We start from the raw sequence: 92919 nt of genomic DNA on the forward strand, positions 1-92919 counted from the left end.
GCTCGCGAAAGCGGCGTGTCAGGCGACTTAAATGTTGACTGACACGCCGTCTTCGCGAGCAAGCCCGCTCCCACAGGGTATAGCCCTGCTGTTTATTCCGCTTATCGAGATCCCCCGCGTGCCCGACGCCATTCTGCGCCTCGCCCTGCCTTCGCCGCTGCGCCGCCTGTTCGACTACCGCGCTCCGGCCGGCGTCCTGCGCGCCCAGTTGCACCCTGGCATGCGCCTGCGGGTGCCGTTCGGTCGACGCGAGATGATCGGGATCCTGGTGGAAGTCACCGACACCAGCGAAGTGCCAGTCGAGAAACTCAAGCCGGCCCTCGCCCTGCTCGACGCTACGCCACCGCTGCCACCGGCGCTGTTCAAACTGTGCCTGTGGACGTCGCAGTACTATCAGCACAGCCTGGGCGACACCTTGAGCTGGGCACTGCCGGTGCTGCTGCGCCAGGGTGAGCTGGCCGAAGCGCGCCAGGAACGCTTCTGGTCCGTAGCGCCGGGGGCCAGCCTCGATGATCCGCGCATCGCCCGCGCCCCACGCCAGCGCGAAGCCCTGGCCACGCTGGCCCAACACCCCCACGGCGTCGCCCATCAATTGCTGAGCAAGCTGATGCTGAGCAAGGACAGCCTGGATTTGTTGCTGGCCAAGGAGCTGGTGCAAGTCGAGATCCGCCGCCACGCCCCCGGTGCACGCCATGAACACTGGCTGGCGCAACCGGAACTGCCGCTGAACCCGGAACAGCGTGCCGCCTATGAGGCGATTCGCGCCGGCTTCGACAGTTACCACGCGTTTCTGCTGGCCGGCGTCACCGGCAGCGGCAAGACCGAAGTCTATCTACAGTTGATCCGCGAAACCCTCGAGGCCGGCAAGCAAGCGCTGGTGCTGATCCCGGAAATCAACCTGGGCCCGCAAACCCTGGCGCGCTTCGAACAGCGTTTCAATGCCCGCATCGCGCTGATCCATTCGGCGGTCAATGACCGCGAACGCCTCGAGGCCTGGCTGGCCGCCCGGGATGGTGAGGCCGACATTATCATCGGCACCCGTTCAGCCCTGTTCACACCGATGAAGAACCCCGGCCTGATCATCATCGACGAAGAGCACGACGGCTCCTATAAGCAGCAGGAAGGCTTGCGCTACCACGCCCGCGATCTGGCACTGGTACGGGCGCGGCAGGAAAACATCCCGATTGTCCTCGGCTCCGCTACTCCCTCGCTGGAAAGCCTGCACAACGCCTACACCGGCCGCTATGGGCTGCTGCGCTTGAATGAACGCGCCGGCGGTGCCAAGCAGCCGCGCTTCCTGCGCCTGGATGTCAAAAGCCGCCCGCTGGACAGCGGCATTTCCGGGCCGATGCAACAAGCCATCGGCCAGACCCTGGCCGCCGGGCAGCAGGTACTGGTGTTCCTCAACCGCCGCGGGTTCGCCCCGACCCTGCTCTGTCATGACTGCGGCTGGATGTCCGAATGCCAGCGTTGCGACGCGCGAATGACCGTGCATCAGCGATACGGTGAACTGCGCTGCCACCATTGCGGTTACGTCGAACGCGTGCCGCGCCAGTGCCCGAAATGCAACAAGGTGGATCTGCGCCCCGTTGGCGCCGGCACCGAACGGGCCGAGGAGCGCCTGTCGATTCTGTTCCCGGACTATCCGGTGCTACGGGTCGACCGCGACAGCACATCACGCAAGGATGCGATGAACCAGTTGTTCGCGACCATTCAAAAAGGCCAGCCGTGCATTTTGATCGGCACGCAAATGCTCGCCAAAGGCCACCACTTTCCACGGGTGACACTGGTGTCGATCCTCGACGCCGACGGCGGCCTGTTTTCCGGTGACTTCCGCGCCAGCGAGCGCATGGCTCAGCTGATCGTCCAGGTCGCGGGCCGCGCAGGCCGCGCCGAAGAGCCGGGCAAAGTGATTATCCAGACGCACCTGGCCGACCATCCGCTGCTGGTGCAACTGACCGAGCAAGGCTATTTCGCCTTTGCCGAACAGGCCTTGAGCGAACGCCGTGCGGCCGGCTTGCCGCCGTTCGCGCACCTGGCGCTGCTGCGGGCCGAGGCGCACAAGCCGGGTCAGGCCGAAGGTTTCCTCGATGAAGCTTGCAGTGAGGCTGAGCGTTTACTGACCGAACAGGGCCTGACCGGCATTGAATTGCTGGGGCCGGTGCCGGCGCCAATGGAGCGACGGGCCGGGCGTTATCGGGCGCAGTTGTTATTGCAGGCTACGGCGCGGGCACCGCTGCATCGATTGCTGGCCGGTTGGTTGCTGGTGCTGGAGCAGATGCCTAGCGGGCGAGCGGTGCGCTGGTCTTTGGATGTTGATCCCGTAGATCTATATTGATTTTGAAATCGCTTTCGCGAGCAAGCCCGCTCCCACAATGGTTCTCGGGTGGAACTACATTTTGTATCCACCTCAAAACCTGTGGGAGCGGGCTTGCTCGCGAAGAGGCCCAAATTGTCACCACACATCCACAACCTGCCTGCTAAGGTTGGCAAGCCCGTCTTCGCAACGGATAATGCCCAGTTTTTCCACCAGCGCATGATGCGCCGCCGCGCCTGCGGTCGAAAGAGAAGACCATGAAAGACACCATTCGCCAGCTGATCCAACAAGCCATCACCCAACTCGTCAACGAAGGTGTGTTGCCTGAAGGCCTGTCGCCGGCGATCCAGGTGGAAAACTCGCGCGACAAGAAAAATGGCGACTTCGCCAGCAACATTGCCATGATGCTGGCCAAGCCGGCTGGCATGAAGCCCCGCGATCTGGCGGAAAAAATCATCGCCGCGCTGCCGGCTGACGAAAACGTCGCCAAGACCGAAATCGCAGGTCCCGGCTTCCTGAACTTCTTCCAGAACACCGACGCCCTGGCCGCTCGCCTGGACGCCGCCCTGGCCGATACCCACGTCGGCGTGCGCAAGGCCGGCCCGGTGCAGCGCACCGTGGTTGACCTGTCGGCCCCCAACCTGGCCAAAGAGATGCACGTCGGCCACTTGCGCTCGACCATCATCGGCGACGGCGTGGCCCGCGTACTGGAGTTCCTCGGCGACACCGTGATCCGTCAGAACCACGTCGGCGACTGGGGCACCCAGTTCGGCATGCTGATGGCTTACCTGCAGGAAAACCCGATCACCAGCGACGAGCTGTCGGACCTGGAGAACTTCTACCGCGCCGCCAAGCAACGCTTCGACGAATCCGAAGAATTCGCCGACCGCGCCCGTGGCCTGGTGGTCAAGCTGCAGGCTGGCGATCCGGACTGCCTGGCGCTGTGGACCAAGTTCAAGGACATCTCGCTGTCGCACTGCCAGAAGATCTACGAACTGCTCAACGTCAAGCTGACCATGGCCGACGTGATGGGCGAAAGTGCCTACAACGACGACCTGATCAACGTGGTCAACGATTTGAAGGCCGCAGGCATGCTGGTCGAGAGCAACGGCGCCCAGTGCGTGTTCCTCGACGAGTTCAAGAATGCCGACGGCGACCCGCTGCCGGTGATCATCGTCAAGGCTGACGGCGGCTACCTCTACGCCACCACCGACCTGGCGGCGGTGCGCTACCGTAGCGGCAAGCTCAAGGCTGACCGCGCGCTGTACTTCGTCGACCAGCGTCAGGCCCTGCACTTCCAGCAAGTGTTCGCCGTAGCGCGCAAGGCCGGCTTCGTGACCCATCCGATGGAAATGGAACACATGGGCTTCGGCACCATGAACGGCGCTGACGGCCGTCCGTTCAAGACCCGCGATGGCGGCACCGTGAAGCTGATCGACCTGCTGACCGAAGCCCAGGAACGCGCCTACACCCTGGTCAAGGACAAGAACCCGGAGCTGGCCGAAGCCGAGTTGCGCAATATCGCCAAGGTCGTGGGCATCGGCGCAGTGAAATATGCCGACCTGTCCAAACACCGTACCAGCGACTACAGCTTCAACTTCGACCTGATGCTGAATTTCGAAGGCAACACCGCGCCGTACCTGCTGTACGCCTACACCCGTGTGGCCGGCGTGTTCCGCAAACTCGGCAAGGACTTCAGCGAAGTCGACGGCCAGATCGTTCTCGAAGCGGCACACGAACACGAACTGGCGGCAAAACTCGCGCAGTTCGGTGAGATCCTGAACAACGTGTCCGAAAAAGGCACCCCGCACATCCTCTGCACTTACTTGTACGACGTTGCCGGCCTGTTCTCCAGCTTCTACGAGAACTGCCCGATCCTCGCCGCCGACACCCCGGCACAAATGCAGAGCCGCCTGCGCCTTGCCGCGCTGACCGGACGCACTCTCAAGCAAGGCCTGGAACTCTTGGGCCTGGAAACTCTGGAGCGTATGTAAGTTGGCTGCCAAGAAAAAACCAGCACCCAAGCGTGGCGCCAGCCGTTACCAAGCTCCTGCAAAGCAACCGATCCCGGGCTGGCTGTGGATGGCGATCGGCCTGACGGTCGGCGCCTTCATCGTATTCCTGATGAAACTGGAACCGGGCAAGGGCAGCGACACGGTCAAGCGTGAAAAGGTCGAACAACAGCAACAGCAGAAAGCCAGCAAGATCGCCGAGGCCAACAAGACCCCGCCGAGTCCGACGCAACCGGTGAAACCGAAGTACGACTTCTACACCTTGCTGCCGGAATCGGAAGTCATCGTGCCGCCGGATGCCGTGCCGGAAAAAACCCTGCCGACGCCACAAGTGCCGACCATTCCGACCACGCCGGTGACCCCGGCCGAAGCGGCGAAGATCGACACGGCTCGCGCCCAGGCCGCCCTGGCCGGGATCACGCCGCCACCAGCGCCGCCGGTCAAGGCGGCGCCGGTGACCAAGTTCTTCCTGCAGGCCGGTTCGTTCCGCAAAGAAGCTGACGCGGACAAGGTTCGCGCGCAGATCATCCTGCTCGGCCAGGCTGTGGCGGTTGAGTCCGGGACGGTGAAGGACGAAACCTGGTATCGGGTTCTGGTCGGTCCGTTCAGCAATCGCGAACAACTGACCACTGCGCAGAAACAGCTGGCCGGCGCCGGTTTCAGCAATCTGTTGTTACAACAACGCCAAAGCCGCTGAGTCCTCACTGTGGGCACCTTGCTTGAAGTTGCCCACAAAACCCTGTGGCGATGGGGCTTGCCCCCGTTCGGTCGCGTAGCGGCCGCAAAACCGGAATTCCGGATTTGCCTGAAGCAACATGGAGTCTGGGTTTGGGGGCGCTTCTCACCCCAGCGGGGGCAAGCCCCCCTCGCCACAGTTATTGCACGCCATTCGTCCCCCGCCGCGTCCTACAGTTGAAATCCACTCCAGCACCCCCATATGAATGGGCATAAGGCATTTTCGCCCCGCTGCGTGGAGACTCTTCCCTTGACCACCATCGTTTCAGTTCGCCGCCACGGCAAAGTCGTCATGGGCGGCGACGGCCAGGTTTCCCTTGGTAATACCGTGATGAAAGGCAATGCGAAAAAAGTTCGCCGCCTGTACCACGGCCAGGTCATCGCCGGGTTTGCCGGTGCCACCGCCGACGCCTTTACCCTCTTCGAACGTTTCGAAGGCCAGCTGGAAAAACACCAGGGTCACCTGGTGCGCGCCGCCGTCGAACTCGCCAAAGAATGGCGCACCGACCGCTCCCTGAGCCGCCTTGAAGCCATGCTCGCGGTCGCCAACAAAGATGCCTCCCTGATCATCACCGGTAACGGCGATGTGGTTGAACCCGAAGAAGGCCTGATCGCCATGGGTTCCGGCGGCGGTTACGCCCAGGCTGCTGCCAGCGCGCTGCTGAAGAAAACCGATCTGTCGGCCCGGGAAATCGTCGAAACCGCCCTCGGCATCGCCGCCGACATCTGTGTATTCACCAACCACACCCAGACCATCGAGGAGCAGGACTGCGCCGAGTAAGCCCGTGCAGCCCACCGCACCAAGGCCCATTCTTGCTTGAGGTCCACTGAATATTATGTCCATGACTCCCCGTGAAATCGTCCACGAACTCAACCGCCACATCATCGGCCAGGACGATGCCAAACGCGCCGTCGCCATTGCTCTGCGCAATCGCTGGCGCCGCATGCAACTGCCTGAAGAGCTGCGCGTTGAAGTCACGCCAAAGAACATCCTGATGATCGGCCCGACCGGTGTCGGTAAAACCGAGATCGCCCGTCGCCTGGCAAAACTGGCCAATGCGCCGTTCATCAAGGTCGAAGCGACCAAATTCACCGAAGTCGGTTATGTCGGCCGCGACGTCGAATCGATCATTCGTGACCTGGCCGATGCGGCGATCAAGCTGCTGCGCGAGCAGGAAATCGTCAAGGTTCGCCACCGCGCCGAAGACGCCGCCGAAGAGCGCATCCTCGACGCACTGCTGCCACCGGCGCGCATGGGCTTCAGCAGCGACGATGCCCCGACTGCCGATTCCAACACCCGCCAGCTGTTCCGCAAGCGCCTGCGCGAAGGCCAGCTGGATGACAAGGAGATCGAAATCGAAGTCGCCGAAATGGCCGGCGTCGACATCTCCGCGCCACCGGGCATGGAAGAAATGACCAACCAGTTGCAGAGCCTGTTTGCCAACATGGGCAAGGGCAAGAAGAAGTCCCGCAAGCTCAAGGTCAAAGAAGCGCTGAAGATGGTGCGCGACGAAGAAGCCAGCCGCCTGGTCAACGATGAAGAGTTGAAGGCCAAGGCCCTGGAGGCTGTCGAGCAGCACGGCATCGTGTTCATCGACGAAATCGACAAGGTCGCCAAGCGTGGCAATTCCGGTGGCGTCGATGTATCCCGTGAAGGCGTACAGCGCGACCTGCTGCCGCTGATCGAAGGCTGCACCGTCAACACCAAGCTGGGCATGGTCAAGACCGACCACATCCTGTTCATCGCTTCCGGCGCGTTCCACCTGAGCAAGCCGAGCGACCTGGTGCCCGAACTGCAAGGCCGTCTGCCGATCCGTGTCGAGCTCAAGGCCCTGAGCCCGGAAGACTTCGAACGCATCCTCAGTGAGCCTCACGCCTCTCTCACCGAGCAATATTGCGCGCTGCTGAAAACCGAAGGCCTGGGCATCGAGTTCCTGCCTAGCGGCATCAAGCGCATCGCGGAGATCGCCTGGCAGGTCAACGAGAAAACCGAAAACATCGGTGCCCGTCGCCTGCACACCCTGCTCGAGCGTCTGCTCGAAGAGGTGTCGTTCAGCGCCGGCGACCTGGCCAGCGCCCATGACGACAAGGTGATCCAGATCGACGCCGACTACGTCAACAGCCACCTGGGTGAATTGGCGCAGAACGAAGACCTGTCCCGTTATATCCTGTAAGCCATACTTACAGCGATGACGGACCCTGTGGGAGCGGGCTTGCTCGCGAAAGCGGTCTGACAATCAACATCACTGTTGAATGTTAAGGCCCCTTCGCGAGCAAGCCCGCTCCCACATTTGAATCGGGGTCCCACACACAATTGGACATCCGCTCATGACCCAACTCCCCACCGACATCAAGCTGCACAAAGCCTCGAAAACCCTGTCGCTGAAATACGCGTCCGGCGAGGAATACACCCTGCCCGCCGAGTTCCTGCGCGTGCACTCTCCTTCCGCCGAAGTCCAGGGCCACGGCAAACCCATCCTGCAATTTGGCAAGATCAACGTCGGCCTGGCCAAGGTAGAACCGGCCGGTCAGTACGCACTGAAACTGACCTTCGATGACGGTCACGACAGCGGTCTGTTCACCTGGGAATATCTTTACGAGCTGGGGCGACGTTATGACGCACTCTGGGAAGATTATCTGGCCGAGCTAAAAGCCGCCGGAAAAACCCGCGATCCGAACGAATCCGTCGTCAAGCTGATGCTCTAATCCAAGCCTCTCGCTCTTTAGAGGGCATTTTCTAATTTCATCTGTTTGAATGCTCCGCTCCAAGGCCGTCGATTGGCCTGCTTGCGAAAAAAATTAAACTCGGGTAACCAATGGAACTGGCAAGTTCCCTGCAGTGCTCTCTGCGAACAAAAAGCAGCGATGCAGTATTAACGGTCACCCGAGCAGCAGTACCTGGCATTGATTGTGTGACTGCACAGCAGGACCCGGGTACTCGTCTCAGGACATTGGAGCGTCGTAGATGAGTAACAAGAATAACGATGACTTGAAGCAGCAAGCCTCCGAAAATACCTTGGGGCTGAATCCTGTCGTTGGATTGCGTGGAAAAGATCTACTGGCTTCTGCTCGCATGGTGCTCAGGCAGGCCATCAAACAACCGATTCACAGCGCAAAGCATGTCGCTCATTTCGGTCTTGAACTCAAGAACGTACTGCTAGGCAAATCCGAGCTGCTGCCCAACAGCGATGACCGTCGCTTCGCCGATCCGGCCTGGAGCCAGAACCCGCTCTACAAACGTTATTTGCAAACCTACCTGGCGTGGCGCAAGGAACTCCACGACTGGATCGACGACAGCAGCCTGCCGGCCAAGGACGTCAGTCGCGGCCACTTCGTGATCAACCTCATGACCGAAGCCTTCGCCCCGACCAACACGGCGGCCAACCCGGCGGCAGTCAAACGTTTCTTCGAAACTGGCGGTAAAAGCCTGCTTGACGGCCTCTCGCATCTGGCCAAGGACCTGGTACACAACGGCGGCATGCCGAGCCAGGTCAACATGGGTGCGTTCGAAGTCGGCAAGACCCTGGCCGTGACCGAAGGTGCAGTGGTGTTTCGCAACGACGTGCTGGAGCTGATCCAGTACAAGCCCATCACCGAACAGGTGCACGAACGCCCGCTGCTGGTGGTGCCACCGCAAATCAACAAATTCTACGTTTTCGACCTCAGCCCGGAGAAAAGCCTGGCGCGGTTCTGCCTGCGCAGCAACGTGCAAACCTTCATCGTCAGCTGGCGCAATCCGACCAAGGAGCAGCGTGAGTGGGGCCTGTCGACTTACATCGAGGCGCTCAAGGAAGCGGTCGACGTGGTCACCGCGATCACCGGCAGCAAGGACGTGAACATGCTCGGCGCCTGCTCGGGCGGCATCACCTGCACCGCGCTGCTGGGCCACTACGCAGCGATTGGCGAGAACAAGGTCAACGCCCTCACGCTGTTGGTCAGTGTGCTCGACACCACCCTGGACAGCGATGTGGCGTTGTTCGTCGATGAACAAACCCTCGAAAGCGCCAAGCGCCACTCCTATCAGGCCGGCGTACTGGAAGGCCGCGACATGGCGAAAGTCTTTGCCTGGATGCGCCCCAACGACCTGATCTGGAACTACTGGGTCAATAATTACCTGCTGGGTAACGAGCCGCCAGTATTCGACATCCTGTTCTGGAACAACGACACCACCCGGTTACCGGCCGCGTTCCATGGCGACCTGATCGAAATGTTCAAAAGCAATCCACTGATTCGTCCGAATGCACTGGAAGTGTGCGGCACACCGATCGACCTGAAACAGGTCACCGCCGATATTTTTTCCCTGGCCGGGACCAGCGATCACATCACCCCGTGGCGCTCTTGCTACAAGTCGGCGCAACTGTTCGGCGGCAATGTCGAATTCGTGCTGTCCAGCAGTGGGCATATCCAGAGCATTCTGAACCCGCCGGGCAATCCGAAATCGCGCTACATGACCAGTACCGAAATGACCGCCAATGCCGATGACTGGCAGGAAGAGTCGACCAAGCACGCCGATTCGTGGTGGCTGCATTGGCAGGCCTGGCAGACACAGCGTTCGGGCAACCTGAAAAAAGCTCCGCTGAAATTGGGCAACAAAGCTTATCCAGCAGGCGAAGCTGCACCAGGCACTTACGTGCACGAGCGCTAGACCCGCAGACCTGTAGGAGCCGGCTTGCTGGCGAACGCATCACCACGGTGAGACTGGCAAACCGAGGTGACCGCATCGCCAGCAAGCCGGCTCCTACAGAATGCGTGTCAGGAACCAAGATCCACCCACAGGGCCAGAAGCATGCCGCAACCCTTCATATTCCGTACCGTCGATCTGGATGGCCAGACGCTCCGCACGGCGGTACGCCCCGGCAAGCCTCACTTGACGCCCCTGCTGATTTTCAATGGCATCGGCGCCAACCTGGAGCTGGTGTTCCCGTTCATCGCGGCGCTGGACCCGGACCTGGAAGTCATCGCCTTCGACGTACCCGGTGTCGGCGGTTCATCGACGCCGAACCGACCGTATCGCTTTCCGGGGTTGGCCAAGCTCACGGCGCGGATGCTCGACTACCTCGACTACGGGCAGGTCAACGTCATCGGCGTGTCCTGGGGTGGCGCCCTGGCCCAGCAGTTCGCTTACGACTATCCGGAACGCTGCAAGAAACTCGTGCTGGCGGCGACGGCGGCGGGTGCGGTGATGGTGCCGGGCAAGCCGAAGGTTTTATGGATGATGGCCAGCCCGCGACGCTACATCCAGCCGTCCCACGTGATCCGCATTGCGCCGATGATCTACGGCGGCGCGTTCCGTCGCGACCCGACGCTGGCCGCGAGCCATGCGGCCAAGGTGCGTTCGGCGGGCAAGCTCGGTTACTACTGGCAGCTGTTCGCTGGCCTCGGCTGGACCAGCATTCACTGGCTGCACAAGATCCGCCAGCCGACCCTGGTGCTGGCCGGCGACGATGACCCGTTGATCCCGTTGATCAATATGCGCTTGCTGGCCTGGCGGATTCCCAACGCCCAGCTGCACATCATCGATGACGGCCATCTGTTCCTGATTACCCGGGCCGAAGCGGTGGCGCCGATCATCATGAAATTCCTCGAAGAGGAGCGCCAGCGCGCGGTGATGCATCCGCGTCCGGCGCCATTGGGCGGCTAAAGCGCTGCATCAGCGGTCGGCAGGACGCCACGCCGCGCAGCAACCCGTTACAGCGTCTATGGTGTTCTGGTTCGGTGTATTTGTATTTGGCCTGAAGACGAAGGAGTGTTGACTCATGCGCGAGAAACCAGCGAGGGAATCCTTACCGACTCCCGCCGCGTTCATCAATGCACAGAGTGCGATTACTGGTCTGCGCGGCCGGGATCTGCTGTCGACCCTGCGCAGTGTGGCCGCCCATGGCTTGCGCAATCCGGTGCACAGCGCTCGACATGCCCTCAAACTCGGCGGTCAGCTTGGCCGTGTGTTGCTGGGCGAAACCTTGCACCCGACCAACCCGCAGGACGCTCGCTTCGCCGATCCGGCGTGGAGCCTCAACCCGTTTTATCGCCGCAGCCTGCAGGCCTATCTGAGCTGGCAGAAACAGGTCAAGAGCTGGATCGACGAGAGCAACATGAGCCCGGACGATCGCGCTCGCGCGCACTTCGCTTTCGCCTTGCTCAACGATGCGGTATCGCCCTCCAACACCCTGCTCAATCCACTGGCGGTCAAGGAACTGTTCAATTCCGGCGGTAACAGCCTGGTGCGTGGCATCGGCCATTTGCTGGACGATCTGCTGCACAACGATGGCCTGCCCCGACAAGTCACCAAGCAAGCGTTCGAGGTCGGCAGGACGGTCGCCACTACCACAGGTGCCGTGGTGTTTCGCAACGAGCTGCTGGAGTTGATCCAGTACAAGCCCATGAGCGAAAAGCAGTACTCCAAGCCCCTGCTGGTGGTGCCACCGCAAATCAACAAGTACTACATTTTCGACCTGAGCCCGCACAACAGCTTCGTCCAGTACGCCCTGAAAAACGGCCTGCAGACCTTCATGATCAGTTGGCGCAACCCAGATGTGCGTCACCGTGAATGGGGGCTCTCGACCTACGTGGAGGCCGTGGAAGAGGCCATGAATGTCTGCCGGGCGATCACCGGCGCACGCGAAGTCAACCTGATGGGCGCCTGCGCCGGCGGGCTGACCATTGCCGCGCTGCAAGGCCATTTGCAGGCCAAGCGGCAGTTGCGCAGGGTGTCCAGCGCGACTTACCTGGTGAGCCTGCTCGACAGTCAGCTGGATAGCCCCGCCACGCTGTTCGCCGACGAGCAGACCCTGGAGGCTGCCAAGCGCCGTTCCTATCAGAAAGGCGTGCTGGACGGCCGTGACATGGCCAAGGTCTTCGCCTGGATGCGCCCCAACGATTTGATCTGGAGCTACTTCGTCAACAACTACCTGCTGGGCAAGGAGCCACCGGCGTTCGACATTCTCTACTGGAACAACGACAACACCCGCCTGCCTGCGGCCCTGCATGGCGACCTGCTGGACTTCTTCAAGCACAACCCGCTCACTCATCCAGGTGGGCTGGAAGTGTGCGGCACGCCGATCGATTTGCAGAAAGTCACCGTCGACAGCTTCAGCGTCGCCGGTATCAACGATCACATCACGCCATGGGATGCGGTGTATCGCTCGACGTTGCTGCTCGGTGGCGAGCGGCGTTTCGTGCTATCCAACAGCGGTCATGTGCAGAGCATCCTCAACCCGCCGAGCAACCCGAAAGCCAACTATGTCGAAAACGGCAAACTGAGCAGCGACCCCCGTGCCTGGTACTACGACGCCAAGCATGTCGACGGCAGTTGGTGGACCCAATGGCTGGGCTGGATTCAGGAACGCTCCGGCGCGCAGAAGGAAACCCACATGGCGCTCGGCAACCAGAACTATCCACCGATGGAAGCTGCGCCCGGTACCTACGTACGTGTGCGCTGAACCTAAAAAAGGCCACAGTCAGTCTCCGACCCGGTAGGAGCGAGCTTGCTCGCGATGGACATCCAGACGCCGCGGATCATCAGGTAGCCCGCGTAATCGTTAACGACCATCGCGAGCATGCTCGCTCCTACAGGACTGGAGGTTGGCCTGGCACGAACATTAAGAAGACTGGATGAAAACCCGCGACCGGATCCTCGAATGTGCCCTGCAGTTGTTCAATCAAAAGGGCGAACCGAATGTCTCCACCATGGAAGTTGCCAATGAAATGGGCATCAGCCCGGGCAACCTCTACTACCACTTCCACGGCAAGGAACCGCTGATTCTCGGGCTGTTCGAGCGCTTTCAGGGCGAACTGGCCCCACTGCTCGATCCGCCGGCCGATGTCGAACTGGCCCCCGAGGATTACTGGCTGTTCCTGCACCTGATCGTCGAACGCCTGTCCCACTACCGGTTCCTCTTCCAGGACCTGTCGAACCTCGCCGGGCGCCTGCCGAAACTGGCCAAGGGCATCCGCAATCTGCTCAATGCACTCAAGCGCACACTGGCGTCGCTGCTGGCACGATTGAAGGCACAAGGGCTGCTGGTCAGTGAGACCCAGGCATTGGGACAACTGGTGGAACAGATCACCATGACACTGCTGTTTTCGCTGGATTATCAGCGGATTCTTGATCGCGAAGGTGAGGTGCGGCTGGTGGTTTACCAAATCATGATGCTGGTCGCGCCACACCTGCTGCCCTCGATGAAGGCTGCGACCGAGCAGATGGCGATGGCGTATCTGGAAGACCACGAATAACTCTGACCACAGCTTCCCCCCTGTAGGAGCGAGCTTGCTCGCGAAAAAGGTACAGCCGACGCTACTCAGCGCCTGCAATACCATCGCGAGCAAGCTCGCTCCTACAGTGGGGCTGCGTCGCTCAGAGATTCGTGCGCAAACAAAAACGCCCGACCTTGGCAGGCCGGGCGTTTTTTTGAGCCCTGAAAATCAGGACTGACTGGTTGGCGTCGATGGAGCTGGCGCGGCAGTCGGAGTGACAGCAGGGGTCGGTGCGGTCGCGGAGTTCGATGCGCTGACCGGAGCTGCTGTCGGGGTTGCCGGGGTCGCCGGTTTGGCAGCTGCTACTGCTGGTTTTGGCGCAGCGGCTTTTGGAGCTGCTGGCTTCTTCACTGCAGGTTTTTTCGCGGCAGCAGGTTTGGCTGCCGGTTTGGCGGCGGCTGGTTTTGCTGCAGCCGTTTTAGCCGCAGGCTTGGCCGCTGCTGGCTTGGCAGCCGGTTTGGCGGCAGCTTTCGCAGCAACCGGTTTGGCCGCAGGCTTGGCTGCTGCAGGTTTGGCGGCTGCAGTTTTAGCCGCAGGCTTGGCAGCAGGTTTAGCCGCTGCTTTTGCCAGTGGCTTGGCAGCAGTTTTCGCTGCTGGCTTGGCGGCGGCAGTCTTGGCAGCAGGTTTGGCCGCCGCGGTTTTCGCCGCAACAGGCGCAACCTTGGCACCGGTCAGCTTTTCGATTTGCTTGGTCAGGGTCTCGACCTTGCTGTGCAGCGCCTTGACTTCGTTGCGGCTCGGTACACCCAGACGCGAAATGGCACTGTTCAGACGCTTGTCGAAAGCACCTTCCAGCTCATCCCACTTGCCCAGTGCGCGATCTTTCACGCCGCTGATGCGCGATTTGGCCGAAGAAGCGGAGTCCTTGGCGGCGTCGACGGTCTTGCCAACAGCGCTCTTGGTGAGCTTCTCGGCTTTCTCGCCGTCCTTAACCAATGCATCGAAGAGTTTGCTGCCGTCAGTGTCGATCTTCGAGTACACGCCTAAACCAGCCAGCCAGATTTTTCGGGAGTAATCTTCAACCTTCCCGATCCACGAGCTGCCTTCTTTTTCGGTTTTCTTTTTAACAGCCATCCCGTTCTCCTTAAGATTTACGCGCGACACGTTCGAGCAATGCCGTTAGCTCATCGAGCTTAGCAGAGAGTGTCTCAACGTCATGTTTAGACGGAATGCCGATACGATTCAAGGCACTTGCGACACGCGTGTCGAACGCCTTCTCGACCTTGTCGAGTTGAACTTCGACGCGGCCTTTGAAAGTACTGACTTCACTCTTGACTTCATCGATCTCGGCATTGGCCGCTTCAAGTTTCTCAGCGACTACTTTTTTGCCTTTCTTTTCAACAACCTGACCAGCCTTGATCAGCTCTTGAAAGTATTCGCTGCCCTCTTGACCGACCTTGGCGTAGGCACCCAGGCCTGCCAGCCAGATCTTGCGGGCATAGGATTTGACGTCGCCCAGCGTGCTGGTCGATACGTCGATTTTTTTCTTCAAAATAACTTTGGCCATGGTGCACCTCACGCGCAGAAGGTTTGAGGAACTGCCCGGATAAGTGTCGGGCTCTGGCACAAAGTAGGGAGAAAAATTAGAAACGGCACCCTAACAACTGACATAAACCTTTGGCCACACCACAAAACAAAATGTGGGAGCGGGCTTGCTCGCGAAAGCGTCAGGTCAGTCAACATCAATGTTGAATGACGCACCGCCTTCGCGAGCAAGCCCGCTCCCACAGCGGATCTCATTTCAAACAGAAATCAGACCAACGCCTTGTCCAGCGCCTTTTCGATCTCAGCCTTGATCATGCCGCTCATGGCCGACATCATCAGGCCCAGTTCCACTTCGACGCGAATCGAATCCTCGGCGACATGCACCGCGCCTTTCACACCCGAGCGCTTGAGGTTCAGGGTATCGCCGGACCACTGCGGCTCCAGGCCATACTGATCGGAAAGTTTCTGCGCCAGCTTGTCGGCCTTTTCGCGAGCCGCTTCCTTACCCAGGCCATGGGCACGTTCAACACTAATACGGGCCATCAAATGACTCCTGCTTTATGGATGCTTTCCCCAGGCATCTTGACCTCTGCTGCGTCAAAACGTCCCGATGGTTGCCCATCTTACCTTCAGCCTTGCCAAGACAAAGCATGCCTTGGGGATTAGAATGTCGCGCATTCTCTTTTGGTGACAGCGATATGACTGATCAGCGCAAAGGCAGCGATGCCGAACCCACCACTCACTTCGGCTTCAAAAACGTTCCGGAAAGCCAGAAAGCGGAAAAAGTCGCTGAGGTATTCCACTCGGTAGCCGCCAAGTACGACCTGATGAACGACCTTCTGTCGGGCGGCATGCACCGTCTGTGGAAGCGTTTCGCGATCGAACTGTCGGGCGTTCGTACCGGCAATCGCGTGCTCGATATCGCTGGCGGTACCGGCGACCTGACCCGCAAGTTCTCGCACCTGGTAGGCCCGACCGGCCAGGTCGTATTGGCCGACATCAACGAATCCATGCTCAAGGTCGGTCGTGACCGCCTGCTGGACCTCGGTGTGGCCGGCAACGTCGAATTCGTCCAGGCCGATGCGGAAAAACTGCCGTTCCCGGACAACCATTTCGACTGCGTGACCATCGCCTTCGGCCTGCGCAACGTGACCCACAAGGAAGATGCCCTGCGCTCGATGCTGCGCGTGCTCAAGCCGGGCGGCCGTTTGCTGGTGCTGGAATTCTCCAAGCCGACCAACGCGCTGATGTCCAAGGCCTACGACGCCTACTCGTTCGCCTTCATGCCGCTGATGGGCAAGCTGATCACCAACGACTCGGAAAGCTACCGCTACCTGGCCGAATCGATCCGCATGCACCCGAATCAGGAAACCCTGAAGTCGATGATGGTCGAGGCCGGTTTCGACCGCGTGACCTATCACAACATGACCGCAGGCATCGTTGCCCTGCACCGCGGCATCAAGCCCTGATGCTGCTCGCCGGCCTGCTCGCCAGCGTTGAACTCGGTCTGAACCGGGTGCTGCGTCTCGACAGCACGGCGCTGCCGCGGCTGGCGCATTTGACCGGCAAGGTGATTGCCGTCGATTGCCGCAGCCCGGCGCTGCACCTGTTCATCCTGCCCAGCGACGAAGGCCTGATGCTCGCCTCCCAGTGGGAAACCGGCGCCGACTGCACCTTGCGTGCACCGGCCTCGAGCCTGCTGAATCTGGCCATGAGCAAGGACAAGACCGCGATCCTGCACAGACCTGAAGTGGAACTCGACGGCGACAGCGGCGTACTGCTGGAACTGGCGGCGATCCTGCAGGACCTGGAGCTGGACTGGGAGTACGAACTCTCGCGCTGGCTGGGTCCGGTCGCCACGCAACTGGTTGGTGGTCACCTGCGCAGCCGCGCCCGCTGGTATCAGCAAGGCTTTGCCAGCCTGGGCCAGAACCTGGGCGAATACCTGGCGGAAGAATCGCGCACCCTCGTCGGTCAGCGCGAAGCCGAAGCCCGATTCAGTGAACTGGACCAGATCAAGCTTGATCTGGAACGTCTCGAGGCGCGTTTCGAGCGCCTTTCCCGATCCCTCGACCCAAGCGATAACGCATGAAGCTGCTTGCCGTCCGCCGTTTGTTGCGCATCCAGCGCGTCGTGATCCGCTACCGCCTCGATGACCTGCTGTTCGCCCTGCCGCTACCCTGGTTTCTGCGGGCGCTGCGCTATGCCCTGCCGTGGCGCTGGTTCCCGCGCAAGACCCTGGACCTGAGCCGTGGCGCGCGCTTGCGCCTGGCACTGCAGGACCTGGGGCCGATCTTCATCAAGTTCGGGCAGATCCTGTCCACACGTCGCGACCTGTTGCCGGAAGACATCGCCGATGAGCTGATGAAGCTGCAGGACCGCGTGCCGCCGTTTGATTCGCAAGTATCGGTCAAGCTGATCGAAGAACAGCTGGGCAAGAAAATCAGCGACGTGTTCAGCCGTTTCGACGTTGAACCGCTAGCCTCGGCCTCGGTGGCGCAGGTGCATGCCGCGCAACTGAAAACCGGCGAAGAAGTGGTGGTCAAGGTGATCCGCCCGGGCCTCAAGCCGGTGATTGCCCAAGACCTGGCGTGGCTGTTCATCCTCGCCCGCGCCGCCGAAAAACTCTCGGCCGATGCGCGTTTGCTGCACCCGGTGGACGTGGTCAGCGATTACGAAAAAACCATCTACGACGAACTCGACCTGCTGCGCGAGGCGGCCAACGCCAGCCAGTTGAAGCGCAACTTCGAAGGTTCGCCGCTGCTGTACGTGCCGCAAGTCTATTGGGACTGGTGCCGGCCGAAAGTCCTGGTGATGGAGCGCATCTACGGCATCCAGGTCACCGACCTGGCGACCCTGGCCGACCAGCGCACCGACATGAAAATGCTCGCCGAGCGTGGCGTGGAGATTTTCTTCACCCAAGTGTTCCGCGACAGCTTCTTTCACGCCGACATGCACCCCGGCAACATTTTCGTCAGCACTGTAAGTCCGTGGAGCCCGCAGTACATCGCCATCGACTGCGGCATCGTCGGCAGCCTGACCCCGGAAGACCAGGATTACCTGGCACGCAACCTGTTCGCCTTCTTCAAGCGCGATTACCGTCGCGTGGCGCAGTTGCACATCGATTCAGGCTGGGTGCCGGCGGAAACCAAACTCAACGAATTCGAAGCGGCGATCCGTACGGTGTGCGAGCCGATCTTCGAAAAACCGTTAAAAGATATTTCCTTTGGCCAGGTGCTGATGCGCCTGTTCCAGACCGCTCGCCGCTTCAACATGGAAGTGCAGCCGCAGTTGGTCCTGCTGCAAAAGACCCTGCTGAACATCGAAGGCCTGGGCCGCCAGCTGTACCCTGACCTCGACCTGTGGAACACCGCGCAGCCGTTCCTTGAGCGCTGGATGCGTGAGCGCGTCAGCCCCAAAGCCCTGCTCGGCAACGTGCACAGCCAGTTCGAGCAGCTCCCGCACCTGGCCAACATGGCCCGCGACCTGCTCGAACGCATGTCCCAACCCCATGCCTACGACCCGCCGCCACCCTGGCATCGGCGCCGTGACGACTGGTTCCTGCGCCTGCTCGGCACGGCTCACCTGGCCGGGGGCGCCATCCTTGCCGCTGGCGGCCCGCTGAACCAGTTGGCTTACTGGCCGGCCGGCATCATGATGGCGGTGGGTTTGTATCTGGTCGTTCGCCGATAGCCAGTCGCGCAACACGCTGGCACACTGTTTGGACGCTGCATTGAACGTAGGCCCCCGATTATTGAAGTGCGGGCCCGTATCGGAGTCGTAGATGAAGAATTGGCTGGACGAGATCAAGTGGGACGCCGACGGCCTGGTGCCAGCGATTGCCCAGGATCACAAGACCGGGCGCGTCCTGATGATGGCCTGGATGAACCGCGAAGCACTGGAACTGACGGCTGCCGAGAACCGCGCCATTTACTGGTCGCGTTCCCGTGGCAAGCTGTGGCGCAAGGGCGAAGAGTCCGGCCACGTGCAAACCCTGCACGAGATGCGCCTGGACTGTGACGCCGACGTCATCATCCTGATGGTCGAGCAAATCGGCGACATCGCCTGCCATACCGGCCGCCAGAGCTGCTTCTACCGCGTCTATGAGAACGGCGACTGGACAACGGTCGACCCGGTCCTGAAAGATCCGCACGCCATCTATTCCGCAGGACACAAACATGAGTGACACTCTGACTCGTCTGGCCGAGGTACTGGAAGCGCGCAAAGGCGCCGCCGCCGACAGCTCGTATGTCGCCAGCCTGTACCACAAGGGCTTGAACAAGATTCTGGAAAAAGTCGGCGAAGAGTCGGTCGAGACCATCATTGCCGCCAAGGACGCCGCCGTCAGCGGCGACTGCAGCGATGTGATCTACGAAACCGCCGATTTGTGGTTCCACAGCATGGTCATGCTCGCCCAACTGGGGCAGCATCCACAGGCTGTACTCGATGAACTGGACCGTCGTTTCGGTCTCTCCGGACACGCCGAGAAAGCCTCGCGCCCGTCCGCCTGAATAACTATTAGAGAGGAGCAGCAGCATGGGCATTTTTGACTGGAAACACTGGATCGTCATCCTGGTTGTCGTGGTACTGGTATTCGGCACCAAGAAGCTGAAAAACCTCGGCACTGACGTCGGCGAATCGATCAAGGGCTTCAAGAAAGCCATGAACGACGACGAAAAACCGGCCGACCCGAATGCGACCCCGGCCCAACCGGTTCCGCCGGTACAGCCCCAGGCCTCTGTGAACCAGCCGCACACCATCGACGTGCAGGCACAGAAAGTCGAAGAGCCGATCCGCAAAGACGTGTGAGCACTGACTAATGTTTGGTATCAGCTTCTCTGAACTGCTGCTCGTCGGCCTCGTCGCCCTGCTGGTGCTGGGCCCCGAGCGCTTGCCGGGCGCTGCGCGCACCGCTGGCCTGTGGGTCGGGCGCCTGAAGCGCAGCTTCAACGCGATCAAACAGGAAGTTGAACGTGAAATCGGTGCCGACGAGATTCGTCGGCAACTGCACAACGAACACATCCTGTCGCTTGAGCAGGAGGCGCGGAAAATCTTCACGCCGACCCAGCAGGAGCCGACGCCAGTGGAGCATGTGGGTGCGCAGACGATTCAAGCGCCTGCCGCTGCCGTCGAGCCAACACCCGCTCCCGTTGTCGCGCCTGTCGAACCTGCGCCTGTTGTTGCAGCCACTCCGGTTGAACCTGTTACACCTGCGGCTGCGCCCGTTGCGCCGGCCCCTCATGACCCAACACTGCCGCCGCGAGCCCCATGAGCGATCTTCCTGAAAACGACCAGCACATGCCGCTGGTTTCGCACCTCACCGAGTTGCGTACCCGCCTGCTGCGCTGCGTAGCGGCGATCTTCATCATCTTTGCCGGGCTGTTCGCCTTCACCCAGCAGATCTACACCTTCGTCTCGACGCCGCTGCGCGCGTACCTGCCCGCTGGCGCGACGATGATTGCCACCGACGTGTCGTCGCCGTTCCTGACGCCACTGAAGCTGACCATGATGGTCTCGCTGTTCCTGGCCATCCCGGTGATCCTGCACCAGATCTGGGGTTTCATCGCCCCGGGCCTGTACAAGCATGAAAAGCGCATCGCCGTGCCCTTGCTGGTCTCCAGCATCTTTCTGTTCTACGCCGGCATGGCGTTCGCCTATTTCCTGGTGTTCCCGCTGATCTTCAAGTTCTTCGCCTCCGCCACCCCGGCCGGCGTGGAAATGATGACCGACATCACCAGCTACCTCGATTTCGTCATGACGCTGTTCTTTGCCTTTGGCGTGGCGTTCGAAATCCCGGTGGCCGTGGTGCTGCTGGTGTGGATCGGCGTGGTCGACGTCAAATACCTGAAGAAGATCCGCCCGTATGTGATCATCGGCTGCTTCGTGGTCGGCATGATCCTGACGCCGCCGGACATCTTCTCGCAGACCCTGCTGGCCGTGCCGATGTGGCTGCTGTTCGAGATCGGCATCCTGTTTGGCAGCCTGATCAGCAAGCGTGGCGAACATCCGGACGACCAACCGGCTGACGATCACAACGACCAGCCGCCAGCGACCCAAGCGTGAACCTGCTGCTCCTCGAAGAGGCCGATTTCATTGCGGCCGACCGGGCGGTCCTGCGTGATCGCCGGTTGTCCCACATGCAGGAAGTCCACCGCTGCGAAGTCGGCGACAGCATGCGCGTCGGGCGGATCGGCGGGCTGATGGGCTCGGCCGAAGTGCTGCGCCTGGACGCCGGCGAAGCGGAATTGCGCGTCACCCTCGACCAGCCACCACCGGCCAAGCTGCCATTGACCCTGGTGTTGGCCCTGCCACGGCCCAAGATGCTGCGCAGGGTGTTCCAGACCGTGGCGGCCATGGGAGTGCCACGGGTCGTGCTGGTCAACAGCTATCGCGTCGAGAAGAGCTTCTGGCAAACGCCGTTCCTGGAGCCCGAGGCGATTCGCGAGCAGTTGATCCTCGGCCTCGAACAGGCCCGGGACAGCGTGCTGCCGGAAGTCGTGATCGAGAAGCGCTTCAAGCCGTTCGTCGAAGACCGCCTGCCAGCGATTACCGACGGCACCCTCGGCCTGGTCGGGCATCCGGGCAATTACCCGCCCTGCCCTCGCGCACTCAGCGAACCGGTGACCCTGGCCATCGGCCCCGAGGGTGGGTGGATTCCCTACGAGATCGACCTGCTGGGCAAGTCCGGCCTGCAACCGGTGCAACTGGGCGAGCGCATCCTGCGCGTCGAAACCGCCGTGACCGCGCTGCTGGCAAGACTTTTCTAATCCCAGACACAATCCCCTGTGGGAGCGGGCTTGCTCGCGAAGGCGGTGTATCAGTCGGCATTGAAGTGACTGACACTCCGCTTTCGCGAGCAAGCCCGCTCCCACAGGTCATCATCCGTCCTTACATCGGGCAGCGCCTACAGATTCAGGCGCCCCTGCCGATACCCCCCCCATAAAACCAAATTGTGGTCCGGGGAGTTTCAGCATGTACCAATGGCTAGCCGAGAATCTGGGAAACGTCAGCGTCAAACGCAAGCTGGGAATCGGCTTCGGTCTGGTGCTGTTATTGACCCTGTTGATCACCTTCACCGGCTGGAGCGGCCTGAGCAGCGTGACCAGCCGTGGCGATAAACTGGGGTTCATCGCCAGCCTCAACGACCTGACCAAGGACCTGCGCATTGCACGCCTGGATTACGAGATGCGTCGCGGTGAACAAGGTCCCGGCGCCGTCAACGATCTGCTGGGCAAACTCGAAAGCGGCCTGCAGACCGCCCGTGGCCTGATCGAGCAACCGGCTGATACGGCCATGGTCGATCAACAACTGGCCGCTGTCGCCGAATACCGTCGCGCCTTCAGTGACATGACCCAGGCCGGTGCCCAGCGTGAAGACGCCCGCGGCAAACTCGGCGCCACCGCCGACAACGCCGTGGCCCGCGTCGCCGAAGTGGAAAAATCCATGCTGCAGGGCGAGAGCGTGGCGGCGTTCAACAGCGTGATCGACCTGAGCAAACTGATCCAGCAAGCACGCTTCCAGGTTCGCGGCTACACCTACAGCGGCAAGAGCGAAGCCGAACAGCCTGCCCTCGATGCGATCGACAACGCCCTGAAGAACCTCGAGAGCCTGCCGGCCAAACTGCCCGAAGAACACATCGCCAATCTGCAACAGGCGTCTGATTCGCTGAAGGCCTACCGCGCCGCCGTCAGCCAGTTCCGCGACTCCCAGGTGGCCAGCGCCAAAGCCCTGGTACGCATGTCTGCGCAAGGCGACATCCTGTTGGACATGAGCCAGAAACTCACCGTCTCGCAAACCATCGTGCGCGACGCCGACGCCGCCCACGCCAAGAACATGCTGACCCTCGCCACCGTACTGGCTATCGCCTTCGGCCTGCTGGCAGCCTGGGCGATCACCCGGCAGATCATCATTCCGCTGAACCAGACCCTGGCCGTCGCTGAGCGAGTAGCCAGTGGCGACCTGACCCACAACCTGACGTCCAAGCGCCGCGACGAACTCGGCCAGTTGCAGCGCGCCATGCAGAACATGACCCAGGGCTTGCGCGAGCTGATCGGCGGCATCAGCGATGGCGTCACGCAGATCGCCAGCGCCGCTGAGGAATTGTCTGCAGTCACCGAGCAGACCAGCGCCGGGGTCAACAGCCAGAAGATCGAGACCGACCAGGTCGCGACGGCCATGAACGAAATGGCCGCCACCGTGCAGGAAGTTGCGCGCAACGCCGAAGAGGCCTCCGAAGCTGCCGTCGCCGCCGACCAACAGGCCCGCGAGGGCGACAAAGTGGTCGGCGAAGCCATCGCCCAGATCGAACGCCTGGCCAAGGAAGTCGGCCACTCCACCGAGGCCATGGGCGAACTCCAGCGCGAAAGTGACAAGATCGGCAGCGTGCTCGACGTCATCAAGTCCGTGGCCCAGCAAACCAATCTGCTGGCGCTCAACGCCGCGATTGAGGCGGCCCGTGCCGGTGAAGCCGGGCGTGGTTTTGCCGTGGTCGCCGACGAAGTCCGCAGCCTGGCCCAGCGCACGCAGAAGTCCACCGAAGAGATCGAAGAGCTGATCGTCGGCCTGCAAAATGGCACGCAGCAAGTGGCGACCATCATGGACAACAGCCGCACCCTGACCGACAGCAGCGTCGAACTGACCCGCCGCGCTGGCGGCTCACTGGAAAGCATCACCCGCACGGTGTCGGCGATCCAGGCGATGAACCAGCAGATTGCGGCGGCGGCTGAGCAGCAAAGCGCTGTGGCCGAGGAGATCAACCGTAGCGTGCTGAACGTGCGGGATGTGTCGGACCAGACCTCGGCAGCCAGTGAAGAAACCGCCGCCTCCAGCGTTGAGCTGGCGCGGTTGGGGACGCATTTGCAGATGCTGGTGGGCAAGTTCAGGGTTTGAGGTGACGCCTTCGCGGGCAAGCCCGCTCCCACAGGGAATGGCGTTGTACACACAACCTTGTGGGAGCGGGCTTGCCCGCGAAAGCGATCGACCAGACACTGCTATTGCAGAGTCTGGTGCAAGCTCAAGAACAAACCTCAAGCCATAAAAAAACCCGCTTTCGCGGGTTTTTTTATTACGCCATCTGAGGCTGTTCGCTCATTGGCTTGAGCGGCAGCAACGGTGCATGGGGATCGGCCTTGACCGACTTACGCCAGGCGCCCAGCCACTCTGGGTGACCTTCGTTCCAGACCTGCTCATGCAGACGGGCCAATGCCACCGGATCGCTCAACAGTTGCACACGTTCGTTGTTGGTCAGACCTTCAGGCCCAACCTTCATCGCGTGGCGAACCCGCTCGATCCGCAACCACTCGATCGGCTCAGCCTGATTGTGCCGGGAGGTCGCCAGCGAGCACGCCAGGGCGTTCTGCTGTGGGTCGACCACCGAACGGACGAAGCCGTCGTTCAGCGCATGCCAGCGGTTTTCGTGGGTGTACTGGTCGGTGGCCAACAACGCCTGCGGCGGATTGTATTCCTCAGGGATCAGGAACAGGCTCTCGTCACGGGACTTCAGGCCCAGGCCGACACGACTGGAGATCACCGACACCGGGATCGACAGCATCAACGAACCGACGATCGGCACCAGCCACCACAGGAAGCTCGGGTTCAGCCAGATCACCAGCATGGCCCAGAAAAAGCCCAGCAGGGTTTGCGGACCATGGCGCTTGATCGCTTCGCTCCACGGCGTGGAGTCGTCGTCACGCTGTGGCGAGTTCCAGGTCGCGGCCCAGCCGAGGAACGCAGCGAGGACGAAACGGGTGTGGAAAATCATCCGCACCGGCGCCAGCAGCATGGAGAACAGCATCTCCAGCAGCATCGACAGGGTCACCTTGAACTTGCCGCCGAACTCTTTCGCGCCCTTGGCCCAGATCAGGATGATGCTCAGCAGCTTCGGCAGGAACAGCAGCACGATGGTGGTCGAGAACAGCGCAATCGCCTTGTCCGGGTGCCATTGTGGCCACAGCGGATAGAGCTGGCGCGGTTCGAGGAAGTACTGCGGCTCCATCAGCGTGTTGACCGCCAAAAGCGCTGTCGACAACACCAGGAAGAAGAACCACAACGGCGCCGACAGGTAGGACATCACGCCGGTCAGGAACACCGCGCGGTGCACCGGGTGCATGCCCTTGACCAGGAACAGGCGGAAGTTCATCAGGTTGCCGTGGCACCAGCGACGGTCACGCTTGAGTTCGTCCAGCAGGTTTGGCGGCAGCTCTTCATAGCTACCCGGCAAGTCGTAGGCAATCCACACGCCCCAGCCGGCACGGCGCATCAAGGCGGCTTCAACGAAGTCGTGGGACAGGATCGAGCCGGAGAACGCGCCTGTACCCGGCAACGGCGCCAGGGCGCAGTGGTCGATGAACGGCTTCATGCGGATGATCGCGTTGTGACCCCAGTAGTGCGACTCGCCCAGTTGCCAGAAGTGCAGGCCGGCGGTGAACAGCGGGCCATACACGCGAGTGGCGAACTGCTGCATGCGCGCATACAGGGTGTCCATGCCCGACGCACGTGGCGCGGTCTGGATGATCCCGGCGTCCGGCGTGGCTTCCATCAGGCGCACCAGACTGGTCAGGCACTCGCCGCTCATCACGGAGTCGGCGTCGAGTACGACCATGTACTTGTAGTCACCGCCCCAGCGACGGCAGAAGTCGTCGAGGTTGCCGCTTTTACGTTTTACGCGACGACGACGGCGGCGATAGAAGATCTTGCCGAAGCCGCCAGCTTCGCGGCAGACATCCAGCCAGGCCTGTTGCTCGGCGACACAGATATCGGCGTCGTTACTGTCACTGAGGACGAAGAAATCGAAACGGTCCAGGTCGCCCGTGGCCGCCACCGACTCGAAGGTCGCGCGTAGACCGGCGAATACCCGTGGCACGTCTTCGTTGCAGATCGGCATCACCAGGGCGGTGCGCGCATCCTTTGGAATCGGCTCGTTGCCAGCACTTTTACCGGAGATACGGTATTTATCGTGGCCGGTCAGCAATTCCAGGAACCCCATCAGCGCGGTCCAGAAACCGGCCGACACCCAGCAGAACAGAATCCCGAACAGGATCAGGATGCTGGTCTGCAACGCATACGGCAGCACTTGCGTGGCGGTTTGCAGCAGCGGTTGGTGCAGCACTTCGTTGAGGTCGACGAACGACCAGCCCTGGTACGGCATGATGCCTTTCATGTACCAGCCGGCGACGATGGTCTGGCCGAGCATCAGCAGCAACAGAATGTAGCGACGGATCGATCCGACGGTGCGCCAGCGCGCGGCCGGCAGGACACGTTCGTCCTTCGGCGGCTTCGGCGGGTTGGTTCGACCGGTCATCCGCCGCCAGCCACGCACCAGAATGTTGGTGCGCCACGGCTCCGGCACGACCTTGGTCCGCCGGATCGGCGGGGTCGCCTTGAGGCAGACCCGGCCGTTGGCGTCGAGCACCAGCATTTCCGCGTCCTGCAGTTCTTCGGCGGTGCTCAGGGTCAGGCGTTTGCCCACCGAAGCCTGGGCGGCTTCGGTCGGGGCATCGAACGTCGAGGACGACAGGCGTTCATGCAATTCGCTGAAAGACTGGCAGCCCGCGAGTTCCGCGCGCTGCTGGTCGGTCATCGGCAGATGCGCCAGATACTCGGAGAGAGTCTCTGGCCGTACTTGAGAGTTACTCATCGGCAGGCAACTGATAGCTCCAGGTCTCGGTCAGGACTTCTTCAGTCGGGGCCGATTCCGGTGTGGCTGGGGCCGCGTCGGCAGCGACAGGCTGCTTGGCGTCTTTATTGGCCTTGTCCTTGGCATCTGCAACAGGCTTGGCTTCAGCCTGCTTGGCCTCCGCTTGCTTGGCTTCCTTGTCCGCTTTCTCTTGTTGCTTGGCGGCAACCTTGTCGGCCTTGGCAACCGACGAGTTCGACGCTGGAATCGAAGTCTTGGCCAGGTCCGCCGGCACGATGTTCTGCACCAGTGCGGCACGCATCTCGGTGGACTTGCCCGGATCCTTGATCTTCATCCGCAGGGTCAGGCGCCAGCCCTTGGTTTCAGGGTTGTAGCGCACGCTGTTTTCCACAAGCTCAGCGTTGTCGCCGACGCTGACCTGGCTGCGAACATCCGCATCGGCCGGCAAAGCCGCCAGGGACGGGCCTTCGAAGTCCACCAGGTAGGCAACGCTGCCGTCCGGCTGACGAATCAGGTTGGACTGTTTGACGTCACCGGTCGAACGCAGGGTCTGCTTGACCCAGGCGCTGTCTGGCGCGTGAATCGAGTCCTCATCCATGGTCCAGTGCATACGATAAGCGACATCGAGCGGCTGGCCAGGTTCCGGCAATTTTTCCGGGTTCCAGAAAGCAACGATGTTGTCGTTGGTTTCGTCGGCGGTCGGAATCTCGACCAGGTCGACTGTGCCCTTGCCCCAGTCACCCTTCGGCTCGATCCAGGCGCTTGGGCGCTTGTCGTAGCGATCGTCGAGATCTTCGTAGTGGCTGAAGTCACGGCCACGTTGCAGCAGACCGAAGCCGCGCGGGTTTTCCACGCTGAAGTTGCTCACGGCCAGGTGTTTCGGGTTGTTCAGCGGACGCCAGATCCACTCGCCGTTGCCGGCATGGATCGCCAGGCCGCTGGAGTCGTGCAGCTCGCGACGGTAGTTGAGTACTTTCGACGGCTGGTTGGCGCCGAACAGGTACATGCTGGTCAACGGGGCGATACCCAGTTTGCCGACCTTGTCACGCAGGTACATCTGCGCCTTGACGTCGACGATGGTATCGCTGCCCGGACGCAGGGTCAGGCGATAGGCGCCAGTGGCACGAGGAGAATCCAGCAGGGCAAAGATCACCAGGTGCTTGTCGCCTGGCTTGGGCTGCTGAATCCAGAACTCGCGAAAACGCGGGAATTCTTCGCCGGACGGCAATGCGGTATCCAGCGCCATGCCGCGAGCGGACAAGCCATAGACGTGACCCTTGCCGACGACGCGGAAGTAGCTCGCGCCGAGCATGGTCATGATTTCGTCTTGCTTGTCGGCCTTGTTGATCGGGTACAGCACACGGAAACCGGCATAACCCAGTTGTTCGGTGGCCTTTGGATCGAACTGCATGTCGCCGAAGTCGAAACGACTCGGATCATATTTGATCTCTTCGACGGTGTTCGCGGTAATTTCGTTGATTTTCACCGGCGTATCGAAATGCATGCCCTGGTGATAGAAGGACAGCTTGAACGGCGTCTTCTGATCAGCCCACTCGGCTTTTTCCGTCAGAAAACGAATTTTCTGATAGTCCGCGAATTTCATGTCGCGGAACTCGTTCGGCAGGTTACTGCGCGGCGCTTCGTATTTCTGCGCGGCCAGCTCTTTTGCCTTGGCCGATACATCATCCAGACTGAATGCCCAAAGCTGGCCGGCGCTGAGCAGGCAGAGCAGCGCAGAGCCCGCTAACAGGGCGCTGCGTAACCGTTTGGCAGACAATTTTGGTGCGTTACAGGGACTAACAATCACGAGCAACCCTCGCCGAAAACAGATCAAAAAACCAACGGCCAGTTAAAGGGTCTGCACGGTGTACGGCATGAAAAAACCGCCCTTGCAAACCACTCTTGCCAAGTTGGCGAGCATTGTTCCGACTCCGCTAGGGCGAAATGATTCCCCAATCGGATCCAGACAAGTCTCTACCTAAGTCAAAATGGACCAACGAACGCTGATCCCCGTAGCGCGCGATTATCTAGTAGGCCGCGTTACAACGCATCAGGGGTAACAAAGTATTTATCGCGATAAAGCCCTGTTTTCAGTCGAAATGAGCTTAAAAACTTGTTTCAAGCGCTTTCAGGACTGTAACAGGAAGGTTACCGGGCCATCATTGACCAGGTGCACCTGCATATCCGCGCCGAATCTACCTGATGCCACAGTGCCATGCACCTGTTTCGCTTTGCTTAATAGATAGTCGAACAGTTCCTCTCCCAGCGCCGGAGGGGCCGCAGTCGAGAAACTCGGACGCAGCCCGCTTTTGGTATCGGCGGCCAGGGTGAACTGAGAGACCAGCAGCAGCCCGCCGCCCACATCCGCCAAGGACAGATTCATCTTGCCCTCAGCGTCACTGAACACTCGATAGTTAAGCAGCTTATTGAGAAGTTTGTCAGCGCTGGCCCGCGTGTCGTCGGGCTCAACGGCCACCAGGACCAGCAATCCCTGATCAACGGCACCCACGACCTCGCCCGCAACCTCGACTCTTGCGCCACGCACCCGTTGCAGCAGACCCTTCATGCCTCGTCAGGCGCCAGGTCGAGCAGACGTCGAGCCATCTGATCGGCGGCGCGGACCAGTGCGTCAGTGATGCCCGGTTCGGAAGCGGCATGACCGGCATCGCGGATGACCTGCAGTTCGCTGTTCGGCCAGGCCTGGTGCAATTCCCAGGCGTTATCCAGCGGGCAGATCACGTCATAGCGGCCATGGATGATTACGCCAGGCAAATGAGCGATCTTGCCCATGTCGCGGATCAACTGGTTCGGCTCCAGGAAGGCGTTGTTGCTGAAGTAGTGGCATTCGATGCGGGCAATCGACAATGCACGTTGTGGCTCGGAGAAGCGATCGACCACCAGCGGGTTCGGACGCAGGGTCGCGGTGCGGCCCTCCCAGGTGGACCAGGCCTTGGCCGCATGCATCTGGGCAATCTGGTCGTTGCCGACCAGGCGTTTGTGGAACGCAGTCAGCAAGTCGCCGCGCTCATCCAGCGGGATCGGCGCAATGTAGTCCTGCCAGTAATCGGGGAACAGACGGCTCGCGCCGGCCTGATAGAACCATTCGATCTCCTGCGGACGGCACAGAAAGATCCCGCGCAGGATCAGGCCGTGTACACGCTCAGGATGGGTTTGCGCATAAGCCAGCGCCAGGGTCGAACCCCAGGAACCGCCAAACAGCACCCATTTGTCGATGCCCAGGTGCTGGCGAATCCGCTCAAGGTCCGCGACCAGATCCCAGGTCGTGTTGTTTTCCAGGCTGGCGTGGGGCGTGGAGCGACCGCAACCGCGCTGATCGAAAGTGACAATGCGATACAGGTTGGGATCGAAGAAGCAACGACTCTGGGCATCACATCCGGCACCGGGGCCGCCGTGGATGAACACCACCGGCAAACCTTCCGGTGAACCGCTTTCGTCGACGTACAGGGTGTGGGTTGCATCGACGGCCAGATCGTGCCGGGCGTAGGGTTTGATCTGCGGGTACAAAGTCTGCATTGCGCACTCCGTAAGGGGGTCGAGTTCATCCCTGGGGGGACTTCTAATATTCTGCCGTGGGGCATCATAAACCCGAATTACGTCAATGAGCATGTCCGTGCGGAGTCAGAGTTTTGCCGCCAGATAACCAAACAAGATTTCGTACAGCGCATCGACCTCGGGCACCTGCCCGCGGGCTCGCAAACAGCCGTGAACCAGGCCCTCGCCAACATATAGCGTGGCAGCCACGCCCGCCGCACTCAGTCGCTCGGCGTACAGCACGCCGTCATCGCGCAACGGATCGAATTGCGCCACGGCGATCAATGCCGGTGGCAGTCCGCTGAAATCCGTGGCCAGCAATGGCATGGCGTAGGCGTTCGGGTGGCGGGTACCGCGCAGGTAGAGCGCGTGATAGCAATCGACGTCACTGCTGCTGAGTAATGGCGCGTCGATGCACTCACTGCGCGATGGCAAGCGCTGATCGCCGCCCAACCCCGGATAGATCAGCACCTGCGCGCACGGTACCGGCTCGCCGGCATCGCGCAGCGCCAGGCATAACGCCGCCGCGAGGTTGCCGCCGGCACTGTCGCCAGCCACCAGCGTGCGCGCCGGGTCGAGTTGAAACGGCCCGGTGCGCAATGCTCGCCAGACCTTGAGGCAATCATCGAACGCAGCGGGAAACGGATGCTCCGGTGCCCGGCGATAATCCACGGCGATCACCAGCACACCCAGCGTCGATGCCAACTCGGCGCAGATGAAATCGTGGGAATCCAGGTCCCCCACCACCCAGCCACCGCCATGCAGGTAAACGATGCAGGACGCACCGCTGGCCGGTGGTTGATAGGAACGAACCGCCACGCCGGCCAGTTCGAAATCGACGACATACAACCCGACGGGGCGTGCCGGGGTAAACGCCCGGCACATCTCGCTGTAGGCCTGGCGCAACCCGGTGATACTGCTGTCGGTGCTGTTGAAGCTCAGGGTTTTGTCGACGAACGCCGTCATTTGTTCGGAAAGCGGGTAAGGAGCCATGAGCCTGGTGCCCGTAAAGGTAAATGTATGGCCCCTGTAGGAGCGAGCTTGCTCGCGATGGTCGTCAACGATGACGCGGGAAGCCTGATACCCCCACGAAGTTCTCGGGTTTATCGCGAGCAAGCTCGCTCCTACAGGGTTTTGGTGTCAGTTTTTCAGACTGGCCTGAACCGTGGCCACGCCGTCCTTACCATCAAAGCTGCTGACACCGGCCAGCCAGCGCTGAAGATCTTCCGGATGCTCGCGCAGCCATTTTTTGGCGACATCCTGAGCCGTCTGGCGCTCCATGATCGGCACCATCAACTGGCTTTCCTGGGCAGCGGTGAACGTCAGGTTTTCCAGCAGGCGATTGACGTTCGGGCAGCGCTCGGCGTAATCCGGGGCAGTCACGGTGGAGACGGTCGCGGCGCCTTCATTCGGACCGTAGACATCTTCACTGCCGGTCAGGTAGGTGATCTTCATGTTGATGTTCATCGGGTGCGGGGTCCAGCCGACGAACACCACGAACTCCTTGCGATTCACCGCTCGCTGCACGGCCGCCAGCATGCCGGCCTCGCCTGATTCGATCAGTTTGAAGTCCTTCAGACCGAAGTGATTGGTCTCGATCATGGTCTTGATCGTGGTGTTGGCGCCGCTGCCTGGCTCGATGCCGTAGATCTTGCCGCCGAGCTGGTCTTTGAATCTGGCGATGTCGGCGAAGGTTTTCAGACCGGCCGCTGCCACATAGTCCGGGACCGCGAGTGTGGCCTGGGCATCGGCCAGGCTCGGTTTGTCCATGACCTTGACCTGATTGGCCGCCACGAACGGTGCGATGTTTTTATCCATCGCCGGTTTCCAGTAACCAAGGAAGATGTCCAGGCGCTTGTCGCGGATGCCGGCGAAGATGATTTGCTGCACGGCGCTGGTTTGCTTGCTTTCGTAGCCGAGACCGTTGAGAAGCACATCGGCCATGCCGCTGGTGGCGATCACGTCAGTCCAGTTGACCACGCCCATGCGCACGGTTTTGCAGGACGCGTCCTCCGCGGCCATGGCGCCGGCGCTCAACAGTACAGTGCCGCAGAGAATAGAGAGACAGCGGGGAAACAGTCTTTTCATCGGAATGAGTCTCGTGCGGCAGCGGATTATTGTCGGGTCGGTGTCTATGTGCACCGTGGCCAGAACATTACGCAGCAGACGAGCGGTAGAAGCGAACTGTGGCGACCGTGTTTTGCACGGTGGCGACTCATGATCCGTATCAGGTCGAACACATACCCTGTGGGAGCGGGCTTGCTCGCGAAGAGGGTGTGTCAGACGCCATCAATGCTGGCTGATCCACCGCTTTCGCGAGCAAGCCCGCTCCCACAGGGTTATGCGTCAGGATTTAGCGCTTGTAGTGTTTTTGACCCCAGGCCAACAAGCCTTGCAGCAATTCCTTCAACACCACCCGCGTCGGCTCCGCCAGATCCGGGCGATAACGGAACGGCTCGAACTCTTCCATGTACGTGCACTGCCCCAGCTCCAGTTGCACGGCGTGGATGTTCTCGCCCGGGTTGCCGTAATGGCGAGTGATGTGGCCGCCCTTGAAGCGTCCGTTCAGCACGTGGGTGTAGTTGTCGTGACGCGCGCAGATCGCTTCGAGTTGCGTCGCCAAGTGAGGATCGCAACTGGCGCCATTGAAGGTGCCGAGGTTGAAGTCCGGCAGCTTGCCGTCGAACAGGTGCGGGATCAGCGAGCGGATCGAGTGCGCATCGAACAGCAGCGCGTAGCCGAACTCGGCCTTCAGTCGCGCCAGTTCCTGCTGCAAGGTGCTGTGGTATGGCGTCCAGATCTGCTCCAGATAGCTCGCGCGCTCATCGGCAGAAGGCTCCAGCCCTTCGCGGAACAACGGCACGCCGTCGAACAACGTGGCCGGGTACAAGCCAGTGGTCGCGCCGACGTACAACGGCTTGTCGTCGGATGGGCGGTTAAGGTCGATGACGAACCGCGAGTACTCGGCGGCCAGGGTGCTGGCGCCCAGTTCAGCGGCGAAGTCATAAAGTTGCGGGATGTGCCAGTCGGTGTCCGGCAGGCTTTTGGCCTGTGGGATCAACCCGGCTTCGACCGCAGGCGTCAGGCGCACACCGGCATGGGGCATGCTGATCAGCAGCGGTACACGGCCTTGTTTGAAATTCAGAACCTTATCCACAACAGATCTCCTACAGACTTGATTCGACGCCGTGGCGCACGACGCGTTTTTCCAGGTCGCCGCCCAGCCAGTAACAGAGGTCGGCGGGACGATCGATTTGCCAGGCGACGAAATCCGCGACCTTGCCCGCCTCCAGCGAACCATGGGTTTGAGCCATGCCCAAGGCGGTGGCGGCATGAATCGTCGCGCCCGCCAGGGCTTCTTCCGGGGTCATGCGGAAACAGGTGCAAGCCATGTTCAGCATCAGGCGCAACGACAGTGCCGGCGAGGTGCCCGGATTGAGGTCGCTGGCGATGGCGATTTTCACGCCGTGCTTGCGCAGGGCTTCCATCGGCGGCAATTGGGTTTCGCGCAGGAAGTAAAAGGCGCCGGGCAACAGCACGGCGACCGTACCGGACTTGGCCATGGCGATGGCGTCGTCTTCGGTCATGAACTCCAGGTGATCGGCGGACAACGCGTGGTAACGCGCCGCCAGGCTCGAGCCGTGCAGCGACGATAACTGCTCGGCGTGCAGCTTCACTGGCAAGCCCAGTTCCTGGGCGGCAATGAACACCCGCTCGACCTGCGCCGGGGAGAACGCCAGGTACTCGCAGAACGCGTCCACGGCGTCGACCAGCCCTTCGGCGGCCAGGGCCGGGAGCATGTCGGCGCAGATGTGATCGATGTAGTCATCAGCGCGATCGGCGTATTCCGGCGGCAAGGCGTGAGCCGCCAGGCAGGTGCTGCGCACGCTGACCGGCAGTTCGGCGCCGAGGCGACGGGCCACGCGCAGCATCTTGCGCTCGTTGGCCAGGTCCAGGCCGTAGCCGGACTTGATTTCGATGCTGGTGACGCCATCGCGCATCAGGCTTTTCAGACGCTTGGCGGCACTGGCAAACAACTCGTCTTCGCTGGCGGCACGGGTGGCGCGCACGGTGCTGGCGATGCCGCCACCGCTGGCGGCGATTTCCGCGTAGCTGATGCCTTGCAGGCGCTTTTCGAACTCACCGCTGCGGTTACCGCCGAACACCGTGTGAGTGTGGCAGTCAATGAGGCCCGGTGTGACCCAGGCCCCGTTCAAATCATTGATGGCCTGGTACTCGCCCGCCGGCAACTCACCGCGCGGGCCGATCCACTCAATGTGCGCTCCTGACGTCACGATGGCCGCGTCTTCGATGATCGAGTAGACGCCTTGTGCCATGGTTGCGACGTGACAGTGTTGCCAGAGAGTTTTCATCCTTGGCCTCCATTAGGTTATCGATGAGAAAAAGTAGGGTCCTGCGTCACCAGGGCTGCCTGGCCCGCCGCCGGTTTCACCCACGTCAGGTAAGCCAGCACCAGCAACACGATCCAGACCACGCCGACAATCAGCGCTGCCTGGGTGTCCGGGAAATAGCCCAGCACGCCGAAAATGAACAGCATGAAGGCAATTGCCGCCGCCGGCGCGTAGGGCCAGAGCGGTACCGGGAATTTCAGTTGTGCAACCTGCTCGGCGCTCATGGACCGGCGCATGGCCACTTGGGTCACCAGAATCATCAGCCAGACCCACACCGTGGCAAAGGTCGCGATGGAAGCGATCAACAGGAACACGTTTTCCGGGATCAGGTAGTTCAGCAGCACGCCCAGCAACAGCGCGGCACTCATCACCACGACCGTCATCCATGGCACGCCATTGCGCGACAGGCGGGCGAAGCCCTTGGGTGCATGGCCTTGCTGGGCCAGGCCGAACATCATGCGGCCAGCGCCGAAGATGTCACTGTTGATCGCCGAAATCGCCGCCGTGATCACCACGATATTGAGGATGGTGGCCGCCGAGCTGATCCCCAGCTTGTCGAAAATCTGCACGAACGGGCTGCCCTGGCTGCCGATCTGCTGCCATGGAAAGATCGACATCAGCACCAGCATCGTCAGCACGTAGAACAGCAGGATCCGCAACGGTACGGCATTGATCGCCCGAGGCAGCACGTGCTGTGGGTCCTTGGCTTCACCTGCCGTTACGCCGATGATTTCAATACCGCCAAACGCAAACATCACCACCGCGAACGAAGCGATCAGACCGCCCATGCCATTGGGCATGAAGCCGCCCTGGGTCCAGAGGTTGCTGATGTCGGTCGCTTGCCCTGGGGCCGAGCTGATGCCGAACCACATGATGCCGAAACCACCCAGGATCATCGCGACGATGGCCGCGACCTTGAGCAGCGACAGCCAGAACTCCATTTCACCGAAGACTTTGACGTTGCACAGGTTCAAGCCGCCGACGATGGAAACGACACCCAGCACCCAGATCCAGCGGGAAACCTCCGGGAACCAGAAGCCCATGTAGATACCGAACGCGGTAACGTCGGCCATGCCGACGATGACCATTTCGAATGCGTAGGTCCAACCGAGGATGAAGCCCGCCATCGGACCCAGGTAGGTGCTGGCGTACTGGCCAAAAGAACCGGCAACAGGGTTGTGCACCGCCATCTCACCGAGGGCGCGCATGACCATGAACACTGCCGCGCCACCGATCAGGTACGCGAGCAGCACCGCAGGCCCGGCCATTTGAATGGCCGAGGCAGAACCGTAAAACAGCCCGGTGCCGATTGCCGACCCCAGCGCCATGAAGCGAATATGTCGGGCAGAGAGCCCGCGTTTCAAACCTTTTTCTGGCTGTTGCATTTCTCGTCCCTAATTATTGTTATTCGACGTTAAATCGAATCGCCGGCAAGCCGGCTCCTACAGGTTTATGCGACCCCCTGTAGGAGCTGGCTTGCCAGCGAGGGGGCCTTACAGGCTAGGCAGCAACTTCGCCGTCACCAGCTCGTTCAGGCAACGCGAAGCCAACAACTCAGTCGCCGCATTGATGTCCGGCGCAAAGAAGCGGTCCTTCTCATAGAACGGCACGTCGTTACGCAGGATGGCACGAGCCTTTTCCAGCTTCGGCGAGGTTTTCAGGCCGTTGCGCAGGTCCAGGCCCTGTACCGCCGCCAGCCATTCCACAGCGAGAATCCCACGGGTGTTCTCGGCCATTTCCCACAGACGCTTGCCAGCCGCTGGAGCCATCGACACGTGGTCTTCCTGGTTGGCGGAGGTCGGCAGGCTATCCACCGAATGGGGATGGGACAAGGCCTTGTTTTCGCTGGCCAGTGCCGCAGCGGTCACCTGGGCGATCATGAAGCCGGAGTTCACGCCACCGTTGGCCACCAGGAACGGCGGCAGTTGCGACATGTGCTTGTCCATCATCAACGAGATGCGGCGTTCGCTCAGGGAACCGATTTCAGCGATGGCCAGGGCCATGTTGTCGGCGGCCATGGCCACTGGCTCGGCGTGGAAGTTACCACCGGAAATCACGTCGCCTTCAGCGGCGAACACCAGCGGGTTGTCCGAGACGGCGTTGGCTTCGATGGCCAGCACTTCGGCGGCCTGGCGGAACTGGGTCAGGCAGGCGCCCATGACTTGCGGCTGGCAGCGCAGGGAGTACGGGTCCTGGACCTTCTCGCAGTTTTCGTGGGAGTCGGAGACTTCGCTGCGCTCGCCGAGCAGATCGCGATACGCGGCGGCGGCATCGATCTGGCCTTTCTGGCCACGGGCAGCGTGGATGCGTGCGTCGAACGGCGAACGCGAACCCAGTACCGCTTCAACGGTCAGGCCGCCGAGGGCCAGGGCACCGGCGAACAGGTCTTCACCTTCGAACAGGCCACGCAGGGCGAACGCGGTGGACACCTGGGTGCCGTTGAGCAGCGCCAGGCCTTCTTTTGCAGCCAGGGTCAGTGGGGTCAGACCGGCAACTTTCAGCGCTTCGGTGGCTTCCATCCACTCGCCTTTGTAGCGCGCCTTGCCCTCGCCCAGCAGCACCAGCGACATGTGCGCCAAAGGCGCCAAGTCACCGGAAGCACCGACCGAACCTTTCAACGGAATGTGCGGGTACACCTCGGCGTTGATCAGGGCGATCAGCGCATCGATTACCACACGGCGGATACCGGAGAAACCACGGCTCAGGCTGTTGACCTTGAGCACCATGATCAAACGCACCAACTCATCGCTGATCGGCTGGCCGACACCGGCGGCGTGGGACAGCACCAGCGAGCGCTGCAGGTTTTCCAGGTCTTCGCTGGCGATACGGGTCGACGCCAGCAGGCCGAAACCGGTGTTGATGCCGTAGGCGGTACGGTTCTCGGCGAGGATCTGTTCCACGCAGGCGACGCTGGCTTCGATCTGGGCCGAGGCGCTGTGGTCGAGGGTCAGTTTCACCGGTTGCTGATAGACGTCGCGCAGTTGGGCGAGGGTCAGTTGGCCGGGAATCAGGTTTAGCGAAGTCATTTTGTGCTCCTTTTGAGAGTTAGCTATTAACTAACCAGACGCTCCGGAGATATCCGTTGTCCGTCGCATCCCCCTTTTTGAGGGGGTGGCGCCTTGGCACGCTGGTTTTGTAGGGAAATCAGTGCAAATTCGGTAAAGCTTTCTGCAGCAAAACAGGGTCTTTCAGAACGCTGGCAGCGGCGGCAATGTCGGGTGCCAGCCAACGGTCCTGGTCGTAGGCAGGCACTCGCTCACGCAGCAGACGCCAAGCGGTGTCGGTGCCCGCACCGAAGCGTTGTTCTTTCAGGAACTCAAACGCCTGGGCCGCGAGCAAATACTCGATGGCGAGGATCTGCGTGCAGTTTTCCAAGGCACGATGCAGCTTCAGCGCAGCGTTGGTGCCCAGGCTCAGGTGATCTTCCTGAAGGCCGGAAGTGACGTAGTTGTCGAGCACCGCCGGTTGCGCCAGTTGACGGTTCTCCGCGCACAGCGACGCGGCCACGTATTGCACGATCATCATCCCGGAGTTCACGCCCGGGTTGGCCACCAGGAACGCCGGCAGGCCGCTGACGTGCGGATTGATCAAACGGTCCAGGCGACGCTCGGCGATGGAGCCGATTTCCGCCATGGCGATCGCCAGCAGGTCCGCCGCCATTGCCACGGACTGGCCATGAGGGTTGGCCTGGGACACCACGCGGTAATTGTCCGCGGTGCCCAGCACCAGCGGGTTGTCGGTGGCGCCGTTGAGTTCGGTTTCGATCTGCTTGATTGCGTGTGCCAATTGGTCGCGAGCGGCGCCGTGCACCTGCGGGATCGAGCGAATGCTCAGGGCATCCTGAGTGCGAATGCCCTTGCTCTGGGCGATCACTTCGCTGCCGTCGAGCAAGGCCCGCAGGTTGATCCCGACCTGTTGCATGCCCGGGTGTGGCTTGAGCGCGATGATCTCGGCGTCGAATGCATCGATCTGCCCACGCTGGGCTTCGAAGCTCATGGCGCCGATCACGTCGGCCCATTCCAGCAGGCGCGTGGCATCGGCAATCGCCAGGCAGCTCAGGCCGCTCATGCACGGCGTGCCGTTGACCAGGCACAAACCGTCCTTGGCACCCAGCTTGACGGGTTGCAGGCCTTCTTCGGCCAGCGCTTGCTGTGCGGAAACGATCTGCCCGCGATAGCTGACATTGCCCACGCCCAACAGCGCGATGCCGATGTGGGCCATGTGGGTCAGGTAACCCACGGAGCCCTGGGACGGCACTTGCGGGGTGATGCCGCGGTTGAGCAACGCCAGCAGCGCTTCGACGACCTGACGGTGCAGGCCGGATTTGCCGTGACTGTAGTTGACGACGGCGGCGCACATGATCGAGCGGGTCTGCTCATTGGTCAGTGGCGCGCCAACGCCACAGGCGTGGCTGAGCAGGGTGTTGCGCGACAACTGGCTGAGTTGTTCGTCCTGCAGCGAGACGTTGCACAGCGCGCCCAGGCCGGTGTTGATGCCGTAGGCACGTTCGCCGCTGGTGACGATGCGCTGGACGATGGCCTGCGCGTTTTCGATGCGCGCCCAGATCGGCGCCGACAGCTCAAGCTGCGCGCCATCACGGGCGACAGCGACCACATCCTGCCAAGTTACCTGCGCTTCGGTGATAACGATTTTTTCAGCCTGGGACATCTGGAGCCTCATACCAATTCTGTTGACCAATGACACCCTGTGGCGAGGGGGCTTGCCCCCGTTGGGCTGCGAAGCAGCCCTGTTCTGGCTTTCTGGTGTGTCAGATTTATCCGGTTAACTGATTGTGCGAGCGCTGCGCACTCGAACGGGGGCAAGCCCCCTCGCCACAAAAAGCGGTACGCCTTAAACCACCGCCGCCCGACGCTGCACAAAGCGGTCGACATACTCATCCGCCGGCGAGTGCAGGATCTCTCGCGGCGTGCCGACCTGGATCAGGCGGCCGTCCTTGAGGATCGCGATGCGGTTGCCGATGCGCACGGCCTCGTCGAGGTCGTGTGTGATGAAGACGATGGTCTTGTGCAGGGTCTTTTGCAGCTCCAGCAACTGGTCCTGCATCTCCGCGCGGATCAGCGGGTCGAGGGCACTGAACGCTTCGTCCATCAGGATGATGTCGGTGTCCGCCGCCAAGGCACGGGCCAGGCCCACACGCTGACGCATGCCGCCGGAAAGTTGATGCGGGTATTTGTTTTCGTAGCCCTTGAGGCCCACGGTGTTGATCCAGTGCAGCGCACGCTCGGCGCACATGGCTTTGCTTTCGCCACGGATTTTCAGGCCGTAGGCGACGTTGTCCAGCACGCTCTTGTGCGGCAGCAGGCCGAAGCTCTGGAACACCATGCTGATCTTGCGCCGGCGAAATTCGCGCAGGGCTTCCATGTCGTATTGCAGGATGTCCACGCCGTCCACCAGGATCGCGCCGCTGGTCGGGTCGATCAGGCGGTTGAAGTGGCGGACCAGGGTCGACTTGCCGGAACCCGACAGGCCCATGATCACGAAGATCTCGCCGCTGCCGATGCTCAGCGACAGGTCGTTCACGCCGACCACGCAGCCGGTTTCGGCTAGCACCTGATCCTTGGTCTTGCCCTGGCCGACCATGGCCAGCGCTTCCTTGGCACGGTTGCCGAAAATCTTGAAGACGTTCTTGACTTCGATCTTGCTCACGGTTGCGTTGTTCATTTGCTCACCTCATGCCGTGCGCGACCGTACGCCTGTGTAATGCGGTCGATCACCACAGCCAGAATCACGATCGCCAGACCGGCTTCAAGGCCGCGTCCAACGTTGAGGGTCTGAATCCCCACCAGCACGTCTTCACCCAGGCCACGGGCACCGATCATCGAGGCGATTACCACCATCGACAGGGCCATCATGGTGGTCTGGTTGATCCCGGCCATGATGCTCGGCAGGGCCAGCGGCAGTTGCACGCCGAACAGTTGCTGCCAGCGATTGGCACCGAAGGCGTTGATCGCTTCCATCACTTCACCGTCGACCTGGCGAATGCCCAGGTCGGTCAGGCGGATCAGCGGCGGCGCGGCGTAGATCACCGTGGCGAAAATCGCCGGGACCTTGCCCAGGCCAAACAGCATCAGCACCGGGATCAGGTACACGAAGCTCGGCATGGTCTGCATGATGTCCAGCAACGGCATCAGTATCGAACGCAGGCGGTTGCTGCGGGCCGAGAGAATGCCCAGCGGAATGCCGATCAACACCGAGATGATCGTCGCCACCATCATCAGCGCCAGGGTCTGCATCAGCTTGTCCCAGAGGCCGACCGCTCCCACCAGGAACAGCAGGCCGACGATCACTGCCGTGGTCACGACTTTACGAGTCGCGTGCCAGGCCACGCCCGCCACGATCGCCAGCATCAGCCACCAGGGTGCCGCACGCAGCAGGCTTTCAAGATTGACGATGGCCCACAACAGGGTGTCGGAGATGTGCCGGAACACGTCGCCGTAGTTGGTGACCAGCGAATCGACCCAACCGTTGACCCAGTCGGCGATGGAAAAAGTAAAGCTTTCGGGAAACATAAGAGACTCTCAATCAAGGGGTTGCGATCAAGCATCCGACTGCCGTTGCCGACAGCGGGAGAAGCCCAACCTACAAGGCCGCGTCGATTTTCTTGGCTGCGTCTTCGCTCACCCACGCGTGCCAGACTTCAGGATGTTCCTTCAAGAAGATCTTGGCCAGTTTTGGCGACTCGATCCGCTCTTTGGTCATGCGCCCCAGGTTCTGGTTCAGCAAGTCGATTGGCACGTTGACCTTTTCCAGAACGGCTACCAGTTCTGGCGCTTCGTCGTGGAAAGTCTTGGACAGGCCGACCTTGATATTCACGGTCTTGTTCACGCCTGGCTTCTCTTCGAGTTTCACTACATCGACCTGACCCATCAGCGGCGTTGGCGACCAGTAGTAGAACAGGATCGGCTCGCCACGCTTGTAGCTCGACAGCACGGCGGCATCCAGCGCCGGGCCGGTGCCTGGGCGGAAGTTGGTGTAGGTGCTTTCCAGACCGTAGCTTTTCAGCATTTCGCTGTTGTCCAGCTCACAGGTCCAGCCGGCCGGGCAGTTGTAGAAACGGCCCTTGGAGGGTTCTTCAGCGTCCTTGAAGATCGCCGAGTATTTGCCCAGGTCAGCAATGTTCTTCAGGTCCGGAGCCTTGGCTTCCAGCTTGCGCTTGGCGTCGCCTTCGATCACGTAGCGCGGCACGTACCAGCCTTCGATTGCGCCAACAACCGGCGCGCCGACACCGATGACCTTGCCGGCCTTCTCGGCCTTGTTCCAGACTTCGCTACGGCCGACCCATTCTTCGGCAAACACTTGAATATCGTTGCTGCCCAAGGCGTTTTCCATGGTGATGGAGTTGCCCGGCAGGCTGTCAGTCTTGCAGTCGTAGCCTTTCTCCAGCACGACTTGCATCACGTCGGTCAGGAGCATCGCGCTTTCCCAGTTCAGGCCGGCGAATTTCACCGGTTTACCCGATTCGCACCAGCCCGCCGCCTGAGTGGCGCCGGCGCTGGCCAGCAGGCCCATGGAAAGCAATGTGGTCAGCAGGGTCTTGTTCGATTTCATTGTTGTGACGCTCCTAATCATGAATTGGCTTACGGCAGTCAAGAGGCATCCAGCCCTGTCCACGTCCAATCAGGCCTGCGCCGCAGCGCGACCCACATTCTGCTTTTGTTCGGTGACCGCGCCCTGCTCGACCGGCAGGATCAAACGATCAGGCACTGTGCCGTGCCATTTTTTTGCGCATACGTAATACAGGGCGGCGGGTAGCACCAGGCCGATGACCCAGGAAATATCCACATCACCCAGGGCCGCCACCAACGGACCGGTATAGAACTTGGTGGAGATGAACGGCAGTTGTACCAGCACACCGAACACATAGACGCTGATACCGAGAAGGTTCCAACGACCGTAGCGACCATTCGGATCGGCCAGAGCCGGTACGTCATAGCGTTCGCGAGTGATGCAGTAGTAGTCCACCAGGTTGATCGCGCTCCAGGGAGTAAAGAACGCCAGCAGGAACAGGATGAAAGATTTGAACGCACCGAGGAACGAGTGCTGACCGAGCAACGCCATCAGGGTCGCAGCACCGACGATGACCAGCACGAAGACCAGGCGCTGCAAGCGCGTTACCTTCAGGTCACCACGGAAACCGCTGATGATGGTCGCAATGCACATGAAGCTGCCGTACGAGTTCAGCGTGGAGATGGTGACCTTGCCGAACGCGATGCTGAAGTACAGCAGCGCAGCGGTGGCACCGGTACCACCCAGGCCAACGATGTAGGCCACTTCGTGGCCGGCGTATTGCCCGTTGGCCGAAGCGGCCGCGAACACGCCGAGGACCATCGCCACCTGCGCACCAATGACCGAACCTGCGCCTGCGGCAAAAAACGTTTTCACCGCGGAAGTCTTGCTCGGCAGGTAGCGAGAATAGTCAGCCACATAAGGGCCGAAGGCGATCTGCCAGGATGCCGCGAGCGACACCGCGAGCAGGAAACTGCTCCAGCTGAAGTGGCGGATTTGCAACAGTGCGCCAACGTCGACCTGGTTCATCAGACGGCTGAACAGATAAACAAAGGCAATCACGCCAATGACACTGGCAACACGGCCGATCCAATGGATCACCCGATAGCCGAGCACCGTGACCAGCACGATGACACTGGCGAAAAGGAGGATACCGACGGTGTCGCTGACGCCAAACAACTGCCCCAGCGCCTGGCCGGACAACACGGTTCCCGTTGCGGTGAAGCCCAGGTACATCAAGCAGACCAGCACGATCGGGATGGCCGCGCCGTATACGCCGAACTGTACCCGGCTGGAAATCATCTGCGGCAGGCCAAGCTTGGGACCTTGCGCCGCATGCAGCGCCATTACGCCGCCGCCCAGCAATTGACCGATCAACAGACCGATCAATGACCAGAACACATCACCGCCAAGCACCACCGCCAAGGCACCGGTGACAATCGCGGTGATTTGCAGGTTGGCACCCATCCACAGGGTGAACTGGCTTAACAGACGACCGTGTCTTTCCGCTTCCGGGATGTAGTCGATCGAACGCTTCTCGATCAACGGCTTGTTGCTTGCACGATCGCTGTTAACAGCCATGGTTCAACCTCTATGGATTGTTATTCTGGGTTGGACAAACTCTTTGTAGGAGCCGGCTTGCTGGCGATTCAGACACCATGGTGTGTCAGGCGAACCGCCATCGCCAGCAAGCCGGCTCCTACAGGGTTCTGCGTTATTTGCCGGTAATCATCGGCAGGTTCAGCCCTTGTTCCTTGGCGCAGTCGATGGCGATCTGGTAACCGGCATCGGCGTGACGCATGACGCCGGTCGCCGGGTCGTTGTGCAGCACGCGAGCGATACGCTCGGCCGCTTCGTCAGTACCGTCGCAGACAATCACCATGCCCGAGTGCTGGGAGAAGCCCATGCCGACGCCGCCGCCGTGGTGCAGGGAAACCCAGGTCGCGCCGCTCGCGGTGTTGAGCAGAGCGTTGAGCAGTGGCCAGTCGGAAACAGCGTCGGAACCGTCCTGCATCGATTCGGTTTCGCGGTTCGGGCTCGATACCGAACCGGAGTCCAGGTGGTCGCGACCGATCACGATTGGCGCGGACAGTTCGCCGCTGCGCACCATTTCGTTGAACGCCAGGCCCAGCTTGGCGCGCAGGCCCAGGCCAACCCAGCAGATACGTGCCGGCAGACCCTGGAAGCTGATGCGTTCACGAGCCATGTCCAGCCAGTTGTGCAGGTGAGCGTCGTCCGGGATCAGCTCTTTGACCTTGGCGTCGGTCTTGTAGATGTCTTCAGCGTTGCCCGACAGTGCAGCCCAGCGGAACGGACCGATACCGCGGCAGAACAGCGGACGGATGTAGGCCGGTACGAAGCCAGGGAAGTCGAATGCGTTTTCCACGCCTTCTTCTTGTGCCATCTGACGGATGTTGTTGCCGTAGTCGAAAGTCGGAACGCCCATTTTCTGGAAGTCGAGCATTGCTTTGACGTGCACGGCCATCGATTGCTTGGCGGCTTTGATCACAGCGGCCGGTTCAGTCTTGGCGCGTTCGCGGTACTGGTCCCAGGTCCAGCCGGCCGGCAGGTAGCCGTTGAGCGGGTCGTGGGCGCTGGTCTGGTCGGTGACCATGTCCGGGCGCACGCCGCGCTTGACCAGTTCCGGCAGGATTTCTGCCGCGTTGCCCAGCAGGGCGATGGAGATCGCCTTGCCTTCGGCGGTGTATTTGGCGATGCGGGCCAGCGCGTCGTCGAGGTCAGTAGCCTGTTCGTCGACATAGCGGCTTTTCAGACGGAAATCGATGCTGACTTGTTGGCATTCGATGTTCAGCGAGCAAGCACCGGCCAGGGTTGCAGCCAGAGGCTGTGCGCCGCCCATGCCGCCCAGGCCAGCGGTCAGTACCCACTTGCCTGTCAGGTTGTCGTTGTAGTGCTGGCGACCGGCTTCAACGAAGGTTTCGTAGGTGCCCTGGACGATGCCCTGGCTGCCGATGTAGATCCAGCTGCCGGCGGTCATCTGGCCGTACATGGCCAGGCCTTTGGCATCGAGCTCGTTGAAGTGCTCCCAGCTCGCCCAGTGCGGAACCAGGTTGGAGTTGGCGATCAGTACGCGCGGGGCGTTGCTGTGGGTCTTGAACACGCCGACCGGCTTGCCGGATTGCACCAGCAGGGTCTCGTCGTCGTTCAGGTTGGTCAGGCTTTCGACGATCTTGTCGTAGCATTCCCAGTTACGTGCAGCGCGACCGATACCACCGTAGACCACCAGTTCTTTAGGGTTCTCGGCGACTTCAGGGTCGAGGTTGTTCATCAGCATGCGCAGCGGCGCTTCGGTCAGCCAGCTCTTGGCGGTCAGCTTGTTACCGCGGGCAGCGCGGATTTCAACGTCACGAAATTTAGTCACGAAAAGAACTCCTCAGCAATCAATCCAAAACCAACCCAGGCAGTGGGCGAGCAAGCCAATGGGCATCAGTGCACACCGGCGAATCAGTGGACGATGGTTGAGTCCTCGCGACTCATACGCATACGTCTTTACTTGTACATACAAGCATATGCAATCAAGCGGCCAACTTGTTGGATGAGCATTCAAGAAAAATCCTGAAACGGCTGGAGAGCGCCTGGAATAAGGGTTCTGGCGAAGATGAAATTTTTCAGGAGGATTTTTTGTAGCGATGGGTTTTGTTACTTGAGCGCGGTTTTGCGCCACGCTGGGGCGTTCGGTAACACCTGGTGCCCAATTGAGCGCATTCCAGAAACACCCTACAACATCATCAGAAACATCCGACTCCACCTCCATCAATCCTCGCCGACTTCACGAGCAAGCCCCCTGAAGTCACTCCTGTGAGGAACGCGCAATGAAACAGTGGAAAGTCAAAACCCACCTCCTGCTGCTGGCCGGCATCCTGCTGGGCAGCCTGACCGGCATCGGCGCACTCGGCCTGTACGGTATGCGCACTACGGTGCAGGGACTGGAGACGGTTTACCTGGACCGGGTCATCCCGCAACAGGACCTGAAGAAAATCTCCGAGCTGTATTCAGTCCAGATCGTCGACGCTATCCACAAGGCCCGCGACGGCATCCTCAGTAGCGTCGACGCGGCGCAACAGATACGGCAAGCGATGCTTGAAATCCAACCGCTTTGGCGCACCTACCTGTCGACCCGCCTGGTTGATGAAGAGGTGCGACTGATCAACGAAATCACACCACTGATGCAGGCGACCGAAGTACCGCTTCAGCGTTTGCAGGCGGTCTTGAACCGCAACAAAGCCGCCAGTCAGAGCCTGGAGCATTTCGCCGTCCACCAGCTGTACCCCTTGATTGACCCGCTGACCTCACTGTTTTCGCAACTGACCGATGTCCAACTTAAAGAGGCACGCCGACAGTTCGAGCATAGCCAGGCACTCTATGTGGTCAATTTGAGGCAGATGGCCGTGGTCCTGGCCCTGGCACTGTTGTTTGGCAGTCTTTATGCCCTGCTGTTCAGCGCCAGGCTGGCGCGATACCTGGGCGCCGAGCCTCACGAGCTGGCCAGTATCAGCACCAGGATTGCCCAAGGCAGGCTCGGCGATCCAGTGATAGTTAACACGACGTCAACGGGTGTCATGCAATCGGTCGAGGCCATGCGACGCAGCCTGGCCAGCATGATCGGCAAGGTGCGCGAGGCCTCGCAGCATATCGAGTCCTCGACCCTGAACCTGAGCATCTCGTCTGAACAAGGCCTGAAACAGGCTGCCGAGCAAAATGGCGCGGCCTCTTCCATTGCCGCCGCTGCGGAACAGATGTCAGCCAACATCACGCACATTGCCGAGAACGCCGCGCAGGCACACGACACCACACAAAAGGCCGAACAGATCACCGCTTGCGGAATTGCCACCATGGCGCGCTCTATCATCGAGATGCAGCAGATCGCCCAGCTGGTGACCCAGACGTCAGATGAAATCGACCAATTGACCCTGCACTCCAACGCCATCGGGAAAATTGTCGGCATGATCCACAGCATTGCCGAACAGACCAATCTGCTCGCACTCAATGCCACCATCGAGGCGGCGCGGGCCGGCGATCAAGGGCGCGGGTTTGCCGTGGTGGCTGACGAAGTGCGGGAACTGGCAACCCGCACGACCCGCTCTACCGCTGAGATTGTGGTGCTGGTGAGCACCATTCAAAGCGGCATGCGAAAAGCCAACAGCAGCATGAGCACTGGCCGCGAGCGCGTGCTTCAGGGCCAGCAGTTGATCGACAGCGCCGGCGCGTCGATGAATGACGTCAAGACCGCGCTCAACGCGTCACTCAATGCAGTCAGCCAGATCTCCAATGCCTTGCAGGAACAGCGTGAAGCCAGCGAAGACGTGGCGCGCAATGTGGAGAACGTGGCGCAGCGGGTCGAGGAAAATGTCGCGGCGCAGCAGGAGGCGGTGAAAACCATCCAGGCACTGAAACAGATGTCGAGTGAGCTGGAGGCGACCGTTCGAGGTTTTACCCTCGAACGGGAATGACCGGGATCAGTCGCGCGACGTCAGTTCGATCACGCAGCACAGCCCTTTGATGGCGACGTCCAGCAATCCGGCATCAGCCTCCAATTGCAGGCAATCATGACGGCCCAATTGCTGGGCGTTGTTATCGACCGACACCTCAGCCTGCTCACTCATGCTGAACACCAACACCGTGCCCGCCGAACTGAAGAACCGCTGCTCGCCCGACAACCACTGCAACCGCGCGCTATAACGCTGCGGCGCGTAGATCAGGTTGAAATCGCGAATCGGACCACCGAGCAATGTACAGGAGACCTTGCTTTCACCGCTGAAGGCAAACGGGTCCAGCGGTAACAGTGGCCGTGTGTCCTGGCCATCCACCGTCAGGGTCATGCCCTCGCCCTGCAAAACGGTGATCACTCGCTCGTAACCGGCGAAGGTAGAAAACCCGCCCGACTCACCGATATCGGCAATCGACAGGCGCCAGCCAAAGCCATCCAGGCCGGTGCCGGCATCACGAGTGATTTCTTCGGTGCTGCCGCCGCCGTTTTTCCACGGCATGCGTGGGTAATCTTTGGCGCGTAAAACCTTTGCGTTACTCATTTATGGCTCTCTACTTATGAAACCGACCTTCCAGACGATGACGGGAACCGGGGTGAATCAAACGAGCAGCAGTCACCGGCTGACGACCGGACCAGGTGCGGCGACGGATCAGCAGGCACGGCTCGCCTTTTTCAATCTGTAGCAATTTGCATTCGGACGACTCCGCCAGGATCGCCTCGACCACGTGCTCGCCCTCGGTCAACGGCGCGACCTGGTTCAGGTAGGCGTAGGGCGTTTGCAGGGTGAAGTCCTGCTTGAGGTAGTCCGGCGCCACCAGCGCATTGACGAAACGGTCTTCGATTTGCACCGGAATATCGTTTTCGAAATGCACGATCAGCGAGTGAAACACCCTCTGCCCTTCGCGCATGTCCAGGGCCAGGGCACGCTCGGAGCCGGCGGCCTCTTCTTCAAGGGTGATGACCTTGCAGGTGTGGCGATGACCGCGAGAGGCGATTTCGTCGGCGATGTTGTGCACTTCGAACAGGGCGGACTGGCTTTTCGGCTCGGCGACGAACGTACCGACGCCTTGCATGCGCACCAACAGACCGTCGGCAGTCATCTCGCGCAGGGCGCGGTTGATGGTCATGCGACTGAAGCCCAGCTGGCTGACCAGCTCGCTTTCCGACGGAACGCGGTAGTGCGGCGGCCAGTTTCCGCTGTCGATTTGCTGGGTGATCATTTGTTTGACGCGGGCGTACAAGGGCGCCGGACTGTCGCCCATGTTCGCGGCCAACGGAGAAACTGGAGGCGGAGTCGGCACGGTTAATCCTTGGTCATTTGATTGATGTCGCTAGCTTGCCGGAGTTTACCGGGCAGGCAAACGTCTGTATATGTATATACAAATAACACACGATGGGGTGCTTAACCATGTCCGCCTTCTTTGCCGAACGCGCGCTGCTGCCTAGTGGATGGGCCAACAATGTACGTCTTGAGGTCAGCGCCGGCGGCGTATTGACCCATATCCAGGCCGATTCCCATGCAGATGGCGCCGAGCGGTTAAGCGGTCCGCTGCTGCCTGGCATGCCGAACCTGCACTCACACGCCTTCCAGCGGGCCATGGCCGGGCTGGCGGAAGTGGCGGGCAATCCGAACGACAGTTTCTGGACCTGGCGCGACCTGATGTATCGCCTTGTCGGAAAAATCAGCCCGGAGCAACTCGGCGTCATCGCTCGTCAGCTGTACATCGAAATGCTCAAGGCCGGTTACACCTCGGTGGCGGAATTTCACTACGTGCACCATGACACTGGCGGCCAACCTTATGCCGACCCGGCCGAACTGGCCCTGCGTATCAGCCAGGCTGCTACCTCCGCCGGTATCGGTCTGACCCTGTTGCCGGTGCTGTACAGCCACTCCGGTTTCGGTGGCCAGGCGCCGAACGACGGTCAGCGCCGTTTTATCAACAGCACCGAAAACTACCTCAAGCTGCAATCGCGCTTGCAGCCGATCCTCGCGCAACAGAAGGCACAGTCGCTCGGCTTGTGTTTCCACTCGTTGCGCGCGGTCACCCCGCAGCAGATCAGCGAAGTGTTGGCGGCCAGCGACAAGCAGTGCCCGGTGCACATCCATATCGCCGAACAGCAGAAGGAAGTCGACGACTGCCTGACCTGGAGCGGTCGCCGTCCGCTGCAATGGCTGTACGAAAACATCGACGTCGACCAGCGCTGGTGCCTGGTCCACGCGACCCACGCCAACCCGGAAGAAGTCACGTCGATGGCCAAGAGTCGTGCCATCGCCGGTCTGTGCCTGACCACTGAAGCCAACCTGGGCGACGGGATTTTCCCGGCGGTGGACTTCCTGGCCCAGGGCGGGCGCATGGGTATCGGTTCCGACAGCCATGTGTCGCTAAGCGTGGTGGAAGAATTGCGTTGGCTGGAATACGGCCAGCGTCTGCGCGACCAGCGGCGTAATCGTTTGTATGGCGCGGATCAGCCGATGGTCGGCCGTACGCTGTTCGATGCCGCGCTGGATGGCGGCGCCCAGGCGCTGGGCCAGCCGATTGGCGCACTGGAAGTCGGCAAACGTGCCGACTGGCTGGTGCTCGACGGCAACGACCCGTATCTGGCAACGGCCAGTGGCGACGGCATTCTCAACCGCTGGCTGTTTGCCGGTGGCGATCGCCAAGTGCGCGATGTGCTGGTGAACGGGCAGTGGGTTGTGCGCGATGGACGGCATGCCGGCGAAGAAGAAAGCAGCCGCGCCTTCACCCAGGTCCTGCGCGAACTCCTGGGCTGACACCAAACAAAATGTGGGAGCGGGCTTGCTCGCGAAGAGGGCGTGTCAGTCGACGGATTTGTTGACTGACACACCACTTTCGCGAGCAAGCCCGCTCCCACATTTGATCGGTGCTGACTGTTAGTTCGACGTCTTGGCCATCTGCTGTTCCGACGCCCGCCAGATCAGCCGCGTGGTGTCATAACCCTGCTGACGCGCCTTGCTCAGCAGCTCTTCACGCACCACACCATTGACGGTCGGCGTGCGCGACAACAGCCACAAGTACTTGCGGCTTGGATCACCGACAATGGCGGTCTTGTAGTCATCGCTGACGTACAGCACCCAATATTCGCCCTTCGCCGTACCCGGGATCAGCCTGGAGAACCAGGTATCGAACTCGACCCACAGCTTGTCGCTCTTGCCGGGCACCTGTGGATAAGCCGTGCCCTTGACCTCTTCCCATTGCCACTGCGCCGTCAGGCAGCGGTTCAATACCGCGACGTTGCCGTCGGGCTTGAGCGTGTAATGAGCTTCGGATTGCGCGCAGTCACGCTGGAAGTACATCGGCAGGCGAGCCAGCTCGTACCAGGTGCCCTGGTAGCGCTTGAGGTTGACGCTTTTGACAGTCTTGGGTGCCAAGGTGTCCTGGCCAGATGTGGCACAGCCGGCCAACACCAGGCCGGCAAAAAGGATGATCAACAACCGCTTCATTATTTTTCTCCCGTGGGCAATCGCCCCGGTTTACTTCAGGCCTTGGCCGGAAAACATCAGCACTTTATCACCGGCGAACTGCACGCTGATAAAGCTGTTCTTGTCGCCCCAGGTGCAGCTGGACATGCCCAGCGCGCCTGAACAATCGGCGGGTTTGCCCAACAGGGTCTCCACGTCGGCCTTGGCCATGCCAGCCGAGAGCTTCGAGTAGTTTTCCTGATTGACCTTGCTGCAGGCAGCCAGCAACACGCAGAACGAAAGCAGGGCGATGGAACGCAGCGACATGGTGAAACTCCGGGGGGCGTAGGGGGTTGGCATGGCTGCCAAGCTGAAGCTTAGAAGTGAAAACCCCTGTCAGGTTCCCTGCCCGACAGGCTATTTATCGGGCCACTCGTCTACCTTTTACCGAAAATCCTCCACTTTCCTTGTTTACCGGGTATTTCGTCGAGTTTCGGTAAATCCGCCTAATCTTTGGCGCCGATCAGTCGACATACATGCAACGCAATGCCACATCGGTGGCATTTGCTCCCCCCCTTTTGTTGACCAGACCCTCTGCGTAGCTCATCCATGACCAGAAACATGAAGTTCAGCCACAAGATCTTGCTGGCTGCCGCCCTCGTGGTGGCCGTCGCATTCGCTTGTTTCATCCTGTTCAACGACTATCGCCAGCGCGAAACCTTGCGCAACAGTACCGAAGCCTCGATGCAGGAGCTCGGCAGCCTGACCACCAGCAACATTCAGACCTGGCTGGAAAGCCGCATGCAATTGCTGCAATCGCTGGCCCAACAGGTCAGCGCCGATGGCAATGCGCCCGCCAGCCTGAAACGGATCATCGACCTGCCCGCCTACACCGGCAATTTCCAGCTGAGTTACTTCGGTGGCGCCGACGGCGTGATGTTCTCGGTTCCGGCAGGCAACCGTGCAGCGGACTACGACCCACGCACCCGTGGCTGGTACAAGGCGGCCAATGGCGCACAACGGACCATCGTCACCGAACCGTACATTGCCGCGTCGTCCGGCAAACTGGTGATCACCGTGGCCACCCCGGTGCAGCATCAGGGCCAGATGATTGGCGTGGCCGGCGCCGACATCGACCTGTCCAGCGTCAGCGCGATCATCAATTCGCTGAACTTCGGCGGCCACGGCCATGCGTTCATCGTCAGCGCCGACGGCAAGATCCTGATTCACCCGGACAGCAAGCTGGTGCTCAAAAGCCTTGCCGAGGCCTATCCGAGCGACACGCCGAAAGTCAGCCCGGGCATGAAAGAAGTCGAAATCGACGGCAAGCGCCAGTTCATCTCCTTCACCCACGTCAACGGTGTGCCATCGGCGAACTGGTACGTGGCACTGGCGCTCGACCAGGACACCGCGTTCTCGATGCTCAGCGAATTCCGCACCTCGGCGATCATCGCCATGGTGATTGCCGTGGTGATCATAATCGTCCTGCTGGGCATGCTGATCAGCCTGCTGATGCAGCCACTGCTGACCATGGGCCGCGCTATGCATGACATCGCCGAAGGCGAAGGTGACCTGACCAAACGCCTGACCATCCACGGCCACGACGAATTCGGCGCGCTGGGGCTGTCGTTCAACCGCTTCGTCGAGCGTATTCACACTTCGATCATCGAAGTGTCCTCGGCCACCGGCCAGGTCAACGAAGTGGCGTTGCGGGTAGTGGCAGCCTCGAACTCGTCGATGTTCAACTCCGACCAGCAAGCCTCGCGCACCAGCAGCGTGGCCGCGGCGATCAACCAGCTCGGTGCCGCCGCCCAGGAAATCGCCCAGAACGCCGCCCTCGCCTCGCAACATTCCAGCGATGCCCGCAGCCTGGCCGAAGATGGCCAACAGGTTGTGGATAAAACCATCGCGGCGATGCAGCAGTTGTCGGCAAAGATCAGCGACTCGTGCGGCAACATCGAGACACTCAACAGCAACACGGTCAACATCGGGCAGATCCTGGAAGTGATTACCAGCATCTCCCAGCAGACCAACTTGCTGGCGCTCAACGCCGCCATTGAAGCCGCCCGCGCCGGTGAAGCCGGACGTGGCTTTGCCGTGGTCGCCGATGAGGTGCGCAACCTCGCTCACCGCACCCAGGATTCGGCGCAGCAAGTGCAGACGATGATCGAAGAGCTGCAAGTCGGCGCCCGGGCAGCGGTGGGCATCATGACCGACAGCCAGCGCCAGAGCGAAACCAGCGTCGGCATCGCCAACCAGGCGGGCGAACGCCTGGGCAGCGTGACCCAGCGCATCGGTGAAATCGACGGCATGAACCAGTCGGTCGCCACCGCCACCGAAGAGCAAACGGCTGTGGTCGAGTCGATCAACGTCGACATCACCGAGATCAACACGCTGAATCAGGAAGGTGTGGAGAACCTGCAGTCGACCTTGCGTGCGTGTGCTGATCTTGAGCAGCAGGCGGCGCGGTTGAAGCAGTTGGTGGGTAGTTTCAGGATCTGAGGCGCGCTTGCGGGCCCCATCGCTGGCAAGCCAGCTCCTACAGGGATCTTTGTCGCACTGGAGATCTACTGTAGGAGCTGGCTTGCCAGCGATGGCGGCATCAGCAACAACGAAAAATCAGAACCGTGAGCCCGGCTTCGACAGAAACTCGAGCTCCTCAACCGTAGACTCCCGCCCCAACACCGCATTGCGATGGGGAAACCGCCCAAACTGCGCGATCACCTTCTGATGCCGCTCGGCATAGTCCAGGTAATCAGCAAACAGCGCACGATCAACCTCCGGCTGCTGCGCCACCAGTTCGATGTAACGCGAGACGCCTTCGTTCTGCACCGCGAGGTCCTCGCTGTGCTCGAACACCAGAAAGATGAACACCCGCTGGATCGGCTGCAACTGCCGGTCGAAATCCGCGGCAATGCCTTGGGCTACCAGCTTCTGTGCCCGGAGATCGCCTGCAAAGGCTTTGGGAGTGTCGCGAAAGATCATTCGCGGGATTTGATCGAGCAGCAGCACCAATGCCAGCCAACCTTCGGGACGTTGCATCCACTCGGTCAATCCGCCGGCCAGTGCCTGCTCGGTCCAGTCCCCGAAACGCTCACGCGCTTCGAGGTCCTGGCTGTCGCGCTTGCCGAACCACAACTTGCCCTTCTGCGCCGCCACTTCGCTCGCTGATTCGGAACTCCCGAACCACCAATCAAGCAACGGCTGCCAGGGCGCGTTCATGGTTTATTCCTTGTGGTAAGCCGTGACGCGGGCAACTTCTTCCTTCGAACCGAGGAACACCGCAACACGCTGGTGCAGGCCTTCCGGTTGAATGTCGAGAATACGCTGGTGACCGTCGGTGGAAGCGCCGCCCGCCTGTTCCACCAGGAACGACATCGGGTTGGCTTCGTACATCAGGCGCAGTTTGCCCGGCTTGGACGGCTCGCGGCTGTCGCGTGGGTACATGAACAGACCGCCACGGGTCAGGATGCGGTGCACGTCGGCGACCATCGCGGCAACCCAGCGCATGTTGTAGTTCTTTTTCAGCGGACCTTCATCGCCTGCCAGCAATTCGCTGACGTAGCGCTGTACCGGGGCTTCCCAGTGACGCTGGTTGGAGGCGTTGATGGCGAATTCCTGGGTGGCTTCAGGAATGGTGATGTTTTCGTGGGTCAGGACGAAGCTGCCCATTTCACGGTCCAGGGTGAAGCCCTTCACGCCGTCGCCCAGGGTCAGGATCAGCATGGTCTGTGGACCGTAGATCGCATAACCGGCGGCCACTTGCTGGGTGCCTGGCTGCAGGAAGGCCTTTTCATTCAAAGGCTCGTTCTGGCTCAGGTACTCGTTCGGGCAACGCAGTACCGAGAAGATGGTGCCGACCGGGGCGTTGATGTCGATGTTCGACGAACCGTCCAGCGGGTCGAATACCAGCAGGTACGCGCCTTTCGGGTATTTGCCCGGGATCTGGTAGGCGTTGTCCATTTCTTCGGACGCCATGCCGGCCAGGTGACCGCCCCATTCGTTGGCTTCAAGCAGGATCTCGTTGGAGATCACGTCGAGCTTCTTCTGCACTTCGCCCTGGACGTTTTCAGTGCCCATGCTGCCCAGAACGCCGCCGAGGGCGCCTTTGGACACGGCGTGGTTGATCTCCTTGCAGGCACGCGCCACCACTTCGATCAGGAAGCGCAGATCGGCAGGAGTGTTGTTGCTGCGGGTCTGCTCAATCAAATAGCGACTCAAGGTAACGCGGGACATGGAAGGCTCCGGTGGAATGGGGGGCTAAAAACCCGCGCAGTTTAACGCGAGTCGGGGCGCATTTCCTCCTATCAGACGTGATCGGCCGAAGAGAGTTCATGCGCGGGGTTGAGCGTAGATGGAAATGGGCCGCGCGTGGAGCTCGGATGGATGGCAAATTTCGATATCTTCGGTGATCGGCAGACCGTATTCGCGAGCAAGCCCGCTCCCACACTGGATCTGCTTCGTGGCACAAATGGTGTGTGCACAGTTGGTCCAATGTGGGAGCCTTCTTCAGGGTTTGGCAGGGGGCTTGCGCAGCAAACTGAACGCCATCGCCGCCAGGAACACCACGCAGAGCAACAACACCGCCCACAAGCCGAATTTCTTCCAGTTGGTGTCGATCGGCGCAGACGTGGCGCCTTTCGACGGTTGAATAGCCACCGCCCCGACATCCACCATGGCCCGCCCCAAAGTCGCGAGTTTCGCCGGGCTGTAATCCGGAATCAGCGTCGACAGCGGCAAGTTCGCCGCCTTCGCCGTCGCATTTCCCACGACCAGCGTGTAGGGCCCCGGCCCGCGCGCCAGGAACACCAGTTGCGTGGCGCGCACGGCAAACTTCAGCGTCGGTACCTGATCACCCAGGCCGCCGCCACGTTCGTCCACGGTCAGTTTCAATTGCTGGACGATTTGCCCTGACAGCGGCAATTCGTTTTGCACCACGTCCTGATCGTTCTGGGACAGGCGATAGAGCAAACCGCTGCCCAACGACTGCCATGGCAGGCTGCTGTCGCGCCGACCGGCCAGGCTCACCGGCGCCAGGCTGTTGGGCTGGCTCAACTCGACCCGCACCCGCTCGACATTCAGCCCCATCGGTAACTGCCAGGTGTATTCACCCGCCTTCACGCTGCCGCCGGCCAACGCCTGGGACCAGACCAACGGTAGCGGCAGGCTGCGGCTGCTGGCGCTCTGCAGTTGCGCCGAAGTCAGTGTCGGTGCCGAATGTGGTGTGATCCACAGCAACCGCAAGTAGCGCGCCGACTGGCCTGGCAGGTCGACTTCATGCTGCTCGACCCGCTCGTCGGAAAAAGTCAGGCGCGCCACCTGTCCTTCACCCCAGGACTGCCAATGCTGCAAATCGTCGCTGGCTTCGACGGTGAAGCGCTGGAAGCCGTCGCGCTCGCTGGTCCAGTCGAGAATCAACTGCTGCAACGGCGCCTTGATCGCAGAAGCATCGAGCAGCCAACCGCGCAGCTCCTCCTCCCCCGCCTCCAGCTGACTGGAGGGCTGCACCTCGACCAAGGTGCCGTTGGCGCTCGATTGCACCCGCACGCTCGGCACGGTTTCAGTGGCGTCCACCGAGTTGTACAACGGAAACCATTTCACCTCGGTCAGGGTGCGCGTTTCACTGTTCTGCGCCGACTCCCGGGCCAAGGCATAAGCCTGGACATCGCCCACGGCATTGAACACACGCACATCGCTCAGATCGGCCTGCCGCGCATTCAGTTGCACACTCAGTGGCAACTCAAGGCGATACCAAGGGCCTTCGCCCGTTACCGACAAGGGCACCCGGGTGGTGAAGTCCGCCGGTTTTTCCAGGGCAACCGCCGACAGCACCACACCCATGGCAACGGCGCCCAACCAACCCAGGTTCAGCTTCTGACTCAAGACGACACTCCTTCGGATTCCGCGACCGGTTTGCCGGCATCCGGCACAGCTTCGACGCGCTTGGGCGGCAGCGGGGCGAAATAGCCCACCACCAGCAGCAGCACGCCAACGCCAATAAACGACACAATCCGCGCCAGCCCGCCGCGATTACTCAATTCGACAAAGAACAGCTTGGCCACGACCACGCCAATCAAGGCGGCGCCGATCAGCCAGACTTCGCGGCGTCGACGCAAATGGCCGCCGACCATCAGGCCCAGGGCCATCAAGGTCCAGACGATGGAAAGGCCCGCTTGCACCCGCATCGATTCCAGCAACGGATCCAGCTCGAACGGCACCCCGCTCCAATGGTGCGCCGTGCGCATCACCAGCGCGGTAAAGAACACGAACAGCGAGGCACCTGCGACCCCTTGCGTGGCGAAGGCGGCGTAATCCTTGCGGACTGCCAGTTGTGGCATGGCGCTGCGCGACCAGACATAGACGCCGAACAACGCGAACAACAGCCCCAGCTCCAGCGGGTTGATCAATGGCACATAGGGCAGTGGCTCGGCGTTGCCGTCACTGGCGACATTCGCCAGCCAGAACCAGCCGAGCATCAACAACGCCAGCGGCGCAGCGGCGTATACACGGTATTCGCGTGGATAGGCCGAGACGGGCCAAGGCCATGTGCGAGGTGCCGCCATCAGCACCAGATACAGACTTGGCAGGATCGCCCAACCCAACCAGCGCCAGGCGTTGTATTGCTCGGACAAAACCAGCAAGGCGTAACGCAGCTCCAGAGCCAGTACCCCCATCAATAGCCAGCAGCCGAGCACATGGGCGACGCTCGTCACAGGTGCCGGCAACAGGGGGGCCAAGCGCCGCAGGGCGATGAAATGCACGACGAACACCGCAATCCACGCCAGCCAGCCGAAGCTGGCCGCCGGGTGATAACGCGAGTGCCAGGCGGCGAGCAGCACCAGCGCTGCAGCGGGAATCAACGCCATGCAGAGTACGCCCAGTGACGGCCATTGCAGGCGCAGCGCCAACACCGCCCACAGCGCCGCACTCACGGCGGCGATGCCCAACAACAAGGTCGCCTGCATCGGCAGCGACGCAAAATGCACCACTTCGATGACCCAGGCCAACGCCCACCAGCCTGCGCCCCACACCAGCAACGCCTGGGACAATCGCAACAGGCTCAGTCCTTCGAGTGCTGCGAGCGAATGGCCAATCTGCAATCGCCAGGCGCCGACCATCGCCGCCAGCCCCAGCACCAGCGGCGCCCAGAACCCGGCATGGGCCAAGGGATTAAGGCTTTCACTGAACAGCGGCCCCGTCGCCAGGAACAACGCGCCAGCCAACAGTTGCACAGCAAGCGCGCTGAACACGAACGTTCGCGATCGCAGGTGCAAGCCAATCAACAACGTCAGCACCCCGGCCAGGGCCCAACTGATCACCGTGCCGTGGCTGAAGAAGAACAGCGGCGCCAGCAAATAGAGAAACGCCAGCCCCAGGCAAGCCAGTACCGGCAAGCCATGCAGTTCCCAAGGCCGGATCTGTTCCGGCAAGGCTTTACGCAACTGGTAGAAACTGAACAGCAACGCGACGCCCAACAACAGCGCACCTAACGGGACACCGCCGAGCAGGCTGCTTTCGCTGTTGTGCAACTCGCTGAGAAACGTCAGTGCCGAACCCAGTTGCAGGAGCAAGGCAAAGGCCCGCGCCAAGGGTCTTTGCTGACGCAGACCGAGCCAGAAGATCCCCGCGCCCTCCACCGCCCACGCCGCCGTTGTCCAGCGTGCATCGAGCCCCAGCGGAATCGCCAGGCTGGCGAAGATCACCCCCAAGGCCAGGCAGGTTTCCCCCAGCAACAGGGTGCGTCCGACCATCAGCCAACGGGCGAGCCCCATGTAAATCATGCCCAGCGCCAAGGCACTGAACGCCGCGGCGAACTCCAGGTGCTGCACCAGCGTGAACTGCAAGCCGAAACCCACCAACGGCGGGCCGAACAGCAGTGTGCCGTCGACGTAGTCACCCTTGCGCGCCGACCACTGCAGCAGCGCTTCGCGACTGCTCTGTTGCGGTGCATCGCTCATTTGCATCAACTTGCGTCGGGCGTACAGCAGACCAATGACCAGGTACATCAGGAAGAACACAATCAGAAACGGCTCGGTGCTCCACAGCAACTCCGGTGAGTAAGAGCGCAAACCCCAGGCGAAACCGATGCCGAAGGTGCCGGTGAAGCCGATGACATTCAACAGCCGCCAGGCCTTGAACCAGGCAATGGCGAGGATGCCGGCGTTGAGCAAGATGAAATAGCTGAACAGCGCGACGTGGCTGCCGGCGCCGGTGGAGGCCAGGATGGGCGCGGCGAATCCGCCCAGTGCGGCAGCGGCGGCCAACCCCAGGGAGTCCTGGGTAATGGCGAGAATCGCCGAACAGATCGTCACCGCCACCAGCAGGCCAAACGCCGCCGAGGGATCAAGCAGCGGATGCAGGCGCATCGCGGCAAACACCGTCAGGTACAACACGGCGATCCCGGTGCCCTGCAGGATCAGCGCGTAACTGCTGTTGCGCGCTCGCAACCACCAACCCAATCCGAGCAACCCCAAGGCTGCCACCGCAACGCCTGCGTAGCGCAACTCAAGCGGCACCACCACACCCTCGGTGGCGTAGCGCAGCAAAAAGGCCAGGCCGAGGAACAGCAACACCACGCCGACCCGCAACACGGTATTGCCGCCAAACAACCAGGCACGGGCGCGGCTGATCGCGCGGTCGATGAGGTTCGGGCCACGCGGTTGCGCGTCGCGAACGCTCGGCTCGTGCCTCCAGGCATCGGCGGGCTGCGGACTGTTGGTTTCGGTGGCTGCTGCAGCAATCGGTTCGAGTTCCGGCGGCAGTTCCCAGACCAACTCTCGGGCTGCGGCAGGTGTTTCATCAAGGTAGGTTTCAGGCGATGCCAGCGGTTCGGTGGTTTCCGGCGCCTTGACGCCTGACGCTTCGAGCGCCGCCAGCCGTTGCTCGACCGCTTGCAGCAGGCGTTGCTGCTCCACCGCTCGGGCGTCCATGCGCGTTATGCGAATCGCCTGGCCGATACCCAATCCGAGTAACGCGCCCAGCAGCGCATCGCTGAAAGACTCGTCGAGAATCCAGCCGAGCACCAGCCCGATCAGCATGAAAATCCATTGCATGGTTGATATCCCTAAGCGGCCCCATCATGAGGCAAGTCCGGGTGTAAAGCCTCAGTCTAGTGGCCAGACACCCGGAATCCAGTGCACCTCCACCCCCATGTGGGAGCGGGCTTGCTCGCGAAAGCGGAGTGTCAGGCAACAAAGATGTTGGCTGACACGCCCTCTTCGCGAGCAAGCCCGCTCCCACAGGGGGTGGAGGTGGCGCTTAGTATATCGACCAGGGCGTAAAACTACTCCAGCGCCTTCCAGATCTCCGTGGCGTACTCGCGAATGGTCCGGTCAGACGAGAACCAACCCATCCGCGCCGTGTTCAACACCGCTGAACGCCACCACTCCTTCGAATCGTGCCAATGGGCCTCGACGCGCATCTGCGCATTCCAGTAGGAATCGAAATCGGCGCAGACCAGGAAACGGTCGTAATCCACCAGCGAATCGATCAGACCGGTGTAACGGGACGGATCATCCGGCGAGAACACCCCGCCACGAATCGCTTGCAGCACATCGTTCAGACGATGGGACGCGGCAATATCCGGTACCGCGCTGAACTCATGGTTCTGCTTGCGCGCTTCCACCTGCTGCGCGCTGAGGCCGAAGATGAACATGTGCTCGGCGCCGATGCGATCGCACATTTCCACGTTGGCCCCGTCCAGGGTGCCGATGGTCAGCGCGCCGTTCAGGCCGAACTTCATGTTGCTGGTGCCTGACGCTTCGAAACCGGCGGTGGAGATCTGCTCGGACAAGTCCGCCGCCGGAATGATGCTCTCCGCCAGGCTGACGTTGTAGTTGGGCAGGAACACCACTTTGAGCAAGCCGCGCACGGTCGGGTCGTTGTTCACCACACGGGCAATGTCGTTGGTCAGCTTGATGATCAGTTTGGCCTGGTGATAACTCGCGGCAGCCTTGCCGGCGAAAATTTTCACCCGTGGCACCCAGTCGATTTCAGGTTCCGCGCGGATCGCCTGGTACAACGCCACGGTGTGCATCAGGTTGAGCAACTGGCGTTTGTATTCGTGGATGCGCTTGACCTGCACATCGAACATCGCCGCCGGGTTGACCGCCACGCCCAGCCGCTCATGGATCAGGTACGCCAGGGCTTTCTTGCTGTGCAGGCGCTGCTCGGCAAATGCCTTGCGGAATGCACTTTTCTCGGCGAACGGTTCGAGGGCGAGCAAACGCTCTTCCGGGTTATCCAGTACTTCGGGCCCGAGGGTGTCGACCAGCATCGAGGTCAGCTCCGTGTTGGCCTGATACAGCCAGCGACGGAAGGTGATGCCGTTGGTTTTGTTGTTGATGCGATCCGGGTAGAGCTTGTGCAGTTCGGAGAACACCGTCTGGCGCATCAGTTGCGTGTGCAGCCCGGATACACCGTTGATGCTGTGGGAGCCGAGAAACGCCAGGTTGCCCATGCGCACTCGGCGACCGTTGTCTTCCTCGATCAGCGACACCGCGCGCAGTACGTCGAAGTCGTGAATGCCTTTGGCCCGGAGCGAGTCGATGTGATGGGCGTTGATCAGGTAAATGATCTGCATGTGCCGCGGCAACATGCGCTCCATCAAGCCGACCGGCCAGGTTTCCAGCGCTTCGGGGAGCAATGTGTGGTTGGTGTAGGACAGCGTATCGACGGTGACCTGCCACGCTGCATCCCACGCCACGTCATACACGTCGACCAGTTGCCGCATCAGTTCAGCCACGGCAATCGAGGGGTGAGTGTCGTTGAGCTGGATCGAAGCGTGATCGCCCAGGGTCAGCACCGAGGTGTGCATGTTGCGATGACGGCGCAGCAGGTCCTGCAACGAGGCGGCGACGAAGAAGTACTCCTGGCGCAGGCGCAACTCCTGGCCGGCCTCGGTGCTGTCCGCCGGGTACAGCACCCGGGAGATACTTTCGGCCCGGGCCACTTCGGCCACGGCGCCCAAGTGGTCGCCGGCGTTGAAACGCTCCAGGTGCAGATCTTCCATGGCCCGGGCGCGCCACAGGCGCAGCGTGTTGACGCTCGCCCCGCGCCAGCCGACCACTGGCGTGTCGTAGGCAATGGCCCGCACGGTTTCCGCCGGGTGCCAGACCTGCCTGGACTTGCCGTTTTCATCGGTCACGGTTTCGACGCCGCCGCCAAAACCGATCGGGTACACCACCTCCGGCCGCTCAAACTCCCAGGGATTGCCGAAATCCAGCCAGTGCTCGGTCTGCTCCTGCTGCCAGCCGTCGACGATCGCCTGGCGGAACAACCCGTGTTCGTAACGAATACCATAGCCATGACCGGCGATGCCGAGGGTCGACATGCTTTCCAGGAAACACGCCGCCAGGCGCCCGAGACCGCCGTTGCCCAGGGCTGCATCGGGCTCCAGCAAGCGGATGCGCTCAAGGTCGACGCCGAGTTCGGTCAGGGCTTCGCGCGCCACGTCGAGCAGGCCGAGGTTGCTCAGGCTGTCGAACAGCAGGCGACCGATGAGAAACTCCAGGGAGAGGTAATAAACGCGCTTCTGGCCTTTACGGTAGATCTGCCGCGTATGGTCCATCCAGTGCTCGACCATGTGGTCCCGCGCGGCCAGGGCAATGGCTTCGAACCAGTCATGGTCGAAGGCGTGATCCGGGTCTTTACCCACTGCATAAGTGAGTTTGGTCAAGACGGCGTCGCGGAATGCGGCCACCTCTGCTTCGCGAACAAGTGGTTCTTGAGTCATCGATAGGACCTCGAGCGAGCTTGGAGTTGTCTGAGCCTAGACGGTCTGACAGGCGGTAGAGGCTCTGGTTCGGCAGTTTTTCCCTTGAAGACGAGCTGGATCGACTTTGCGTTGTCATGTGCCTGAATGAATGCAGGGCCCGTGCCGATTTTCCGGCTGTTTGCACCGTCTGCGAAAAAAACTGGCGAAAGGTTGTTCAAAAATCCACCAGTCCCGGTATGATCGCGCGCCCTGATGCACACGCTGGTAACAAACGATGATGAAGCCGAACCTGATCGCTGCCGCAGAGATCGACCGCCTCGATACCTGGGCCAAGTACTCTGCCCCGATGTGCGGCTCGTGCATGTCCAGCTGCTGCACCCTGCCGGTCGAGGTCAAGATCAAGGATCTGGTCCGTATCGGCGTGGTCGATGAATTCGAGCTGGGTGACCCGCCAAAGAACATCGCCAAGCGCCTGCAAAAGGAAGGTTTGGTCGAGCGCTTCAACCAGAAGTCAGGAATCTTCACCCTCCAGCGCATGAGCAACAACGATTGCTACTACCTGGATCGTAAGAGCCGTCTGTGCACTATTTATGAAAAGCGCCCGGATACTTGCCGCAACCACCCGAAAATCGGCCCGCGGCCGGGGTATTGCGCGTACAAGCCGAAGGAAGTGGAGCGCGAGCGGAGTTCGCGGGCGATTGAGCGGTTCTGATATTTCCTGATTTCTGCGGCGACTGATCAGCCCTCTTCGCGAGCAAGCCCGCTCCCACATTGGAATGCGTTTCCCCTGTGGGAGCGGGCTTGCTCGCGAAGGGGCCAGCACAAACACCGCACAAACCCCAGACAAACAAAAACGCCCCCGGCCTTTCGACCGGGGGCGTTTTCGTTAAGCCAGGCTAAATCTTATGCCTTGGCTTTCTTGGCAGCGCGGGTACGCTCGCTTTCGTCAAGAATTTTCTTACGCAGGCGAATCGACTTTGGAGTCACTTCGCACAATTCATCGTCCTGGATGAATTCCAGAGCCTGTTCCAGGGTGAAGCGAACAGGTGGAACCAGGGCGATGGTTTCGTCTTTACCCGAAGCACGCATGTTGTCGAGCTTCTTGCCCTTGGTAGGGTTAACGCCCAGGTCGTTGTCACGGCTGTTCAGACCAACGATCTGACCGTTGTAGATTTCCTGACCGTGTTCTACGAACAGCTTGCCACGCGCCTGCAGGGTTTCCAGGGAGTAGGTCAGTGCCTTGCCGGTTTCAACCGAAACCAGAACGCCGTTCTGACGGCCGGACATGTCGCCGGACTTCATCACGTCGTAACGGTCGAAGATCGAGGTCAGGATGCCAGCACCGTTGGTCAGGGTCAGGAACTGGTTACGGAAACCGATCAGACCACGAGCAGGGATGTTGTATTCCAGACGTACACGGCCCTTGCCATCCGGCACCATGTTGGTCAGGTCGCCCTTACGCAGGCCCATCTCTTCCATCACCTTGCCCTGGGATTCTTCCGGCAGGTCGATGGTGACGTTTTCGAACGGTTCGTGCTTCACGCCGTCAACCAGACGGATGATCACTTCCGGACGGCCTACAGCCATTTCGAAGCCTTCGCGACGCATGGTTTCGATCAGAACCGAGAGGTGCAGCTCACCACGGCCGGAAACCTTGAACTTGTCAGCCGAGTCGCCTTCTTCAACGCGCAGTGCAACGTTGTACAGCAGCTCTTTGTCCAGACGTTCCTTGATGTTACGGGACGTCACGAACTTGCCTTCTTTACCGCAGAATGGCGAGTCGTTTACCTGGAAGGTCATGGAAACGGTTGGCTCGTCGACGGTCAACGGCTTCATCGCTTCAACGGTGTCCGGGTGGCACAGGGTGTCGGAGATGAACAGCGAGTCCATACCGCTGATGCACACGATGTCGCCTGCTGCAGCTTCTTCAACGTCTACACGGTGCAGACCGTGGTGACCCATCAGCTTCAGGATACGACCGTTGCGCTTCTTGCCGTCGGCGCCGATAGCGACAACCGGGGTGTTCGGCTTGACGCGACCACGAGCGATACGGCCAACACCGATAACACCCAGGAAGCTGTTGTAGTCCAGTGCGGAGATCTGCATCTGGAACGGACCTTCACGGTCAACAGCCGGCGCGGGTACGTTGTCGACGATCGACTGGTACAGCGGGGTCATGTCTTCAGCCATTTCGGTGTGGTCCAGACCGGCAATACCGTTCAGGGCCGAGGCGTAGACGACTTTGAAGTCCAGCTGTTCTTCGGTAGCACCCAGGTTGTCGAACAGGTCGAAGATCTGGTCCAGAACCCAGTCCGGACGCGCGCCTGGACGGTCAACCTTGTTGATGCACACGATCGGACGCAGGCCGGCTTCGAAAGCCTTCTTGGTCACGAAACGGGTTTGCGGCATAGGGCCGTCTTGAGCGTCAACCAGCAGCAGAACGGAGTCGACCATCGACATTACGCGTTCAACTTCGCCGCCGAAGTCGGCGTGGCCCGGGGTGTCCACGATGTTGATGTGGTAGCCGTTCCAGTTGATGGCGGTGTTTTTCGCCAGAATGGTAATACCGCGCTCTTTTTCCTGGTCGTTGGAGTCCATCACGCGCTCGTCGTTGAGCTCGTTGCGCTCCAGGGTGCCGGATTGACGCAAGAGTTTGTCTACCAGGGTGGTCTTACCATGGTCAACGTGGGCAATGATGGCGATGTTGCGTAGATTTTCGATCACTTGTGTATCTCGATCAGAGGATTCGGTGTGCTGACAAGTCTTGGCAGCGATTAACAGTAGCGTCCGTGAAAGCCGTTACAGCTTGACGGTGGCATCGGGGGGCCGGTGACGCAGGCCACAGGCAAACAGCCCCGGGCACTTAGCTCGGTCGATAAACGCGCACATTGGCATGCCCCTCACTGAGCAAATGGTGGGCATGCAGGCGACTCATCACGCCTTTGTCGCAATACAGCAGGTACTGGCGAGTAGGGTCCAGTTCCTTGAAACGAGCGTTCACTGCATAAAACGGCATCGTTTGTACCTCGATGCCAGCAAGGTCCAGCGGGTCGTCTTCAGCGGCATCCGGGTGACGGATGTCGATGACGATCTGACCGGCCAGCGCTTCGCTGACTTCTTCAATCTGCAAGTCCTGGCCCAATTCGTCGATCACGCGATCGATCGGCACCAGCTTGGCGTTTTCGAGCGCACGCTCGAGTACCGCCATATCGAATTCTTTCTCTTCGTGCTCGACGCGGTGGCGCTTGGCCGCGGTCTTCGGATTGACCGAGATGACCCCGCAGTACTCCGGCATGTGCCGGGCGAAATCGGCGGTGCCGATCTCGTTGGCCGTGTCGATGATGTCCTGCTTGTGCGCGACGATCAGTGGACGCAGGACCAGCTTGTCGGTCACGCAATCGATCACCGACAGGTTCGGCAACGTCTGGCTCGACACCTGGGAGATCGCCTCACCGGTGACCAGCGCATCGATGTGCAGTCGATCGGCAATCTGGGAGGAAGCGCGCAACATCATACGCTTCAATACTACGCCCATATGACTGTTATCGACTTTGCCGAGAATTTCGCCCAGTACTTCCTCGAACGGCACACTGACAAATAGCACGCGTTGGGAGCTGCCGTACTTCTTCCAGATGAAATGCGCGACTTCCATGACGCCCAATTCGTGGGCACGTCCGCCCAGATTGAAGAAGCAGAAATGCGCCATCAGGCCGCGGCGCATGATCTGGTAGGCCGCCACGGTGGAGTCGAAACCACCGGACATCAGCACCAGCGTCTGCTCCAGGGCGCCCAGCGGGTAGCCGCCGATGCCATTGTGCTGGCTGTGGATCACGAACAACCGTTGGTCGCGAACTTCGATCCGGACTTCAATTTCAGGCTTTTTCAGGTCGATCCCGGCGGCACCACACTGACGGCGCAACTGGCTGCCGACATATTTTTCGATATCGATCGAGCTGAATGGGTGCTTGCCGGCGCGCTTGCAACGCACTGAAAAGATCTTGCCGGCCAGTGCATCACCGTAGTGCTGCTTGCACTTTTCAACGATGTCGTCGAAATCGCCCAGCGGGTATTCGTCGATTTGCAGGAAGTGCGCGATGCCCGGCATGCAGCTCAGGCGCTCGCCCATCTCCTTCAGGGCCTTGGGGTCGCTGACGCGGGTTTCCAGCTCGAGGTTGTCCCACACGCCGTTCACCACCACAGCCGGGTCCAGATCGCGGAGCACGGCACGGATGTTCTTGGCCAACTGACGGATGAAACGCATCCGTACCGGGCGGCTCTTGATGGTGATCTCGGGGAAGACTTTTACGATTAATTTCATGGAAACAGCGCGCGCGAGGCCTGCCGAAAAAGGGGGGCGCGGATTATAGCGGAAATTGCTCAAGGTTTAACCAGTTAATGTGCAGAAGGTTTTGCGCGCACCAAAACAGGTCACTTACTGAAATAAACGCCACATTGTAGGGCGCGTTTTTCCGCTTTAAGGTGCTTTTCCGCCTGACAGGCGTGAAATTGGGGCAAAAAACCCATGGTGGGGCACTGGCATGCAATTTGCTCCCTTGTGAGGCAGGTTGCCTTGGCAGAGTATTCGCGCCGGCATCACCCACATTTAAGGGCATCCACTACTAGCCCGAAGCCACCCGGAGGACACTATGTCGAAGTCGGTTCAACTCATCAAAGATCATGACGTCAAATGGATTGATCTGCGCTTCACGGACACCAAAGGCACTCAGCACCACGTGACCATGCCGGCTCGCGATGCGCTGGATGACGACTTCTTCGAAGTCGGCAAAATGTTCGACGGTTCCTCCATCGCTGGCTGGAAAGGCATCGAAGCCTCCGACATGATCCTGATGCCGGACGACTCCACCGCTGTTCTGGACCCGTTCACCGAAGAGCCGACCCTGATCCTGGTCTGCGACATCATCGAACCTTCGAGCATGCAAGGCTACGACCGCGACCCACGTGCGATCGCCAAGCGCGCTGAAGAGCACCTGAAGGCCACCGCTATCGGTGACACCGTATACGCCGGTCCAGAGCCAGAGTTCTTCATCTTTGACCAAGTGAAGTTCAAGTCCGACATTTCCGGTTCCATGTTCAAGATCTACTCCGAACAAGGTTCGTGGATGTCCGACCAGGACATCGAAGGCGGCAACAAGGGCCACCGCCCAGGCGTCAAAGGCGGCTACTTCCCGGTTCCACCGTTCGACCACGACCACGAAATCCGTACCTCCATGTGCAACGCACTGGAAGAAATGGGCCTGACCGTCGAAGTTCACCACCACGAAGTGGCAACTGCCGGCCAGAACGAAATCGGCGTCAAGTTCAACACTCTGGTGAAGAAAGCCGACGAAACCCAAACCCTGAAGTACGTCGTGCACAACGTTGCTGACGCTTACGGCCGCACCGCGACCTTCATGCCTAAGCCTCTGTACGGCGACAACGGCTCGGGTATGCACGTGCACATGTCCATCTGGAAAGATGGCAAGAACACCTTCGCTGGCGAAGGCTATGCCGGCCTGTCCGACACCGCGCTGTACTTCATCGGCGGCATCATCAAGCACGGTAAGGCCCTGAACGGCTTCACCAACCCGGCCACCAACTCCTACAAGCGTCTGGTTCCAGGCTTCGAAGCTCCAGTGATGCTGGCCTACTCGGCTCGCAACCGTTCCGCTTCGATCCGTATTCCTTACGTGTCGAGCCCGAAAGCCCGCCGTATCGAAGCACGTTTCCCGGATCCGGCTGCCAACCCGTACCTGTGCTTCGCCGCACTGTTGATGGCTGGCCTGGACGGCATCCAGAACAAGATCCACCCTGGCGACGCAGCTGACAAAAACCTGTACGACCTGCCGCCTGAAGAGGCGAAAGAGATCCCACAAGTTTGCGGCAGCCTGAAAGAAGCCCTGGAAGAGCTGGACAAAGGTCGTGCGTTCCTGACCAAAGGCGGCGTTTTCAGCGACGACTTCATCGACGCTTACATCGCCCTGAAAAGCGAAGAAGAAATCAAGGTACGTACCTTCGTACACCCACTGGAATACGAGCTGTACTACAGCTGCTGATCCGGTAGCGCCGCGACACGCGGCGTGACAAAAAGAGGCCTCCTTCGGGAGGCCTTTTTTATGCCCATACAAAGATCAAATGTGGGAGCGGGCTTGCTCGCGAAAGCAATCTGTCTGACACATTGATCTTGAATGTGCCGGCGCCTTCGCGAGCAAGCCCGCTCCCACAGGGGATCTCAAATGTTTCGCGGCTTGGGGAAACCACCAAGCCTGGCCTATGCTGCAACCCAACATTTTCGCTTGCGGTCGATTCCATGGGTCGTGGTTTTTTCTTCATCCTGCTGCTGATCGCCCTGCCCGCCGCGGCGCAGATCTACAAGTACACGGACGCCAACGGCGCTACCGCCTACAGCAATCAACCGCCTGACGGCGTCAGCGCCCAAGCGATCGACTTGCCGCCCCTCAACAGTGTCGAACGCCAGCCTCAAGGCGAAAACGCACCCACTGCTCAAGCCACTGGTAATGAACAGCCCCACAAGACCTATGAAGTGCTGGAGCTGACCGGCCTGCCCACCCGCGAAGCCCTGCGCGCCAACAACGGCACGTTCACCGTAACGGTACTGATCAAGCCGCGCCTGCAAGCCCCCCACCTGTTGCGCCTGCTGCTGGACGACCAGCCCTACGGCCAGCCAGGCAATGTGCCGACTCTGCAACTGGTGAACATTGATCGCGGCGAACACCGCCTCGCCGTACAAGTGATAGATGGCGAAAACGTTGTGCAGCAAAGCCCCACCACAAGCGTCACCGTGCAACGAGTGCACACGCCATGAAGACCTGGCTGCTGATCGCCTTCTTCATCGCGCTGCCCGCATCGGCGGAGGTCTTTACTTACGTTGACCCCCAAGGCAATCGGGTTTTCACCGATCGACCCAAGCCCGGTAACGTCAAGCGGGTGCCGCTGAGCAAAAGCAATCAATTGGCTGCCCACCCCATCACGGCCGCGCCCTTGATCGCAGCAACAACGGCCGAAGAGCAACCGGCATTCCACTACGACCTGCTGCGGATCCTGGTACCGGAGCCAGACGCGACCATCCGCGACAACGCTGGCGAAGTCATCGTCAGCGCCACCAACGAGCCCGGCCTGCAACCCGGTCACCGCTACCGGCTGCTGCTCGATGGCCAACCCACCGCCGAGCCCGGCCTGAGCCCGGTGTTCCCGTTGAGCAACATCGATCGCGGCAGCCATACCCTGTCCGTGGAAATCCTCGACGAACAGGGGCGCATCGTCGAACGCACCGCCAGCCAACCCTTCCATATGCAGCGCACATCCCTCGCCCAGAAGCGCAAGATCAAACCCTGCACCCTCGATGACTACGGCCAGAGGCCGGAATGTCCCCTCAGCGACAAGCCCGCCGAAGAAAAAAATCCTTTCCAGCGCCTTTTTTAACCTCGTTCAGGTTTGCGCACTATATTGGTGCAATTGCTTGCACCGTACTCACATTGCAACCCATTTTGGTTCGAAACTACCCGCGAAAGCTGGCAAAGCGCCACGCAAACGAGCGTCAAACGCCCGTTTCAGGCCTTTAGCGCTTCTTTTCGGAGCCTTGGTTTGGTTTTTGCATTTTCCCCGCATCAACGCTTGTTTCTTGCGCATGCTCCGCCCCAAAAGAGGTCCCGATGACCATTAGCGACGCACTCCACCGTTTGCTACTCGACAACCTCACCACCGCCACCATCCTGCTCGACGCCGAACTGCGCCTCGAGTACATGAACCCAGCGGCGGAGATGCTGCTGGCCATCAGCGGTCAGCGTAGCCATGGGCAGTTCATCAGTGAACTGTTTACCGAATCGACCGAGGCGCTGAACTCGTTGCGCCAGGCAGTCGAACAAGCGCACCCGTTCACCAAGCGCGAAGCCTTGCTCACCGCCCTCACTGGCCAGACCCTGACCGTCGACTACGCGGTTACGCCGATTCTGAGCGATGGCCACACGATGCTGCTGCTCGAAGTCCACCCTCGTGACCGCCTGCTGCGGATCACCAAGGAAGAAGCACAGCTGTCCAAACAGGAAACCAGCAAGATGCTGGTGCGCGGCCTGGCCCATGAAATCAAGAACCCCTTGGGCGGGATTCGCGGCGCGGCTCAATTGCTGGCCCGGGAGCTGCCGGAAGAAAGCCTGCGCGATTACACCAACGTCATCATCGAAGAAGCCGACCGCCTGCGTAACCTGGTGGACCGCATGCTCGGTTCCAACAAGCTGCCTTCACTGGCCATGTGCAATGTCCACGAAGTGCTTGAACGGGTCTGCCATCTGGTGGAAGCCGAAAGCCAGGGCTGCATCACCTTGGTGCGCGACTACGACCCAAGCATTCCTGACGTCCTGATCGATCGCGAGCAAATGATCCAGGCGGTGCTGAACATCGTGCGCAATGCGATGCAGGCCATCAGCAGCCAGAACGAGCTGCGCCTGGGCCGCATCAGCCTGCGCACCCGCACCATGCGCCAGTTCACCATTGGCCACGTACGCCATCGCCTGGTGACCAAGATCGAGATCATCGACAACGGCCCGGGCATTCCCGCGGAACTTCAGGAAACCATCTTCTTTCCCATGGTCAGCGGTCGTCCGGACGGTACCGGGCTGGGCTTGGCCATTACCCAGAACATCATCAGCCAGCACCAGGGCCTGATCGAATGTGACAGCCACCCCGGCCACACCACTTTCTCGATCTTTCTGCCACTGGAACAAGGAGCCACATCGACATGAGCCGTAGTGAAACCGTGTGGATCGTCGATGACGACCGTTCTATCCGTTGGGTCCTGGAAAAAGCCTTGCAACAGGAAGGCATGACCACGCAAAGCTTCGACAGCGCCGATGGCGTGATGAGCCGTCTGGCGCGCCAGCAACCGGACGTGATCATCTCCGACATCCGCATGCCCGGCGCCAGCGGCCTGGACCTTCTGGCGCGGATTCGCGAGCAGCACCCCCGGCTGCCGGTGATCATCATGACCGCTCACTCCGATCTGGACAGCGCTGTCGCGTCCTATCAGGGCGGCGCCTTCGAGTACTTGCCCAAACCGTTCGATGTGGACGAAGCGGTGTCGCTGGTCAAACGCGCGAACCAGCACGCTCAGGAACAGCAAGGCCTGGAAGTCCCGGTCGCCTTGACCCGCACCCCGGAAATCATCGGTGAAGCGCCGGCGATGCAGGAGGTGTTTCGCGCCATCGGCCGCCTGAGCCATTCCAACATCACCGTGCTGATCAACGGCGAGTCCGGTACCGGTAAGGAACTAGTGGCCCACGCCCTGCACCGTCACAGCCCGCGAGCCGCTTCGCCGTTCATCGCGCTGAACATGGCGGCGATCCCCAAGGACCTGATGGAATCCGAACTGTTCGGCCATGAAAAAGGCGCCTTTACCGGCGCGGCCAACCTGCGGCGCGGGCGCTTCGAACAGGCGGACGGCGGCACGCTGTTCCTCGATGAAATCGGCGACATGCCGGCAGACACCCAGACCCGCTTGCTGCGCGTACTGGCTGATGGCGAGTTCTACCGCGTCGGCGGTCATGTGCCGGTGAAGGTCGATGTGCGCATCATCGCCGCGACTCACCAGAACCTGGAAACCCTGGTGCATGCCGGGAAATTCCGCGAGGACCTGTTCCATCGCCTCAACGTGATCCGCATCCATATCCCGCGCCTGTCGGACCGTCGCGAAGACATCCCGACCCTGGCCAAGCACTTCCTCAGCCGCGCCGCCCAGGAGCTGGCCGTCGAGCCGAAGCTGCTGAAAAGCGAAACCGAGGAATACCTGAAGAACTTGCCGTGGCCAGGCAACGTGCGGCAGTTGGAGAACACCTGCCGCTGGATCACGGTGATGGCTTCGGGTCGCGAAGTGCACATCGGCGACCTGCCGCCGGAACTGCTGAGCCTGCCACAGGATTCGGCACCCGTGACCAACTGGGAACAGGCCCTGCGCCAGTGGGCTGACCAGGCACTGGCCCGCGGCCAATCGAGCCTGCTCGACAGCGCCGTGCCGGCCTTCGAGCGGATCATGATCGAGACCGCCCTCAAACACACCGCTGGTCGCCGCCGTGATGCTGCGGTTTTGCTGGGCTGGGGGCGTAATACCCTGACCCGCAAGATCAAGGAATTGGGGATGAAGGTGGATGGCGGGGATGATGACGAAGGGGATGAGGGCTGATCAGCCCTAAGTTATTCGCTGTCAGTTACATCCAATCGCGGGCAAGCCCGCTCCTACAGTTGATCGGTGGTGAACACATTAATTGTGATCATCATAAGACACTGTGGGAGCGGGCTTGCCCGCGATGCTTTTCAGGGCCGGCGTGCACCGACTGAATGCACCGTGAACCGCAATCGCGCACGACAACCGATCCGAAACCCCGTCTGCATTCGCTATCGAACCCCTATCGAAAAAACACGAAAGCCCCGGATTACGGGGCTTTCGGCGTTTTTTGTTTCGCAATGTTAAAACTTGGCACGCCCCCTGCAATAACCCTTTCAAGTGAATCAGTTCACCTACCCAGTTTCGGGGACCTTGGTACAGGCAGGCCGGGGATTCCCCTCTTTACACCGGGCTCACACCGCAACCGCGACGAGCCCAGCCGTTTTGGGGCCCTTGATACAGGCAGGTCAGGGGTTCCTTCTTTACACCCGGCTCACACCGCACTCGCGACGAGCCTGCCGTTTTGGGGACCTTGGTACAGGCAGGCCGGGGATTCCCTCTTTTATTGCTCCCGGAGAAGGATCTCCAGCCGCCAGCGGTCATCGACCTCGCTACCGGCCCACTCGCCCTGCAGGGGCCGGGCCGCCACCAGCGTCAGCAACAACCCCCCATCGCTCAAACGTACCCGCCAGTTCACGTCCTTGCCGTCGAGCTTGAGCTGGCCTTTCTGCGCCTTGCCCTCGGCGCCAAACAGCAGCGCGACACTGCCGTCGACGATTTCGCCGTGGGTCTTGGGTTCGTTGTTGAACCACACCACCAGTCCGTCGCCGGTCACTTCAACCTGCTGCAACTGACTGGGGTCTGGCGTGGTCAGGCGACCGATCATCATCCCGACCATCACCCCGACAATCGCCAGCGAGCCCATCACCCGCAGGAATAGTTTCGAACGCACGCCTGCTTGCGGCGTAGAATGCCCGTCATCTTTACCTTCGGAGCCGTGCATGTTTCACGTCATCCTTTTCCAACCAGAAATTCCGCCGAATACCGGCAACGTTATCAGGCTGTGCGCCAACAGTGGCTGCCACCTGCATTTGATCGAACCGCTGGGCTTCGAGATGGACGACAAGCGCCTGCGCCGGGCCGGCCTCGACTACCACGAGTATGCCACCCTGCAACGCCACGCGGACCTTGCCAGCTGCCTGGAGAGCCTCGGCCATCCTCGGCTGTTCGCGTTCACCACCAAGGGTTCGCGGCCGTTCCACGATGCCAGCTTTGCCCCGGGTGATGCGTTTCTCTTTGGTCCGGAAAGCCGGGGCTTGCCCGCCGAGGTACTCGATGCCCTGCCCAGCGAGCAACGCCTGCGCCTGCCGATGCGCGAAGGCTGCCGTAGCCTGAACCTGTCGAATACCGTGGCCGTCGCCGTTTACGAAGCCTGGCGTCAGAACGACTTCAAATAACACCGCATAACAAATGTGGGAGCGGGCTTGCTCGCGAAGGGGTCATCAGCTTCAACATGAATGTTGACTGAAAAACCGCTTTCGCGAGCAAGCCCGCTCCCACATTGGACTTGCTTCGACGCTCAAAAATGCTTACTGAACGGTCGGAGTCTCGCCAGCCGCCTGCATGCGTTGCAGCTCTTGCGCGTACAGCGCATCGAAGTTCACCGGAGCCAGCATCAGTGCCGGGAACGAACCGCGGGTCACCAGGCTGTCCAGGGTTTCGCGAGCATACGGGAACAGGATGTTCGGGCAGAACGCACCCAGGGTGTGGCTCATCGAAGCGTCGTCCAGGTTCTTGATCAGGAAGATCCCGGCCTGTTGCACTTCAGCGATGAACGCCACTTCGTCACCGTTTTTCACGGTAACCGACAGGGTCAGCACGACTTCGTGGAAGTCGGATTCCAGCGACTTTTGACGGGTGTTCAGATCCAGCGCGACGCTCGGCTCCCACTGCTGGCGGAAGATCGCCGGGCTTTTCGGAGCTTCGAAGGACAGGTCACGCACATAAATGCGCTGCAAGGAGAATTGCGGTGCAGTTTCTTCTTCGTTCGCAGCAGTGTTCTGTTGGTCAGTCATCGCAGATCCTTCTTGATCCAGGGTTCTTTTAGGTTTGCTGGTTTGGGGTATTGCCGTCAGGCCTTGAGCAGCGCGTCGAGCTTGCCGGCGCGCTCCAGGGCGAACAAATCATCACAACCGCCCACGTGGGTGCTGCCGATCCAGATTTGCGGCACGGACGTACGTCCGGCCTTCTGGGCCATCGCAGCGCGCACCTGCGGCTTGCCATCGACCTTGATCTCTTCGAAGGCCACGCCTTTGCTCACGAGCAGATGTTTGGCCCGGGAACAATAACCGCAGTAATCGCTGGAATAGACGACGACGCTACTCATATCACTTCACCAACGGCAGATTGTCGGCTTTCCAGCTGGAGATACCGCCGGACAGCTTGGCGGCGGTGAAGCCGGATTTCATCAATTCGCGGGCGTGGGTGCCGGCGGTCTGGCCCATGGCGTCGACCAGGATGATGGTCTTGGCCTTGTGTTTTTCCAGCTCGCCAACGCGGGCGGCCAGTTTGTCCTGGGGAATGTTCACCGCACCGACAATGTGACCGGCGGCGAAATCCTTGGTTGGACGAATGTCGATCACCACGCCTGCGTCCTTGTTGACCAGCCCGGTCAGTTCGCCGGTGCTCAGGCTACGGCCGCCGCCCTGCATTTGGTAGGCAATCAGCAACGCCAGCAGTACGACGAAGATACCGACGAGAATGTAGTGGTTAGTGGCGAATTCAATCAGGTGAGCAACCATCGAAGGAGGTTCCAGGGCGTTAAAATGTCGGCCAGTATACACAGCCACTATGGTGGGCCAAACCCCGTCCGGCGGTGACGTGGCCGGAACTTCGCTTTAAACTGCGACTCCCTTTTCCATTGCCCCTTTTTACTTAAGCCAGAGCGGATTCCATGACTACCACGCCTAAACCTTTGGTCCTGATGATTCTCGACGGCTTCGGTCACAGCGACAATCCCGAATCCAACGCCATTTTTGCGGCGAAGAAGCCTGTACTGGACCGTCTGTGGGCCACCGTGCCGAACGGCCTGATCTCGGGCAGCGGCATGGACGTCGGCTTGCCGGACGGCCAGATGGGCAACTCCGAAGTCGGCCACATGAACCTCGGTGCCGGTCGCGTGGTGTATCAGGACTTCACTCGTGTCACCAAATCGATCCGTGACGGCGAGTTCTTCGAGAACCCGACCATCTGCGCTGCCGTGGACAAAGCCGTCGCCGCCGGCAAAGCCGTGCATTTCATGGGCCTGCTGTCCGATGGCGGCGTGCATAGCCACCAGGATCACCTGGTCGCCATGGCCGAACTGGCCTTCAAGCGCGGCGCGCAAAACATCTACCTGCACGCCTTCCTCGACGGCCGCGACACCCCGCCGAAAAGCGCGCAATCGTCGATCGAGCTGCTCGACGCGACCTTCCAGGCCCTGGGCAAAGGCCGGATCGCCAGCATCATCGGCCGTTACTTCGCCATGGACCGCGACAACCGCTGGGACCGTGTGTCCCAGGCCTACAACCTGATCGTCGACGGCCAGGGCGAGTTCAACGCCGCCACCGCCCAGGAAGGCCTGCAAGCAGCTTACGAGCGTGGCGAGAGCGACGAATTCGTCAAGGCCACCTCCATCGGTGAGCCGGTAAAAGTCGAAGACGGCGATGCCGTGGTGTTCATGAACTTCCGCGCCGACCGCGCCCGCGAGCTGACCCGCGTATTCGTCGAAGACAGCTTCAGTGAGTTCGAGCGCGCGCGCCAGCCGAAACTGGCCGGTTTCGTCATGCTGACCCAATACGCCGCGAGCATCCCTGCGCCATCGGCCTTCGCCGCCGGCAGCCTGGAAAACGTGCTGGGCGACTACCTGGCGAAAAACGGCAAGACCCAGCTGCGCATCGCTGAAACCGAAAAATACGCCCACGTGACGTTCTTCTTCTCCGGCGGCCGCGAAGAACCGTTCCCGGGCGAAGAGCGCATCCTGATTCCGTCGCCAAAAGTCGCCACCTATGACCTGCAGCCGGAAATGAGCGCACCGGAAGTCACCGACCGCATCGTCGACGCCATCGAAAACCAGCGTTACGACGTGATCGTGGTCAACTACGCCAACGGCGACATGGTCGGCCACAGCGGCGTGTTCGAAGCGGCGGTCAAGGCGGTTGAATGCCTGGACCTGTGCGTGGGTCGCATCGTCGATGCCCTGGAAAAGGTCGGTGGCGAAGCGTTGATCACCGCCGACCACGGTAACGTCGAGCAAATGGCCGATGAATCCACCGGCCAGGCGCACACCGCACACACCACCGAGCCGGTGCCTTTCATCTATGTTGGCAAGCGCGATTTGAAAGTTCGCGAAGGCGGGGTTCTGGCGGACGTGGCGCCGACCATGCTGAAGCTGTTGGGCCTCGAGCAACCGGCGGAAATGACCGGGACTTCGATTCTGGTGTAACCCGGTCGAACAAACACTGAAATACCCTTGTAGGAGCTGGCTTGCCAGCGATAGCAATTTGACTGTCAGCATCTATGTTGACTGATCCTCCGCCATCGCTGGCAAGCCAGCTCCTACAGTGTTTGTGGTGGTTTTGAAGGCTAAATCCCCACACACTTCCCTCCAGTTATCACACAGTCAGAAATGGGCATTTTTTTTGCCGCCCATGGCGGGCATACTAGGCCGTCCCTTTCCCTGGTGCCGCCCGCCTCTATGCTTCGCGTCCTGATAGCCCTAGCCCTGACATGCCTGCTCCAACCGGCCTTTGCCGACGAGCGCGCAGAGACCCAACAACAGTTGGACGCCACGCGTCAGGACATTGCCGAGCTGAAGAAACTGCTGGGCAAGCTGCAGGAAGAAAAGTCCGGCGTGCAGAAAGAGCTCAAGGGCACCGAAACCGAAATGGGCAAGCTCGAGAAGCAGGTCGAAGCCCTGCAAAAAGAGCTGAAGAAAAGCGAAGCCGAGCTGCAGCGACTCGATGCCGAGAAAAAAAAACTCCAGAGCGCGCGCACTGAACAGCAACGACTGATCGCCATGCAGGCCCGGGCGGCCTACCAGAACGGTCGTCAGGAGTACCTCAAGCTGCTGCTCAACCAGCAGAATCCGGAAAAATTCGCCCGCACCCTCACCTATTACGACTACCTGAGCCAGGCCCGCCTGGAGCAGTTGAAGAATTTCAACGAAACCCTGCGCCAACTGAGCAATGTCGAAAAAGACATCGCCATGCAGCAGGCGCAATTGTTGGTGCAGCAAAGCAGCCTCGACACCCAGCGTGGCGAACTCGAGAAAGTTCGCCAGGAGCGCCAGCAAGTCCTGGCCAAACTCAATGACGACGTAAAGGCTCGCGATCAGAAACTGGCGGCGCGCGAGCAGGATCAGGCAGACCTGTCTAAAGTCCTTAAAACCATTGAAGAAACTCTGGCCCGCCAGGCCCGTGAGGCGGAAGAAGCGCGACAAAAAGCGCTGATTGCCCAGCAGGAAGCCGAAAAAAAGCGTTTACGTGAGGCCCAGGCGCAGGCAGATGCCAGCGACGACGCCCCACGCAAACCAGTCAGATCGACACCTGGCGCACTGGTTTCCAGCTCCGGCGAGACCTTTGGCGGCCCGTTTTCTTCAACCCGCGGCAAACTTCCCTGGCCTGTCGATGGTCGATTGCTGGCGCGCTTCGGTGAAAGCCGTGGCGATGATGCACGGACCAAGTGGGATGGCGTGATGATCGGCGCGTCTGCCGGCAGTGCGGTGCATGCCGTACACGGTGGTCGCGTGGTGTTCGCCGACTGGTTGCGCGGCGCCGGGCTGCTGGTGATTCTCGACCACGGCAATGGCTATTTGAGTTTGTACGGTCACAACCAGACGCTGCTCAAGTCTGCAGGTGACGTTGTAAAAGCCGGTGAGCCTATTTCCACTGTCGGTAACAGTGGCGGGCAGGACACACCAGCACTGTATTTCGCAATTCGTCAGCAGGGTCATCCGAGTGACCCGGCGCAATGGTGCCACGCGCAAGGATAGGCGTTGAGTTACCTACATTAGGAGTTCGTTCGACATGCTGCATTTGTCCCGCCTTACCTCGCTGGCCCTGACGATCGCCCTGGTGATCGGCGCGCCTCTGGCGTTTGCCGCTCAACCAGCCCCGGCGGTTGCGCCGGCGGGCACTGCCGCGACCACCAAGGCGCCACTGCCGCTGGACGAGTTGCGCACCTTTGCCGAGGTGATGGACCGGATCAAGGCCGCTTATGTCGAACCGGTGGACGACAAGACCCTGCTGGAAAACGCCATCAAGGGCATGCTCAGCAACCTTGATCCGCATTCGGCCTACCTCGGCCCTGAAGATTTCGCCGAACTGCAGGAAAGCACCAGCGGTGAATTCGGTGGTCTTGGCATCGAAGTCGGCGCCGAAGACGGTTTCATCAAGGTGGTTTCGCCCATCGATGACACTCCAGCCTCCAAGGCCGGCATCCAGGCCGGCGACTTCATCGTCAAGATCAACGGCCAGCCCACCCGCGGCCAGAGCATGACCGAAGCCGTGGACAAGATGCGCGGCAAGATCGGCGAAAAAATCACCCTGACCCTGGTACGCGATGGCGGCCCGCCGTTCGACGTGACCCTGGCCCGCGCCGTCATTCAAGTGAAGAGCGTGAAGAGCCAGTTGCTGGAATCGGGCTACGGCTACATCCGCATCACCCAGTTCCAGGTCAAGACCGGCGAAGAAGTCTCCAAGGCCCTGGCCAAACTGCGCAAGGACAACGGCAAGAAGCTCAAGGGCATCATTCTCGACCTGCGCAACAACCCGGGCGGCGTGTTGCAGGCGGCGGTGGAAGTGGTCGACCACTTCATCACCAAGGGCCTGATCGTTTACACCAAGGGTCGCATCGCCAACTCCGAGCTGCGCTTCTCTGCCACCGGCAAGGACGAAAGCGAAGCCGTGCCGATGGTCGTGTTGATCAACGGCGGCAGCGCCTCGGCTTCGGAAATTGTCGCCGGCGCCCTGCAGGACCAGAAACGCGCCGTGCTGATGGGCACCACCAGTTTCGGTAAAGGTTCGGTGCAAACCGTGCTGCCGCTGAACAATGATCGCGCCTTGAAGATCACCACGGCGCTGTATTACACGCCGAACGGCCGCTCCATCCAGGCCCAGGGCATCGTCCCGGACATTGAAGTGCGCAAGGCCAAGATCACCAGCGAGCAGGACAACGAGTACTTCAAGGAAGCTGACTTGCAGGGTCACCTGGGCAACGGCAACGGCGGCGCCGACAAACCGACCGGTTCCAGCGGCAAAGCCAAGCCGATGCCACAGGACGATGATTACCAATTGGCCCAGGCCCTGAGCCTGCTCAAAGGGCTGAGCATCACGTCCGGCCGTTGAGATGTTTGTGCGGTTGCTGATCGGTCTGTTGTGTTGTCTGGCGGGTGTTGCTCACGCAGAGCCCGCCGGATCGACGCCTCACAAAGCCTACCTGAGCCTGATCATCGATGACCTGGGGCAGAACCTGCCCCGGGATCGCCGCGTGCTGGCCCTGCCCGGCCCGGTGACGGCGGCGATCATGCCCGATACCCCCCACGCCAGCGAATTCGCCCGCGAAGCCCACAAAGCAGGCAAAATCGTCATCCTGCACATGCCCATGGACCCGGCTACCGGCCCGTTCGCCTGGCATCCTGAACTACCCATCGAAGAACTCGAAAAGCGCCTCGACGCCGCGTTCAAAATGGTCCCGTACACCAGTGGCATCAACAATCACATGGGCAGCCGCATGACTGCCCAGCGACCGGCCATGGCCTGGCTGATGGCCGAACTGCAGCGGCGACACAAGCTCTTCGTCGATAGCCGCACCAGTGCGCAGACTGTCGCGGCGGCCGAGGCACAGAGGATCGGCCTGGCGAGCGTTTCGCGGGATGTTTTTCTCGATGATGAGCCAACGGAAGCGGCGATCCTCATACAGCTACAGACGGCAATCAGTCTTGCGCACAAACAGGGTTCGGCGGTGATGATCGGTCATCCGTACCCGCAGACACTGGCGGTGCTGGAGCGGGAGCTGCCCAAACTGAAGGCCCAGGGGATTGAGTGGATTGATATCAAGCAAATGATCAGTGTGCGCGGCAACCGGGCAACCGCCGCCCATGGCAAAGACGGCATTTACAGATAAAAACCTCCATAACCTATAAATAATTACCGCCAGACGCCTGGTCCATTTCCCGATAGTGCGAACTCCACAGTTCGAGGCTCTCCCGAGCCACTCCTCAACTATCAGGATTGACTATGCAAACCAACGACAGCCCGGCCGCCAGGCCAATGGAACCGATAAAATTCGGCAATCTGCTGATCAACTTCACGACTGAGTTCTACCGGATCTGGGACACCAAGGGCTCGCGCTCCGCCCCTGCTACCTTTTGGCGTCCTACACCAGCACCTGATGCTCTGCCGGGTTACTTCCCACTGGGCGACATCGCTGTATCCGGGGACCTCAACATAAACGGAAAAAGAGTGACGGCGGTTGTCTGCGAGGGTGATCCCCAGGGCGCAGATTCCCTCAAAGGCAAAGCACTCAGCCCACCTGATGACTTTGAACAGGTCTGGAAAGATTCAGGATCGGGGTCAACCGTGGACGGTGCGATATGGCGCCCGATCCCGCCTGATGGATACGTGGCGCTGGGGTTGGTGTGCTCCAATGGCCACGCAAAACCTTCGCTCAACGCGGTACGTTGCGTCCGCTCGGACCTGGTGGTCGCTTCAAGTGTCGGCGATACGATCTGGAGCGACAGAGGCAGTGGCGCCAAACAGAACTTTAGCGCCTGGAGCCTGGAGCCCCCGGCCGCAGCGGCGGGAGAGATAAACTTTGCGCCCGGCACCTTTGTCGGCGTCAACAGCTATACCCAGCCTGCGACGCACGTCGCTGCCTATTCATTGCGGATGCAGATCCCTCTCCAGATCATTTCCACACCAGAGGTTCCAGTACTCACCGGCTTCGGATTTCCTCCCACCCTCGACACATCCCGAGCAACTCAAATCGCCAGGATCCCTTGGTTCGCGGTCAAGGACGACACCCTGTCACCTGTCGAGAAACTGAACAAATCACCGTTCTACCGCCTGGAAAGAACAGACGAATATCAGCTCATTGGATACGCCCATAACGAAGGCGCAAAGGGCAGGTTCTTCAAATGGGCAGTGCCACGGGGGTTGGTCCGCAGTATTTTGCAGATATTCACCAATACCACATCTATCAAGTTCGAAACCGAATGGCCGATCGAGGCTTCGGACGCTGTGCGACCAATAAACTTCTCGGCAAGACTGGACAGGAACTTCGCTCGCACCGAACCATCAGCAGCAGGCTGGAGCAGCCCGAAAACCGCAGAAGTTGTCGCCATCGCTCCCAAGAGCAAGCTTTTGGCGGTTTATCAGTTGCACAGCCACTACGACCTGCTGCGTGAAGATGGCACGCAAGCGGGAATCAACCTGCCTTACACCGATAACGACAGTTTTTACCTGGCCGAATATCCGCCTGAAGAAAGTGAAGTCAACGCTAGCCAGCCAACGGCTACAGATACCTCGCCATGATCTCGTCGACCCTTCCGTCCTTGCGCATCTGATCCAGCGCTGCCTGCAGCCTGGCAACAGTTTCGTCCGGCACATTCCTGTTCAGCGCCAGGTACAGCTCGGCGCTGTTGAAGCGAAGTACCGTCTTGAGCCCGGTTACCCCGTCCTGGCGCGCCAGATAGCGCCCGGCCGGGTCACCGGTGGCCCACAGATCAATCTGACCACTGACCAGTTTCTTCGCATTGTCCTGATCGCGCAGCACTACCGTCGGCTTCAAGCCCTGCTTGGCAAGCGTCATGGCAATGGCATCGCCCTTGTAGGCGCCAATCTTGTACTTGCGCGCGTCATCCAGGGTTTCGAGGGTGATCTTGCTGTCAGCCTTGGCCAACATGATCCAGTCGTCCGGACCGATCGGCCCGACCCACTTGAACAGACTCTCGCGGTCCGGCAGGCGCGCCATGACGAAGGCCCCGTAACCGGGGTTTTCCAGGGCGAGCTTGTAGACTCGCTCCCAGGGGAAGCGCAGGGTCAGGCTGTAGGTAATATCAGCGCGCTTGAACATCTCACGGACGATGTCCGTGGCGATGCCATTGATGTTCTCGTCCTGAGCGAAGTTCTTGCCGTTCTTCGCCATGTTGTACGGCGGGAAGTTTTCCGTCAGCAACACCAGGTCGGTATCGGGGCTGTCTTTAGCGTTTGCTCCGTTGATCAACAACAGGGAAGCGCTGGCAAGGACGAGAAGAAAGCGTTTAAGCATGTCTGGCTACCGAAATCCATGGCGTACCCAAGAGTGCCTTGGGCACGCCATGATGTCCACTGGCCTGCATTGGATTGTTCAGCGCATCACGATGCCGCGATGGGCCATATAGGCCTTGGCTTCCTGCACCGTGTATTCACCGAAGTGGAAAATACTCGCCGCCAAAACCGCACTGGCGTGGCCTTCGATAATGCCGTCCGCCAGGTGCTGAAGGTTGCCGACACCACCCGAGGCGATCACTGGAATGCCCAGCGCATCGCTGATGGCACGGGTCACGCCCAGGTCGAAGCCGTTTTTCATGCCGTCCTGGTCCATGCTGGTCAGCAGGATTTCACCAGCACCCAGGCCTTCCATTTTCTTCGCCCACTCAACGGCGTCGAGTCCGGTTGGCTTGCGCCCGCCATGGGTGAAGATTTCCCAGCGCGGGGTTTCGCCAGGAGCGGAAACCTTCTTCGCGTCGATGGCAACGACGATGCACTGCGAGCCGAAATGCTGCGCGGCTTCGCCGACAAATTCCGGGTTGAACACCGCTGCGGTGTTGATCGAAACCTTGTCCGCGCCGGCATTGAGCAGGTTGCGGATGTCCTGCACGGTGCGTACACCGCCACCCACGGTCAGCGGGATGAACACCTGGCTGGCCATGCGCTCGACGGTGTGCAGCGTAGTGTCGCGACCGTCGACGCTGGCGGTGATGTCGAGAAATGTAATCTCGTCGGCGCCCTGCTCGTCGTAACGACGGGCGATTTCCACCGGGTCACCGGCGTCGCGGATGTTTTCGAATTTCACACCCTTGACCACCCGGCCGTTGTCCACGTCCAGGCAAGGGATGATGCGTTTGGCCAGGGCCATGGTCGTTTCCTCAGCCTTTGTACGAATCGCAGAAAGCTTGCGCTTCGGCGACGTCGAGGGTGCCTTCGTAGATCGCACGACCGGTAATGGCGCCGATGATGCCTGGCGCCTTGGCGTCGAGCAGAGTCTTGATGTCACCCAGGTTATGGATGCCGCCGGAAGCGATCACCGGGATCTTGGTGGCAGCAGCCAGCGCAGCGGTGAACGGAACGTTGCAGCCCTGCATCATGCCGTCTTTGGCGATGTCGGTATAAACGATCGCGGACACGCCGTCGGCTTCGAACTGCTTGGCCAGGTCGATCACCTGGATGGTGCTGATTTCAGCCCAGCCGTCGGTAGCAACGAAACCGTCCTTGGCGTCCAGGCCGACAATCACTTTACCCGGGAACGCGCGGCAGGCTTCGGCAACGAAAGCCGGATCTTTCACGGCTTTGGTGCCGATGATCACGTAGCTCACGCCAGCCTTCACGTAGTGCTCGATGGTTTCCAGGGAGCGGATACCGCCGCCGATCTGGATCGGCAGGTTCGGGTAGCGTTTGGCGATGGCGGTGACCACTTCGCCGTTGACTGGCTGGCCTTCGAAGGCGCCGTTAAGGTCGACCAGATGCAGACGACGGCAACCGCCCTCCACCCACTTGGCAGCCATGCTCACAGGGTCATCGGAGAACACTGTGGAATCTTCCATGCGGCCCTGGCGCAGACGAACACAGGCACCGTCTTTAAGATCGATAGCGGGAATAATAAGCATCTGGCAAACCTTCAAATTTGAATGTTCAGCTTGGCTCGGAAATCAGTTTTTCTCGAGCGCCCACAGGTCGCTTTCGATGCTTTCGAACCTCTCTTTGAGGTGCGTCTGCACATCGAAAATCGCCCTGTTGTAATAGTGCGGAGCAATTTCACGGGTAAACAGCTCAAGAATCTCCGCCGCCTCGAACGAGCCGAGGTCGAGTTCGAAGCGGTCTTCCATGAAACGCTTGATCTTGCGATTGGCCTCGCTCTCCTGCTCGGGAGTGAGGGTCAGAATCGGCGGTTTCTTCTTGATTGCCATTTACCAGCGACCGTCCCACGCAGCGAAGTTCTGCAGCAACTGCAGGCCATGGGTATGGCTTTTCTCCGGGTGGAACTGCACGGCGAAACGCGAGCCTTCGGCCAGCGCCGCGGCGAAATCGACACCGTAGTGACCGCCACCTGCCACCTGACGCGCATTGGCGGCCGCGATGTAGTAGCTGTGCACGAAGTAGAAACGCGCCATGTCCGGAATGTCATGCCACAGCGGGTGACTGACCTTCTGCTTCACTTCGTTCCAGCCCATGTGCGGGACTTTCAGGTGTTCGCCGTCTTCGACCAGATCCTTGCCGAAGAACTTCACCGCGCCCGGGAACAGGCCGATGCAGTCGACGCCGTCGTTCTCTTCGCTGGTGTCGAGCAAGGCTTGCATGCCCACGCAGATGCCAAGGAACGGACGATCCTGGCTGACTTCACGCACCAGCGAGTCGAAGCCCAGGCGACGGATCTCGGCCATGCAATCGCGGATCGCGCCGACGCCGGGGAAAACCACCCGGTCGGCTTCGCGAATCACGTTGGCATCGCTGGTGATCAAGACCTTGCCGGCACCCACGTGCTCGAGGGCCTTGGCCACCGAGTGCAGGTTGCCCATGCCGTAATCGATAACCGCGACTGTCTGCATTACAGGACGCCCTTGGTCGAAGGCATCTGCCCGGCCATGCGGTCATCGAGTTCGACGGCCATGCGCAGGGCGCGGCCGAAAGCCTTGAACACGGTTTCGATCTGGTGGTGGGTGTTGGTGCCACGCAGGTTATCGATGTGCAGGCTGACCAATGCATGGTTGACGAAGCCCTGGAAGAACTCCTGGAACAGGTCAACGTCGAAGCCGCCGACGGTGGCGCGGGTGTACGGAACATGCATCTGCAGGCCTGGACGGCCGGAGAAGTCGATCACCACGCGCGACAGCGCTTCATCGAGCGGCACGTAGGCGTGGCCGTAGCGACGGATGCCTTTCTTGTCGCCGATGGCTTTGGCAAACGCCTGGCCGAGGGTGATACCGACGTCTTCCACGGTGTGGTGGTCATCGATATGCAGGTCGCCCTTGCTGACAATATCCAGGTCGATCAGCCCGTGACGGGCGATCTGGTCCAGCATGTGCTCAAGAAAAGGAACACCGATATCAAATCGGGCCTTTCCGGTGCCATCAAGGTTGATCGAGGCTTTGATCTGGGTTTCCAGAGTGTCGCGCTCGACAGACGCCATACGTTCGGCCATCACCAGCTCCGCAAAATCATTGGGCGAAAAAGGCAGCCATTATAGGCGTGCGGGCGCCAAACAGAAACACGCGAGGTGATATCGCTGACGGAGTGAATTCAGCAACCCCGCAGGCATACCTGTCATGACATGTAGGAGCTGGCTTGCCAGCGATGGCGGCGTGCCTGACACACCGCGTTGCATTGATCGCCAGCAAGCCGGCTCCTACAGGGATGTTGCGCCCGACGAGCTTTTGTAGGAGCTGGCTTGCCAGCGATAGCGGTGTGTCTGACACACCGCGTTGCATTGATCGCCAGCAAGCCGGCTCCTACAGGGATGTTGCGCCCGACGAGCTTTTGTAGGAGCTGGCTTGCCAGCGATAGCGGTGTGTCTGACACACCGCGTTGCATTGATCGCCAGCAAGCCGGCTCCTACAGGGATGTTGCGCCCGACGAGCTTTTGTAGGAGCTGGCTTGCCAGCGATAGCGGTGTGTCTGACACACCGCGTTGCATTGATCGCCAGCAAGCCGGCTCCTACAGGGGTTGGCGTTAGTGGAAGAGCACCGCCGTCTTCTGCAAGGTCACCCAAACACCCCACGCCAGCGGAATGCCCACCACCAGCCATGCCGCAATCGCCAACGGCTTCGTGCCCGGCGCGGCTTTCCACTCCAGCACGGTCGTGCTGTCCGCGCCTTTGTCATGGCCCAGCGCCTGTTCGGCGGCCAGTTCGGCGTCGGTCATGAAGTATTTGTCCGCCACCGGACGCACCAGCAGGTTGCACAGGAAACCCAGCACCAGCAGGCCGGCAAGGATGTACAGGGTGATGTCGTAGGCCGCCGCACGCTCGACGCCGATGCTCAGTTGATACTCACGCAGGTAGTTCACCAGCACCGGACCAAGCACGCCGGCAGCCGCCCACGCCGTCAGCAGGCGACCGTGGATCGCCCCGACCATTTGCGTGCCGAACAGGTCCGCCAGATAGGCCGGAACCGTCGCGAAACCACCGCCGTACATCGACAGGATGATGCAAAACGCTGCTACGAACAGCGCGATGCTCCCCAGGTGACCAAGGTTCGGAATCAGTCCGTACAGGGCAAAGCCCAGGGCGAAAAACACGAAGTAAGTGTTTTTGCGACCCAGGTAATCCGAGAACGAGGCCCAGAAGAAACGCCCGCCGATGTTGAACAGGCTGAGCAAACCGGTGAACCCGGCAGCGATGGCGGCGATCGAAGCCAGTTGCGAGGCGTCGAGTTGGCCGAAGGTCAGGTCATTGCCCAGCAACTTGCCAGCAAACACTTCCTGCAACAGCGGCGACGCCATGCCGAGGATGCCGATACCGGCCGATACGTTCAAACACAGCACCAGCCACACCAGGCGGAATTGCGGGGTCTTCCAGGCAACGTTCACGTGAACATGACGATGAGTGATCATCGCGTTCGAGGCTTTTTTCACCGGAGCGGTCCAGCCCTCAGGCTTCCAGCCGGTTGGCGGCACGCGATAGGACAGCGCACCACCGATCATGAACACGAAGTAGATCGCGGCCATCACCAGGAAGCTCTGCCACACGCCGACGCTGGTTGGCGAAGCGAAATGCCCCATCAACGCCGCCGCCAGCGGAGCACCGACCATCGCGCCGCCGCCGAAGCCCATGATCGCCATGCCGGTGGCCATGCCGCGCTTGTCCGGGAACCATTTGATCAGGGTCGACACCGGCGAAATGTAACCCAGGCCCAGGCCGATACCGCCAATGACCCCGGAGCCGATCCACATCAGCCAGATCTGGTGGGTATACACCCCCAGCGCCGAAATCAGCAGGCCACCGCACCAGCATAGCGCCGATACAACACCGGCCTTGCGCGGTCCGGCATGTTCCAGCCAGCCACCCCAGATGGCCGCCGAGCAGCCCAGGAAAATGAAGAACAGAGTGTAGATCCAGCCGAGCATCGAGATCGGCCAGTCACACTGGGACGAAAAGACTTGAGCGATAAAGCTCATGTCCGGCGCGCAGGCTACCGGAGCGGTGATGCCCAGCGCCTTGGACAACGGCAACCAGAACACCGAGAAGCCGTAGGCCATGCCGATGCACAAGTGGATGGCCAGCGCGGCCGGTGGTACCAGCCAGCGGTTGAACCCGGGCTTGGCGATGATCCGCTCCTTGGACAGGAACGCGGGCTGGTCGGCGCTGAAGCCGTCCGCCGTGGTGCTCGTAGTCATTGTGTATCCCCCAATTATTAGTATGGTTCGCCAGCCACGGTTCACTCCCGGCCTTTTGCACGCACGCATGACCGTTTTTTCGGTGGAGCACCTTGTTGTGCGACAACAAGTCGCAGAAGGACGGACGAACGGGCGAAGGTTACCATTTGCAGGTGATAGAAAAACCAAACTGACATCACGTTTTGTACGTTATCCGATCTCTCATTTACCTCACAGGAATCACCATGCCGATCATTGTCGAGCCGCTGAACCAAGCCACGCCCCAGGATCGGCAGGATCTGCAGAAGATCTACCACGACGCTCCGGATTGGCTGTTCGCGCCTTTTTCCGGGGAAGCGCAGCTGATCGAAGACTGTTTGCGCGACGGCACACTGATCGCCGGACGCTTCAATGATCGCCTGCTGGGCGCAGCCCGCCTGCAAAGGCACCAAGACGCCTGGCATTTGTCACAAATATGTGTGCGAAAAATTACCCGTCGCCGTGGTGTTGCCGAGCGACTGGTGGCCGAAGCCCAGAAAATGGCCGCGCAATCGGGCAAGACGCTGCGCCTGCTGGCGCCTGCCGGGCATCTCGAGGCGCAGGCACTGGCCGCCAAACTGAAACTGCCGCTGGATGTATTGCCGGTGTGATCGCTGACCGGTCGTCCGTTCCGGGGCGCTATACTCCCCGGCTAAATTTTGAAATCGATTAATTACAAGGACTCGCCCATGAAAGCGTTCGGCAAAATCCTGGGTCTGGTACTTCTCGGGCTGTTGCTGATCATTGTGGCGCTGGGCTTTGCCCTGACCCACCTCTTCGATCCCAACGACTACAAAGACGAGATTCGCCAGATTGCCCGCGACAAGGCTCACATCGAGCTGACGCTCAATGGCGATATCGGCTGGAGCCTATTCCCCTGGCTGGGCCTGGAGTTGCACGACGCCAGTGTCGCGACCATGGTCAAACCGACCGAACCGTACGCCGACTTGCAGATGCTTGGCCTGTCGGTGCGGGTACTGCCGCTGCTGCGCCGTGAAGTGCAGATGAGCGACGTGCGCGTCGAAGGCCTGAACCTGCGCCTGACCCGCGACAAGGATGGTCATGGCAACTGGGAGGACATCGGCAAGCTGCCTGCAACGGCCGGCACCGACGCGACCATTACCCCGCCAGCCGCTAGCGAACCTGCGCCCGAGGCCAGCGTTGCAGCGGAAAAACCGCCGCAGCCGATCCGCCTGGACATCGACAGCCTGACCGTGAACAACGCACGGGTTGAATACACCGACGAGCGCACCGGCAAGAGTTTCAGCGCCGAAAGCATCCAGTTGAGCACCGGCGCGGTTCACGACTCCGTCAACATTCCGCTCAAGCTCACAGCCTTCCTGTCTGCCAACCAGCCTGCATTGCGAGTGCGCACCGAGCTCAATGGCGAGTTGCGCATTGCACGTGCACTGCAACGCTATCAGTTCGAAGACATGAAGTTGTCCGGTGAAGTGACCGGCGACCCGCTGCAAGGCAAGAGCATGACCTTCTCCGCCCAGGGCCAACTGGTACTGGACAAGGCCGCCAACGTTGCCGAGTGGACCGGTCTCAAGATCTCCGCCAACCAATTGCGGGCACTGGGTGAACTGAAGGTCAATGACCTCGACAAGACCCCACAAGTCAGCGGCGGCATCTCGATTGCCCAGTTCGACCTGGCGAAATTCGTCGATAGCATTGGCCAGAAACTCCCGGCCATGGCCGAAGGCAGCCTAAGCAAAGTCGAGCTGGTCAGCCGAATCGCAGCGACACCCACCAGCCTGGCGCTCGACAACCTCAACCTGAAACTCGACGACAGCACGCTCAGCGGCCGCATCGCCGTCGAAGACTTCGCCAAGCAATCGCTGCGCGCCGTGCTCAAGGCCGACACCTTCAACGTCGACCGTTACCTGCCGCCGAAATCCGCCGAGGCCAATAGCGCGACACAAGTACGCCAGGCCGAAGTCGCCAGCACCGAAGCCGATGCCATGGCCGGCGCGGGCAGCACACCACTGCCACCCGCACCGACCAAGGACGCCTGGAGCAACGAACGCCTGTTACCAGTGGAGCGCTTGAGCAAGCTCGATGTGGACGCCGACCTGACCTTCGGCCAGTTGACCCTGCTAAAACTGCCGATCCATAACGCTGCGCTCAAGGCCACCGGCCAGGGCGGCCTGCTGACGCTGGCCAACCTGCGCGGTGATCTGTACGAGGGCAACTTCGAAAGCACCGGCACGCTCGATGTGCGTCAGGCAGTACCGGCGTTGAATCTGCAGACGAAGATCAGTCGGGTACCGGCAGAAAAAATCCTCGAGAGCCAGGGCAAGAATCCGCCGGTCAAAGGCCTGGTCACGCTAAACAGCAGCCTGACGGGCAACGGCAACAGCCAGAAAGCGTTGATCGAAACCCTCAACGGCAACGCCAGCTTTGTCATCAACAATGGCGTGCTGCTCAACGCCAACCTTGAGCAACAGCTGTGCAAAGGCATTGCCACGCTCAACCGCAAAACCCTCAGCGGCGAGCCGCGGGGCAAGGACACACCGTTCCAGGAGCTCAAGGGCAACCTGACCTTGCGTAATGGCGTGGCCAGCAACCCGGACCTGAAAGTGCGCATCCCGGGCATGACCGTCAACGGTGACGGCGATGTCGATCTGCGGGTGCTGGGCATGGACTACCGCGTCGGCATCATCGTCGAAGGCGATACCAGCGCCATGCCGGACCCGGCCTGCCAGGTCGGCGACAAGTTTGTCGGCATCGAGTGGCCGCTGCGTTGCCGTGGTCCGCTGGAACTGGGCGCCAAGGCCTGCCGCCTGGATAACGAACGCATGGGCCAGGTCGCGAGCAAACTGGCTGGCGAGCGGATCAGCGAGAAAATCGACGAAAAACTGGGCGACAAGGTCAACCCGCAACTCAAAGACGCGCTCAAGGGGCTGTTCAAGCGATGAGAGCCGAGCAGTTTTCAACGGCGGTGCTGGACTGGTTCGACCGCCACGGCCGTCACGATTTGCCCTGGCAGCAAGGCATCAACCCGTATCGGGTGTGGGTCTCGGAAATCATGCTGCAGCAAACCCAGGTCAGCACCGTGCTGAACTACTTCGACCGTTTCATGGCCTCGCTGCCAACGGTCGAGGCCCTGGCGGCGGCACCGGAAGACGAAGTGCTGCATCTGTGGACGGGCCTGGGTTACTACACCCGCGCGCGCAATTTGCAGAAGACCGCGAAGATCGTCGTCGAGCAGTACGGCGGCGAATTTCCCCGGGACGTGGAAAAACTTACTGATTTGCCGGGGATCGGCCTGTCCACCGCTGGCGCGATCGCCAGCATCAGCATGGGCCTGCGTGCGCCGATCCTCGATGGCAACGTCAAACGCGTCCTGGCACGCTTTACCGCGCAAGAGGGTTACCCAGGCGAACCAAAGGTCGCCAAACAGCTCTGGGCCAACGCTGAGCGCTTTACGCCGCAGACCCGTGTCAACGCCTACACCCAGGCGATGATGGACCTCGGTGCCACGCTCTGCACCCGCAGCAAACCCAGTTGCCTGTTGTGTCCGCTGGAAAAGGGCTGTGAGGCGCATATGCTTGGCCTGGAAACCCGCTACCCGATCCCCAAGCCGCGCAAAGCCATCCCGCAGAAGCGCACGCTGATGCCGATGCTCGCCAATGCCGAGGGCGCCATCCTGCTTTACCGTCGCCCCTCCACGGGCCTCTGGGGCGGTTTGTGGAGCCTGCCGGAACTCGACAACCTCGACGACCTGGAACATCTGGCGGCGCAGCACTCGCTGGAACTGGGCATACAGCAGGCATTGCCAAGCCTGGTGCACACCTTCAGCCATTTTCAGTTATCCATCGAACCCTGGCTGGTTCAGGTCCAGGAGGCCGGCCATCACGTGGCCGAGGCCGACTGGCTCTGGTATAACCTCGCCACCCCGCCGCGCCTGGGCCTTGCCGCCCCGGTCAAAACCTTGCTCGAACGCGCGGCCGCCGTATTGAACGCAGGAGAGTCGTCATGACCCGCACCATCATGTGCCGCAAGTACAAAGAAGAATTGCCAGGCCTGGAGCGCGCTCCCTTCCCGGGCGCCAAAGGCCAGGACATTTTTGACCACGTCTCGGCCAAGGCCTGGGCCGACTGGCAAAAACACCAGACCCTGCTGATCAACGAAAAACGCCTGAACATGATGAACGCCGAAGATCGCAAATATCTTCAGGGCGAAATGGACAAGTACTTCTCCGGCGAGGATTACGCCAAGGCCGAAGGCTACGTACCGCCATCGGAATAACCCCGATAAATCGGGGGTCGGATCGTAAGCGACGGTAATAATTAAAATTTTTTTGAAAACTTGCTTGACGACCCCCTGAAAAACCCGTTTAATGCGCCCCGTTGCCCAGATAGCTCAGTCGGTAGAGCAGGGGATTGAAAATCCCCGTGTCGGCGGTTCGATTCCGTCTCTGGGCACCAAAATACCGAAAAACCCCAAGCGAAGATGATTCCTTGGGGTTTTTTATTGCCTGCGATTTGATGGTTGCCAGACCACCCTGCCCTCCCCACACT

The 92919-nt window shown here is 60.7% G+C and carries 81 protein-coding genes, 1 tRNA gene and 2 pseudogenes; 42 read left to right on the forward strand and 42 right to left on the reverse strand.

Translation table 11 applies throughout. From position 1 onward, the window contains the following. Nucleotides 1-118 precede the first annotated feature (118 nt). The 10 genes from KGA88_RS09825 to KGA88_RS09870 all read left to right on the forward strand — a co-directional run bounded on the left by KGA88_RS09825 (nucleotide 119) and on the right by KGA88_RS09870 (nucleotide 13296). Nucleotides 119-2338: a primosomal protein N' gene (locus KGA88_RS09825; protein WP_223590457.1), complete on the forward strand. Its 2220-nt coding sequence runs from the start codon at nucleotides 119-121 to the stop codon at nucleotides 2336-2338. A 236-nt stretch (nucleotides 2339-2574) separates the two neighbouring features. Continuing rightward, nucleotides 2575-4311, forward strand: coding sequence for an arginine--tRNA ligase (gene argS / locus KGA88_RS09830; RefSeq protein ID WP_223590460.1), 1737 nt, complete (start codon nucleotides 2575-2577; stop codon nucleotides 4309-4311). A 1-nt stretch (nucleotide 4312) separates the two neighbouring features. Further along, nucleotides 4313-5026, forward strand: coding sequence for an SPOR domain-containing protein (locus tag KGA88_RS09835; RefSeq protein ID WP_110662535.1), 714 nt, complete (start codon nucleotides 4313-4315; stop codon nucleotides 5024-5026). 288 nt (nucleotides 5027-5314) lie between these two features. Next, nucleotides 5315-5845 (forward strand): ATP-dependent protease subunit HslV, encoded by a 531-nt coding sequence (gene hslV / locus KGA88_RS09840; RefSeq protein ID WP_046031180.1) that lies wholly within the window; start codon nucleotides 5315-5317, stop codon nucleotides 5843-5845. A 55-nt stretch (nucleotides 5846-5900) separates the two neighbouring features. Continuing rightward, nucleotides 5901-7238 (forward strand): HslU--HslV peptidase ATPase subunit, encoded by a 1338-nt coding sequence (gene hslU / locus KGA88_RS09845; RefSeq protein ID WP_110662089.1) that lies wholly within the window; start codon nucleotides 5901-5903, stop codon nucleotides 7236-7238. Nucleotides 7239-7392: 154 nt separating this feature from the next. After that, entirely contained in the window at nucleotides 7393-7770 is a 378-nt protein-coding gene (locus KGA88_RS09850) for a gamma-butyrobetaine hydroxylase-like domain-containing protein (protein WP_223590462.1), read from the forward strand. Nucleotides 7771-8029: 259 nt separating this feature from the next. Beyond that, the gene (gene phaC, locus KGA88_RS09855; protein WP_110662090.1) at nucleotides 8030-9709 is read left to right on the forward strand and encodes a class II poly(R)-hydroxyalkanoic acid synthase; all 1680 of its coding nucleotides are present in this window, start codon (nucleotides 8030-8032) and stop codon (nucleotides 9707-9709) included. 141 nt (nucleotides 9710-9850) lie between these two features. Further along, the gene (gene phaZ / locus KGA88_RS09860) at nucleotides 9851-10705 is read left to right on the forward strand and encodes a poly(3-hydroxyalkanoate) depolymerase (protein WP_110662584.1); all 855 of its coding nucleotides are present in this window, start codon (nucleotides 9851-9853) and stop codon (nucleotides 10703-10705) included. 115 nt (nucleotides 10706-10820) lie between these two features. Beyond that, nucleotides 10821-12503 carry a class II poly(R)-hydroxyalkanoic acid synthase gene (gene phaC / locus KGA88_RS09865; RefSeq protein ID WP_110662585.1) on the forward strand — a complete coding sequence of 561 codons (1683 nt, stop codon included), beginning with the start codon at nucleotides 10821-10823 and terminating at the stop codon, nucleotides 12501-12503. A gap of 172 nt (nucleotides 12504-12675) precedes the next feature. Then, the gene (locus KGA88_RS09870; RefSeq protein WP_110663321.1) at nucleotides 12676-13296 is read left to right on the forward strand and encodes a TetR/AcrR family transcriptional regulator; all 621 of its coding nucleotides are present in this window, start codon (nucleotides 12676-12678) and stop codon (nucleotides 13294-13296) included. A gap of 189 nt (nucleotides 13297-13485) precedes the next feature. Here the strand turns inward: KGA88_RS09870 and KGA88_RS09875 are convergent, their stop codons facing one another. The 3 genes from KGA88_RS09875 to KGA88_RS09890 form a co-directional block, all read right to left on the reverse strand. Next, nucleotides 13486-14391: a phasin family protein gene (locus KGA88_RS09875; RefSeq protein WP_223590465.1), complete on the reverse strand. Its 906-nt coding sequence runs from the start codon at nucleotides 14389-14391 to the stop codon at nucleotides 13486-13488. A 10-nt stretch (nucleotides 14392-14401) separates the two neighbouring features. Beyond that, complete coding sequence (locus KGA88_RS09880; RefSeq protein ID WP_110663007.1) at nucleotides 14402-14824, reverse strand: phasin family protein; 423 nt, start codon at nucleotides 14822-14824, stop codon at nucleotides 14402-14404. 245 nt (nucleotides 14825-15069) lie between these two features. Continuing rightward, a complete protein-coding gene (locus tag KGA88_RS09890; RefSeq protein ID WP_103397263.1) occupies nucleotides 15070-15345 on the reverse strand; it encodes a polyhydroxyalkanoic acid system family protein in 276 nt (91 codons plus the stop codon). Nucleotides 15346-15500: 155 nt separating this feature from the next. On the opposite strand from KGA88_RS09890, the gene ubiE reads away from it, so the two are divergent. The 11 genes and pseudogenes from ubiE (at nucleotide 15501) to KGA88_RS31740 (ending at nucleotide 23691) form a co-directional block, all read left to right on the forward strand. After that, nucleotides 15501-16271 (forward strand): bifunctional demethylmenaquinone methyltransferase/2-methoxy-6-polyprenyl-1,4-benzoquinol methylase UbiE, encoded by a 771-nt coding sequence (ubiE, locus tag KGA88_RS09895; protein ID WP_007989286.1) that lies wholly within the window; start codon nucleotides 15501-15503, stop codon nucleotides 16269-16271. Beyond that, the gene (locus KGA88_RS09900; protein ID WP_110662391.1) at nucleotides 16271-16894 is read left to right on the forward strand and encodes an SCP2 domain-containing protein; all 624 of its coding nucleotides are present in this window, start codon (nucleotides 16271-16273) and stop codon (nucleotides 16892-16894) included. Before ubiE ends, KGA88_RS09900 begins: the two co-directional genes overlap by 1 nt. Further along, on the forward strand, nucleotides 16891-18495 hold the full coding sequence (ubiB, locus tag KGA88_RS09905) for a ubiquinone biosynthesis regulatory protein kinase UbiB (RefSeq protein ID WP_110662390.1): 1605 nt from the start codon (nucleotides 16891-16893) through the stop codon (nucleotides 18493-18495). Before KGA88_RS09900 ends, ubiB begins: the two co-directional genes overlap by 4 nt. A 91-nt stretch (nucleotides 18496-18586) precedes the next feature. Continuing rightward, nucleotides 18587-18988 carry a phosphoribosyl-AMP cyclohydrolase gene (gene hisI / locus KGA88_RS09910; RefSeq protein ID WP_007989281.1) on the forward strand — a complete coding sequence of 134 codons (402 nt, stop codon included), beginning with the start codon at nucleotides 18587-18589 and terminating at the stop codon, nucleotides 18986-18988. After that, nucleotides 18981-19313, forward strand: a complete 333-nt coding sequence (locus tag KGA88_RS09915; protein WP_085725457.1) for a phosphoribosyl-ATP diphosphatase — start codon at nucleotides 18981-18983, stop codon at nucleotides 19311-19313. The genes hisI and KGA88_RS09915 overlap by 8 nt, the downstream gene beginning before the upstream one ends. A gap of 25 nt (nucleotides 19314-19338) precedes the next feature. Beyond that, nucleotides 19339-19611, forward strand: coding sequence for a twin-arginine translocase TatA/TatE family subunit (locus tag KGA88_RS09920; protein WP_007989280.1), 273 nt, complete (start codon nucleotides 19339-19341; stop codon nucleotides 19609-19611). A 10-nt stretch (nucleotides 19612-19621) separates the two neighbouring features. Further along, on the forward strand, nucleotides 19622-20074 hold the full coding sequence (gene tatB / locus KGA88_RS09925) for a Sec-independent protein translocase protein TatB (protein WP_110662507.1): 453 nt from the start codon (nucleotides 19622-19624) through the stop codon (nucleotides 20072-20074). Continuing rightward, a complete protein-coding gene (gene tatC / locus KGA88_RS09930; protein WP_007989278.1) occupies nucleotides 20071-20865 on the forward strand; it encodes a twin-arginine translocase subunit TatC in 795 nt (264 codons plus the stop codon). The genes tatB and tatC overlap by 4 nt, the downstream gene beginning before the upstream one ends. Continuing rightward, complete coding sequence (locus KGA88_RS09935) at nucleotides 20862-21569, forward strand: 16S rRNA (uracil(1498)-N(3))-methyltransferase (RefSeq protein ID WP_223590467.1); 708 nt, start codon at nucleotides 20862-20864, stop codon at nucleotides 21567-21569. The genes tatC and KGA88_RS09935 overlap by 4 nt, the downstream gene beginning before the upstream one ends. Nucleotides 21570-21774: 205 nt before the next feature. Next, nucleotides 21775-22836, forward strand: a pseudogene (locus KGA88_RS31735) (methyl-accepting chemotaxis protein); the annotation flags it as partial. Between the two features lie 141 nt (nucleotides 22837-22977). Continuing rightward, nucleotides 22978-23691, forward strand: coding sequence for a methyl-accepting chemotaxis protein (locus KGA88_RS31740; RefSeq protein ID WP_411740840.1), 714 nt, complete (start codon nucleotides 22978-22980; stop codon nucleotides 23689-23691). A 175-nt stretch (nucleotides 23692-23866) separates the two neighbouring features. Here KGA88_RS31740 and mdoH read toward each other — a convergent pair whose 3' ends face one another. From mdoH to hutU, 16 genes are all read right to left on the reverse strand, one after another. Next, nucleotides 23867-26437 carry a glucans biosynthesis glucosyltransferase MdoH gene (gene mdoH / locus KGA88_RS09945; RefSeq protein ID WP_223590473.1) on the reverse strand — a complete coding sequence of 857 codons (2571 nt, stop codon included), beginning with the start codon at nucleotides 26435-26437 and terminating at the stop codon, nucleotides 23867-23869. Continuing rightward, on the reverse strand, nucleotides 26430-28244 hold the full coding sequence (locus KGA88_RS09950; RefSeq protein ID WP_110659666.1) for a glucan biosynthesis protein G: 1815 nt from the start codon (nucleotides 28242-28244) through the stop codon (nucleotides 26430-26432). The genes mdoH and KGA88_RS09950 overlap by 8 nt, the downstream gene beginning before the upstream one ends. 321 nt (nucleotides 28245-28565) lie before the next feature. Next, nucleotides 28566-29003, reverse strand: coding sequence for a D-aminoacyl-tRNA deacylase (dtd, locus tag KGA88_RS09955; RefSeq protein ID WP_223590479.1), 438 nt, complete (start codon nucleotides 29001-29003; stop codon nucleotides 28566-28568). Beyond that, nucleotides 29000-29971: a prolyl aminopeptidase gene (gene pip / locus KGA88_RS09960; RefSeq protein WP_103397252.1), complete on the reverse strand. Its 972-nt coding sequence runs from the start codon at nucleotides 29969-29971 to the stop codon at nucleotides 29000-29002. The genes dtd and pip overlap by 4 nt, the downstream gene beginning before the upstream one ends. A gap of 105 nt (nucleotides 29972-30076) precedes the next feature. After that, entirely contained in the window at nucleotides 30077-30982 is a 906-nt protein-coding gene (locus KGA88_RS09965; RefSeq protein ID WP_223590482.1) for an alpha/beta hydrolase, read from the reverse strand. Between the two features lie 147 nt (nucleotides 30983-31129). After that, nucleotides 31130-32077, reverse strand: a complete 948-nt coding sequence (locus KGA88_RS09970; RefSeq protein ID WP_223590484.1) for a choline ABC transporter substrate-binding protein — start codon at nucleotides 32075-32077, stop codon at nucleotides 31130-31132. Nucleotides 32078-32342: 265 nt separating this feature from the next. Then, entirely contained in the window at nucleotides 32343-33146 is an 804-nt protein-coding gene (hutG, locus tag KGA88_RS09975; RefSeq protein WP_110662169.1) for an N-formylglutamate deformylase, read from the reverse strand. 10 nt (nucleotides 33147-33156) lie between these two features. After that, nucleotides 33157-34362: an imidazolonepropionase gene (gene hutI, locus KGA88_RS09980; RefSeq protein WP_223590486.1), complete on the reverse strand. Its 1206-nt coding sequence runs from the start codon at nucleotides 34360-34362 to the stop codon at nucleotides 33157-33159. 17 nt (nucleotides 34363-34379) lie between these two features. Then, nucleotides 34380-35786, reverse strand: a complete 1407-nt coding sequence (locus KGA88_RS09985; RefSeq protein WP_110662171.1) for an amino acid permease — start codon at nucleotides 35784-35786, stop codon at nucleotides 34380-34382. Between the two features lie 108 nt (nucleotides 35787-35894). Continuing rightward, nucleotides 35895-37427, reverse strand: coding sequence for a histidine ammonia-lyase (hutH, locus tag KGA88_RS09990; RefSeq protein WP_223590489.1), 1533 nt, complete (start codon nucleotides 37425-37427; stop codon nucleotides 35895-35897). A 118-nt stretch (nucleotides 37428-37545) separates the two neighbouring features. Next, the gene (gene hutH, locus KGA88_RS09995; RefSeq protein ID WP_110662708.1) at nucleotides 37546-39069 is read right to left on the reverse strand and encodes a histidine ammonia-lyase; all 1524 of its coding nucleotides are present in this window, start codon (nucleotides 39067-39069) and stop codon (nucleotides 37546-37548) included. Between the two features lie 183 nt (nucleotides 39070-39252). Further along, on the reverse strand, nucleotides 39253-40083 hold the full coding sequence (locus KGA88_RS10000) for a glycine betaine/L-proline ABC transporter ATP-binding protein (protein ID WP_110658356.1): 831 nt from the start codon (nucleotides 40081-40083) through the stop codon (nucleotides 39253-39255). Beyond that, nucleotides 40080-40931: an ABC transporter permease gene (locus tag KGA88_RS10005; RefSeq protein WP_110658357.1), complete on the reverse strand. Its 852-nt coding sequence runs from the start codon at nucleotides 40929-40931 to the stop codon at nucleotides 40080-40082. The genes KGA88_RS10000 and KGA88_RS10005 overlap by 4 nt, the downstream gene beginning before the upstream one ends. Before the next feature lie 70 nt (nucleotides 40932-41001). Continuing rightward, nucleotides 41002-41970 (reverse strand): ABC transporter substrate-binding protein, encoded by a 969-nt coding sequence (locus KGA88_RS10010; RefSeq protein ID WP_223590491.1) that lies wholly within the window; start codon nucleotides 41968-41970, stop codon nucleotides 41002-41004. Nucleotides 41971-42039: 69 nt separating this feature from the next. Next, complete coding sequence (locus KGA88_RS10015; protein WP_223590493.1) at nucleotides 42040-43509, reverse strand: purine-cytosine permease family protein; 1470 nt, start codon at nucleotides 43507-43509, stop codon at nucleotides 42040-42042. A gap of 133 nt (nucleotides 43510-43642) precedes the next feature. Continuing rightward, nucleotides 43643-45310 (reverse strand): urocanate hydratase, encoded by a 1668-nt coding sequence (gene hutU / locus KGA88_RS10020; protein WP_110658360.1) that lies wholly within the window; start codon nucleotides 45308-45310, stop codon nucleotides 43643-43645. A 451-nt stretch (nucleotides 45311-45761) separates the two neighbouring features. On the opposite strand from hutU, the gene KGA88_RS10025 reads away from it, so the two are divergent. Next, nucleotides 45762-47399 carry a methyl-accepting chemotaxis protein gene (locus KGA88_RS10025; protein WP_110658361.1) on the forward strand — a complete coding sequence of 546 codons (1638 nt, stop codon included), beginning with the start codon at nucleotides 45762-45764 and terminating at the stop codon, nucleotides 47397-47399. A 6-nt stretch (nucleotides 47400-47405) separates the two neighbouring features. Here the strand turns inward: KGA88_RS10025 and KGA88_RS10030 are convergent, their stop codons facing one another. After that, nucleotides 47406-47978 (reverse strand): HutD family protein, encoded by a 573-nt coding sequence (locus tag KGA88_RS10030; protein ID WP_223590496.1) that lies wholly within the window; start codon nucleotides 47976-47978, stop codon nucleotides 47406-47408. Between the two features lie 10 nt (nucleotides 47979-47988). After that, the gene (gene hutC, locus KGA88_RS10035; protein WP_181432004.1) at nucleotides 47989-48699 is read right to left on the reverse strand and encodes a histidine utilization repressor; all 711 of its coding nucleotides are present in this window, start codon (nucleotides 48697-48699) and stop codon (nucleotides 47989-47991) included. 146 nt (nucleotides 48700-48845) lie between these two features. Here hutC and KGA88_RS10040 point away from each other — a divergent pair, with 146 nt between their 5' ends. Beyond that, the gene (locus tag KGA88_RS10040; protein ID WP_223590498.1) at nucleotides 48846-50210 is read left to right on the forward strand and encodes a formimidoylglutamate deiminase; all 1365 of its coding nucleotides are present in this window, start codon (nucleotides 48846-48848) and stop codon (nucleotides 50208-50210) included. A 120-nt stretch (nucleotides 50211-50330) separates the two neighbouring features. Here the strand turns inward: KGA88_RS10040 and KGA88_RS10045 are convergent, their stop codons facing one another. Together KGA88_RS10045 and KGA88_RS10050 are read right to left on the reverse strand one after the other, a co-directional pair. Then, nucleotides 50331-50900, reverse strand: coding sequence for a lipocalin family protein (locus tag KGA88_RS10045; RefSeq protein ID WP_110658365.1), 570 nt, complete (start codon nucleotides 50898-50900; stop codon nucleotides 50331-50333). A 30-nt stretch (nucleotides 50901-50930) separates the two neighbouring features. Then, a complete protein-coding gene (locus tag KGA88_RS10050; RefSeq protein WP_007975531.1) occupies nucleotides 50931-51185 on the reverse strand; it encodes a hypothetical protein in 255 nt (84 codons plus the stop codon). A gap of 294 nt (nucleotides 51186-51479) precedes the next feature. Between KGA88_RS10050 and KGA88_RS31745 the strand changes: the two are divergent. Both KGA88_RS31745 and KGA88_RS31750 read left to right on the forward strand, forming a co-directional pair. Next, nucleotides 51480-52502: pseudogene (locus KGA88_RS31745) on the forward strand (cache domain-containing protein); the annotation flags it as partial. A gap of 93 nt (nucleotides 52503-52595) precedes the next feature. Next, nucleotides 52596-53360 carry a methyl-accepting chemotaxis protein gene (locus tag KGA88_RS31750; protein WP_411740841.1) on the forward strand — a complete coding sequence of 255 codons (765 nt, stop codon included), beginning with the start codon at nucleotides 52596-52598 and terminating at the stop codon, nucleotides 53358-53360. 117 nt (nucleotides 53361-53477) lie between these two features. Here KGA88_RS31750 and KGA88_RS10060 read toward each other — a convergent pair whose 3' ends face one another. The 5 genes from KGA88_RS10060 to KGA88_RS10085 all read right to left on the reverse strand — a co-directional run bounded on the left by KGA88_RS10060 (nucleotide 53478) and on the right by KGA88_RS10085 (nucleotide 62592). Continuing rightward, nucleotides 53478-54080, reverse strand: a complete 603-nt coding sequence (locus tag KGA88_RS10060) for a DUF924 family protein (RefSeq protein WP_223590503.1) — start codon at nucleotides 54078-54080, stop codon at nucleotides 53478-53480. Between the two features lie 3 nt (nucleotides 54081-54083). After that, nucleotides 54084-55094, reverse strand: a complete 1011-nt coding sequence (locus tag KGA88_RS10065; protein WP_007975526.1) for a class 1 fructose-bisphosphatase — start codon at nucleotides 55092-55094, stop codon at nucleotides 54084-54086. A gap of 273 nt (nucleotides 55095-55367) precedes the next feature. Beyond that, entirely contained in the window at nucleotides 55368-56741 is a 1374-nt protein-coding gene (locus tag KGA88_RS10070) for a DUF3999 domain-containing protein (RefSeq protein ID WP_110658368.1), read from the reverse strand. After that, nucleotides 56738-59911, reverse strand: a complete 3174-nt coding sequence (locus KGA88_RS10075; RefSeq protein ID WP_223590506.1) for a DUF2339 domain-containing protein — start codon at nucleotides 59909-59911, stop codon at nucleotides 56738-56740. Before KGA88_RS10075 ends, KGA88_RS10070 begins: the two co-directional genes overlap by 4 nt. 230 nt (nucleotides 59912-60141) lie before the next feature. Next, entirely contained in the window at nucleotides 60142-62592 is a 2451-nt protein-coding gene (locus KGA88_RS10085) for a glycogen/starch/alpha-glucan phosphorylase (protein WP_110660760.1), read from the reverse strand. Nucleotides 62593-62848: 256 nt separating this feature from the next. Between KGA88_RS10085 and KGA88_RS10090 the strand changes: the two genes are divergently transcribed. Then, nucleotides 62849-63286 carry a YkgJ family cysteine cluster protein gene (locus KGA88_RS10090; protein WP_095942315.1) on the forward strand — a complete coding sequence of 146 codons (438 nt, stop codon included), beginning with the start codon at nucleotides 62849-62851 and terminating at the stop codon, nucleotides 63284-63286. Nucleotides 63287-63477: 191 nt separating this feature from the next. On the opposite strand, the gene typA is transcribed toward KGA88_RS10090, so the two are convergent. Beyond that, nucleotides 63478-65298 carry a translational GTPase TypA gene (gene typA / locus KGA88_RS10095; RefSeq protein ID WP_007989225.1) on the reverse strand — a complete coding sequence of 607 codons (1821 nt, stop codon included), beginning with the start codon at nucleotides 65296-65298 and terminating at the stop codon, nucleotides 63478-63480. A 139-nt stretch (nucleotides 65299-65437) separates the two neighbouring features. After that, nucleotides 65438-66892, reverse strand: coding sequence for a tRNA uracil 4-sulfurtransferase ThiI (gene thiI, locus KGA88_RS10100; RefSeq protein ID WP_056725781.1), 1455 nt, complete (start codon nucleotides 66890-66892; stop codon nucleotides 65438-65440). A gap of 328 nt (nucleotides 66893-67220) precedes the next feature. Here thiI and glnA point away from each other — a divergent pair, with 328 nt between their 5' ends. The 3 genes from glnA to KGA88_RS10115 all read left to right on the forward strand — a co-directional run bounded on the left by glnA (nucleotide 67221) and on the right by KGA88_RS10115 (nucleotide 70014). Continuing rightward, on the forward strand, nucleotides 67221-68627 hold the full coding sequence (gene glnA / locus KGA88_RS10105; RefSeq protein WP_008002929.1) for a type I glutamate--ammonia ligase: 1407 nt from the start codon (nucleotides 67221-67223) through the stop codon (nucleotides 68625-68627). 254 nt (nucleotides 68628-68881) lie between these two features. Continuing rightward, a complete protein-coding gene (locus KGA88_RS10110) occupies nucleotides 68882-69397 on the forward strand; it encodes a DUF4124 domain-containing protein (protein ID WP_110661867.1) in 516 nt (171 codons plus the stop codon). Beyond that, entirely contained in the window at nucleotides 69394-70014 is a 621-nt protein-coding gene (locus KGA88_RS10115) for a DUF4124 domain-containing protein (RefSeq protein ID WP_223590510.1), read from the forward strand. The genes KGA88_RS10110 and KGA88_RS10115 overlap by 4 nt, the downstream gene beginning before the upstream one ends. A 48-nt stretch (nucleotides 70015-70062) precedes the next feature. On the opposite strand, the gene KGA88_RS10120 is transcribed toward KGA88_RS10115, so the two are convergent. Beyond that, complete coding sequence (locus KGA88_RS10120) at nucleotides 70063-70221, reverse strand: hypothetical protein (protein ID WP_223590514.1); 159 nt, start codon at nucleotides 70219-70221, stop codon at nucleotides 70063-70065. A 23-nt stretch (nucleotides 70222-70244) separates the two neighbouring features. On the opposite strand from KGA88_RS10120, the gene glnL reads away from it, so the two are divergent. Beyond that, entirely contained in the window at nucleotides 70245-71330 is a 1086-nt protein-coding gene (gene glnL, locus KGA88_RS10125; RefSeq protein WP_223590517.1) for a nitrogen regulation protein NR(II), read from the forward strand. Further along, complete coding sequence (ntrC, locus tag KGA88_RS10130) at nucleotides 71327-72763, forward strand: nitrogen regulation protein NR(I) (RefSeq protein WP_034148556.1); 1437 nt, start codon at nucleotides 71327-71329, stop codon at nucleotides 72761-72763. Before glnL ends, ntrC begins: the two co-directional genes overlap by 4 nt. Nucleotides 72764-73307: 544 nt before the next feature. On the opposite strand, the gene KGA88_RS10135 is transcribed toward ntrC, so the two are convergent. Further along, nucleotides 73308-73748 carry a hypothetical protein gene (locus KGA88_RS10135; RefSeq protein WP_110661870.1) on the reverse strand — a complete coding sequence of 147 codons (441 nt, stop codon included), beginning with the start codon at nucleotides 73746-73748 and terminating at the stop codon, nucleotides 73308-73310. Here KGA88_RS10135 and trmL point away from each other — a divergent pair. Beyond that, nucleotides 73747-74202 carry a tRNA (uridine(34)/cytosine(34)/5-carboxymethylaminomethyluridine(34)-2'-O)-methyltransferase TrmL gene (gene trmL, locus KGA88_RS10140; protein WP_223590520.1) on the forward strand — a complete coding sequence of 152 codons (456 nt, stop codon included), beginning with the start codon at nucleotides 73747-73749 and terminating at the stop codon, nucleotides 74200-74202. The genes KGA88_RS10135 and trmL overlap by 2 nt on opposite strands. Before the next feature lie 132 nt (nucleotides 74203-74334). On the opposite strand, the gene secB is transcribed toward trmL, so the two are convergent. Genes secB through KGA88_RS10155 form a run of 3 tightly spaced genes read right to left on the reverse strand, consistent with a single transcriptional unit; the run spans nucleotide 74335 to nucleotide 75546 of the window. Beyond that, nucleotides 74335-74820: a protein-export chaperone SecB gene (secB, locus tag KGA88_RS10145; protein WP_110659532.1), complete on the reverse strand. Its 486-nt coding sequence runs from the start codon at nucleotides 74818-74820 to the stop codon at nucleotides 74335-74337. Nucleotides 74821-74876: 56 nt separating this feature from the next. Further along, a complete protein-coding gene (gene grxC / locus KGA88_RS10150) occupies nucleotides 74877-75131 on the reverse strand; it encodes a glutaredoxin 3 (RefSeq protein WP_110659531.1) in 255 nt (84 codons plus the stop codon). A gap of 1 nt (nucleotide 75132) precedes the next feature. Further along, nucleotides 75133-75546 (reverse strand): rhodanese-like domain-containing protein, encoded by a 414-nt coding sequence (locus KGA88_RS10155; RefSeq protein WP_110659530.1) that lies wholly within the window; start codon nucleotides 75544-75546, stop codon nucleotides 75133-75135. Between the two features lie 152 nt (nucleotides 75547-75698). Between KGA88_RS10155 and gpmI the strand changes: the two genes are divergently transcribed. The 5 genes from gpmI (at nucleotide 75699) to KGA88_RS10180 (ending at nucleotide 82317) form a co-directional block, all read left to right on the forward strand. Then, nucleotides 75699-77228 carry a 2,3-bisphosphoglycerate-independent phosphoglycerate mutase gene (gpmI, locus tag KGA88_RS10160; RefSeq protein ID WP_110659529.1) on the forward strand — a complete coding sequence of 510 codons (1530 nt, stop codon included), beginning with the start codon at nucleotides 75699-75701 and terminating at the stop codon, nucleotides 77226-77228. A gap of 252 nt (nucleotides 77229-77480) precedes the next feature. Next, nucleotides 77481-78776: a murein hydrolase activator EnvC family protein gene (locus KGA88_RS10165; protein ID WP_110659528.1), complete on the forward strand. Its 1296-nt coding sequence runs from the start codon at nucleotides 77481-77483 to the stop codon at nucleotides 78774-78776. 34 nt (nucleotides 78777-78810) lie between these two features. After that, on the forward strand, nucleotides 78811-80130 hold the full coding sequence (locus KGA88_RS10170) for a S41 family peptidase (protein ID WP_110659527.1): 1320 nt from the start codon (nucleotides 78811-78813) through the stop codon (nucleotides 80128-80130). Between the two features lies 1 nt (nucleotide 80131). Next, nucleotides 80132-80908, forward strand: a complete 777-nt coding sequence (locus KGA88_RS10175; protein ID WP_223590523.1) for a divergent polysaccharide deacetylase family protein — start codon at nucleotides 80132-80134, stop codon at nucleotides 80906-80908. Nucleotides 80909-81021: 113 nt separating this feature from the next. Continuing rightward, entirely contained in the window at nucleotides 81022-82317 is a 1296-nt protein-coding gene (locus KGA88_RS10180) for a Vps62-related protein (RefSeq protein ID WP_223590526.1), read from the forward strand. Here the strand turns inward: KGA88_RS10180 and KGA88_RS10185 are convergent. The 7 genes from KGA88_RS10185 to KGA88_RS10215 all read right to left on the reverse strand — a co-directional run bounded on the left by KGA88_RS10185 (nucleotide 82298) and on the right by KGA88_RS10215 (nucleotide 88375). Next, the gene (locus KGA88_RS10185; RefSeq protein WP_110659524.1) at nucleotides 82298-83053 is read right to left on the reverse strand and encodes a substrate-binding periplasmic protein; all 756 of its coding nucleotides are present in this window, start codon (nucleotides 83051-83053) and stop codon (nucleotides 82298-82300) included. The two genes, KGA88_RS10180 and KGA88_RS10185, sit on opposite strands and share 20 nt — an antisense overlap. 78 nt (nucleotides 83054-83131) lie before the next feature. Beyond that, on the reverse strand, nucleotides 83132-83902 hold the full coding sequence (gene hisF, locus KGA88_RS10190; protein ID WP_110659523.1) for an imidazole glycerol phosphate synthase subunit HisF: 771 nt from the start codon (nucleotides 83900-83902) through the stop codon (nucleotides 83132-83134). Between the two features lie 10 nt (nucleotides 83903-83912). Then, nucleotides 83913-84650, reverse strand: a complete 738-nt coding sequence (gene hisA, locus KGA88_RS10195; RefSeq protein ID WP_007972753.1) for a 1-(5-phosphoribosyl)-5-[(5-phosphoribosylamino)methylideneamino]imidazole-4-carboxamide isomerase — start codon at nucleotides 84648-84650, stop codon at nucleotides 83913-83915. Nucleotides 84651-84692: 42 nt separating this feature from the next. Continuing rightward, a complete protein-coding gene (locus KGA88_RS10200; RefSeq protein ID WP_110659522.1) occupies nucleotides 84693-84950 on the reverse strand; it encodes a DUF2164 domain-containing protein in 258 nt (85 codons plus the stop codon). Then, a complete protein-coding gene (gene hisH, locus KGA88_RS10205) occupies nucleotides 84951-85589 on the reverse strand; it encodes an imidazole glycerol phosphate synthase subunit HisH (protein WP_223590529.1) in 639 nt (212 codons plus the stop codon). Then, a complete protein-coding gene (gene hisB / locus KGA88_RS10210) occupies nucleotides 85589-86182 on the reverse strand; it encodes an imidazoleglycerol-phosphate dehydratase HisB (protein ID WP_007897437.1) in 594 nt (197 codons plus the stop codon). Before hisB ends, hisH begins: the two co-directional genes overlap by 1 nt. Nucleotides 86183-86710: 528 nt before the next feature. Continuing rightward, nucleotides 86711-88375: an OFA family MFS transporter gene (locus KGA88_RS10215; RefSeq protein ID WP_223590533.1), complete on the reverse strand. Its 1665-nt coding sequence runs from the start codon at nucleotides 88373-88375 to the stop codon at nucleotides 86711-86713. Nucleotides 88376-88599: 224 nt separating this feature from the next. Here KGA88_RS10215 and KGA88_RS10220 point away from each other — a divergent pair, with 224 nt between their 5' ends. The 5 genes from KGA88_RS10220 to KGA88_RS10240 all read left to right on the forward strand — a co-directional run bounded on the left by KGA88_RS10220 (nucleotide 88600) and on the right by KGA88_RS10240 (nucleotide 92826). Then, nucleotides 88600-89004: an acetyl-CoA sensor PanZ family protein gene (locus KGA88_RS10220; RefSeq protein WP_223590535.1), complete on the forward strand. Its 405-nt coding sequence runs from the start codon at nucleotides 88600-88602 to the stop codon at nucleotides 89002-89004. Nucleotides 89005-89082: 78 nt separating this feature from the next. Beyond that, the gene (locus KGA88_RS10225) at nucleotides 89083-91314 is read left to right on the forward strand and encodes an AsmA family protein (protein WP_223590537.1); all 2232 of its coding nucleotides are present in this window, start codon (nucleotides 89083-89085) and stop codon (nucleotides 91312-91314) included. Further along, nucleotides 91311-92378, forward strand: a complete 1068-nt coding sequence (gene mutY, locus KGA88_RS10230) for an A/G-specific adenine glycosylase (protein WP_223590540.1) — start codon at nucleotides 91311-91313, stop codon at nucleotides 92376-92378. The genes KGA88_RS10225 and mutY overlap by 4 nt, the downstream gene beginning before the upstream one ends. After that, nucleotides 92375-92647 carry an oxidative damage protection protein gene (locus tag KGA88_RS10235; protein WP_007972770.1) on the forward strand — a complete coding sequence of 91 codons (273 nt, stop codon included), beginning with the start codon at nucleotides 92375-92377 and terminating at the stop codon, nucleotides 92645-92647. Before mutY ends, KGA88_RS10235 begins: the two co-directional genes overlap by 4 nt. Nucleotides 92648-92750: 103 nt before the next feature. Beyond that, nucleotides 92751-92826: transfer RNA gene (locus KGA88_RS10240), tRNA-Phe, on the forward strand. Nucleotides 92827-92919 lie beyond the last annotated feature (93 nt).

It is taken from the genome of Pseudomonas sp. A-R-19, from assembly GCF_019956575.1.
Classification (GTDB): Bacteria; Pseudomonadota; Gammaproteobacteria; order Pseudomonadales; family Pseudomonadaceae; genus Aquipseudomonas.

Excerpts from the sequence above, each read along its gene's own strand:
- glnA (WP_008002929.1), top strand. The coding sequence starts at position 67,221 with ATGTCGAAGTCGGTTCAACTCATCAAAGATCATGACGTCAAATGGATT.
- hisB (WP_007897437.1), bottom strand. The coding sequence starts at position 86,182 with ATGGCCGAACGTATGGCGTCTGTCGAGCGCGACACTCTGGAAACCCAG.
- grxC (WP_110659531.1), bottom strand. The coding sequence starts at position 75,131 with ATGAGTAGCGTCGTCGTCTATTCCAGCGATTACTGCGGTTATTGTTCC.
- KGA88_RS10215 (WP_223590533.1), bottom strand. The coding sequence starts at position 88,375 with ATGACTACGAGCACCACGGCGGACGGCTTCAGCGCCGACCAGCCCGCG.
- trmL (WP_223590520.1), top strand. The coding sequence starts at position 73,747 with ATGTTTCACGTCATCCTTTTCCAACCAGAAATTCCGCCGAATACCGGC.
- hisA (WP_007972753.1), bottom strand. The coding sequence starts at position 84,650 with ATGCTTATTATTCCCGCTATCGATCTTAAAGACGGTGCCTGTGTTCGT.
- gpmI (WP_110659529.1), top strand. The coding sequence starts at position 75,699 with ATGACTACCACGCCTAAACCTTTGGTCCTGATGATTCTCGACGGCTTC.
- hutI (WP_223590486.1), bottom strand. The coding sequence starts at position 34,362 with ATGAAAACTCTCTGGCAACACTGTCACGTCGCAACCATGGCACAAGGC.
- KGA88_RS09880 (WP_110663007.1), bottom strand. The coding sequence starts at position 14,824 with ATGGCCAAAGTTATTTTGAAGAAAAAAATCGACGTATCGACCAGCACG.
- hslU (WP_110662089.1), top strand. The coding sequence starts at position 5,901 with ATGTCCATGACTCCCCGTGAAATCGTCCACGAACTCAACCGCCACATC.
- KGA88_RS10115 (WP_223590510.1), top strand. The coding sequence starts at position 69,394 with ATGAAGACCTGGCTGCTGATCGCCTTCTTCATCGCGCTGCCCGCATCG.
- KGA88_RS10175 (WP_223590523.1), top strand. The coding sequence starts at position 80,132 with ATGTTTGTGCGGTTGCTGATCGGTCTGTTGTGTTGTCTGGCGGGTGTT.
- KGA88_RS10060 (WP_223590503.1), bottom strand. The coding sequence starts at position 54,080 with ATGAACGCGCCCTGGCAGCCGTTGCTTGATTGGTGGTTCGGGAGTTCC.
- ubiE (WP_007989286.1), top strand. The coding sequence starts at position 15,501 with ATGACTGATCAGCGCAAAGGCAGCGATGCCGAACCCACCACTCACTTC.
- KGA88_RS10075 (WP_223590506.1), bottom strand. The coding sequence starts at position 59,911 with ATGCAATGGATTTTCATGCTGATCGGGCTGGTGCTCGGCTGGATTCTC.
- KGA88_RS10030 (WP_223590496.1), bottom strand. The coding sequence starts at position 47,978 with ATGAGTAACGCAAAGGTTTTACGCGCCAAAGATTACCCACGCATGCCG.
- KGA88_RS10235 (WP_007972770.1), top strand. The coding sequence starts at position 92,375 with ATGACCCGCACCATCATGTGCCGCAAGTACAAAGAAGAATTGCCAGGC.
- phaC (WP_110662090.1), top strand. The coding sequence starts at position 8,030 with ATGAGTAACAAGAATAACGATGACTTGAAGCAGCAAGCCTCCGAAAAT.
- KGA88_RS10085 (WP_110660760.1), bottom strand. The coding sequence starts at position 62,592 with ATGACTCAAGAACCACTTGTTCGCGAAGCAGAGGTGGCCGCATTCCGC.
- KGA88_RS10220 (WP_223590535.1), top strand. The coding sequence starts at position 88,600 with ATGCCGATCATTGTCGAGCCGCTGAACCAAGCCACGCCCCAGGATCGG.
- ubiB (WP_110662390.1), top strand. The coding sequence starts at position 16,891 with ATGAAGCTGCTTGCCGTCCGCCGTTTGTTGCGCATCCAGCGCGTCGTG.
- KGA88_RS10200 (WP_110659522.1), bottom strand. The coding sequence starts at position 84,950 with ATGGCAATCAAGAAGAAACCGCCGATTCTGACCCTCACTCCCGAGCAG.
- KGA88_RS09850 (WP_223590462.1), top strand. The coding sequence starts at position 7,393 with ATGACCCAACTCCCCACCGACATCAAGCTGCACAAAGCCTCGAAAACC.
- KGA88_RS10090 (WP_095942315.1), top strand. The coding sequence starts at position 62,849 with ATGATGAAGCCGAACCTGATCGCTGCCGCAGAGATCGACCGCCTCGAT.
- phaC (WP_110662585.1), top strand. The coding sequence starts at position 10,821 with ATGCGCGAGAAACCAGCGAGGGAATCCTTACCGACTCCCGCCGCGTTC.
- KGA88_RS09920 (WP_007989280.1), top strand. The coding sequence starts at position 19,339 with ATGGGCATTTTTGACTGGAAACACTGGATCGTCATCCTGGTTGTCGTG.
- KGA88_RS10040 (WP_223590498.1), top strand. The coding sequence starts at position 48,846 with ATGTCCGCCTTCTTTGCCGAACGCGCGCTGCTGCCTAGTGGATGGGCC.
- KGA88_RS31750 (WP_411740841.1), top strand. The coding sequence starts at position 52,596 with ATGTTCAACTCCGACCAGCAAGCCTCGCGCACCAGCAGCGTGGCCGCG.
- KGA88_RS10225 (WP_223590537.1), top strand. The coding sequence starts at position 89,083 with ATGAAAGCGTTCGGCAAAATCCTGGGTCTGGTACTTCTCGGGCTGTTG.
- KGA88_RS10185 (WP_110659524.1), bottom strand. The coding sequence starts at position 83,053 with ATGCTTAAACGCTTTCTTCTCGTCCTTGCCAGCGCTTCCCTGTTGTTG.
- KGA88_RS10170 (WP_110659527.1), top strand. The coding sequence starts at position 78,811 with ATGCTGCATTTGTCCCGCCTTACCTCGCTGGCCCTGACGATCGCCCTG.
- KGA88_RS10180 (WP_223590526.1), top strand. The coding sequence starts at position 81,022 with ATGCAAACCAACGACAGCCCGGCCGCCAGGCCAATGGAACCGATAAAA.
- KGA88_RS09985 (WP_110662171.1), bottom strand. The coding sequence starts at position 35,786 with ATGCAACAGCCAGAAAAAGGTTTGAAACGCGGGCTCTCTGCCCGACAT.
- KGA88_RS09900 (WP_110662391.1), top strand. The coding sequence starts at position 16,271 with ATGCTGCTCGCCGGCCTGCTCGCCAGCGTTGAACTCGGTCTGAACCGG.
- glnL (WP_223590517.1), top strand. The coding sequence starts at position 70,245 with ATGACCATTAGCGACGCACTCCACCGTTTGCTACTCGACAACCTCACC.
- KGA88_RS10050 (WP_007975531.1), bottom strand. The coding sequence starts at position 51,185 with ATGTCGCTGCGTTCCATCGCCCTGCTTTCGTTCTGCGTGTTGCTGGCT.
- tatB (WP_110662507.1), top strand. The coding sequence starts at position 19,622 with ATGTTTGGTATCAGCTTCTCTGAACTGCTGCTCGTCGGCCTCGTCGCC.
- KGA88_RS10135 (WP_110661870.1), bottom strand. The coding sequence starts at position 73,748 with ATGCACGGCTCCGAAGGTAAAGATGACGGGCATTCTACGCCGCAAGCA.
- thiI (WP_056725781.1), bottom strand. The coding sequence starts at position 66,892 with ATGAAATTAATCGTAAAAGTCTTCCCCGAGATCACCATCAAGAGCCGC.
- tatC (WP_007989278.1), top strand. The coding sequence starts at position 20,071 with ATGAGCGATCTTCCTGAAAACGACCAGCACATGCCGCTGGTTTCGCAC.
- KGA88_RS09965 (WP_223590482.1), bottom strand. The coding sequence starts at position 30,982 with ATGGCTCCTTACCCGCTTTCCGAACAAATGACGGCGTTCGTCGACAAA.
- mutY (WP_223590540.1), top strand. The coding sequence starts at position 91,311 with ATGAGAGCCGAGCAGTTTTCAACGGCGGTGCTGGACTGGTTCGACCGC.
- mdoH (WP_223590473.1), bottom strand. The coding sequence starts at position 26,437 with ATGAGTAACTCTCAAGTACGGCCAGAGACTCTCTCCGAGTATCTGGCG.
- KGA88_RS10120 (WP_223590514.1), bottom strand. The coding sequence starts at position 70,221 with ATGCGCAAGAAACAAGCGTTGATGCGGGGAAAATGCAAAAACCAAACC.
- KGA88_RS09870 (WP_110663321.1), top strand. The coding sequence starts at position 12,676 with ATGAAAACCCGCGACCGGATCCTCGAATGTGCCCTGCAGTTGTTCAAT.
- hisI (WP_007989281.1), top strand. The coding sequence starts at position 18,587 with ATGAAGAATTGGCTGGACGAGATCAAGTGGGACGCCGACGGCCTGGTG.
- KGA88_RS09875 (WP_223590465.1), bottom strand. The coding sequence starts at position 14,391 with ATGGCTGTTAAAAAGAAAACCGAAAAAGAAGGCAGCTCGTGGATCGGG.
- KGA88_RS10065 (WP_007975526.1), bottom strand. The coding sequence starts at position 55,094 with ATGTCCCGCGTTACCTTGAGTCGCTATTTGATTGAGCAGACCCGCAGC.
- KGA88_RS10005 (WP_110658357.1), bottom strand. The coding sequence starts at position 40,931 with ATGTTTCCCGAAAGCTTTACTTTTTCCATCGCCGACTGGGTCAACGGT.
- ntrC (WP_034148556.1), top strand. The coding sequence starts at position 71,327 with ATGAGCCGTAGTGAAACCGTGTGGATCGTCGATGACGACCGTTCTATC.
- KGA88_RS10045 (WP_110658365.1), bottom strand. The coding sequence starts at position 50,900 with ATGAAGCGGTTGTTGATCATCCTTTTTGCCGGCCTGGTGTTGGCCGGC.
- KGA88_RS10000 (WP_110658356.1), bottom strand. The coding sequence starts at position 40,083 with ATGAACAACGCAACCGTGAGCAAGATCGAAGTCAAGAACGTCTTCAAG.
- KGA88_RS31740 (WP_411740840.1), top strand. The coding sequence starts at position 22,978 with ATGAACGAAATGGCCGCCACCGTGCAGGAAGTTGCGCGCAACGCCGAA.
- KGA88_RS09890 (WP_103397263.1), bottom strand. The coding sequence starts at position 15,345 with ATGGCCCGTATTAGTGTTGAACGTGCCCATGGCCTGGGTAAGGAAGCG.
- pip (WP_103397252.1), bottom strand. The coding sequence starts at position 29,971 with ATGCAGACTTTGTACCCGCAGATCAAACCCTACGCCCGGCACGATCTG.
- hisF (WP_110659523.1), bottom strand. The coding sequence starts at position 83,902 with ATGGCCCTGGCCAAACGCATCATCCCTTGCCTGGACGTGGACAACGGC.
- hutC (WP_181432004.1), bottom strand. The coding sequence starts at position 48,699 with ATGGGCGACAGTCCGGCGCCCTTGTACGCCCGCGTCAAACAAATGATC.
- KGA88_RS09970 (WP_223590484.1), bottom strand. The coding sequence starts at position 32,077 with ATGAAAAGACTGTTTCCCCGCTGTCTCTCTATTCTCTGCGGCACTGTA.
- argS (WP_223590460.1), top strand. The coding sequence starts at position 2,575 with ATGAAAGACACCATTCGCCAGCTGATCCAACAAGCCATCACCCAACTC.
- hutH (WP_110662708.1), bottom strand. The coding sequence starts at position 39,069 with ATGTCCCAGGCTGAAAAAATCGTTATCACCGAAGCGCAGGTAACTTGG.
- KGA88_RS10155 (WP_110659530.1), bottom strand. The coding sequence starts at position 75,546 with ATGGTTGCTCACCTGATTGAATTCGCCACTAACCACTACATTCTCGTC.
- hutH (WP_223590489.1), bottom strand. The coding sequence starts at position 37,427 with ATGACTTCGCTAAACCTGATTCCCGGCCAACTGACCCTCGCCCAACTG.
- KGA88_RS09915 (WP_085725457.1), top strand. The coding sequence starts at position 18,981 with ATGAGTGACACTCTGACTCGTCTGGCCGAGGTACTGGAAGCGCGCAAA.
- KGA88_RS10165 (WP_110659528.1), top strand. The coding sequence starts at position 77,481 with ATGCTTCGCGTCCTGATAGCCCTAGCCCTGACATGCCTGCTCCAACCG.
- KGA88_RS10010 (WP_223590491.1), bottom strand. The coding sequence starts at position 41,970 with ATGAAATCGAACAAGACCCTGCTGACCACATTGCTTTCCATGGGCCTG.
- hisH (WP_223590529.1), bottom strand. The coding sequence starts at position 85,589 with ATGCAGACAGTCGCGGTTATCGATTACGGCATGGGCAACCTGCACTCG.
- secB (WP_110659532.1), bottom strand. The coding sequence starts at position 74,820 with ATGACTGACCAACAGAACACTGCTGCGAACGAAGAAGAAACTGCACCG.
- KGA88_RS10015 (WP_223590493.1), bottom strand. The coding sequence starts at position 43,509 with ATGGCTGTTAACAGCGATCGTGCAAGCAACAAGCCGTTGATCGAGAAG.
- dtd (WP_223590479.1), bottom strand. The coding sequence starts at position 29,003 with ATGAAGGGTCTGCTGCAACGGGTGCGTGGCGCAAGAGTCGAGGTTGCG.
- KGA88_RS10025 (WP_110658361.1), top strand. The coding sequence starts at position 45,762 with ATGAAACAGTGGAAAGTCAAAACCCACCTCCTGCTGCTGGCCGGCATC.
- phaZ (WP_110662584.1), top strand. The coding sequence starts at position 9,851 with ATGCCGCAACCCTTCATATTCCGTACCGTCGATCTGGATGGCCAGACG.
- KGA88_RS10110 (WP_110661867.1), top strand. The coding sequence starts at position 68,882 with ATGGGTCGTGGTTTTTTCTTCATCCTGCTGCTGATCGCCCTGCCCGCC.